The 115,343-nt window shown below is 33.8% G+C and carries 80 protein-coding genes (2 of these 80 running past the window's edge); 23 read left to right on the top strand and 57 right to left on the bottom strand.

Translation table 11 applies throughout. From position 1 onward, the window contains the following. The 4 genes from AC6CH4_RS04350 to hflX form a co-directional block, all read left to right on the top strand. A protein-coding gene (locus tag AC6CH4_RS04350; RefSeq protein ID WP_498100478.1) for a TonB-dependent receptor crosses the window boundary here: on the top strand, positions 1 to 2,762 show its 3' portion. It extends 76 nt beyond the left edge of the window; the window shows 2,762 of its 2,838 coding nt (coding positions 77–2,838); its start codon lies off the left edge, out of view; the stop codon is at positions 2,760 to 2,762. An 18-nt stretch (positions 2,763 to 2,780) separates the two neighbouring features. After that, positions 2,781 to 4,130 carry a DUF5689 domain-containing protein gene (locus AC6CH4_RS04345; protein WP_498100476.1) on the top strand — a complete coding sequence of 450 codons (1,350 nt, stop codon included), beginning with the start codon at positions 2,781 to 2,783 and terminating at the stop codon, positions 4,128 to 4,130. A 136-nt stretch (positions 4,131 to 4,266) separates the two neighbouring features. Next, positions 4,267 to 5,133 carry a hypothetical protein gene (locus AC6CH4_RS04340; protein WP_498100474.1) on the top strand — a complete coding sequence of 289 codons (867 nt, stop codon included), beginning with the start codon at positions 4,267 to 4,269 and terminating at the stop codon, positions 5,131 to 5,133. Positions 5,134 to 5,288: 155 nt separating this feature from the next. Then, entirely contained in the window at positions 5,289 to 6,518 is a 1,230-nt protein-coding gene (gene hflX / locus AC6CH4_RS04335; protein WP_498100472.1) for a GTPase HflX, read from the top strand. Positions 6,519 to 6,680: 162 nt separating this feature from the next. Here the strand turns inward: hflX and AC6CH4_RS04330 are convergent, their stop codons facing one another. The 7 genes from AC6CH4_RS04330 to AC6CH4_RS04300 all read right to left on the bottom strand — a co-directional run bounded on the left by AC6CH4_RS04330 (position 6,681) and on the right by AC6CH4_RS04300 (position 11,436). Continuing rightward, positions 6,681 to 7,631, bottom strand: a complete 951-nt coding sequence (locus tag AC6CH4_RS04330) for a DUF3078 domain-containing protein (RefSeq protein ID WP_498100470.1) — start codon at positions 7,629 to 7,631, stop codon at positions 6,681 to 6,683. Between the two features lie 79 nt (positions 7,632 to 7,710). Next, positions 7,711 to 8,220 (bottom strand): DUF2480 family protein, encoded by a 510-nt coding sequence (locus tag AC6CH4_RS04325; protein WP_498100468.1) that lies wholly within the window; start codon positions 8,218 to 8,220, stop codon positions 7,711 to 7,713. Between the two features lie 70 nt (positions 8,221 to 8,290). Next, positions 8,291 to 8,614: an SUF system Fe-S cluster assembly protein gene (locus tag AC6CH4_RS04320; RefSeq protein ID WP_053472865.1), complete on the bottom strand. Its 324-nt coding sequence runs from the start codon at positions 8,612 to 8,614 to the stop codon at positions 8,291 to 8,293. A gap of 144 nt (positions 8,615 to 8,758) precedes the next feature. Further along, the gene (locus AC6CH4_RS04315; RefSeq protein ID WP_498100466.1) at positions 8,759 to 9,169 is read right to left on the bottom strand and encodes a GxxExxY protein; all 411 of its coding nucleotides are present in this window, start codon (positions 9,167 to 9,169) and stop codon (positions 8,759 to 8,761) included. 191 nt (positions 9,170 to 9,360) lie between these two features. Beyond that, positions 9,361 to 9,783 (bottom strand): SufE family protein, encoded by a 423-nt coding sequence (locus AC6CH4_RS04310; protein ID WP_192186392.1) that lies wholly within the window; start codon positions 9,781 to 9,783, stop codon positions 9,361 to 9,363. 2 nt (positions 9,784 to 9,785) lie between these two features. Further along, complete coding sequence (locus AC6CH4_RS04305) at positions 9,786 to 10,211, bottom strand: hypothetical protein (RefSeq protein ID WP_498100464.1); 426 nt, start codon at positions 10,209 to 10,211, stop codon at positions 9,786 to 9,788. Between the two features lie 10 nt (positions 10,212 to 10,221). Then, positions 10,222 to 11,436, bottom strand: a complete 1,215-nt coding sequence (locus AC6CH4_RS04300; protein WP_498100462.1) for an aminotransferase class V-fold PLP-dependent enzyme — start codon at positions 11,434 to 11,436, stop codon at positions 10,222 to 10,224. Between the two features lie 221 nt (positions 11,437 to 11,657). Between AC6CH4_RS04300 and AC6CH4_RS04295 the strand changes: the two genes are divergently transcribed. Then, positions 11,658 to 13,007 (top strand): serine hydrolase domain-containing protein, encoded by a 1,350-nt coding sequence (locus tag AC6CH4_RS04295; RefSeq protein ID WP_498100460.1) that lies wholly within the window; start codon positions 11,658 to 11,660, stop codon positions 13,005 to 13,007. Positions 13,008 to 13,113: 106 nt separating this feature from the next. Here AC6CH4_RS04295 and sufD read toward each other — a convergent pair whose 3' ends face one another. The 5 genes from sufD to AC6CH4_RS04270 form a co-directional block, all read right to left on the bottom strand. Continuing rightward, positions 13,114 to 14,430, bottom strand: a complete 1,317-nt coding sequence (sufD, locus tag AC6CH4_RS04290) for a Fe-S cluster assembly protein SufD (protein ID WP_194656280.1) — start codon at positions 14,428 to 14,430, stop codon at positions 13,114 to 13,116. 66 nt (positions 14,431 to 14,496) lie between these two features. Continuing rightward, entirely contained in the window at positions 14,497 to 15,243 is a 747-nt protein-coding gene (sufC, locus tag AC6CH4_RS04285; protein WP_056189584.1) for a Fe-S cluster assembly ATPase SufC, read from the bottom strand. A gap of 13 nt (positions 15,244 to 15,256) precedes the next feature. Beyond that, the gene (locus tag AC6CH4_RS04280) at positions 15,257 to 15,745 is read right to left on the bottom strand and encodes a flavodoxin family protein (RefSeq protein ID WP_498100458.1); all 489 of its coding nucleotides are present in this window, start codon (positions 15,743 to 15,745) and stop codon (positions 15,257 to 15,259) included. A gap of 7 nt (positions 15,746 to 15,752) precedes the next feature. Beyond that, positions 15,753 to 17,201, bottom strand: a complete 1,449-nt coding sequence (gene sufB, locus AC6CH4_RS04275) for a Fe-S cluster assembly protein SufB (protein WP_498100456.1) — start codon at positions 17,199 to 17,201, stop codon at positions 15,753 to 15,755. An 82-nt stretch (positions 17,202 to 17,283) separates the two neighbouring features. Next, positions 17,284 to 17,613: a HesB/IscA family protein gene (locus tag AC6CH4_RS04270; protein ID WP_192186384.1), complete on the bottom strand. Its 330-nt coding sequence runs from the start codon at positions 17,611 to 17,613 to the stop codon at positions 17,284 to 17,286. Positions 17,614 to 17,975: 362 nt separating this feature from the next. Here AC6CH4_RS04270 and AC6CH4_RS04265 point away from each other — a divergent pair, with 362 nt between their 5' ends. The 4 genes from AC6CH4_RS04265 to AC6CH4_RS04250 all read left to right on the top strand — a co-directional run bounded on the left by AC6CH4_RS04265 (position 17,976) and on the right by AC6CH4_RS04250 (position 22,918). Then, a complete protein-coding gene (locus AC6CH4_RS04265) occupies positions 17,976 to 18,905 on the top strand; it encodes a DUF8428 domain-containing protein (protein ID WP_498100454.1) in 930 nt (309 codons plus the stop codon). An 82-nt stretch (positions 18,906 to 18,987) separates the two neighbouring features. Then, positions 18,988 to 19,845 (top strand): MBL fold metallo-hydrolase, encoded by an 858-nt coding sequence (locus AC6CH4_RS04260; protein WP_498100452.1) that lies wholly within the window; start codon positions 18,988 to 18,990, stop codon positions 19,843 to 19,845. 286 nt (positions 19,846 to 20,131) lie between these two features. After that, positions 20,132 to 21,265 (top strand): hypothetical protein, encoded by a 1,134-nt coding sequence (locus AC6CH4_RS04255; RefSeq protein WP_498100450.1) that lies wholly within the window; start codon positions 20,132 to 20,134, stop codon positions 21,263 to 21,265. Between the two features lie 6 nt (positions 21,266 to 21,271). Next, a complete protein-coding gene (locus AC6CH4_RS04250; protein WP_498100448.1) occupies positions 21,272 to 22,918 on the top strand; it encodes a hypothetical protein in 1,647 nt (548 codons plus the stop codon). Between the two features lie 249 nt (positions 22,919 to 23,167). On the opposite strand, the gene AC6CH4_RS04245 is transcribed toward AC6CH4_RS04250, so the two are convergent. From AC6CH4_RS04245 to AC6CH4_RS04230, 4 genes are all read right to left on the bottom strand, one after another. After that, on the bottom strand, positions 23,168 to 29,188 hold the full coding sequence (locus AC6CH4_RS04245) for a T9SS type A sorting domain-containing protein (protein WP_498100446.1): 6,021 nt from the start codon (positions 29,186 to 29,188) through the stop codon (positions 23,168 to 23,170). 171 nt (positions 29,189 to 29,359) lie between these two features. Continuing rightward, entirely contained in the window at positions 29,360 to 35,116 is a 5,757-nt protein-coding gene (locus AC6CH4_RS04240; protein WP_498100444.1) for a T9SS type A sorting domain-containing protein, read from the bottom strand. 82 nt (positions 35,117 to 35,198) lie between these two features. Continuing rightward, positions 35,199 to 35,894, bottom strand: a complete 696-nt coding sequence (locus AC6CH4_RS04235) for a glycoside hydrolase family 78 protein (protein ID WP_498100442.1) — start codon at positions 35,892 to 35,894, stop codon at positions 35,199 to 35,201. Positions 35,895 to 35,896: 2 nt separating this feature from the next. Then, positions 35,897 to 41,275, bottom strand: a complete 5,379-nt coding sequence (locus AC6CH4_RS04230) for a T9SS type A sorting domain-containing protein (protein WP_498100440.1) — start codon at positions 41,273 to 41,275, stop codon at positions 35,897 to 35,899. A 302-nt stretch (positions 41,276 to 41,577) separates the two neighbouring features. Here AC6CH4_RS04230 and AC6CH4_RS04225 point away from each other — a divergent pair, with 302 nt between their 5' ends. Together AC6CH4_RS04225 and AC6CH4_RS04220 are read left to right on the top strand one after the other, a co-directional pair. Continuing rightward, positions 41,578 to 43,212 carry a S8 family peptidase gene (locus AC6CH4_RS04225; protein ID WP_498100438.1) on the top strand — a complete coding sequence of 545 codons (1,635 nt, stop codon included), beginning with the start codon at positions 41,578 to 41,580 and terminating at the stop codon, positions 43,210 to 43,212. 55 nt (positions 43,213 to 43,267) lie between these two features. Next, complete coding sequence (locus AC6CH4_RS04220; protein WP_498100611.1) at positions 43,268 to 45,145, top strand: M1 family metallopeptidase; 1,878 nt, start codon at positions 43,268 to 43,270, stop codon at positions 45,143 to 45,145. 71 nt (positions 45,146 to 45,216) lie between these two features. Here AC6CH4_RS04220 and AC6CH4_RS04215 read toward each other — a convergent pair whose 3' ends face one another. Both AC6CH4_RS04215 and AC6CH4_RS04210 read right to left on the bottom strand, forming a co-directional pair. Beyond that, positions 45,217 to 46,425, bottom strand: coding sequence for a DUF418 domain-containing protein (locus tag AC6CH4_RS04215; RefSeq protein ID WP_498100436.1), 1,209 nt, complete (start codon positions 46,423 to 46,425; stop codon positions 45,217 to 45,219). A gap of 152 nt (positions 46,426 to 46,577) precedes the next feature. Next, on the bottom strand, positions 46,578 to 47,516 hold the full coding sequence (locus tag AC6CH4_RS04210) for an L-threonine 3-dehydrogenase (protein ID WP_498100434.1): 939 nt from the start codon (positions 47,514 to 47,516) through the stop codon (positions 46,578 to 46,580). Positions 47,517 to 47,861: 345 nt separating this feature from the next. Between AC6CH4_RS04210 and AC6CH4_RS04205 the strand changes: the two genes are divergently transcribed. Both AC6CH4_RS04205 and mfd read left to right on the top strand, forming a co-directional pair. Further along, the gene (locus AC6CH4_RS04205) at positions 47,862 to 48,461 is read left to right on the top strand and encodes a hypothetical protein (RefSeq protein ID WP_498100432.1); all 600 of its coding nucleotides are present in this window, start codon (positions 47,862 to 47,864) and stop codon (positions 48,459 to 48,461) included. Beyond that, complete coding sequence (gene mfd / locus AC6CH4_RS04200) at positions 48,458 to 51,823, top strand: transcription-repair coupling factor (protein WP_498100430.1); 3,366 nt, start codon at positions 48,458 to 48,460, stop codon at positions 51,821 to 51,823. Before AC6CH4_RS04205 ends, mfd begins: the two co-directional genes overlap by 4 nt. Positions 51,824 to 52,114: 291 nt before the next feature. Here mfd and AC6CH4_RS04195 read toward each other — a convergent pair whose 3' ends face one another. The 11 genes from AC6CH4_RS04195 to AC6CH4_RS04145 form a co-directional block, all read right to left on the bottom strand. Continuing rightward, positions 52,115 to 55,483 (bottom strand): Ig-like domain-containing protein, encoded by a 3,369-nt coding sequence (locus AC6CH4_RS04195; RefSeq protein WP_498100428.1) that lies wholly within the window; start codon positions 55,481 to 55,483, stop codon positions 52,115 to 52,117. 252 nt (positions 55,484 to 55,735) lie between these two features. After that, on the bottom strand, positions 55,736 to 57,916 hold the full coding sequence (locus tag AC6CH4_RS04190; RefSeq protein ID WP_498100426.1) for a glycoside hydrolase family 97 protein: 2,181 nt from the start codon (positions 57,914 to 57,916) through the stop codon (positions 55,736 to 55,738). 45 nt (positions 57,917 to 57,961) lie between these two features. Next, positions 57,962 to 59,347, bottom strand: a complete 1,386-nt coding sequence (locus tag AC6CH4_RS04185) for an alpha-amylase family glycosyl hydrolase (protein WP_498100424.1) — start codon at positions 59,345 to 59,347, stop codon at positions 57,962 to 57,964. A 106-nt stretch (positions 59,348 to 59,453) separates the two neighbouring features. Beyond that, positions 59,454 to 60,533: a SusE domain-containing protein gene (locus tag AC6CH4_RS04180; protein WP_498100422.1), complete on the bottom strand. Its 1,080-nt coding sequence runs from the start codon at positions 60,531 to 60,533 to the stop codon at positions 59,454 to 59,456. Positions 60,534 to 60,548: 15 nt separating this feature from the next. Further along, on the bottom strand, positions 60,549 to 62,057 hold the full coding sequence (locus AC6CH4_RS04175; protein ID WP_498100420.1) for a RagB/SusD family nutrient uptake outer membrane protein: 1,509 nt from the start codon (positions 62,055 to 62,057) through the stop codon (positions 60,549 to 60,551). An 8-nt stretch (positions 62,058 to 62,065) separates the two neighbouring features. Beyond that, positions 62,066 to 65,278, bottom strand: coding sequence for a TonB-dependent receptor (locus AC6CH4_RS04170; RefSeq protein WP_498100418.1), 3,213 nt, complete (start codon positions 65,276 to 65,278; stop codon positions 62,066 to 62,068). A 188-nt stretch (positions 65,279 to 65,466) separates the two neighbouring features. Beyond that, on the bottom strand, positions 65,467 to 66,645 hold the full coding sequence (locus AC6CH4_RS04165; protein WP_498100416.1) for a FecR family protein: 1,179 nt from the start codon (positions 66,643 to 66,645) through the stop codon (positions 65,467 to 65,469). A 491-nt stretch (positions 66,646 to 67,136) separates the two neighbouring features. Next, a complete protein-coding gene (locus AC6CH4_RS04160; RefSeq protein WP_498100414.1) occupies positions 67,137 to 67,700 on the bottom strand; it encodes an RNA polymerase sigma factor in 564 nt (187 codons plus the stop codon). A gap of 366 nt (positions 67,701 to 68,066) precedes the next feature. Beyond that, complete coding sequence (locus tag AC6CH4_RS04155; protein WP_008466087.1) at positions 68,067 to 68,723, bottom strand: hypothetical protein; 657 nt, start codon at positions 68,721 to 68,723, stop codon at positions 68,067 to 68,069. Between the two features lie 120 nt (positions 68,724 to 68,843). Further along, entirely contained in the window at positions 68,844 to 69,215 is a 372-nt protein-coding gene (locus tag AC6CH4_RS04150; RefSeq protein ID WP_498100412.1) for a YraN family protein, read from the bottom strand. Positions 69,216 to 69,381: 166 nt separating this feature from the next. Continuing rightward, the gene (locus AC6CH4_RS04145) at positions 69,382 to 70,281 is read right to left on the bottom strand and encodes a S66 peptidase family protein (RefSeq protein WP_498100410.1); all 900 of its coding nucleotides are present in this window, start codon (positions 70,279 to 70,281) and stop codon (positions 69,382 to 69,384) included. Between the two features lie 218 nt (positions 70,282 to 70,499). On the opposite strand from AC6CH4_RS04145, the gene AC6CH4_RS04140 reads away from it, so the two are divergent. Both AC6CH4_RS04140 and AC6CH4_RS04135 read left to right on the top strand, forming a co-directional pair. After that, positions 70,500 to 71,606, top strand: coding sequence for an endonuclease/exonuclease/phosphatase family protein (locus tag AC6CH4_RS04140; RefSeq protein WP_498100408.1), 1,107 nt, complete (start codon positions 70,500 to 70,502; stop codon positions 71,604 to 71,606). 108 nt (positions 71,607 to 71,714) lie between these two features. Further along, positions 71,715 to 72,254, top strand: a complete 540-nt coding sequence (locus AC6CH4_RS04135) for a 3-hydroxyanthranilate 3,4-dioxygenase (RefSeq protein WP_498100406.1) — start codon at positions 71,715 to 71,717, stop codon at positions 72,252 to 72,254. A gap of 190 nt (positions 72,255 to 72,444) precedes the next feature. On the opposite strand, the gene AC6CH4_RS04130 is transcribed toward AC6CH4_RS04135, so the two are convergent. After that, a complete protein-coding gene (locus tag AC6CH4_RS04130) occupies positions 72,445 to 73,404 on the bottom strand; it encodes an MBL fold metallo-hydrolase (protein ID WP_498100404.1) in 960 nt (319 codons plus the stop codon). Between the two features lie 182 nt (positions 73,405 to 73,586). On the opposite strand from AC6CH4_RS04130, the gene amaB reads away from it, so the two are divergent. Next, positions 73,587 to 75,140, top strand: a complete 1,554-nt coding sequence (gene amaB, locus AC6CH4_RS04125) for an L-piperidine-6-carboxylate dehydrogenase (protein WP_498100402.1) — start codon at positions 73,587 to 73,589, stop codon at positions 75,138 to 75,140. Between the two features lie 77 nt (positions 75,141 to 75,217). Here amaB and AC6CH4_RS04120 read toward each other — a convergent pair whose 3' ends face one another. From AC6CH4_RS04120 to aspS, 18 genes are all read right to left on the bottom strand, one after another. After that, positions 75,218 to 78,055 (bottom strand): pectate lyase family protein, encoded by a 2,838-nt coding sequence (locus AC6CH4_RS04120; protein WP_498100400.1) that lies wholly within the window; start codon positions 78,053 to 78,055, stop codon positions 75,218 to 75,220. A gap of 538 nt (positions 78,056 to 78,593) precedes the next feature. Beyond that, positions 78,594 to 79,367, bottom strand: coding sequence for a Bax inhibitor-1/YccA family protein (locus AC6CH4_RS04115; protein ID WP_192186364.1), 774 nt, complete (start codon positions 79,365 to 79,367; stop codon positions 78,594 to 78,596). A gap of 162 nt (positions 79,368 to 79,529) precedes the next feature. Beyond that, a complete protein-coding gene (locus AC6CH4_RS04110; RefSeq protein ID WP_498100398.1) occupies positions 79,530 to 80,921 on the bottom strand; it encodes an NADH-quinone oxidoreductase subunit N in 1,392 nt (463 codons plus the stop codon). A gap of 63 nt (positions 80,922 to 80,984) precedes the next feature. Beyond that, positions 80,985 to 82,424, bottom strand: coding sequence for a complex I subunit 4 family protein (locus AC6CH4_RS04105; RefSeq protein ID WP_498100396.1), 1,440 nt, complete (start codon positions 82,422 to 82,424; stop codon positions 80,985 to 80,987). Between the two features lie 10 nt (positions 82,425 to 82,434). Continuing rightward, positions 82,435 to 84,318 carry an NADH-quinone oxidoreductase subunit L gene (gene nuoL, locus AC6CH4_RS04100; RefSeq protein WP_498100394.1) on the bottom strand — a complete coding sequence of 628 codons (1,884 nt, stop codon included), beginning with the start codon at positions 84,316 to 84,318 and terminating at the stop codon, positions 82,435 to 82,437. Positions 84,319 to 84,324: 6 nt separating this feature from the next. Beyond that, a complete protein-coding gene (gene nuoK, locus AC6CH4_RS04095) occupies positions 84,325 to 84,645 on the bottom strand; it encodes an NADH-quinone oxidoreductase subunit NuoK (protein WP_026982591.1) in 321 nt (106 codons plus the stop codon). Then, positions 84,645 to 85,184, bottom strand: coding sequence for an NADH-quinone oxidoreductase subunit J family protein (locus AC6CH4_RS04090; protein ID WP_492968349.1), 540 nt, complete (start codon positions 85,182 to 85,184; stop codon positions 84,645 to 84,647). The genes nuoK and AC6CH4_RS04090 overlap by 1 nt, the downstream gene beginning before the upstream one ends. After that, the gene (locus AC6CH4_RS04085; RefSeq protein WP_192186359.1) at positions 85,185 to 85,730 is read right to left on the bottom strand and encodes a NuoI/complex I 23 kDa subunit family protein; all 546 of its coding nucleotides are present in this window, start codon (positions 85,728 to 85,730) and stop codon (positions 85,185 to 85,187) included. Between the two features lie 119 nt (positions 85,731 to 85,849). Further along, positions 85,850 to 86,908 (bottom strand): NADH-quinone oxidoreductase subunit NuoH, encoded by a 1,059-nt coding sequence (nuoH, locus tag AC6CH4_RS04080; protein ID WP_498100392.1) that lies wholly within the window; start codon positions 86,906 to 86,908, stop codon positions 85,850 to 85,852. Beyond that, a complete protein-coding gene (locus AC6CH4_RS04075) occupies positions 86,908 to 87,939 on the bottom strand; it encodes an NADH-quinone oxidoreductase subunit G (RefSeq protein WP_498100390.1) in 1,032 nt (343 codons plus the stop codon). Before AC6CH4_RS04075 ends, nuoH begins: the two co-directional genes overlap by 1 nt. 94 nt (positions 87,940 to 88,033) lie before the next feature. Further along, positions 88,034 to 89,404, bottom strand: a complete 1,371-nt coding sequence (gene nuoF, locus AC6CH4_RS04070; RefSeq protein WP_056189666.1) for an NADH-quinone oxidoreductase subunit NuoF — start codon at positions 89,402 to 89,404, stop codon at positions 88,034 to 88,036. 1 nt (position 89,405) lies between these two features. Then, a complete protein-coding gene (locus tag AC6CH4_RS04065; RefSeq protein WP_498100388.1) occupies positions 89,406 to 89,936 on the bottom strand; it encodes a complex I 24 kDa subunit family protein in 531 nt (176 codons plus the stop codon). Positions 89,937 to 90,075: 139 nt separating this feature from the next. Continuing rightward, positions 90,076 to 91,314 (bottom strand): NADH-quinone oxidoreductase subunit D, encoded by a 1,239-nt coding sequence (locus AC6CH4_RS04060; RefSeq protein ID WP_056189670.1) that lies wholly within the window; start codon positions 91,312 to 91,314, stop codon positions 90,076 to 90,078. A 25-nt stretch (positions 91,315 to 91,339) separates the two neighbouring features. Next, complete coding sequence (locus AC6CH4_RS04055; protein ID WP_498100386.1) at positions 91,340 to 91,861, bottom strand: NADH-quinone oxidoreductase subunit C; 522 nt, start codon at positions 91,859 to 91,861, stop codon at positions 91,340 to 91,342. 2 nt (positions 91,862 to 91,863) lie between these two features. Then, positions 91,864 to 92,412 carry an NADH-quinone oxidoreductase subunit B gene (locus AC6CH4_RS04050; RefSeq protein WP_498100384.1) on the bottom strand — a complete coding sequence of 183 codons (549 nt, stop codon included), beginning with the start codon at positions 92,410 to 92,412 and terminating at the stop codon, positions 91,864 to 91,866. A 124-nt stretch (positions 92,413 to 92,536) separates the two neighbouring features. After that, complete coding sequence (locus AC6CH4_RS04045; RefSeq protein ID WP_029271569.1) at positions 92,537 to 92,902, bottom strand: NADH-quinone oxidoreductase subunit A; 366 nt, start codon at positions 92,900 to 92,902, stop codon at positions 92,537 to 92,539. Positions 92,903 to 93,145: 243 nt separating this feature from the next. Beyond that, entirely contained in the window at positions 93,146 to 93,340 is a 195-nt protein-coding gene (locus AC6CH4_RS04040; RefSeq protein ID WP_007137066.1) for a cold-shock protein, read from the bottom strand. Between the two features lie 366 nt (positions 93,341 to 93,706). Then, a complete protein-coding gene (gene aspS / locus AC6CH4_RS04035; RefSeq protein WP_498100382.1) occupies positions 93,707 to 95,458 on the bottom strand; it encodes an aspartate--tRNA ligase in 1,752 nt (583 codons plus the stop codon). Positions 95,459 to 95,615: 157 nt separating this feature from the next. On the opposite strand from aspS, the gene AC6CH4_RS04030 reads away from it, so the two are divergent. Further along, entirely contained in the window at positions 95,616 to 96,605 is a 990-nt protein-coding gene (locus tag AC6CH4_RS04030; protein ID WP_498100380.1) for a TlpA family protein disulfide reductase, read from the top strand. A 209-nt stretch (positions 96,606 to 96,814) separates the two neighbouring features. Beyond that, on the top strand, positions 96,815 to 97,162 hold the full coding sequence (locus AC6CH4_RS04025) for a toxin-antitoxin system YwqK family antitoxin (RefSeq protein WP_498100378.1): 348 nt from the start codon (positions 96,815 to 96,817) through the stop codon (positions 97,160 to 97,162). A 58-nt stretch (positions 97,163 to 97,220) separates the two neighbouring features. On the opposite strand, the gene AC6CH4_RS04020 is transcribed toward AC6CH4_RS04025, so the two are convergent. The 7 genes from AC6CH4_RS04020 to AC6CH4_RS03990 all read right to left on the bottom strand — a co-directional run bounded on the left by AC6CH4_RS04020 (position 97,221) and on the right by AC6CH4_RS03990 (position 107,465). After that, positions 97,221 to 98,327, bottom strand: a complete 1,107-nt coding sequence (locus tag AC6CH4_RS04020) for a PepSY-associated TM helix domain-containing protein (protein ID WP_498100376.1) — start codon at positions 98,325 to 98,327, stop codon at positions 97,221 to 97,223. 57 nt (positions 98,328 to 98,384) lie between these two features. Further along, positions 98,385 to 99,944: a PepSY-associated TM helix domain-containing protein gene (locus AC6CH4_RS04015; protein ID WP_498100374.1), complete on the bottom strand. Its 1,560-nt coding sequence runs from the start codon at positions 99,942 to 99,944 to the stop codon at positions 98,385 to 98,387. A 3-nt stretch (positions 99,945 to 99,947) separates the two neighbouring features. Next, positions 99,948 to 100,250 carry a hypothetical protein gene (locus tag AC6CH4_RS04010; protein WP_192186348.1) on the bottom strand — a complete coding sequence of 101 codons (303 nt, stop codon included), beginning with the start codon at positions 100,248 to 100,250 and terminating at the stop codon, positions 99,948 to 99,950. Positions 100,251 to 100,265: 15 nt separating this feature from the next. Then, positions 100,266 to 100,598 (bottom strand): hypothetical protein, encoded by a 333-nt coding sequence (locus tag AC6CH4_RS04005; protein ID WP_498100372.1) that lies wholly within the window; start codon positions 100,596 to 100,598, stop codon positions 100,266 to 100,268. Positions 100,599 to 100,660: 62 nt separating this feature from the next. Further along, on the bottom strand, positions 100,661 to 103,144 hold the full coding sequence (locus AC6CH4_RS04000; RefSeq protein WP_498100370.1) for a TonB-dependent siderophore receptor: 2,484 nt from the start codon (positions 103,142 to 103,144) through the stop codon (positions 100,661 to 100,663). Positions 103,145 to 103,361: 217 nt separating this feature from the next. Beyond that, positions 103,362 to 104,612 carry a 2-oxoglutarate dehydrogenase complex dihydrolipoyllysine-residue succinyltransferase gene (gene odhB, locus AC6CH4_RS03995; protein ID WP_498100368.1) on the bottom strand — a complete coding sequence of 417 codons (1,251 nt, stop codon included), beginning with the start codon at positions 104,610 to 104,612 and terminating at the stop codon, positions 103,362 to 103,364. Between the two features lie 78 nt (positions 104,613 to 104,690). Beyond that, positions 104,691 to 107,465 carry a 2-oxoglutarate dehydrogenase E1 component gene (locus AC6CH4_RS03990; protein WP_498100366.1) on the bottom strand — a complete coding sequence of 925 codons (2,775 nt, stop codon included), beginning with the start codon at positions 107,463 to 107,465 and terminating at the stop codon, positions 104,691 to 104,693. Positions 107,466 to 107,581: 116 nt separating this feature from the next. Between AC6CH4_RS03990 and AC6CH4_RS03985 the strand changes: the two genes are divergently transcribed. Both AC6CH4_RS03985 and AC6CH4_RS03980 read left to right on the top strand, forming a co-directional pair. Beyond that, on the top strand, positions 107,582 to 108,133 hold the full coding sequence (locus tag AC6CH4_RS03985; protein ID WP_498100364.1) for a hypothetical protein: 552 nt from the start codon (positions 107,582 to 107,584) through the stop codon (positions 108,131 to 108,133). A 52-nt stretch (positions 108,134 to 108,185) separates the two neighbouring features. Then, on the top strand, positions 108,186 to 108,761 hold the full coding sequence (locus AC6CH4_RS03980; protein ID WP_498100362.1) for a hypothetical protein: 576 nt from the start codon (positions 108,186 to 108,188) through the stop codon (positions 108,759 to 108,761). 4 nt (positions 108,762 to 108,765) lie between these two features. Here AC6CH4_RS03980 and AC6CH4_RS03975 read toward each other — a convergent pair whose 3' ends face one another. Together AC6CH4_RS03975 and AC6CH4_RS03970 are read right to left on the bottom strand one after the other, a co-directional pair. Continuing rightward, entirely contained in the window at positions 108,766 to 109,119 is a 354-nt protein-coding gene (locus AC6CH4_RS03975) for a hypothetical protein (protein ID WP_498100360.1), read from the bottom strand. A 41-nt stretch (positions 109,120 to 109,160) separates the two neighbouring features. After that, entirely contained in the window at positions 109,161 to 110,186 is a 1,026-nt protein-coding gene (locus tag AC6CH4_RS03970) for a LacI family DNA-binding transcriptional regulator (RefSeq protein WP_056189717.1), read from the bottom strand. Positions 110,187 to 110,349: 163 nt separating this feature from the next. On the opposite strand from AC6CH4_RS03970, the gene AC6CH4_RS03965 reads away from it, so the two are divergent. The 3 genes from AC6CH4_RS03965 to AC6CH4_RS03955 all read left to right on the top strand — a co-directional run. Next, on the top strand, positions 110,350 to 112,989 hold the full coding sequence (locus AC6CH4_RS03965; protein WP_498100358.1) for a TonB-dependent receptor: 2,640 nt from the start codon (positions 110,350 to 110,352) through the stop codon (positions 112,987 to 112,989). Between the two features lie 91 nt (positions 112,990 to 113,080). Continuing rightward, positions 113,081 to 114,301 carry an MFS transporter gene (locus AC6CH4_RS03960; RefSeq protein WP_498100356.1) on the top strand — a complete coding sequence of 407 codons (1,221 nt, stop codon included), beginning with the start codon at positions 113,081 to 113,083 and terminating at the stop codon, positions 114,299 to 114,301. After that, positions 114,291 to 115,343: the 5' portion of a trehalase family glycosidase gene (locus tag AC6CH4_RS03955; protein WP_498100354.1), read on the top strand. Its footprint extends 813 nt past the window's final position; the window shows 1,053 of its 1,866 coding nt (coding positions 1–1,053); its start codon is at positions 114,291 to 114,293; the stop codon falls past the right edge of the window. The genes AC6CH4_RS03960 and AC6CH4_RS03955 overlap by 11 nt, the downstream gene beginning before the upstream one ends.

The following is a 115,343-nucleotide window of genomic DNA, read 5'->3' as shown; positions in this document are numbered from 1 at the left end:
TTGGATTTGTGATCGATGCCAAGACACAAAATCCTATAGAGAATGTTGTTGTCTCTATCCAAAATTCTTCCCTGACACAACTTACATTACCGGACGGAAGATTCGAACTGCATTCTCAAATAAAAGGAGAACAGTTGCTTTTAATTCACAGCCAGGGCTACAAAGATTTGCTTTTAAAACTGGAATCCAATCTTGGATTTAAAGTTAATCTCGGAATTTTACAATTAGAAGATAATTTCTCAGATGAAACCCCAGCTGCTTTAATAACCTTATTAGAAAGCGATTTTTCAGATGATAATAGTTCATCTGAGATGACTTCCGGTCTTTTACAAGCTTCAAAAGATGCTTTTATGCAGGCCTCGGCGTTCAATTGGGGACAGGCCCGATTTAGAGTTCGGGGTCTCGATAGTGAAAACGGAACGATGATGCTCAACGGTATGGTCATGAATAAACTTTATGACGGAAGACCACAATGGAACAATTGGGGTGGTTTGAATAATGTACTTCGAAATCAGGAATTCTCTGTTGGAACTGCACCTTCCGCTTATACTTTTGGAGGCATTTTAGGAACACAGCAAATTTTTACCCAGGCGTCAATGTATAGAAAAGGAGGACAGCTAACATTTTCAGGAAGCAATACGTCATACAATTGGCGTGCAATTGGAACATACGCTTCCGGAATGAATGTTTCGGGTTGGGCATATGCTGTTTCAGCAGGAAAACGTTGGTCGGATGAAGGTTTTTTTGAAGGAACAAATTTCAAAGCGGAATCTTTTTTTATCAGTGTAGAAAGGAAATTAAATTCTAAGCAATCCTTGAACTTTACAGGCTTTTATACACCCAATTCCCGAGGAAAAAATTCAGCAAATACAGATGAAGTAACGCAATTAACAAACGAAAAATACAATTCGTATTGGGGTTTTCAGAACGGAGAAAAACGAAATGCAAGAGTAAAAAGGGTGGAAGAACCACTTTTAATGTTGAATCATTATTTTAAAATTGATGAAAAGACAAACCTCAATTCGAGCGTTATGTATCAGTTTGGGAAAGTAGGAAATAGTAATATCGATTATCAAAAAGCGGACAGTCCAGACCCAACATACTACCGAAAATTGCCGAGTTATTTCAGTTCGTTTTATGCAAAAGATCAGGGAGAATTTTCAGGTGCTTTTACTCCGGATTATGAAAATGCAGAAAAGAGCAAAATCCTGTTTTGGGAGAATTCTCAAATAGATTGGGATGTGATGTATAGTGCAAATCAAAAACCAATTGCAAATTCAGACAAAACAGTTATTGATTATGAACCAGCGCAGAGTCGTTATGTTTTATATGAAGATCGAACAGACGATAAAACTTTTGCAGTAAGTTCAAATTTGAATGCACAGTTAACAACTAACATTTCTTTTGATGGTGGTGTAAATTTTCGAAACCTGAAATCGCATAATTTTCAATATCTTTTAGATTTACTCGGCGGTGAATATTTTGAAGATATTGATCCGTTTTATAAAGGAAATGAATCACAATCAGATTTACAAAATCCAAATCGGCAAGTAAAAGTGGGGGATACTTATGGCTACAATTATAATTTTTTAGCTAACACAATTGATGCTTTTACACAATTTAAATTCTCTTATAAAAAGACTGATTTTTTTTTGGCTCAATTGTATTCTGTATCTAATTATCAACGGGAAGGATTGTATCAAAACGGAATTTATCCCACAACTTCTCTCGGTAAAAGCCAAAAAGTAAATTTTGAAAATTTTGGCTTCAAAGGTGGGTTTACCTATAAAATTTCCGGAAAACAATCTTTGTTTTTTAATGGATCACATTTGTCAAGAGCACCTTCGCTCCGGAATACATTTTCAAATTCACGACTCAATAATTCTATTGTTGACGGAATAGAAAGTGAAAATATTTCAAGTGCCGAAGCCAATTATGTTTATCATTCCCCCAAATTAAAAATACGTTTGACTGCTTATTATACGTTGATTAAAAACAGCACAAAAACTTCCTTTTTTTATGCCGAAGGTATTTTTGACAACGGCGCAGGTTACGATGCAACAGATGCTTTTGTAAGTCAGACTCTGACACATTTAGACAAGAAAAATAGTGGGGCAGAATTGAGTTTTGAGTATCAAATTTCATCTACCTTAAAAGCGACTTTATCAGCTGCGTATGGTAGTTATACCTATAATAGTAATCCGGATGTTTTGATAATTAACGATGCAAATGCTGTAAAAGCAGATAAACAAACGACTTTTGATTTTGGCAAGGCTTACATTAAAAATTACAAACAAGCGGGAATGCCACAACAAGCTTTTTCGTTGGGACTCGAATATAGAGATCCGAAATTTTGGTGGATTGGTGCTAATATTAATTATCTCACAGAAAGTTATATTGATATTTCTCCAATTACCAGAACAGCACAATTTTATATCAATCCGGCAAATGGTTTTCCTTTTCCGGAAGCTACAAAACAACGAGGTGATGAATTATTAAAGCAGGAAAAGTTTAATCCAATCACATTACTAAATATTTCAGGAGGTAAATCCTGGCGTGTTCATGGAAAATATATTGGACTTTTTTCAAGTGTAAATAATGCTATGAACTCCATATATAAAACGGGTGGTTTTGAACAGGCAAGAAACGCCAACTTTAGAGCTTTAAACCAGGATGTTTCGAGCGGGACACCATCATTTGGCCCAAAATATTATTACGGATACGGTCGGACTTATTTTGTAAATCTTACGATCGGTTTATAAATCTGAAACAGAATTTTTATGAAAAAGCTATTTTTAAATTCAATTTTTACACTTTCATTATTACTTATTTATGGCTGTAATAATGATGTTGAAACGCCTAAATTGGACTGTACTCAACCCGATTTTACAGTCAATAAAACAGTCGAAAAAGTGCATGATCTTGCAGGCACGGTTGCAAAGCAATATGTCTATGATGATATTATAGAAGCCTATGTAGTATCAAGTGATGAAGACGGGAATTTTTTTAAGACCATTTCGTTTCAGACTTTGGCAAAAGAAAGAATTCCCGCAATTGGTTTTAGTGTTCCCGTAGATGCTTCAAATACTTATATCGATTATCGAGTAGGAAATAAAGTGTTTGTAAAACTTAAAAATCAGTTTACAGATTTATTTTATGGAGGATTGCGAATAGGTAGTCTGAATGTGAGTAATGCCGGAGACCCTACTATTGGCCGAATTTCGCAGAATGATTATAAAAATGTATTGAATGCTTCTTGTACAATTGTTGATGAAAACCTATTAGTTAAGAAAATTTCTATTGAAGAAGCATTAGATGATACTAAATTAAATACTTTGATAGAACTTACTGATGTAGAATTTACAGAAGGGGCTCTCGGTCGTCATTACTTTGAAGAAACGAATAATGTCGGAGGTTCGACCAATTGGAATTTACGGGATAAAACAGGCAATCAGATTATTTTCAGGACCAGTAGTTTTGCCAGTTTTTCAGATCAACTGGTTCCCGAAGGAAGCGGAACGGTTCGTGGTATTTTGACAAAATTTGGTTCTGATTATCAAATGGTGATTCGGTCAAAAGAAGATGTTGTAATGAATGGAAAAAGAAATGTTCCATTTTTTGCCGAAGATTTTCAAACGGTAAAAAACAATGTAAATTTTACATTGCCGGGATGGAGCAACATTGTAGAAAAAGCCTCAAAATTATGGAAAAGCATGGTTTATGGCGGGAATGGTTATGCAGAGTTTAATACGACAGGTACAACAGCTGCTGAGAATATTGCCTGGCTGATTTCTCCTAAAATTAATATGACGGGTTATAAAAATGCTGTCTTGTCTTTTAGAAGTGCGCAACATGATTTGAAAATGGATTCCCCTTTAAATGCATTGGAAGTTTATGTTTCTACTAATTTCGATGGCTCGAATGTCACGAAGGCAAATTGGAAAAAATTAGAGGCAAAATTTCCTTCTTTGTCAACGCTGCCCCGCGCTTTTATAAGTTCCGGAGCAATTGATTTATCTGCTTATTCAGGAAATATTCATATTGCATTTAAATATATTGGTTCAGGGAAAGACAAAACCTTAAATGGTGCTTTCATGGTTGATGACATTAAAATTTTTGGCGAAAAGTAGGTTGTGTTTTTTTAAAATGAATTTAAAGTGTTGATTTTTTGGATGATAATTTAGTAGTATATTTTTTTTGAGATTTAAACTATTAAAATTTGATGGAATTTTGTATTTTGGTCATCCCAAATTGATACTTAAAATTATGAAAACCTACTTTATCGCCATCCTGATGATGGTACTTCCATGCTTAGTGCATAGCCAGGACAATACTGCGCCTGTTCGTTTAAAGCAAATTAATATTGTAAAAACAAACTATCAGAACTCGACCGATGGTGAAATTATAAATAAAACTGTTGTGTTTAAAGATGGTAAAATACAGACCATTACCACTTCAGATGTTGTTCAGCATTTCTTTTACAACAAAGCCGGATTACTCGATATGACTGTAAAAGACAAAGTAGGAAGCGATTGGAAAGAAGTTGTAAATTATACTTATGATGCGGATAATAACATCACAAAATTTGTCAAAAAATATCAGGAAGGCCCTGATTATATAACAAAAGTAGTCACCTTCTTTTATGAAGGCGCCAGAATAAAAGTCACGACTAAAAAAAGTACCAATCATCAAAACTTAGTTGATGATATTGAGTATATTGTTGAAAACGGTATTATTGTAAGACGTACTTCTCGTGATAAAAACAAACAGATTGTTGGTAAAATCGAATATGTTTATACCAATGATAATGTGGTAAGACACAAAGGTTTGGTAGGAGATAAAATCTCTAAAACCTATACGTTTGATGATAAAAAATCGGTAGATCAACTTATTGTTCAGACTTTGTTTGGCGATAATTATAAAGTAATTGTACCAATGATTTCTTATCACGAAGATGAGTTTAGCTTTGAAGCAATATCCTATAATAATGAAGTAAATTTTAGTCCGTCATCTAGTGCTTTGGTTGCCGTAAGCAGAAAATATAAATACAACAAATTAAATTTTCCAATTTTCTGTACTCAGATCGAGGAGAACGGAATCGTAAAAACGGAGAAAACATTTATCTACGAATAAAAACTGTATTTTCAGTTAGATTAAACCATTTAGAGTAATTTCTAAATGGTTTTGTTTTTTAAAAATAGCAACAAACTCTTAAATAGAACTTAAAAACAATATTCTATAAGGGTTAGTGTGCTACAAATCATTAAATTTGCACCTTATTCAAAGCTATGTTAGAAAAAGAAGTTATAAATTTTGAAAGAACTGCCATTGTTGGTATTGTGACTCAAAATCAAAGTGAGGAAAAACTTAACGAATATCTTGACGAATTAGAGTTTTTAACCTACACCGCTGGAGGTGAAGTTATCAAGCGTTTTTCGCAAAAAATGGAACGCCCGAATCCAAAGACTTTTATGGGAACGGGAAAAATTGAAGAAATTAATCTTTATGTAAAAGAAAACGACATATCGACTTTAATTTTTGATGATGAATTGTCACCTTCGCAACAAAAAAATATCTCTAAAATTATAGATTGTAAAATCTTAGACAGAACCAATTTGATTCTGGATATTTTTGCACAAAGAGCGGAAAGTTCTTATGCAAGAACTCAGGTTGAGTTGGCGCAATGTATCTATTTATTGCCAAGACTTTCTGGTTTATGGACGCACCTTGAGCGTCAAAAAGGGGGTATTGGTATGCGTGGACCTGGGGAAACGGAGATCGAAACGGACAGACGTATTGTTCGCGACAGAATCTCGTTGCTTAAAGAAAAAATCAAAACGATCGATAAACAAATGGGTGTTCAGCGTAGCAATCGCGGTGCGATGGTACGTGTGGCTTTGGTTGGTTATACCAATGTTGGAAAATCGACTTTGATGAATGCTGTTGGTAAAAGTGATGTTTTTGTTGAGAATAAATTATTCGCAACCCTGGATACAACGGTTCGAAAAGTGGTGATAAAGAACTTACCATTTTTACTTTCGGATACTGTAGGTTTTATTAGAAAATTGCCAACACAATTGGTAGATTCTTTTAAAAGCACACTTGATGAGGTTCGTGAAGCCGATTTACTATTGCATATTGTAGACATTTCGCATCCTGATTTTGAAGATCATATTGCATCTGTAAATCAGACTTTGCAGGATATTAAGGCACATGAAAAACCTGTAATTATGGTTTTCAATAAAATTGATGCCTACAAACATTTGACGATCGATGAAGATGATTTAATGACGGAGAAAACACCAAGACATTATACGCTTGACGAATGGAAAGCAACCTGGATGCATCGTTTGGGAGAAGAAAATGCATTATTTATTTCGGCAACCAATAAAGAAAATTTTGAGGAATTTAGAGAAAGGGTTTACGAAGCAGTTCGCCAGATTCATATTACGAGATTTCCTTATAATAAATTCTTGTATCCGGATTATAAAGATGCAATCGAAAAAGAAGAAGAATAAGAATTTTTTTTACCGTAAAGTGCGCAAAGATTTTTTATATTAAGGTAAAATAAAATGCAAAGTTCGCAAAGCTAAATCAACATCCAGCTTTGCGAACTTTGCATTTTATAAATAAGCTTTAAAAAAAATCTTTGCGCTCTTTGCGGTAAAATAGTACAAGGATTAAAATCCAAAATTAAGCCCTAAACCAAATACTTCTCTGGTTTGAAGACCCTGATAGGCATTGTCGTCATAAATTGCCTGAAAGGATAAATTGGCCGACAAAAATTTGTTCACTTTCATGATAATATTAAGCGAGTAATCGATATCAACATTTTGAGGATCTTCTAAATAATTAGAATATAAATTCAAAGTATTTTCGGCTGTTACATTGGTCATAATCGCGAGTTTGTAATATAGTGAAGCGTAGAAACCCAGTTCATAACGCATACTTTTACCTTCATCAACGCCAAAATACTCTCCGTCTACATAAGGCAGACTAGTTAGCTGATTTATACCTGTAGTGTAAGCGCTATCGACAAAAGTAAATTTTGAAGTAAGTGGTGCAAAGTTGATTTTCAGATTAGCATCTTTTGTCCAGTAAATTCCGGGACCAGTGGTTAGATAGCCCGGAGACATAAACTTAGTCCTTTCGGTTCTGATTTCTTTTCCGTTAGGATCCTGACCATAAATATAACCTGTTGAAAACTGAGTTCTAAAATTCAGAAAGTAAGAGTAATACCATTGACCAAAAGCTTTTTTCCCGACAATGGAATTGAATTCTAATCGGTCATCTGTTTTTTTTGTGAAGTCATCATTTTTGGTCTGTAAAAGTCCATAAGAAGCAAGAACTTTATTGTCCCAGGTTATGTCGTCTTTTTTGTAATTGAAATCGTAGTTGATTCCGAGAGTCCCTGAAAAGCTGTCTTCACCTCCGGCAATCCAATTATTAAAACTCGATTGATTTAATAAAAGTGAAACAGTTCCTTTTGTCTTCCAACCTTCTCCTTCAATAGTATCGTTAATTTTTTTTACTGCTTTTTCAGTATTCTGAATTAATTCTTTTTCGGTGTTTTGGGCTTGTACAAAAGGGAAGTTTACTAAAATGAAAAGTAATAACGTTAGCTTTCTCATAGTCTTTAGTTTAGAAGTGTATTAACAAATATACTAAAAACCGTTAAAAGGTTCGGTATTAATTGATCGTAAAAGAAAGTTATTTCTTAGTTTCTTTGTACAGCGGAACTGCTGAACAAGCTTCTCCGTACATAATGCTTCTGGCAAAAGGTTGCAGATATGTAGTGGCTAAAATATACGCACGCATTGGAACTGGTTTTTTCGAACAGCCCTTTACGATGACAGGTTTGTTTTTGTACTCTGAATAATCAATGTTTTTTAAGATTTCTTCGTATAAACTGCCGTCTAAATCTTCGATAGTTCCATTCACTACTTTTTTTGCATAAGGTGTCAGATGAACACTCACTAAAATTAATGCCCAAGCCGGAACAATGGCATCAGTACTACAATTTACAGCTACATATTGATCCTGATATTGTGACCAATCATGATTTTTTAAATGCTCTCTAAAGTCTTTTTCTTTCAATAAAAATCCTTCTAAAAGCCATTGCGAAATGTCAATTTGCACACGCATTCCCCTTGGATAATAATCTTCCAAATCGAATACTTCGAGTGCGCTGTTTGCAACTTTATTGATGATTTCTTCCATTTTATTTAGTTTTCAGTCGCAGTCTCAGTCACAGTGAAAGCTGTAAACTGAGACTGTAAACTGTATACTTTTAAAGCATTCCTAATTCTAATTTTGCTTCTTCGCTCATTAAATCTTTGCTCCAAGGCGGATCGAAAGTAATTTCAACATCCACATCTTTGATATGTTCGATTGTTTTTACTTTTTCTTCTACTTCTCTTGGTAAACTTTCCGCTACAGGGCAGTTTGGCGACGTTAATGTCATTAAGATTTTTACTTCGTAATCTGTGTTAACCATTACATCGTAAATCAATCCTAATTCGTAAATATCTACAGGAATCTCCGGGTCGTAAATTCCTTTTAAAACTTTTACAATAGATTCTCCTAATTCGTTTGTGTCAATTTCTTGTTCCATTTTTTTGTTTTTTTTCCACCATATAAGTAATATAAGTTCATTTAAAAAGGGGCGTTATTCTGCAACTCTATAAAAATGGTTTTAGATCATTTAAGCGACGGGCTTATAATCTCTTATATTACTTATATGGTTTAATTTTAATTTTTATTCTTCAAGCCATCGATATAATTCGTTGACATATGTTTTTTGGCCTTCGTGATAAATATTTGTGACGTTGAAATTTATCATTAATCCTATCGGGCATTTTAAAAGTTTCATATATGACATTAATTTGGCAATATGAATTGGTATAACTTGATCGACAGATTTTAGTTCAACGACTAAACAATTTTCAATAAATAAATCACATCTCAAATCTGATTTTAATTCGAGACCTTTATATTCAACTGGAATTATCAATTCAGATTGAAAATTAATTCCTTTTAAAGATAATTCTTTAATCATGCATTGATGATAAATGTTCTCCAAAAGTCCGGCTCCAATGCTTTTATGAACTTCAATTGCTGCTCCATTAACTTGATAAATTAAATCTTTCAAATATTTCTTCGTTATCATTACTATTTTTCAGCAATAATAAGAAATATAAAAGAAAGATAAAACTTACTTTTTATTTTTTCCACCATGTAAGTAATGTAAGTTCATTTAGAAGATTGGATTTTAACCTTTTCTTATATTTTAACTTATAAGCCCAGCGAACACAAAGCTTATAATCCCTTAGATGGACTTATATGGTTTAAAATAAAACTTTAATTGTTTTTTGCATTAAAAGCCAAAGCGTACATTTTGATGTTTTTAATCATCGACACTAAGCCGTTTGCACGTGTTGCTGATAAATGTTCTTTTAAACCAATTTCATCAATAAATTGAGTGTCCGCATTTATAATATCTTCTGCTTTTTGATTCGAGAAAGCACGGATTAAAATCGCGATTATTCCTTTGGTTAAAATAGCATCGCTATCTGCAGTGAAGACAATTTTGTCATCGTTTTGTTCACCATGCAACCAAACTTTCGACTGGCATCCTTTGATTAAATTCTCGTCAGTTTTGTATTCTTCATTAATTAACGGAAGACTTTTTCCTAATTCGATGATGTACTCATAACGTTGCATCCAATCATCGAACATTGAGAATTCATCTATTATTTCGTTTTGTATCTCTTTTATTGTCATAATTATTTTTTAGCAAAATCCGTCAGCAAATTTACCAATTTTTCGATTTCCTTTGGAGGAAAACCATTGTCGAAACCTTTCGTTTCGTATGTTTTTGGATTCTGTATTATTTTTAAATTTCCGATTGCCGCGCCATCATAAAAACGTTTTTCTGTTGGTGCTTTTAAAGCAGAGAGACTATCTAAATTTATTTTCTCAAATTCCGATACAATTTTATTCCATTTTGCATTATCTATTTCAGTTACAATTGCTTCGGTATCTCTTCCATTTGTTACCGCGACTTTTTGATCTTTAACGACAATTCTTTTGTATAGTCCGCGAGACATGGCAGTGTATTCGATTTCAGTTCCTGTCATATCTGTTTTTTTTTGACTTGAACAGCCCGTTCCAATAAAAAGAACCAGGAGTAATAAAGATATTGTTCTCATAAAATGTGTTTTAGCTTAACATGGTTTTTGCTTTTTTAACCGCTTCAACCATAGCGTCAATTTCTTCTTTGGTATTGTAGAAAGAAAACGAAGCACGAATGGTTCCCGGAATACAAAAGAAATTCATGATGGGTTGTGCGCAATGGTGACCTGTACGAACGGCGATTCCTAATTTATCGATAATAGAACCGACATCGTAAGGATGAATTCCATCAATATTAAACGAAACCACAGAAGCTTTATTTTTTCCGGTTCCGTAAATTTTCAGGCCTTCAATTTCTAATAGACTTTTTGTAGCGTGTGCTAATAATTCGTTTTCGTACTGTTGAATATTTTCGAAACCAATATTGTTTAAGTAATCGATAGCAGTTCCCAAAACAATTCCGCCAGCAATATTTGGCGTTCCGGCTTCAAATTTATGAGGAAGATCAGCATAAGTCGTTTTCTCGAAAGTCACTTCTTTGATCATTTCGCCACCGCCCTGATAAGGAGGAAGTTTGTTTAACCATTCTTCTTTTCCGTATAAAATTCCGGTTCCGGTTGGACCGCACATTTTATGTCCTGAAAAAGCATAAAAATCACAATCTAATTCCTGAACATTTGGTTTTAAATGTGGAACTGCCTGTGCACCATCAATCAAAACAGCAGCACCAACCGCATGTGCTTTATCAATAATATATTTTATCGGATTGATGATTCCCAATGCATTCGAAATATGATTTACGGTAACGACTTTAGTTTTTTCTGATAACAGAGCATCAAAAGCTTCCATGATCAATTCACCATTTTCGTTCATCGGAATCACTTTTAAAGTTGCTCCGGTTTTTTCGCATAACATTTGCCAGGGCACAATATTACTATGGTGCTCTAAAGACGAAACAATTACTTCATCGCCTTGTTTTAAAATAGATGCAAAACCATTCGTAATTAAATTGATTCCGTGTGTTGTTCCAGAAGTAAATAGTACTTCGTGAGCAAATTTTGCATTAATATGTTGTTGTACTTTACCACGAGAAACTTCGTAAGCATCAGTAGCTAATTGACTTAAAGTGTGAACACCTCTATGGATATTGGCGTTTATTTCCTGATAATATTTCACTTCAGCATCGATCACAATTTGTGGTTTTTGTGAAGTCGCTCCGTTATCGAAATATACCAATGGTTTTCCGTTTACTTTTTGTGAAAGTATCGGAAATTCAGCTCTTATTTTTTGGATATCTAGCATGTCTTATTTAGAAAAATTCTATTTACAAAAGTACTAAAACTAAATTTGTTTCTACGGCAATTCGATAATTTCCTTTTATAGTACCATCAATTGCAGGCTTAAATGTTGAATCTGTAAAATTAGATTTGATTTTATAAATTATATGAAATGGAAATCTAAATTAAGTACTAATATCGTGAGGATAAATTATTTATATTGCAGTAAAAATAGCCGTTAGCATTATGAAAAAATTTCTCAAAGTTCTTGCTCTTGTTTTGGTTCTTGCCTTTTTGTATTTCGGATTTACAACTTATCCGAAGCTTGATCTGATTTCTGGTTTCTCAGCCAAAAGTGTCGCTTCTGGTCATTTTATGGATAATCGGCCGTTAGACCTGATCCAGAAAACGGACAATGATATTGATATGATTGATCTGGCTAAAAATTCTATTGATGAAGCAGGTAAGTTTGCAACAGCTTCTGTTTATGGTTTAAAAGAAAGAAAAGCGATTTATCGAGAAGGTTTAGGTGCAACTTTAATCAATGAAGATTTTGATGTTTCGAAACCGTATTTACTTCCAAAAAGAACAAAATTGGTCAACCATCTTCCTTTTCCTTATGGGAATAATGAACCAAAAGATACTACGTTTTCAAATGTTGATTATACAAAATTGAAAAGTGCTGTTGATAATTCATTTGATAAAAATGGAGGAAAGAAAAAGAGAACCCGTGCCGTTGTGGTTTTGTATAAAGATAAATTGATAGCCGAAAAATACGATACCGGTTTTAATAAAGACAGTAAAATTTTAGGCTGGTCGATGACAAAAAGTATCACAAGTTCTGCCTTTGGTGTTTTGGCCAAACAAGGAAAAATTGATATTTACAAACCGGCTCCAATTGCAGAATGGCAAAAAGACGATCGTAAAATTATCACGATTAATGATTTGCTTCATATGAATTCCGGTTTAGAATGGGAAGAGAATTACAGTACGATTTGCGATGCGACCAAAATGCTTTTTCAGGCAGAAGATATGGGGAAAGTGCAAATGGATAAACCGGCACAATTTAAACCCAACACGCATTGGAATTACTCCTCTGGAACAACTAACTTATTATCCAGAATTTTAAGAAGCCAATTCAAAACACAACAAGAATATCTTGATTTTTGGTACAGCGCCATAATTGACAAAATCGGAATGAATTCGATGATTGTCGAACAAGATATGTCAGGAACTTTTGTGGGTTCTTCTTACGGATGGGCGACGCCACGAGACTGGTCAAAATTTGGATTGTTATACCTTCATAAAGGAAACTGGAACGGAGAACAAATCTTAGATGAAAGCTGGGTAAAATATACGGCTACACCAACCAATACTTCTGAAGGAAAATATGGAGCACAATTTTGGTTAAATGCCGGAGGGAAATTCCCTGATGTTCCTCGTGATATGTTTTATTGCAGTGGTTACCAAGGTCAAATGGTGGCGATTATTCCGTCTTTAGATATGGTAATTGTGAGAATGGGAGTGAAGGAAGAAGAACTTGGATTTGATTTTAATGGGTTTTTGAAAGGGATAATTTCTTCTGTAAAAAAATAAAATTTTAACCGCAAAGACGCCAGGTAAAAAGCGCAAAGTTCGCAAAGTTTAAATCTAAACTTTGCGAACTTTGCGTAAATCTTTGCGAACCTTGCGGTTAAGCTTTCTACAAATCAAATCCTAAATTCACACCCAATTTCATGGCAATGATTTTAGTAATTCTTTGTTTTAATTCCGGTATTTTGATGCTTTCGATAACGGCATTTGAGAATGCGTACATCAATAAAGCTTTAGCTTCTTTTTTAGGAATACCACGAGATTGCATGTAGAACATGGCAGTTTCATCTAATTGTCCAACAGTACAACCGTGAGAACATTTTACGTCATCAGCAAAAATTTCTAATTGTGGTTTTGCGTTGATAGTTGCTTTGTCGCTCAATAAAATATTGTTGCTTTTTTGGAAAGCATTTGTTTTTTGAGCTTCTTTTTCTACCAAAACTTTTCCGTTGAAAACTCCAGTCGAACGATCAGAGAAAATTCCTTTATAATCCTGGAAACTTTCGCAATTTGGCGTTGCGTGGTTTACCAAAGTATAATGATCAACGTGTTGCTTTTCGCCAATGATCGTGATTCCGTTTAGGGTACTTGTCAATCTTTCTCCAAAATGATAGAAGTTCAAATTGTTACGAGTCAGATTTCCTCCAAACGAGAAGGTATGTACGTAAACATGACTTTCTTGTTGTTGCGAAACGTAAGTGTTGTCAATTAAGTTCGCTTCAAGATTGTCATTTTGAATTTTGTAGTGATCCACAATCGCACGTTTTTGAGCAAAAATCTCAGTAACCGAATTGGTTAAAACCGGATTCTCATTCAAACTTTGGTGACGTTCGATAATTTGAACATGTGAATTTTCTCCAACAATGATCAAATTTCTTGGCTGAACCAACAAAGCAGATTCATTTCCTGTTGAGAAATACATGATCTCAATAGGTTTGTCAGCCACTTTCTTTTGCGGAATATTGATAAAAGCCCCTTCACTTGCAAAAGCAGTATTCAACGAAGTCAAGCTTTCGTCTTTACTTGCAATTTGGTTGAAGTATTTGTCGATAACCATTTTATATTTTGGTTTAGTCAATGCCGATGACATCAGGCAAACATCAATTCCGTCATGCGTAGTAGAAGACAAATGCGAACTGAAAACACCATCAATAAACACTAATTTATAAGTGTCGATTTCGTGTAAAAAATATTTTTTTACCTGATTAAATTCGATTGCATTTTCCTGCTTAGGAAAAACCGTAAAGTCATTTTTTAAGATGGCGTTTAACGATGTATATTTCCAGGCTTCTTCTTTTTTGGTTGGGAAACCTTTATTTTCGAAGTTTTTTAAGGCATTTGTGCGAATGTCATGTAAATCTGAATGTACATCGACACGCTCTTCAAAAGCCATAAAAGACGATACTAATTTTTCTTTTAAATCCATTTTCGTAGTTGTAAGTTATGAGTTATGAGTTATGAGTTTTTGCAAACTGCAAACTGTAACTGTAAACTAGTTTTCTGCTTTAATCCAGTCGTATCCTTTTTCTTCCAATTCGTAAGCCAATTCTTTTCCGCCTGATTTTACGATTCTTCCGTTGTAAAGAACGTGAACGAAATCCGGAACGATATAATCTAACAAACGTTGGTAGTGCGTGATAACGATAATTGCGTTTTTCTCGCTTTTTAATTTGTTAACTCCGTTAGCCACAATTCTTAAAGCATCGATATCAAGACCAGAATCGGTTTCGTCAAGGATAGCCAATTTTGGTTCTAACATAGCCATTTGAAAAATCTCGTTTCTTTTTTTCTCTCCTCCGGAAAAACCTTCGTTTAAAGAACGAGATAAAAATTTACGATCGATTTCTAATAATTCAGATTTCTCGCGAATTACTTTTAGCATTTCGTTTGCCGGCATTTCCTCTTGTCCGTTTGCTTTACGAGTTTCGTTGATGGCAGTTTTCATGAAGTTCGTTACGCTTACTCCAGGAATTTCTACAGGATATTGAAACGAAAGGAAAACTCCTTTGTGTGCTCTTTCTTCAGGAGCAAGATCAGCAAGATCTTCTCCGTCAAGGAAAACTTGTCCGTCAGTAACTTCGTAGTTTTCGTTTCCGGCAATAACAGCCGAAAGTGTACTTTTTCCAGAACCGTTTGGTCCCATGATAGCGTGTACTTCGCCAGCTTTAACTTCTATATTAATTCCTTTAAGGATTTCTTTATCACCAATTCCGGCGTGAAGGTTTTTTATTGATAACATTGTTTTTTTATTTTTATATAAATGTCAATTCTATTTTTGTTGTTTGGTTCAGGATGTTGGCATTAAAATGCGCGTGTCCTAAATATTCCATGCCTAAATAATCGGCTGTTTTTTTGAACGGAATGTAAAAACTCTCTTCAATTTCGTTGTCGTGTGAATTTGATATCACACCAATTTTCTTCCCTCTAAGCTTTCGTCCGGTTTCTTTTTCAATTCGGATTAAATCCGAAAAGCGATCAAAGAAAACCTTCATTATTCCACTCATATTATACCAATATATTGGCGTTGCAAAAATTAAAGTGTCGTAATCTTCAAGTATTCTTCTAATTAAAGGAAGAAAATCGTCTTCTCTGTTTTTGCTTTCGTAATCATAATGAGAAATATTATAATCACTTAAGTCAATCACATCAATTCCCGATTCTTTTGCAATTTCATCGACAATTTTTGTTGTGTTTCCGTTTTTTCTGGCTGAACCTAAAATGATGACTTTTTTGCTTTCCATCTTTCATTTATCCAACAGATCCTTCTAAAGAAATCTCTAATAATTTTTGAGCTTCAACAGCAAATTCCATTGGTAGTTTGTTCAAGACATCTTTACTGAAACCGTTTACAATTAAGGCAATCGCTTTTTCAGTCGGGATACCTCTTTGGTTGCAATAAAATACCTGATCTTCTCCAATTTTACTTGTAGTTGCTTCGTGCTCTATTTTAGCCGATGGATTTTTACTTTCAATATAAGGGAAAGTATGCGCTCCACAATTGTTACCCATTAATAATGAATCACATTGCGAAAAGTTTCTTGCGTTCTCAGCTCTTGGGCTAATTTGCACTAATCCACGGTAACTGTTTTGTGATTTACCAGCCGAAATACCTTTAGAAATAATAGTCGATTTAGTGTTTTTACCTAAATGGATCATTTTAGTTCCTGTATCTGCCTGTTGGTAATTATTGGTAACGGCAATCGAATAAAATTCTCCTACCGAATTGTCTCCTTTTAATATACAAGAAGGATATTTCCAGGTTACAGCAGAACCTGTTTCTACTTGTGTCCATGAAATTTTAGCGTTCGTTTCGCATAAACCTCTTTTAGTTACGAAATTATAAACTCCACCTTTTCCTTCTTTGTTTCCAGGGAACCAGTTTTGAACGGTAGAATATTTAATTTCGGCATCATCCAAAGCGATTAATTCAACCACAGCAGCGTGCAATTGGTTTTCGTCACGACTTGGAGCCGTACAGCCTTCAAGGTATGAAACGTAACTTCCTGCATCAGCAATAACAAGCGTTCTTTCGAATTGCCCTGTTCCTGCCTGATTGATTCTGAAATAAGTTGAAAGTTCCATTGGACAACGAACGCCTTTTGGAATATAACAGAAACTTCCGTCAGAGAAAACTGCTGAGTTTAATGCTGCGTAGAAATTGTCTTTCTGAGGGACAACAGTTCCTAAATATTTTTTTACCAATTCAGGGTGCTCTTTAATAGCTTCAGAAATCGGACAGAAGATAATTCCTTTTTCTCCCAAAGTTTTTTTGAAAGTAGTAGCTACAGAAACAGAATCGACAACAATATCCATAGCGACATTGTTCATCATTTTTTGTTCATCGACAGAGATTCCTAACTTTTTGTACATTTCTAAAAGTTCCGGATCTACATCGTCTAATGTTTTAGTAGGATCTACTTGTTTTGGAGCTGAATAATAAGAAATAGCCTGGAAATCTGGTTTTTGATAATGAACATTTGCCCATTCCGGCTCAATCATTTCTTTCCATGCACGGAAAGCTTCGATACGCCAATCAGTCATCCATTCCGGTTCTTCTTTTTTAAGAGAAATAGCTCGCACGATATCTTCGTTTAAGCCAATAGGAAACGTCTCCGATTCGATGTCGGTATAGAACCCGTATTCGTATTCTTTAGTTTCGAGTTCGATTTTTAAATCGTCTTCTGTGTATTTGCTCATTTTTGATGTAAAGATTTAAAGATGTAATTTTTCAAAAATTTCAAAGAAATTACTCTTTATTAGTCTTGTTATTCTTTGTTAATTATAGTGAGAATGACTCTCCGCAACCACAAGTTCTGCTTGCATTTGGATTATTGAATACAAATCCTTTTCCGTTTAGCCCTCCAGAAAATTCTAAGATTGTTCCGGCTAAATATAGAAATGATTTTTTCTCCACTGCAATTGTTATGTCGTTGTCTACGAATATTTTATCGTCTTCGCCTTTGGTTTTATCAAATTTTAAATCATATGATAAACCAGAGCATCCGCCACTTTTCACACCTACGCGTACATAGTCGTGTGCGGCATCAAAACCATCATCTTTCATCAAGTCGATGATTTTCTTTTTGGCTGTATCAGAAACTTTTATCATTGTATATGGTATTTGTTTTTTCTTTCATTTTAAATTCACTTTTAAAAACAGTAATCAAAATATTACATTTTTAATGTGCTGTGTTTCAATGTTCAAATGAAATTGTCTGCAAAGATACGACTTAAAAACCTTTTTCCATAACGGTTCACATTATTATAACAAATGTTAAAATAGATAGAAGTTATTTTGTTTTATAAAATTCTATTTTAGGATAGATAAATCTTATTTTTTTGATCAGTTGAAAATAAAAGCTTATTTAATTTTAAAGCTGCTAATAATGTTTGTTTTAAGTTAAAATACCGTATTTATACGTATTTCAACTAGTAAAATTGTGGTATTTTTGCAGAAAGTTAGGAGTAATTATGAAAAAACATTATAAAAATGGGTGGATAAAATCACTTTTTGCACTATTATTTGTTTTTGGATTAGGTGCTACATTTTATATTTTTAGTAAAGAGTCAAGTCTTGATTTTGATTTGTCTAAAAATATAACAGATAAAAAACAAAATACAGTACAATTAAGTGAACGCGAACTCGCTCAAAAAGATATACTAGATTCTTTAAACATTCTAAAATTGGCTTATGATGTTGCAATTTTAGAGAAGACATCATTATCGCAACAATTAGAAATTGAGAAAAGAAATGTTGAAAATCTGATGGAAATCATTAGAGCATCAAAGAATCCTTCGGTGGAACAAATAGTGTTATATCGCAATCAACTTTCTGACCTGAGACTCTCATTAAGTTCGAACGTGTTGGAGGTTAAAAAGCTAAAGTCTCAAAATAAAAATTTATTAACTGAAATTGAGAATCAAAATGTGGTTATGTATCAGCAAAAGGCTGAAAATGACACTTTAGTTTCTAAACAAAAAAAGTTGGAATCAACTTTAAAAGATGCCTCAAAACTAACCATGAATAATTTTAAGGTGGTGGCACTTCTTGAGAAAAAATCCGGAAAAGAACTGGAAACAGATAAAGCTAAAAATGCTCAAAAGCTCAAAGTAAGTTTTACCATAAATGGAAATTCGATTGCAAAAACCGGAAAAAGGATTTTTTATGTTCAGGTTTTGGATCAAAAAAACAAGGTTTTAGGTGAAGATAAATTAATCGAATTCGGAAATGATAAAGCTTTAGTTTACAGTTTTATAGTAGCAGTTGATTTTCAGGGAAAACCGGCAAATGTTTATGGAATTCTGAATTCTGATGAAAGTCATTTTCCAAAAGGAACTTATTTTGTCAACTTCTTCGACAAACAGGAAATTTTTGGAAACACTTCGATTACGCTGGAATAAATTCTTATAAAGATTTTAGGGAAAAATTTCTAGTATAAGGAAATTGGATTTCCTAGATTTGTTCAATAAGAAATATACTCTCATGAAACTTTACCCAATAGAATCCGGAAATTTTAAATTAGACGGAGGCGCTATGTTTGGTGTTGTTCCTAAAACAATTTGGAATAAAACCAATCCGGCCGATGCGAACAATTTAATTGATATTGCAGCACGTTGTTTGCTTATTGAAGATCAAAATCGCCTGATTTTGATTGATACAGGAATGGGAAACAAACAATCAGAGAAATTTTTTGGTTATTACTCGCTTTGGGGATCACACTCGATTGATAAATCGCTTGCAAAATATGGTTTTCACCGCGACGATATTACGGATGTTTTTATGACGCATTTGCACTTTGATCATTGTGGGGGAAGTGTGCAATGGAACGCTGATAAAACGGGATACGAGCCTGCTTTTAAAAATGCTAAATATTGGACTAATGAAAATCATTGGAAATGGGCAACCCAGCCAAATCCAAGAGAAAAAGCTTCTTTTTTATCAGAGAATATTTTACCGATGCAGGAAAGTGGACAATTGAATTTTATAAAACGCCCTGACGTTGATTTTGGTTTTTCTGAAGAAATGAATTTCGGAATTTTTTATGTTGATGGCCATACCGAAAAACAGATGATTCCGCATATTCAATATAAAGACAAAACAATTGTTTTTTGTGCTGATTTATTGGCTACAGCAGGGCATATTCCGCTTCCTTATGTAATGGGATATGATACGCGACCTTTATTGACCATGCCTGAAAAAGCAAAACTATTAAATGCAGCAGCAGATCAGAATTATTATTTGTTTCTGGAGCACGATGCTCACAATCAAATTATAACCGTTGAGCATACTGAAAAAGGTGTACGATTAAAGGAGATTTTCACTTGCGACGATATTTTCTAATATCTATTTAATGTCAAAATTATAGATTTTTCTTTTTCATTTTTAATGAACAAAAGCAGGTGCTTTTTATTTAAGTAAAATCTGTATTTCATTAACACATTAATAAGATTATTTAGGTTAATTATTGTTAAAATTTTTAATAGAAAAATTTTTGCAACTGTCTGATTCATTAGGCTTTATAGTTGTGTAAAATTAATGCAAACTTCATTCTTTTACAGGGTTTTAAAGTTGTTTTTTTGAAATATTATAAATAGGTTTGTAGCTCAAAATTATTAATAATTAACCTATGAAAAAAATCATTATTTTTATTTTATTCATGTCTGTCTTTAGCTCAAAAGCGCAGAAAGTAGATTTGGATCGTTTTTATTTTAACGTCAGTTATCAAATTCTTCCAAAAGAGCCAGTACCTTTTGAAAAAAGAACTTTTTCTTCGAGAGTAAGACTAGGCGGAGCTTTACAAAGTTATATAGATCCAATGAGTCTAAATGACAAGATTAATATATTTGGCTGGAAAAAAGTGGAGGAAAACGGTACAGTTGATATTGAACTTAATTTAGAAGATTTTGTCGAAAGTGGTGCTTCTCCTCAAACCAGAGTTGATGAAAAGAAAGACAAAGACGGACGAGTGACGAGCAGAACAGAATACTACTCTGTTACATCAACATATGCCGCCAGAGGTTATGCTAAAATAAAAGGCCCACATACACCAGCTGAAACAGATGCAAAAGTTCAGGCAGAAAAAACTATACAAGCTGCTGCACCAACTAACAGATTTTTGAAAAATGCTGTTGTTAAAAAAGATACTACAGCTGTTACTGATGGTTATAACATTAGTTTTAACGGAACATTAGAGTATAAATCAAAAGAATATACAGATCCTTCTGCACCAATGAAGGAATTTCGTCTAAACAGAGGGGCTATCCGTGACCAAAAACTTAGAGAATTTGCAGACAATTCATTAAATAGTTTTAATTATAATATCAATTATACTTACGGGTTCAAGCCTAAAAATGATAATGAGATCCTTTGGATTTTGGATGCTAAAAGCGATGAAGGAAATGCACAAATTGAAGCAATTCAGGCAGTTAAAGCTTTGTTTGCTACTATGAAAGCTGATGAACCAATAGATGATCTAAAATCAAACATGCAGCCTTTAATTGAATATTTTGATTCTTTGAAAACGAAGTATCCGGAAGACAACAAGCCTTCTCGTAAATTGAGATATTCTGCTTACTATAATTTGGCTGTGATTTACATAATGTTAGATCAGCCAGAAAAAGCGATTGCTGAATCAGAAAAATTAATTGCTAACGATTACGATAAAAGCGACGGAAAAGGTTTGATCGAAAAAGCTAATAAATTAATCGCAAGTTTTAAAGCGTCGAAATTAAATACCACACATAACCCAGCCCTTAAATAGAAATACATGAAAAACATTACAAAAATTATTTTATTACTGGTTCTTACTGGTATAAATCAAACTGTTTGTGGTCAGATGACTTCAATGGCTTTTGGTAAGACGACTGCCATTACAAACAGACTAAATTTACGTGGACCTGTTCCGCCAGTAGATACTAAGTACGGAAAGTATAAATCATACGAAATGGTTTTAGATCTGTCACCAGGTTTAGAAAGCAGTTTCAATCTTAGAAAACTACCTTTTTCTGCAGAAAAATTCAATGAAAGTTTCGCAATCTCAGGTCTAAAAAAATCTAACGACGGAGATTTTAAAATTAAATACAATTTAACTCGTTATGAGTTAATACACGACGAGGATTATTTAGAAACTTATTACCAAAAAGCACCTGCTTATTATATTGGTTTAGAGTCTAATCTAGAAATCTCTGATAAATCAGGAAAAGTAATTTACAAAAGATATACTACTCCTAAAGTATGTATGTTTGTTACAAATCCATCAGATACTTATGACAATTTAGCTTTTAAAATATTAAGTGATAATTTTAATGCGATGATTGCTGAGTTTGAAGGATTTTACTTGTACGGTCCGGCGATTAACAAATTAAAATATGTTGATCTTGAAAAGAAGAAAAAATCAAAATCTACTTTTAATGTAGACGAGTTCAATCAATCTGTTCAGGTTTTACCAACTTTAGTTGATGTAGACAGAGAAAATTGGGCAGATTTATTTGGAGAAGCACAAAAATATTGGTTAGAATATGTGAATTTTCAAGATAAAGAAGATGAAGATTTAGCTAAAAAAATAAGATTTAGTGCCAACTATAATCTGGTTGCTACTTATATTCTTTTAGGAAATGTTGATGAGGCTAATAAATATATGCCTGGAGTAAAAGAAAATGAAAAAAGCTTTTTAGGTATGAGAGATGATTATCCTTACTTAACACGTGTAATCGAAGATATTGATAAATATAAAAAGATTACTGAAAAAGCATTTACAATTGAAGCTATTCAGGCAGAACCAGTTTTGGCTGCTTACAAAAAATCGCCTAATGCGTTTAAATATGCTGAGTTTGATGGTGAAGTTTTAGATGTAGATGCAAAAGTTTTCAAAGGTAAGGTTAGAATCATCAGTGATTTCCCGGAATTGGTAGATTTGAGAACAGAACAAACGGTATCTGGTTTTAGAGCTATGATGGATGGTATTGGTTCAGAAAAAAGTAGTGTCAGAATCTATATTGAAGGACAGAAAAAACCTGAAAAAACAAACTTGAAAAAGGTTGTTAACATTAAAGACAATGAAGGCAGAATGTACATTGTAGGTAAAGCTGGAAGAGGAGTTCCTCTAGTATCATTAGGTGATAAAGTAGAAACCAATACAAAAAGATATTCATTGTTCGAAGAAGTTAAAAAAGGAGGTAAAGTTTCATTGTATCATGAATTCTTTCCACAGGATGATTATTCTTTGAAAAAACCAGCTCAGGATGAATTCTTTAGTCCACCAGTTTTCCTTGGAAGAAGAAAAGCATTAAGAGAATATTTTTCTGATTGTCCACAAATGATCGAAAGCATTGATAAAGGTGCTTATGACTTTGAAAACAAAGAAACTTATATCAAAATGTTTGATGATTATACTAAATTATGTGGTAACTCATAATTCTATTCAGAAATATTTTAAGAAAGGGCTGTCTTTAGACGGCCCTTTTTTATGCGTTTAAAGGAGGAAAAATCTAATCAAATTTCCACCCAAACCTGGTTTGAAAAATGTAGCCGTATTTTGAGGTGTCGTCAGGTTTGTCATTCTAAACCAACGAAATTTTGATGAAGAAATTAAAGTAATAAAACAGCAAAAATCCCATTTTCAACGGAATGAAAATGGGATTTTTGTATTGTGGAGAATTAATATTTATTCGATTATAATTTTCTTCGCTGATGCAGCATCCTGATTAATTAAGTATAAATAATAAACTCCTTTTGGTAATTCGGACAAATCTATGCTATTGTTTGTATTGCCAGAATCCAAATTAAATGATTTAACCAATTGCCCGATGGTATTGTAAACGGTTACTTTGTCTAAAGCGATATTGTTGATGCTTACTTCACCTTTTGTTGGGTTTGGATATACAACAACTTTATCGAAAACAGATTCTTCTACACCTAACGAACAAGTTGCAGAATAAACAGTAGTTTCTTCTTTAATTTTAGACCAATTCGCATTTGAATATGCCGGATCATCAACTTTGATACAACCAAGTGTTTTATTGCCTAGAAAACTCGTGTATATTGCAGTTTCAGATTTTTTGCCAGATTGTGATGGTAAAATGAAGTTTTTATTATTTCCATTCTGGACATTAAGTGATGTTAACGGATTGAATTCTAAGAAAACAAGTTCTAAATTAGGATTTTGAGATAAATCTAAAGTTGTGAGTTGGTTCCAGGATAACTGTAGCCTCTTCAATAATGGATTTTTGGTAAGATTTAATGTTGTTAATTTGGCATTATTAAAGTATAGGTTTACCAGTTTTGGATTCGATGTAACATCTAATGTTGAAATGTCAGTATAGATACAATTTAAATCCAAAAGATTTGGCAAATTAGATACATTTAGTGTAGTCAATTTGTTATTACCACAATAAATCATTTCTAATTCAGGATTTGAAGAAAAATCTATATTGGTCAATAAATTTTGATCTGCTACAACATAATGCAGTTTTTTGTTTTGAGATAAATCAATTGTTGAAATCTGATTCATACTGAATGTTAGATTAAATAATTCAGTATTTGCGGTGATATCTAAACTTGATAGTTTGTTTTCATGAATAGCAAATTTTGCCAACAATTTATTGTGGCTGATATCAATAGATTGAATATTATTAGTGTTAAGGTCTAAGTAAGTCAATCCGGTAAATGCTTCGAGACCTTTAATATCACTAATATTAGAATTAGAAAGATCTAAATAAGTAATTTTATCTAATCCTAAGTTGTTTATTTTACCATTTAGACCATCAGTGTCAATTCCCAAATCAATTAATTTTTGTTCAAAATTAGTATCGGTAAGTGTTGTGTAAGATGTACAATCTACGTTGTAATTTGTGGTATTATCTTTAAAATTTGTCCAGTTTTGGTTTGAATAAGCTTGATCATCAACCTGAATACAACTTAAATCTAAATTTTTAGTAAAGTTAGAATTCTTAAAGTTTTTATTGTTTCCGTTTTTCAGGTTTAGAGATAATAATTTATTACTGCTGCAATCAAGCACAGTCAAGTTTTTATTTTGTGAAATATCCAGAGCTGATAATTGATTTCCGCTACAATTAAGAGTTTGTAAACTTGTAAAACCTTTAATTCCTGTTAAGTCTTTAATATTGCTAGCTAAGAGATTTAAAGAAGTTACACTTGAAATACTACTATTTAAAATAGATCCGTTTTTACCATCATTGTCAATTTGTAAGGCTATCAACTTATTTTCAAAAGCTGGGTCTGGTATTGCGGTAATCTGAGCGCAGTCTACAGTTGAGTAAGATGCAGTAGAATCTTTGAAGCCAAACCATTTTTCATTAGAATAAATCGCATTGTCAACAACAATACACGTTAGTAAAGGATTTTTTGAAAAGTTAATTGTATAAGGTTCCAATTGTATAGAACCATTATTTCCATTTTTCAAATTTACATTGGTCAGCAATGGATTTTCGGAGCAAAGAATTGTAGACAAAGCAGTATTTTTAGAAACATCTAAGTTTGTTATTTGGTTTCTTTCACACCATAATAGTCGTAATAATTTATTATTTGAAACATCTACAGTAGTTAATTGGTTAGTTGAACAAACAAAATACAACAAACTAAGGTTTTTTGAAACATCGATGTTTTTTAAGCTATTATTGGCTAAGTTTAAGTTTTCAAGACCCACATTTTTAGAAAGATCAATCTCTGTTAAATTATTATAATTGGCAAGAAGATATTTTAATGCCAAATTTTCAGAAAGATCTAAAGCAATCAATTTGTTTGACATTACGTTTAAAGAGTCCAAGGCTTTAAAATTTTGTATTCCGGTTAAATCGCTAATATTCGCACCATACAGATTTAATTCTGTAACCGAACTAATATTTGAACTCAAAACTTTTCCGTCAGCAGTTCCGGAATCAATTCCTAAAGCGATTAATTTATTTTCAAAATTAATATCTGGAATTAACGTGTAAGCTGCCTGACAAGGAGTTTCGCTGTAAACTGCGATACTATCTTTACTTGTTTTCCAGTTGTAACTAGAAAACGATGCATTATCAACAAGGATACAAGTTAGATTTGGGTTTAACGTAAAATTAGTATCATATAAGTCGATGTTATTTCCACTTTTTAAATTCAGACTTTCAAGCTGATTAGAATTACAATACAAAGTACCAAGCTTTGTGTTTTTAGTGAAATCAAGATTTTTTAATTGATTATTATCGCAACGTATAGATTCCAGAGCTGTATTGTTAGAAACATCCAGATTTGTTAATTGATTATTTCCGCAGATCATTTCGTTTAATAAAATATTTTTTGAAACGTCCAGAGTTGTCAATTTGTTTTTTCCACAGTAAAGAGAAGTTAATAATAGGTTTTTAGAGACATCCAGATTTGTTAATTTATTGTCTTCACAGTTTAAAAATTCCAGACTTTTAAAGTCTTGTATACCAGTTAAATCTGAGATAGAACTTGAAATAACAAATAATTGAGTAATTGATGCGATATTTTTAGTTAATACTTTTCCATTTTTCCCATCAATATCAATCTCCAATTCGATAAGTTTATCTTCAAAATTAGAATCAGGGATTAATGTAAAAGCAGTGTCACAAACAGTATCAGAATAAGTTGCTTCTTTATCTTTTTTCCATGTGATATAATTACCAGAAGCCACGGTTGCATTATCAACCAAAATACAGAACAGGTTAGGATTGTATCCAAATGAAGCTCTTATTATTTTATTATTGTTTCCGTTTTTTATATTCACATATTCAAGATTATTAGTACTGCATTCAAAAATGGTCAATGCAGTATTTTTAGAAGCATCCAGGCTTTTTAATTTATTATCAGTGCAGGACAATTGTTTCAACTCAAGATTACCGGAAACATATAAGGTTTCTATTTTGTTCAAATTACAAAGAAACCATGTTAACGTGGTATTTTTCGAAATATCGAGATTCGTTAATTGATTTGTAGAGCAATTTAAATTAACTAAAGCTGTATTTTGACTAACATCTAAAGCTGCTAATTGATTTTGAGAACAATCTAAATACGTCAGCGTCTTATTTTTTGACACATTTAAACTTGTTAGTTTATTTCTGTCGCAAGATAAAGTCGTTAAAGAAGTATTTGATGAAAAATCAAGATTTGTAAAAAGATTAGAATAGCAAGTTAATTTTGTTAAAGCTGTATTCTTAGAAAGATCCAGATTTGTCAGTTTGTTCGATGGTATACTCAATTCTGTTAAATTGGTGTTTTTTGACAAATCTAAAGTTGTTAGGTTATTACTCGAACAATTTAAAATAGTCAAATCTTTAAAACTTTGAATTCCTGTTAAATCAGATATTAAGCTGTTTGACACATTTAAAGAAGTTACACCTAAAACGCTTGATATAGAGATCTGGCCATTTTTACCATCTTTATCAATGCCTAAACCTATTAATTTATCTTCAAAATAGGAGTCCGGAATTAAAACAGAACACGTAACTTCATTATAGCTTGCGATATCCTCTTTTGAATTTGCCCAATTTATATCAGAATAAGAAGTATTGTCGACTAAAATACAAGTCAGTTTTGGGTTGTTTTTGAAATCTGGTTCAATTAAAAGATTGTTTTTTCCATTCTTCAAATTCAGGTATTCAAGTTTATTTCTATTACAGTTTAAATTGATAAGAGTGGTATTTTTTGAAAAGTCCAATACTGCAAATTGATTGCCCCCACAGTCTAAAGTTGTTAAAACAGTATTTTTAGACAGATCTAAAGATTTTAATTGATTTCCGTTAAAATTAAAACTAAGCAGTTTTGTGTTTTTAGATACATTAATATTCAAAAGCTGATTGCTTGCACAATTGAAATTAATAAGATTGATATTCTGAGAAACATCTATAGAAGATAAATTATTATTGCTGCAGATTAAATCTGTTAATAAGGTATTTTTATAAAGATTTAAAAAAGTTAGTGCATTTTTATCACAGTCTAAATAAGTCAGATCATAATTTTGAGAAAGATCTAAGTTCGTTATTCTGTTTTCAAAACATATTAACTCTTTCAAAGAGGTGAAATTTTCAATTCCCTTTACATCTGTGATTGAACTTGCAGATACATCCAGAGTAGTTATTGTACTAATATTTGCCGTTAGCACTTTTCCGTCGATACTGCCGGAATCAATCCCAAGAGCAATTAATTTAGTTTCAAATTTAACATCGGGAATTAAAGTATAAAGATCGCAAGTAGAGTGATTAAAATTTGCTGAAGCATCTTTTTTAGTCGCCCAGTTTGTGTCAGAATACGTTTTGTTATCTACCAGAATACAGCTTAAAGATGGATTTGTTCTTAAATCAATAGTTTTTAAAATACTATTGTTGTTATTTTTTAAATTCAGACTCGTCAAATTATTATTAGAACAATTTAAACTTTTTAAAGAAGAATTCAGGCTGAAATCTAATTGCGTTATTGGATTAGAAGTACTCGAAAAATTAACTAATGCTAAATTTTTTGACGTATCAAGTCCTGTCAATTGGTTCGAATCGACTTTTAGATCAGTCAGCGCAATATTATTTGTAATATTCAGATTTGTTAACTTATTTGATGATACATCGATATTAAACAATTTTAGATTTCTGGAAAAATCTAAGTTTGTTAGTTGATTAGATGGGCAATACAAAAATTGTAAATCAGCAAAATCTTCAATTCCGGTTAAGTCAGCGATAGAACTCGATGCTATATTAAGCGACCCAACTCTTGAAATATTAAATGTCAGTACTTTTCCGTTTTTTCCGTCCTTATCAATGCCGTCAGCAATTAATTTATTTTCAAAATTTGAGTCAGGAATCGCGGTATAACCATAACAATTAGTACTGAAAACTGATGTGGCTTCTTTTAAACTTAACCAATAACGATTAGAATATAGTGGATCATCTACCTGAACACATGAAAGACCATAATTTCGTCTAATATCAAAAATAGTAAAATTGGTATTATTACCGTTTTTTAAGTTTAAAGAGGTTAGAGAGCCTACATCATTACATTTGAACGAAGTTAATTTTGGACAATTAGAAATATCGATACTCTTGATTCCTGAACCTGAACAATCAAGATTAATTAATTCCTTATTTTTAGAAAGATCTAATGCTGTTAACGTTGGATTCGAACAGATTAGACTTTTCAATGCTATATTACTAGTTACATCTAAATTTGTTATTGGATTATATGAACTGTAAACATCAGTTAATAATACATTTTTAGAAATATCTATACTTATAATTTTATTAGCACCAAAATAAAAGGTTTTTAAGGCAGTATTGCTGTTGACATCTAAACTAACTAATTCATTTTTTTGAAGATCTAACCAATTTAAGTTAGTATTCTTTGAGAGATCAATTGTAGTTAACTTATTAGAGGAAGCTGACAAAGAAGTCAAAGCTGTTAATTTCGTAATATCCAATGTTGTAATGTAGTTATCATCACAGCTAAGAGTTACTAAACTAACAAAGTCTTGAATACCTGTTAAGTCAGTAATTGAACTATCGTGTACATCTAAAACGGTTAATGTGGAAATTTTAGCGGTAAGAACTCGTCCATCAGCAACACCAGAATCAATTCCAGAAGCGATTAATTTTTTTTCAAAATTAATATCCGGTATTGAACTATATTGTGCATAAATAGAAAAATTTGCCAATAACAGCAGTAAGAGTAGCTTTGTTTTCATAGAATAAGTTTACAATTCGGTCGGTCAAGTGTACATATTTTAAATGACTTTTCCTTACGGGTTTACGTAAAGGAGTGATTTTTATAAGTTTTCATAAAAACTGCAGCAAAAATAAAAAACCCATTTTCAATGGAATGAAAATGGGTTTTTTGTATTATGGAGAATTAATATTTATTCGATTATAATTTTCTTCGCTGATGCAGCATCCTGATTAATTAAGTATAAATAATAAACTCCTTTTGGTAATTCGGACAAATCTATGCTATTGTTTGTATTGCCAGAATCCAAATTAAATGATTTAACCAATTGCCCGATGGTATTGTAAACGGTTACTTTGTCTAAAGTGATATTGTTGATGTATACTTCACCTTTTGTTGGGTTTGGATATACAACAACTTTATCGAAAACAGATTCTTCAAGCCCTAATTGTTTACAAGTCGAGACATAGGTTGCTGAAGCATCTTTAATATTTGCCCAATTTGTATTAGAATATTCGACGTTATCTACTTGGATACAAGAAAGCTTTGGGTTGTTTAAAAAACTTGTGTAAACAACGGTTTGAGATTTATTGGTAGGATTTGCTAATATGAAGTTTGCATTATTTCCGTTTTTCAGATTTAATGTTGTTAATGGATTATACTCAACATATAACGCTTTTAATTTTGTATTTTGTGAGACATCCAGAGAGCTCAGCTCATTTCCAAAAGCATTTAGAAGTACTAATTCTTTGTTTTCCGAAACATTTAGATTTGTTAATCCCATATGAGCACATTCTAACTCCTCAAGCTTTTTATTTGTAGTTAAATCTAATGATGCTATTTTGTTAAGACCAATTTCTAAAAATGCTAAATTAGGTTTGTTCGTTAGGTCAATTTTTGTTAGGGAATTACCACGGCAATGAAGCTCAGTAAGATTATTATTGGTAAGATCTATTTCGGTTATTTTATTAAAGTTAAAACCCAATCTTAAAAGATTTATGTTTTGAGATAAATCAATTGAACTTATTTGATTCTGTGCAAATTCAAGAGTATGAAGTTTTGTGTTTTTTGATACATTTAGACTTGTTAAATTATTTTCTTTAACATCTATATATTCAAGCACCAGATTTTTGCTTAAATCAATGGTTGTTATTTTATTAGAATTACAAGTGAAATATTTTAATGATGTAAATTTTTCAATTCCAGTCAAATCTGTAATGTTGCTGTTAGAAAGATCCAAATATGTTATCTTTTCGATGTCTGCAGTCGTAACTTTTCCGTTTAAACCATCAGTGTCAATTCCTAAATCAATTAATTTTTGTTCAAAATTTGAATCTGGAATTTGAGTATAAGATATACAATTAGTGTTGTAACTTGCATTTTTGTCTTTTTTAGCAGCCCAATTTGTATCAAAATAATTACTATCATCAACTTGAATACAGCTTAGATTTGGATTGTCTATAAGATTTAGATATGCAAATTTAACATTGTTTGCATTCTTCAAATTTAGACTCGTTAATTGATTAGAATTAGAATATAAACCGACTAAGGCAGCATTTACGCTAACATCCAAAGTGGTTAGCTGATTTTTTGAACAATTTAAAAATTCTAGAGCTTTATTTTTGCTTACATCCAAATTTGTTAATTGATTAGATTGACAATATAGCTCTGTTAGAGTAGTGATTTTAGAAACATCCAAATAGGTTAATTTATTTTCGCGACAATCCAGCAGATTTAAAGCTGTATTCTTACTTACATCTAAACTGGTTAATTGACTAGTATTACAGCCCAAAAATGTTAACGCAGTATTTGAGCTTACATCCAAAGCAGTATATTTGTTTGAACCCGAATCTAATTTTGTTAACGCTGTATTTACTTTAATATCTAACGCTGTTAATTGATTTGAATAGCAGCTCAAATTAAGTAAAGCAATATTATTACTTACGTCTAAAGAGGTTATTTTATTGTTGTTACAGTCTAGAGTAGTCAGAGTGGTATTCTTACTTACATTTAGTGTTGTTAATGAATTTTGACCACAATACAAATCAGTTAATGATACGAAGTCTTGTATTCCTGTTAAATCTGAAATATTACTTTTGGTAAGGTCTAAGAACTTTACAGTGCTAATATTATAAGTAAGAACTTTTCCATTTAATCCATCAGTGTCAATTCCTAAATTAATTAGTTTTTGTTCAAAATTTGAATCAGGTATTAAAGTGTATGGAGTACAATCTAAATTGTAACTCGCTTTAGCGTCTTTTGATGTAATCCAATTTGCATTAGCATACACAACACTATCTACTTGTATGCAGCTTAAATTTGGGTTATTTGTTGCATTCAGGAAATGTAGAATAGTATTATTTCCATTTTTTAAATTTAGGCTTGTTAACTGGTTGTTTTCACAACTTAAACCAACTAAGGCAATATTCTTAGAAATATTCAAATTTGTTAATCGATTATTATAGCAAGATAGATTTATTAAAGCACTATTATTTGAAACATCTAAACTGATTATTTGATTAGAGAAACAAAATAAATCTACCAAAGAAGTGTTTTTAGAAATATCTAAATTCTTTAACAAATTATCGTTACACTTCAGGAATTTTAGAGCTGAAAAATCTTGAATTCCGGTTAAATCACTTATGCTGCTTAAAGAAACGTCTAAAGAAGTGATAGACGCTAAATTTGGTGTAAGAGCTTTTCCATCAGGGACTCCAACATCAATTCCTAGAGAAATTAGTTTTTTTTCAAAATTTATATCGGGAATAGTGGTGTATAAATCTATGCAATCGACATTAAAACTTGCTATTGTATCTTTTTTAGTTATCCAATTGGTATTAGCATAAACAATGTCATCTACTTGAATACATTTTAGATTTGGGTTATTAGTGGAATCAAAACTTGCAGGCGAAATAGAATTTTTTCCATTTTTTAAATTTAGGCTTGTCAATTGATTATTATTACAAAGTACAACAGCTACAGCAGTGTTTTTTGAAATATCTAAAGCAGTTAATTGATTAGATGCACAAGTTAAAATACTTAAAACAATATTATTAGAAACATTTAAATTAGTTAATTGATTAGAATCACAATAGAAATAATTTAAACTCGTATTCTTTGAAATATCTATATTGGTTAATTGATTAGAATCACAATACAAAGCTACTAAAGCAGTATTCTTTGAAACATCTAAATTTGATAATAAATTAGAACTGCAAAATAAATTGCTTAAAACTGTGTTTTTAGAAACATCTATATTTGTTATTTGATTGGAAGAAAAAGATAAATAGATTAAAGCTGTATTTATTTTTACATCCAAAGTAGTTAATTGATTTTTATCACATTTTAAATAAGTTAAGGCAGCATTTTTAGAAACATCTAATTTCGTTAATATATTAGATTCACACATTAATTGTTTTAAAGCTGTATTCTTAGAAACATCTATATTCTTCAATTGATTGTTTCCACAAAATAATTTTGTTAAAGCCGAAAAATCCTGAATTCCTGTTAAGTCAGTTATCTCGCTGAAAGAAACGTCAATCTCTGTAACGGTATTAATACTTGATGTTAGTACAGATCCATTTAATCCATCTGTGTCAATTCTTAAATCAATCAGTTTTTGTTCAAATTTTGGATCTGGAATTAAAGTATATAGTGAACAATTTACATTGTAATTTGCAGCAGCATCTTTTATATTCGCCCAATTGGTATTGGAATAAGCAGCATCGTCAACTTGAATACAGGTTAAGGAAGGATTATTAGTGAAATCGTTTGCTAATAAATTAGTGTTTTTGCCGTTTTTGAGATTCAAAGCCGTTAATTTATTACTATTGCAATAAACATAAGTCAAAGCTGCATTTTTGGAAACATCAAGTGTGGATAATTGATTTAATTTACAATTTAAATAATATAACGACACGTTTTTAGAAACATCCAAAACGGTCAATTTGTTATTATTGCACTCTAAAAAAGTTAAAGCCAGGTTGTTAGAAACATCGAGTTTGGCTATTTGATTTAAGTTACAACTTAAATGATCTAAAATCAAGTTTTTAGAAACATCTAAAGCGGTCAATTTGTTACTACTGCAGTATAAAGAATTCAAATTCGGATTATTTGAAACATCAAGTGTGGATATTTGATTTAATTCGCACTTTAGATAAGATAAAGTCAGGTTTTTCGAAACATCCAAAGCAGTCAACTTGTTATTATAGCAATCTAAAAACCCCAAAGCGGTATTTTTGGAAACATTAAGAGTAGATATTTGATTCCAGCTACAATATAAATAGTATAAAGCCGGGTTTTTAGAAACATCTAACGCAGTCAACTTGTTAACAAAGCAGTATAAGTAAGTTAAAGCTGTATTATTAGAAACATCTAAGGTTGTTATTTGATTGTTATCACATCTTAATTCTTTTAAAATCGAATTTTTAGAAATATCCAAAGCTGTCAATTTATTATTATTGCAGTATAAAGTAGTTAAAGCCACACTTTTAGAAACATTTATTGTGGTTAGCTGATTATTATTACAACGTAAATTATTCAAAGCCACATTTTTAGAAACGTCAAGTTTGGTTATTAGATTATTGTCACAATATAAATCAGTTAAAGCAACAAAATCCTCAATACCAGTTAAGTCAGAAATTGAACTATTTGAAACACTCAAACTCTTTAAAGTTGCAATACGCTCTCTATCCACCTTTCCATTAATACCATCTTTATCAATACCCAAAGCAATTAATTTGGCTTCAAACTTTGGATCAGGAATCAAAGTATAAATTGTACAATCGGTATTAAAGGAAGTATAACTATCCTTGAAGTTGCTCCAGGCTGTGGTAGCAAAAGCCACATCATCGACCTGAATACAGCGCAATACAGGATTAAATTTAAAATCAACTGTCGTCAGCAGAGTGTTTTTACCATTACGCAAATCGATGCTTTCTAAGTTGGCATTCTTGCTTATATCTATTGTTTTTAAAGTGAAGTTTTTAGAAAAATCAAGCTTAGTGTAATTATTTCCAGAACAATTCAAGGTTTCCAACTGAGCAAAATCTTCAATACCGCTTAGATTAGTGATTCCAGCATTGGAAACATCCAAACTCTTTAAAGATACAATATGCTCTGTAGCCACTTTTCCATTCATGCCGTCTTTATCAATGTCTAAAGCAATTAATTTGGCTTCAAACATTGCATCAGGTATCAAAGTATAAGAAATACAGACTGTATTAAAAGTAGCTGTAGCGTCTTTACTTTTAGACCAATTCGCATTGGCGTAAGCAGTGTTATCTACTTGAATACATGTTAAAGCTGGATTGTATATAAAATTGACATAACCATCATTCAATGAATTGTTGTTACCATTTTTGAAGTTCAAATTTTTTAATTTGTTACTCTCGCAGTAGAAAATAACCAAAGCAGTATTATTGGAAACATCCAGGGCGGTTAATTGATTATCGCTGCAAATTAAATATCTTAAAGCTAGGTTTTTAGAAACATCTAAAGCAGTTAATTTGTTAGGATTGCAGTATAAAACAGTCAAGGACAAGTTCTTGGAAACATCTAAGGCAGTTAATTGATTCGAACCACACCTTAATTCCTCTAAATTCAAGTTTTTAGAAACATCTAAAACGCTCAATAGGTTATTATAACAGTCTAAAGAAGTCAGAGCCAAATTCTTGGAAATATCAAGTTTGGATATTTGATTATGAGCGCATCTAAAATCTTTTAAAGCTACAAAATCCTGAATACCAGTTAAGTCTGAAATTGTACTATAAGCAACATCCAATGAAGTCAATTTGTTCACATTTGCGGTGAGCACTTTACCATCGGCAGTACCAGAATCAATACCCAGACTAATTAATTTTTTTTCAAAATTCACATCAGGAATAGATGTATACTGTGCATAAATAGAAAAATTTGCTAATAAAAGCAATAAAAGTAGTTTTGTTTTCATAGGCTAAAATATGACGCAATATTATTTAAAAATCCCATTTTCAAATTAATGGAAATGGGATTTTACTTTAAAATATATAAATTTAGTTCGTTTTAAACTTCCAAACCTGACCAATAGTTTCTCCTCCTTTGTTATCTTTTACAACTACTCGCCAGAAATATTGTTTTGTAGGTTCAACTGCAATGTTAGTTGAAAGTGTAGAAATATTGTCACTTATTTTTACCGTTGGCGGATTGGCCGTTCCAAAATAAACATCATAAGAAAGAACATCGCCAGTGTCAACATCAGAAGCAGTCCATTCTAAAGTTGCGCTCGTTCCGGTTAAAACACTATTTATAAATGGTTGTTTTAAAGCGGGAGCGAATGGTAAATGATTTACTACTGCAACACCAGCTGTATAAAATTTATAAGTTGCCGTGTAGGCGCTTGCTAAACCTTTAGCATCAGTTGCTTTTACTCTCCAATAATAAGCCGTGTTTTTGTCTAAAGTAGCAGTATTAGTCAGGCTGGATGTTCCGTCTAACGTTGAAACGATTTGAGTAAAACCATTGTCTTTTGCAACCTGAATCTGGTAGACCACTGCATCTTTTTCAGTATCGCTGGATTGGTTCCATTGAAAAACAACGGTATTGTCTAAACATAATTTATTATCGGTCGGACTTGCTAATGCAGGTACAGTTGGTGCAGTATTTACCGGAGCAACAGGATCATCTCCGCCACCGCTACCGCAGGCTGTAAATAGTAAACCGATGATTGATAGGTATATAAAATTCTTCATCTTTATTTTTTTATGATTTTAATATATTCTGGAGTTTCTAAATAGATTTTAGCTGCATAAATTCCTGAAGGTTGATTTTCAAGATTTAATTTTGCCGTTCCATTTTCGATAACATACGCTTTGCGAGAAACTAATTGACCACCAAAATTGTAAAGTTCAATTGTAATTTCATTTTTGTCGGTTGGAATTTCAATCTCAAAATTTCCACTAGTTGGATTCGGGTAGGCAGAAAGAACTGTTCCCAGAATCTCTGTCGTTTTAACCTTTTTAGCATAAACTCCTTCACAAGCTTTTGCAGTAGCTACTTCGATTAATCCACCTTCGCTAAGTTCTATAGAAAAGTTAGAATCAGTTGTTTGAAATTGTTCTGTACCATCTACAAAAACTGTAAATGGTGCAGTTCCTTCAGTAATTTCGATATCTACCTTTTTAGATGCAATACTAGATTTTCCAGCAATTGTAGCACCTTTTACAATGGTTACAGTAAAGTTTTGTTCGAAAATTATATTAGGAATAGTAATCTTAATTTGGTAAACTCCAGGAACTAAAGCAGTAACTTTTAAACTATTGTTTGTAAAAGTATAAGGCTTGTCATTAACAGTAGCAACATAATCAAATGCTGTTTTGGCCACAATGCTTATTTCTCCATTGTTTTCACCAAGACAAGACTCGCCTTTAGTTTCAACAGTAAAATTGTTTGCAGGTAAAACTAATTCACCAGTACATTCTGTATTGTAAGTTGCAATAGGGTCTTTTTTATTTAACCAATTTGTATTAGCATAGGTTACATTATCGACAAGAATGCAATATAACTTCGCATTAGATCTAAATGAAATGTAATTATTATTAATTAGATTATTTTTTCCATTTCTAAAATCTACGCTCGTCAATTCATTAGAATCCAACATTAAAGTTTGTAATAGCGGATTTTTTGAAACATCTATTGTTGTAATCTTATTTCCAGAAATCTCCAGGTTTAACAATTGACTGTTATTTGAAACATTAACAGAAGTTAGTTGACATTGTTTTGCATATAATCCATTTAAGTTCGTATGCAGTGAAATGTCAATGCTTTTTATTTCGTTATTAGAAATACTCAAAGTTGTTAAAGCAAGATTGTTTGAAATATCTATACTTTTAATTTGATTATTTGAAATTTGCAAACTTTTCAAATTTACATTCGCTGCAACATTTACGCTTGTTATTTTATTTGTAAATACAGCTAATGTTTCTAAAGCAATATTATTAGAAACGTCAATTGTTGTTAATGAGTTACTATAAGCATTAAGCGATTTTAGAGAAGTATTAGCAGAAACATTTAACTCCGTCAGATTATTAGAATTACAATCTAAAGTTTCCAAAGCTGTATTTTTTGATAAATCTAAAGTACTGATTTTATTGTCTGCTATATCAAGATACTTTAATTTCAGGTTTTTAGAAACATCTAATTTCGTTAAAGCGCCATGATAACAAGACAATCTTTCTAATGCTTTAAAGTCTTCAATTCCACTTAAATCTGTCACTTTATTGGTTAGATCAAGGGCAGATAATTGTGTCAGGTTTTCTATACTTGATGTTAGAACTTTTCCGTTCGGGCCATCCTTATCGATCCCTTGAGATATTAGAATTCTTTCAAAGTTTGGATCAGGAATTAATGTGTACTGAAAATTTTCAGGACATGCTTCTGTAGAATAAGTTGCTTTGGCATCTTTTGCAATCCAATTTTCGGTAGAAAATGTAGCATTATCAACTTGGATACAAGCCAAATTTGGATTTTCTGTAAAGTTTCCAAAAATCATATTTTTCATGTTGGCATTGTTACCATTCTTTACATTCAGCGTGTACATGTTATTGGCGGCACAATCAAACTCTTTCAGTTTCGTGTTTTTAGAAACATCTAAGTATTTTATTTTATTAAAGCTCACACTTAAAGAAGTAAGTACTGCGTTATTGGAAAGATCCAAAGCAGTAAGTTCATTTTTAGTACAATTTAAATTAGTAAGCCCAATACTATTTTTAGTATTTAAATCTTTTATAGCATTTGAGCTGCAATCTACAGTAACTAGCTGACTGTCGTTGCCGTAATAGATCTTAGTTAGATTTAAACTTGTTAAAGCATTATTACTACAATTTAAAGAAGTCAAAGACAGCATTTCTGAAGCATTAAAAGCAGTCAATTTATTTTTGCTGATATTTAATGTTGTCAAAGAGATGTTTTTTGAAAAATTTACAGCAGTTAATGCATTATTGCTGCAATCCAGAGAGCCTAAGGAATTAAAGTCTTCAATTCCCGTTAAGTCAGTAATACCACTGCCTGAAACATTAAGACTTGTTAAAACTGCGATACTTAGTGTTGAAACTTTCCCATTTTTACCATCTTTATCGATTTGAAGCGCGATCAATTTATCTTCAAATTTAGGGTCAGGAATCAATGTGTAAGGAACCACTACAGGACAAGCTTCTTGCGAAAAAGCAGCCGTTAGGTCTTTTTTAGTTGCCCAATTTTGGTTAGAAAATGCCAGATCGTCTACTTGAATACAAGTCAAATTAGGATTCTCGGTAAAATTAACGTAAGTTAATAAAGTATTTTTTCCATTTTTTACGTTCAGATTTGCCAATTTATTAGCGCCCAAATTCGCACTGGTTAATTTTGAATTTTTTGAAATGTCTAAAGTTCTGATATTATTAACATAACATGTAAACTGAGTCAGTTCAGTATTTGCTTTAATATCCAAAGTTACCAATTGATTTCTTGAAACATCTAAATCCTTTATTTTGATGTTTTTACTCAAATCTAAAGTTGCTAGTTTATTAGCTCGAAGATCTACATAAACTAAATTAGCCTGATTGCTAAGATTTACAGCAGTAATGTTGTTGGAATTCAGGGTTAGACTGGTTAATGTATTATTTGTCGGAAGCTTTACATTTTCAATTTTATTTCCAGATGCATTTAAATAAGTTAAGGCCTGGTTGTTTGAAACATCTAAGGAAGTTAAATTGTTTCTGGAAACATCTAATTGTATAAGAGATTTAAAATCTTCAATCCCAGTTAAATCTGTAATGCCTTTTAGTGAAAGCTCGTTCATATATAAAATATTAGAAATACTTTCAGTTTTTACTTTTCCATTTTTTCCATCTCTGTCAAATTTTAGAGAAATAAGGGCATCTTCAAATTTTGAATCAGGAATAAGGGTATAAACTTCACAATCTAAACTTAAACTTGCAGCAGGATCTTTAGTAATATTCCAACTTTTTACAGACTCTAAGTCTGCAACTTTAATGCAGGTAAGTGCGGTGTTATTTGAAGCATTTAAGGTTTTTAAAGCAGTATTTTTTGACAAATCAACTTTAGTGATTAAGTTGTTTGAAATGTTTAAAGTTTCTATAGCTGTAAATCCTTCAATGCCTGTTAGGTTTACGATTGAACTGTTAGATAAATCAAGTGTTGTGATTGTATTGATACTAGAATTAAGAACAGCTCCGTTTTTACCATCTTTATCAATTTGAAGCGCAATTAATTTATCTTCAAATACAGGATCAGAAATTATTGTCGAAAGTTCGCAAGCTAACGAATTGAAATTAGCCTCAGCATCTTTTAAGGTCGACCAGTTGCTATTGGAATACGCAACATTGTCAACCTGAATACATTTTAGATTTACGTTGTTTTTAAAGTAAGATTGATGTGTTGAACCAGCTCTGCCATCAAAATATGTGAAATAGATTCCGGTACTGGCTAACTTCGGATTATTTCCGTTTTGTAAATTAAGGTTGCTTAAGTTATTATTGCCGCAGTCTACATAAGTTAAAGCAGTGTTTTTACTAAGATCCAAAGAAGTTAGTTGATTAGAATAGAGGCCCAAAGATTGTAATAATTTATTATTGCTGACATCTAAAGCCTTTAATTCATTTCCTCCAACCAATACAACTTCTAATGCTGTATTTGCAGATAAATCTAAAGAAGATAATTTACCAATTTGTAAATCAAGCATTTTTAAAGCTGTATTTTTACTTAAATCAAGTCCTGAAAAAGTAGCTTGCGAAACTGATAATTCAATAAGCTTAGTATTGGCAGAAAGATCTAAGTTTGCTAAAATAGTACTAAGACTACCACTGTGTCCGCAAATTAAGTACTCTAAAGCCTTATTTGAAGAAACATCAAAACTTGTTAACGGATTACTTTCGCAATTTAGAAAGGTTAAATTAGTATTTGCTTTTAAATCTAAAATTGTAAGTTCATTGCTGCTTACATCTAGTTTGGTTAAAGCTACGTTTTTTCTTAAATCTAAAATCTTTAAATCATTAACCCTGCAATCTAAATTTTTTAGCGCTAAGTTTTGTGTAACATCCAAAGCTGTAATTGCATTTGCACCCAATCGTAATGTTTCTAAATCAGTATGATTTTTTACATCTAGAGATTTCAGTTGATTATTAGAACAATCTAAAGTTTTTAATTTTAGATTGTTTGAAAGGTCTAATACTGATAATTTGTTAGAATTACAGGTCAAAGAAATAAGAGATTTATTTGCAGCTATATCTAAAGCAGTCAGACTGTTACTATGAAGCATAACATCTGTTAGTAAGGTATTTTGAGATAAATCAACCGTACTTAGGCTGTTATATTGCGCTGATAAATTTGTTAAAGCGGTATTTTTTGAAAGATTTAATTTTTGTATGGTGTTATTAAAAGCACAGTTCAGACTAGTTAAAGCTGTAAAATCTTCAATTCCGGTTAAGTCAGTGATAGAACTAGAAGAAATATTTAAAGAGGTTAACTTGTTAACATTATTCGTTGGTACTTTCCCATCAGGTGTCCCAAAATCAATTTTTAATGCAATTAATTTTTTCTCAAAATTAACATCGGGAATAAGAGTGTATTGTTCTGTTCCCTGCACATAAACTTCTACATCATCAATTAAAACATAAAAAGTAGCGCTGTCGAAGCTAAAAGTAGAAAATGACAAATCGTAAGATAGATCTGCATCTGGTGTAAAAGTAGTTTCTTTTGAAGTCCACAAATTATTTGTAGCAAAAGTACTGCTTGATAAAGTCGTTGAACTTCCTGCTTTTGAAATATTCAAAGCAATTGGATGATCTCCGCCATAATTTGATTGTATATATTTATACTTATATTTTACGGTATAAGTAACACCAGCCTTCATAGGAACCTGTGTAGTAATTTTAGGAGACACAGTTGTGTATGATAATTTTGCACTCCACTGTCCAGACGCAAAATCAGCATTTGAAATAACAGAATTCGCAACGGTCCAACTTTGTGGTATATTACCGGTCCAGGTTTCAAATCCAGAATTCTGAACTAAGTTAATCTGCGCATAAATCGAAAAATTTGCCAGTAACAGCAACAAGAGTAGTTTTGTTTTCATAGAATAAGTTTATGATTCAGTCGCGCAAGTGTACAGGTTTTAAACTAACTTTCCTTACGGGATTACGTAAAGAAGCTGTTTTTTCTCAATAATTTAATCTATGATGCCTCAGAAAGACGGTAGTCATAATTAATAATTGCTTTCGTAGGAAATAATTTAATCTTTACTGTAAAGGGCTTTTCTATTATTTTACATTTTCTTAAATCATAACTAAAAAATCATAACACAGTGTTAACTGTTAGTTTTTTGTAACAAAAAATCATAATTTAGGCCCATCTTTAACTTTTATTATAATTATATATATGAGTCATATAAAACCAAATAGTTTATCTGCTTTTGCATTACTTGTTTTAGCAGGTTGTAGTGTAACCTTACAAGCGCAGGTATCAACTCCTAAAGCAGCAATTACTGCTCCTTTTGCTATTGTAAAAAAAGCTCCGGTTACCGAAAATGAATTGAAAAGATGGAGTCATCTTGATCTGGCAAAAGATACCATTGCCGGAATGAGTGTTGATAAGGCTTACGCCGAATTACTACAAGGTAAAACTGGTGTAAAAGTAATTGTTGGTATTGTTGATTCGGGTGTCGATATCGAACATGAAGACCTTAAAGGAATGATTTGGACGAATCCTAAAGAAATTGCAGGTAACGGAATCGATGATGATAAAAACGGTTTTATTGATGACGTTCACGGTTGGAATTTCCTTGGAGATGCCGTGCATGAAAATCTTGAAATGACGCGTGTTGTTAAAAAAGGAGACAACGGTTCTCCGGAATATAAAAATGCTTTGGCACAGTATAAAGAGAAATATGAAAAAGCCTTAAAAGATAAGCAACAAGTAGATTTTTTATTAGATGTTCATAGTACTATTAAAAAGGAATTAAATAAAACGACTTATAAACTTGAAGATTTAAGCACGATCACTTCTACTGATCAAAAAGTAGCAAGAAGCAAAATGGTCATGACACAAATTTTTACCAATGCAGGACCAACTTTTGATCCTGAAGCAGAATTGGAAGATTATAGAAAACAGGTTTATGATCAGTTAGATTACAATTTAAACAAAGAATTTGACGGAAGAAAAATCGTAGGCGATAACCCTGAAGACATTAAAAATAATCATTATGGAAACAATGTTGTTTTTGGTCCTGATAAAGAAGAAGCACTTCACGGAACTCACGTTGCCGGAATTATTGCACAAGTTCGTGGTAATAATTTAGGAGGAGACGGAATCGCTAATAATGTTGAAATTTTAACCGTAAGAGCTGTGCCGGATGGAGATGAATATGATAAAGATATTGCATTAGCAATTCGTTATGCGGTTGATAATGGCGCAAAAGTAATTAACGGAAGTTTTGGGAAAAGTTTTTCTCCACATAAACAATGGGTTTATGATGCTTTACTATATGCAAAGAAAAAAGATGTTTTAATTGTCCATGCTGCAGGTAATGATGGATATAATATCGATGAAACAAAAAATATCAATTATCCAAATGATTCTCAAGACAACGTTAAAGAGTTTACAGATAATGTAATTACAATTGGTGCGATTAATAAAGCGTACGGAGAAAATGTAGTTGCTCCATTTTCTAATTTTGGAAAAATCAACGTAGATGTTTTTGCTCCGGGTGAAGAAATTTATGCAACGGTTCCAAATAATAAATATAAATACTTGCAGGGAACATCAATGGCATCACCAAATGCTGCCGGAGTTGCTGCTTTAATTCGCTCTTATTATCCAAAATTGAAAGCAAACCAGGTAAAACAAATTCTGATGGATTCCGGAGTTGCACTTCCTCCAAAAGTAGTTTTGGGAGAAAATCCAAATCCAGATACGGCACCAGTGGCAGTATCATCAGCTGAATCATCAAAAACAGCTAAAATGGTGAATGCCTATAATGCGTTGTTAATGGCTGAAAAAATGTCGAAGAAATAAAAAATACTAATCACGATGGAAGAGTGGCAGCTCTTCCATTTTTATTAAAACAATGATGCGAAAAATTATACTATTATCCTTTTTGAGTTTTGGTTTAAACTCAGCATTTGCACAAAACGCCCCATATTGGCAACAACATGTTGATTACAAAATGGAGGTTGCTATGGATGTCAAAAACTATCAGTACAAGGGAAAGCAAGAATTGGTATACACGAATAATTCTCCTGATACTTTAAGAAAAGTATTTTACCATTTATACCCAAATGCTTTTCAGCCAGGAAGCGAAATGGATGCACGTTTGCATTCGATAAAAGATCCTGATGCAAGGATGGTTAATAAAATTAAAGATGCTGACGGCAAAGAAGTAAAACAAAGCCGCATTGAAACTTTAAAACCAAACGAAACCGGATTTTTAAAAATTACAAATTTCAAACAAGATGGTGTAACGGCTCAAACGAGAACTTCAAGTACGATTTTAGAAGTGACTTTGGCGAAGCCAATTTTACCAAATTCTAAAACAACTTTCACCTTAGATTTTGAAGGACAGGTTCCGGTGCAAATTCGTCGTTCAGGACGTAATAATAAAGAAGGTGTCGAATTATCGATGTCACAATGGTATCCAAAATTAGCCGAATTTGATTTTGAAGGTTGGCATGCAGATCCATATATCGCAAGAGAATTTCACGGAGTTTGGGGAGATTTTGATGTGAAAATTACTATTGACGCAGCATATACAATTGGTGGTTCAGGATATTTACAGGATAAAAATTCAATTGGTCATGGTTATGAAGATGCTGGTGTAACTGTTGTTTATCCGAAAAAAACAAAAACCTTAACCTGGCATTTTATCGCGCCAAATGTTCACGATTTTACGTGGGCTGCTGATAAAGAATACACACACGATATTGTAAAAGGACCAAATGATGTTGATTTGCATTTCTTCTACAAAAACGATCCAAAAACAACCGGAAATTGGAAACAATTAGAGCCTTTAATGGTAAAAGTGATGGATTATTACAACCATAAAGTAGGAGCTTATCCATACAAACAATATTCATTTATTCAAGGTGGAGATGGAGGAATGGAGTACGCAATGTGTACTTTGATGTTAGGAAGCGGTACACTTGAAGGAATTTTAGGAACGGCTACACACGAATTAGGACACTCCTGGTTTCAGCATATTTTGGCTTCAAATGAGTCAAAACATCCATGGATGGATGAAGGTTTTACAACTTATATTGAAGATTCTGCTCTAAATGAAATTGCAGCGAAAAAGGAAGAAAATCCATTTAAAGGAAATTATGCAGCTTATTATCAATTAGTACAATCTGGAAAAGAACAACCACAAACAACGCATGGTGATCGTTACGATGAAAACAGACCTTACAGCATTTCATCTTACGTAAAAGGAAGTATCTTTTTATCACAATTAGCGTATGTAATTGGGCAGGAAAATTTAGATGCTACTTTAAAAAGATATTACAATGATTTTAAATTCAAGCATCCAACTCCAAATGATATCAAAAGAACAGCGGAGAGAGTTTCAGGAGCTGAATTGGATTGGTATTTAATTGATTGGGCTGAAACAGCAAATACTATTGATTACGGAATAAAAGAAGTTGTTGATAATGGTGGAAAAACAACTGTCTCTCTAGAAAGAATTGGAAGAATGCCGATGCCAATTGATTTGACTGTTGAATACACCGATGGAACTTCTGAGAGTTTCTACATTCCGTTAAGAATGATGAATTTCATTAAACCAAATCCAAATCCAAACGTAAAAAGAACTGTTTTGGAGGATTGGGCGTGGGCTCAGTCAAACTACAGTTTTACAATCAACAAAAACAAAACAGCAATCAAAAAAATCGCCATCGATCCAAGCGGATTAATGGCTGATATTAAAGCTGCGAACAATGTTTTTGAAGTGAAGTAAGTAAAATACCATTATACAAAAAGCCCTTAAAATTATTTTTTTTAAGGGCTTTTTCTTTTTTCAAAATTTATTTAAAATTGAGATTTTACTGTTTTTACTTCAGTAGTAATCTCAGATTGTGTTTTCTTAAAAGGAAATAATTTCCAGTAACTGGCAGATCTCCATAACCATTCAATTGGACCATAATTGTATTTTGAAAGCCACCATTTGCTAATGAATAATTGAATAATAAAGACAAAAATTGCTAGGAAAAAGTAAAACCAATAAGGCAAAGTGTTGTAAATTTTAAAACCAATTCCTGAAAACAGAAAAGCAGCAATAATGTTTTGCATCATATAATTCGTCAATGTCATTTTACCGCTAACCCTAAAATAGCTAAAAATTGTTTTCAGTTTTCCGGTTGTATATAGTAAACATATTCCCGATGAGATGAATACCATCGTGTTAATTATTATCCAAAAAACAGGATGAAAATAAGGGAAAGTTACTTTCTGCTTAATGGCAATCTCAAAAAGAACACCGGAAATTATTGCCATAATCAGTGTTATTATAATAGTTTTTTTTAATAGATTTTTAAACTCAGGTAAACGATTAAAAAAGTTGATTTTTTGAGCGTAGAAACCTAAAAGCATAAGAGCAAACATCACGACATGTACTGTAACAGCATAAGCAAGATTAATCATTTCCTGGTAATACGTTCCCAGCAAATTAAATTTAAATACATCGAGCCAGTTATCAGAGTAAAATAATTTCAGGTATTTAGCCGTAGATTGTACATCAGGTAATGTTTGTTTTATCGAATGGATATAAGCAGTAAGAAACGGAACGGTTAAAAGAAGTATTCCGCACGTTATTAGAATTGTTTTGGATGAACTCTTGTAAAAGAATAAAAGCAATAAGCCTAAAAAAGCATAGTCTTTTAAGATATCGCCCAGCCAAAAAGCAGAATTTATAAAAGCAAAAATAAATAGAAGAAACATTCTCCAGCAAAAAAAGTAAACAGGATTTTTGCCTTTTTCTGCTACATTATTAATAAGTACAGCAAATCCATATCCAAATAAAATACTTAATAAGGTCCAGGATTTGGCTGAAAAAAAGTACAGATTAAAATAGCTTATAACCTCAGAAAAAATACCTTTTTTTACAATAAAACGTTCTAATCCAATATATCGAAAATCAACATAATTTCCTATTGCGACTCCCAATAAAGCCCAGCCTCTTAAAATATCAACTATTGCTGTCCTCTTATCTTCCTGAATGGGTTGAAATGTATTTGTCATAGATTTAAATTGGTTTTTGGTTCAAAAGCAATTCAAATGTAAGAAAATAATAATAAAATCATAGTGGCTGTATGGGAAATGAAATGGCAAAAAAAACTCGTTTAAAATTCATTTCTGAAAATTAGACGAGTCTTATTTTTTCCTTTTGGAGTTTATCCTAAATGCTCCAGCATATCTTTAGTCATGGTTTCAAGATCAAAAGTATGTTTCCAGCCCCAATCTTTTCTCGCTTCAGCATCATCAATACTTGCCGGCCAGCTGTCCGCAATTTTTTGACGGAAATCAGGATTGTAAGTAATCTCAAATTCCGGAATATGTTTTTTAATTTCTTCAGCAATTTCAGTTGGCGTAAAACTCATTGCCGCTAAATTGTATGAAGAATGTATTTTGATTTGTTCTGCCGGCGCTTTCATAATGTTGATTGTTGCATCAATGGCATCATCCATATACATCATTGGCATTTTGGTTTCTGATGATAAAAAGCATTCGTATTTTTTATCGGCTATAGCCTTATAAAAAATATCAACAGCGTAATCAGTAGTTCCACCGCCTGGAGGAGTAGACCAGCTGATTAAACCAGGATAACGGATGCTTCGAACATCAACCCCGTAAATGTTATGATAGTATTCGCACCATCTTTCTCCGGCTTGTTTACTAATTCCATAAACTGTCGAAGGTTCCATAACGGTATATTGAGGGGTATTTTCTTTTGGAGTTGTTGGTCCAAAAACCGCAATACTTGATGGCCAGAAAATCTTCTTTATTTTTTTTGCTTTCGCTAAATTTAAAACGTGAAATAAGGAGTTCATATTCAAATCCCAGGCAAATGCAGGATTTTTTTCGGCTGTAGCAGACAAAAGTGCAGCCATTAAATAAATATCAGTAATTTGATGTACTTCTACAAGATGCTCAATTTGGTTAAAATCTAAAGCATTGACCACTTCAAAAGGTCCGGAATTTACAACGTCAGTATTTAATTTTCGGATGTCAGAAGCAATTACATTTTCTGTTCCGTACAACTTACGCAATTTCTGGGTTAATTCTGTCCCAATTTGACCGCAAGCGCCAATGATCAAGATTTTTGGATTCATTTTTGTAGTTTTTTTAGAGATACAAATATAACGTTTTCGCAATTACGTACGTTTTTTTGAATCATAAATTATAAATTCAATAATGAAAAAGTTTGTTTGTTGGATAATTCTCTTTTTCAGGAGTGTGTCTTTGTGCCTGCAATGATGTGTCCTTGTGCCTTTGAAAAGGCTTTGTTAAAAATCATTTTATTGATGATAAGCCCTAAAGAAATGACCTTAATTTATTATCCCGATAACTATCCGGAGTAGCGAAAAAAATAACCTTGATTTATAGATTCTTTGGCAAAAAACAGAATTCGTAATTGTAAATTTACTTTGTAACTTTGTAGCTTAATGTTTTATCAAATGAAATATAAAATATCTCTTTTTTTGCTTTTAATTTTTGTGTTGAATTCATGTCAGAATGATAATGAAAGACGTCTTGCTGAAAACGCAAAAGAAGCAAAAAAGAATGAAAAAATCTTCAACAATATTAATAAAGCATGGGTTTTTATTGATGAGCCGATTAATGAAGTTTCAGAAAAAAATGCGACTTCATGGAATGAATGGCGTGACTTTCTAAAAGAACTAGGCGAGAAACCAAGAAAGACAATTGGTGCGTTTCAAAAAAAATCGACTGCAATTTCAAAAAAAGCTATTGCATTAAACAATAATATTCCTGCCGAATTTAATCAGCCTCAAATAAAAAGCCGAATTTCAATTTTGATTACCAAAGTCAAAATGATGGATTTATTTATTCATTTGAGCACAATTCCAGACGAAAAAGTGACTTTTTTAATTGGAGAAATCAACAAGGAATTGGTTTCATTAGAAAGACAAATGGATAAAATTGTCGAAAAAAATAAGATTCCAAAAGAAGAAGGAGAAGCTGATTTTTTAAGAATGTTAGATACAACACGAGCGATTCCTAACCAGGTTAAAGATCCAAATTTATCAATAAATTGAGTAAAAACGCCTTATATACAACGTATGACAATCTGCCAAAAACACAGCAGATTGCCACACAATTACTGGAGCAAAATCAGGTAAAAATGCATCTTAGCGGTTTGTTAGGATCAGCAGTTTCATTTATTATTCGTGCTGTTTTCAAAAAAACCGAATTGCCTTTTTTGATTGTTTTAGACAATAAAGAAGAAGCCGCTTATTATTTGAACGATCTCGAGCAAATGATTGGCGAGCAGGATGTATTGTTTTATCCAGCTTCATTTCGTCGTCCGTATCAAATTGATGAAACGGATAATGCCAATGTTTTGCTTCGAGCTGAGGTTTTAAACCGAATAAATTCTAGAAAAAAACCAGCCATAATTGTTACGTACCCGGAAGCACTTTTTGAGAAAGTTGTAACGCGTCAGCAATTAGATAAAAACACTTTAAAAGTGGCGCTGAACGATAAAATTTCGATCGATTTTATCAACGAAGTTTTGTTTGAGTACGAATTCAAAAGAGTTGATTTTATTACAGAACCTGGAGAATTTTCAGTTCGTGGGGGAATCGTCGATGTCTTTTCTTTCTCAAACGATCATCCGTATAGAATTGAATTCTTCGGGAATGAAGTAGACAGCATCAGAAGTTTTGACGTCGAGACTCAATTATCTGTAGAAACCCATAAAAAAATCACGATTATCCCGAATGTCGAAAACAAGATTTTCCAGGAAAATCGCGAAAGTTTCTTAGATTATATTGCAGAGAAAACGGTTCTTTTCATCCAAAATACTGACGGACTTTTCAGTCAGTTAGACAAACAATTCGCAAGAGCCGAAGAAGCTTTTGAGAAACTTTCAGGAGAAATAAAACACGCTACTCCGGAACAATTATTCTTAAATCAGAGTTCGTTTATTAAACGTGCCCTGGATTTTTCTATAGTAGAATTGGCTTCAAAACCAATTTTCAAAATCACTAAAAAATTCGAATTTCATTTTCAGCCACAGCCATCTTTCAACAAACAATTTGATTTGTTGCTGAATAATCTAAGCGACAATCATTTTAACGGCTATAAAAATTATCTGTTTTGCTCGAATGAAACGCAGGCAAAACGTTTTCACGATATTTTCGAATCGCTCGATGAAGCGAATTCAGAGAATATCCGCAAGCAATATCACACTATTGTATTGCCTTTGTACCAAGGTTTTATTGACGAAGAAAATCAGATTACGGCTTATACCGATCACCAGATTTTTGAGCGTTATCATAAATTCAACATTAAAAACGGTTATTCTAAAAAGCAGAATATTACGCTGAAGGAATTGACCGCACTTTCTGTGGGAGATTATGTAACACACATCGATCACGGAATCGGGAAGTTTGGCGGCTTGCAGAAAATTCAGGTTGAAGGCAAAACGCAGGAAGCCATAAAATTGGTTTATGCCGATAATGATATTGTATATGTGAGTATTCACTCGCTTCATAAAATCTCAAAATACAACGGAAAAGACGGAACGCCACCTAAAATTTATAAATTAGGATCGAACGCGTGGAAAATTTTAAAACAAAAAACCAAAGCGCGCGTCAAGCATATTGCCTTCAACTTAATTCAGTTGTATGCAAAACGCCGTTTAGAAAAAGGTTTTCAATTTGCGCCGGATAGTTATCTGCAAAACGAATTAGAAAGTTCGTTTATTTATGAAGATACACCGGATCAAACCAAATCAACACAGGAAGTAAAAGCCGACATGGAAAGCGATCGCCCGATGGATCGTTTAGTATGTGGCGATGTTGGTTTCGGAAAAACAGAGGTTGCGATTCGTGCTGCTTTTAAAGCTGTCGACAATAGTAAACAAGTTGCGATTTTAGTTCCAACTACGATTTTGGCGTACCAGCATTACAGAACTTTCACGGAAAGATTAAAAGATATGCCGGTTTCTGTTGGTTACTTAAACCGATTCAGAACCGCCAAACAAAAAGCACAAACCTTAAAAGATTTAGCCGAAGGAAAATTAGATATTGTCATTGGAACACATCAATTGGTCAACAAAAATGTTGTTTTTAAAGACTTAGGTTTATTGATTGTCGATGAAGAACAAAAGTTCGGTGTAAACGTAAAAGATAAATTAAAAACGATTGCTGCAAACGTCGATACACTGACATTAACCGCAACGCCAATTCCGAGAACACTTCAGTTTTCTTTGATGGCAGCGCGTGATTTATCGGTAATTACAACACCTCCGCCAAATCGTTATCCGATAGAAACGAATGTTGTTGGATTTAATGAAGAGATAATCCGCGACGCAATTTCGTATGAAATTCAACGAAACGGACAGGTTTTCTTCATCAATAACCGAATCGAAAATATAAAAGAAGTGGCTGGCATGATTCAGCGTTTGGTACCAAATGCCAGAGTCGGAATTGGCCACGGACAAATGGAAGGTGCCAAACTAGAAGAATTGATGTTAGGTTTCATGAACGGAGATTTTGATGTTTTGGTCGCAACCACGATCATCGAAAGTGGTTTGGATGTACCAAATGCCAACACGATTTTCATCAACAATGCCAATAATTTCGGATTATCAGATCTGCATCAAATGCGTGGTCGTGTAGGGCGAAGCAACAAAAAAGCATTCTGTTATTTCATCTGTCCGCCGTATTCATCCATGACCGAAGATGCGAGAAAACGTATTCAGGCTTTGGAACAATTCAGCGAACTCGGAAGCGGTTTCAACATCGCTATGAAAGATTTGGAGATTCGTGGTGCCGGAGATTTATTAGGAGGCGAACAAAGTGGTTTCATTAACGAAATTGGTTTTGATACCTACCAAAAAATCATGAACGAAGCCATCGAAGAGTTGAAGGAAAACGAGTTTAAAGATTTATATCCGGAAGAGAATAATATCGACACCAAAGAATACGTAAAAGACATTCAGATCGATGCTGATTTTGAGTTGTTATTCCCGGACGAATACATTAATAATGTCTCAGAACGTTTGGTTTTATACAACGAATTGGGCGCGATAAAAGACGAAGCCGGATTAAAAGAATATGAAAGAAAACTGATCGACCGTTTCGGACCGTTGCCAAAACAAGCAACAGCATTGCTAAACAGCATCCGCATAAAATGGATCGCCACGAAAGTTGGAATCGAAAAATTAGTCTTGAAACAAGGCAAAATGATTGGTTATTTTGTCTCAGACCAACAGTCAGATTACTATCAATCGTCTAAGTTCAGAAACGTTTTGACCTTTGTGCAAAAGCATAGTTCGCTCTGCAAAATGAAAGAAAAACAAACAGTAAATGGTTTACGTTTGTTACTGACTTTTGATAATGTAAAGTCTATCAAACGTGCATTGGAATTGATGGAGTTGTTTGAAGAATAATTTTTTTATTTTTTAGAAGCAGAAAGATTCTTTTTCAAAAGACGATCAGTCCCGCTATCCCTTTCAATCTTTTGCCCCGAACACCGGGACAAAAGGATTTTCAGTCCTATCGGGGCTAAGTTAGAAGTTTAGTAATTCTATTGACCTTTTCTCAAACTTTGCTTTGAAAAAACATAAAAAAAGCCGGATGAAATTTTCATCCGGCTTTTACTTTTTAAAAAATATTAATTCTTGCTAATTCGTGAAATTGCTTCGCCTATTTGTTATCGCTCGAGTCGTGGCGAAAAAAAATTATTTAACAATCAGCTTCTTAGTCACATTAAATTCATTAGAATTAATATTTACGATATAAATTCCAGAAGTTAAATGATGATTAATTTGTCCTGAAGTCGAAAGTCTTTCTGTTAAAACAGTTCTTCCGTTCATGTCTGAAACGGTGATCGAAGCCACATCTCCAGCTTGTAATTCAGGCATTAATACATGAAATTCACTATCAGTTGCCGGATTCGGATAAATCCCAATTACAGCTTCAGTTGCTGAAGCATCTTCAATATTTAAAGCAGATTTTCCTGTTCCAACTGTTGTTGGTTCCAATTGCCATTGTGCGCTGTACCAGCCATCTTGCGAATTTCCGTATTGAGCAGAACCTGTTTGATTTTCAACATGAATAATGTTTCCTGACTGCCATCTGTTTCTCAATCTTGTCCAAGTTCCATCAATATAATCGCTAGACCATTGTGCGCTCCAGAAAGTGGTATCTGTAATATTACATTGAACTGTTCCGGTTTGACCTTCAATATTAATTAATTCACCAGTTGCAACATTTTTAAGAACAAAATAAGTAGCATCAATAGCAATTTTCTGCCATTTGTAATTGTTTCCAGAAACTGTAGTTCCGTAACCAACATTCGCACTAGCATCAGATAAATAAGCACCGGTCCATCTGTTTTTAATAGTGTAATAATTTCCTGTTGCAGTTGAAACTGTTACAGCGCAAGTTGCTGTTTTGGTTCCGCTCACTGTTGTTACTGTAATAGTTGCAGTTCCGTTTGCAACTGCTGTAATTAATCCAGAAGCATTTACTGTTGCCACAGCTGTGTTACCAGAACTATAAGTAACCGATTTGTTTGTTGCATTAGCAGGAAGAATTGTTGGCGTCAATTGTTGCGTTCCACCAACCGCCAACGAAGCCGTAGTTGGACTCAAAGTTACGCTTGTTACCGCAACATTTGTTGCGTTTACAGTTACCGCACAAGTCGCTGTTTTTGCTCCGTCCTGAGTTGTTACTGTGATTGTAGCAGTACCTGCAGCAACGGCAGTTATTAATCCAGTTGTATTTACAGTTGCGATAGCAGTATTACTTGAACTATAAGTAACCGTTTTGTTCGTTGCTGTTGCAGGCGCAACTGTTGGTGTTAATTGTTGTGTTGCACCAACTAATAATGTTGCTGTTGTTGGCGATAAAATAACGCCTGTAACAGCCACAACAGTTCCAGGGTTCGAATCGTACCATGTATTGTTCATGTACCAACCTGTTTTATTTCGGCTTAAATCGGCAGATTGACTAGTTCCATCATTAAAAATTAAATTCGTTGACGTTACATTGGTAAACGTATAACTGTACCAGCCATTTCCGGTATCGGTCATATTAACTCCTGGCCAGGTTGCATTTGCTAAAACTCCCGCTGGCAAAGCACTCCAGTAATAAATCTTAATTCCGGTTCCCCAATTAGATGGTTTATAGAAATAAACAGTAAAATTAGTATTCGGATTTACTGTAATTGTTGCTATCGCAGTTTTGTTTCCGTCTTGAGTCGTTGCGGTAATTGTCGCCGTTCCTGCAGCAACTGCTGTTACAAGTCCACTAGAGTTTACTGTTGCAATTGCCGTATTGCTTGAAATATACGTTACGGTTTTATTTGTAGCATTTGCGGGTGCAACTGTTGCAGTAAGCTGTTGTGTATTTCCTGTATATAAACTTGCTGTAGTTGGTGTAACACTTACTGAAGCAACCGGAATCGCTGCAACCGTTATAGCTGAAGTTGCCGTTTTATTGCCATCAACAGTTGTAGCTGTGATTGTAGTTGTTCCTGCTGCTACAGCAGTTACTAATCCGTAAACGTTAACTGTTGCAACTGAAGTATTGCTGGATGTCCAGTTTATATTTTGATTTGTTGCATTTGCAGGAGCGATCGTTGCACTTAATTGTTGCGTAGAACCTAAACCAACAGTTACCGTTGATGGGCTAACAGAAACACCTGTTACCGCAACAACCGGAGCATTGGTATTGGTTAAAACCAAATATTCATAAGCCGCAAATGATCTTGTTGCGCCCGCAGTTAAAGTCACGGAAGCATTGTTGTTGTATGGATTTACATAAGTTCCTGCTAAAGCCGCCGGAATAACATAAGATTTAGAAGCGTTTCGTAAATTCGACATTACGATTACTTTTTCAGAACCTAATGTTTTTGTAAAAATGCTGATATCATCATTCGCATACATCGTTAAATCTCCACGTCTGATAGCAGCGCTCGAAGTTCTGAAATTTAAAATTTTAGCAAAATCTGCAGCCGCTGTTGGATTTTGAGACCAGTTGAATTTAAAACCTTGCCATGGCCAGTCGGTTTTGGGTTCGTAGTCAATTTCCTGTCCGCTCATCAAAAAAGGAACTCCTTTCATATAAGCTGAAACCAAAAAGTTCGCTACAATTCCGTTATGATTATTGAAGATTACAAAAGGTCTTTGTACACCATTATCATTGGTATAGGTGTCATGATTTCCGGTATAACGAACCGCTTGGTTAGAACCCGTAGCATTGGCATATTCATAATCATTGATCGTTTGAAAACGAGTCGAAACCGGACCACCGGCAGCAACATCTTTTAAGGCATTCCAAAACCATCTGTCACCAAAGTTCATATCAAAACCAGCCGTAAAGTTGGCTTGTCTGTCTCCTTCGGCTAACATTAATAATTTATGAGAAGAAATTCCACGGATGTTTCCGATAACTTCTGACCAAAAATCTAACGGAGGATTATTAGCATAATCGCAACGGTATCCGTCAACGTTTGCTGCTAAAATCCAATAACGCATGGCATCTTTGATAGCACCTCGTGTAGCTGAACTATTAAGATCAAGAGCTGCAATATCTGAAAAATTCCCTAATTGCTGAATGGTTGTTCCACTTCTCATATAATACTCAGGATGCGTGGTTGTCCAGGCATTATCCCAAGAGGTACCGTTGATGGCGATGTCCAGAATAACGGCCATTCCACGGCTATGGGCACCATCAACTAAAGTTCTTAAGTCAGAAAGCGAGCCATATTCTGATCCAACCGCTTTAAAATCTTTAATACAATAAGGAGAAGGCGAACTTCGAGAATCAGTACCGTGTGGGTAAATGGGCATTAAATAAATAACATTGGTACCGAGTGCTTTAATATTATCTAAACGGGCGGTTACTCCGGCTAAATTTCCGTTGGCACTAAACGGACGAATATGTACCTGATACATGTTGACATCCCGGGTATCGGGAACACCAGCGAATGGCGTACCGTACTGAGGCGGATCTTGTGCATAAACGGAACTTGCAAATAATAATAGAAAACAGATTACTGCTTTCGTGAAATGAAATAATCTAGTGGTAATTTTGATTTTCATAATTTCGGTTTTTTGCATGCTTGTCGGCATCTTCAACTAAAATTCATTCTCACTCGCATTGGTTTTAAATTCGACAAACATTTTGTGGTTAATAGTTTTCAAGTCGTAAAATTTTAATTTTTGTCCACAAAAGGACATGGTTATTTCGCCACGAATTACACGAATTAGCACTAATTTTTAATCTATTTAAGATTTAAAAAATAATTTAATTCGTGAAAATTCGTGTAATTCGTGGCAAAAAAACTTAGTAATCTATAACTTTTTCAATCCCTTTAATTCTGTAGCATTTCCTTCTTTGATGCTGATGGCAACACCTCCGCCTGGAGCTAAATATTGTTTTAAAATTGTTTTTGAGGTTACAACAACTTTAGTCACAGTATATTTTTGTGGATTTTTATTCCAGTTGGCTTCTTTTGCATCAGCATAAATAGTGGCAATGAATTTTTTGCCAGCAGGCAGATAATCAAATGTGATATTTGCTGTTCTTGCATTTTCGTCTGTGATTCCTCCCACAAACCAGGCATCTTTTCCTTTAGCTTTACGAGCAATCGTGATGTAATCTCCTGGTTCAGCTTCTAAAATATAGCTGTTATCCCAATCAACAGCAACGTCTTTAATGAACTGAAAAGCATCTGGAAAACGCTCGTAATTCCCCGGAATATCAGCTGCCATTTGCAACGGACTGTACATCGTAACATAATACGCTAATTGTTTTACCAAAGTTGTGTTGACACGCTGCGAACTTCCTGTTCCGTAGTACGAAAGATCAGTTTGGAAAATCCCTGGCGTATAATCCATTGGGCCTCCCATTAATCTTGTAAAAGGCAAAATCGTAGTATGATCCGGAGCTAATCCCCCCATAGATTCAAACTCCGTTCCGCGAGCAGATTCCTGAGCAATCCAGTTTGGAAAAGTACGGTTTAAACCTGTTGGACGAACCGCTTCGTGACTATCGATCATGATTTTATAATCGGCAGCACGTTTGGCTACATTGATATAATGATTCACCATCCATTGCCCGTCATGATGTTCACCACGTGGAATAATTTTACCTACATATCCTGTTTTTACAGCATCGTATCCGTTGTCATTCATAAATTGAAAAGCACGGTCTAAACGGCGCTCATAATTGGTTGCAGATCCAGAAGTTTCGTGGTGCATGATAATTTTAACTCCTTTTGAAGCCGCATATTCATGAACTGCTTTTACATCAAAATCCGGGTATGCGGTAACGTAATCAAAAACCTCTTCTTTCCAGTTGTTGATCCAGTCTTCCCAGCCAATATTCCACCCTTCGATCAGGATCGCATCGAAACCATTCTTTGAAGCAAAATCAATATATTCTTTTGCACGTTCTGTCGTGGCTCCGTGTTTTCCATTCGGCGTAAGCTTCGTAAAATCATCCGTCAATTTCACATTGTTTTCTTTGCCAAAAGCCCAGGTACTTCTTCCTGCAACAAAATATTCCCACCAAATTCCGATGAATTTTACCGGTTTGATCCACGAAACATCTTTATAACTTGTTGGTTCGTTGAGGTTCAGGATTAACTTTGAAGCCAAAATCTCTGTTGCTTTATCGCTTACGACAATTGTTCTCCAGGGCGATTCTGCATCTGTTTGCATATACCCTTTTGCACCCACAGCGTCTGGCGCTAAATGACTGCGCATTTTGTTGTTTACAGCATCCACTTCAAGATACATCGCCGGATAATTGATTAACGCTGCTTCGTGAATATTAATGTACAAACCATCATCAGATTTCATCATCGATGGCGTTTGAACAGCAAGTTCTTTTATTGGCCATTGCGAATTGATTTCGATAGTCGCTTTCTTCATCAACGAAGGAATCTCAGAAATTTTCGATGTTGTATACGCATATTCATTGGTATCATAATCTCCCGGAATCCAGAAAATTTTATGATTTCCCGCTAAATTAAATTCAGAACGCTCTTCTTTAATTACAAAATAACTCAGGTCATTTTGCTTCGGAAATTCATATCTAAAACCTAACCCGTCGTTGAACAAACGGAAACGAATGCGAATGTATCTGTTATTGTTTTTTGCTTGCGCTAAAGTGACAACCAGTTCATTGTAATGATTTCGGATTGTTTTTTCTTCTCCTAAAACCGGATTCCAATTTTCATCAACAGAGGATTGTGCTGTATTTGTTACGGTAAAACCATCCAAAAACGAAGGCAAATTTTGAAGTTCTAAACCCAAAGAACTTGGTTTTATAACTGCTTTTTGTTTATATGATAATTGGTAAGATGGAATTCCACCTTCTTTCAATTCAAATTTTAAGGAAAGATTTTTGTCCGGCGAATTAATTTCTTGTGCCTGAATCCATAAGGAGTTCGCACACACAAAAAGTAAAAGCGCTAGTTTTTTGCTCAAACGAATTTGAAGCGGCATTTTTTGGGATTGAAAATTCATGTTATTTAGTTTTTTGCAAATCTAATTTATAAAGTTGCATTGGTATTAGTTTTTCAACACTAAATATTGAAAAGGTTGTAACGTTAATTCTGCACCAACAGTAACCGAAGTCCCTGTGAAAGCATCTTTCCATGTTCCTTTTAATGAGGGAGCGACCAAATATTTAACTGTTGAGCTGGTTAAATTAGAAAGGACAAAAACTTTTTCAGTATCGTTTACCATTGTAAAAGCACTTATAGCAACATTGCTATATCCTGTATAAGTTCCTTTTTTTATGGCATTGCTTGAATTTCTAAAGGCGACTATCTTTTTATATTCTGCTAAAACTGACGCATCAGCGGTAGACCAGTCGATTGGTGTTTTTGCAAAATAATTGATCCTTTTATTGTATCCAACTTCTTGTCCGTTGTAAATCATTGGGACAGATTTCATATACGCAGCGACAACAAATGCAGCTATAGAACCTTGTTTGCCTCCAAAAAGTTCATAAGGTGTTCCTTCTGCAAGGTTCACGTCATGATTGCTGGTGTATCTTACAATTCTGTTTTCAGGGTTGTAATTGTTTGCATATTCAGCAGCGTTTGCTTCCTGAATAGTAGTTGCAGGTTTATTTTCTTTGAATAGTTTTTCTAAAGATGTAAAAAAGTTAAATCCAAATGTATAATCGAAACCAGTAGCGAATTGATTCACTTTTGTACCTTCAGCAAGCATTAAGATGTTTTGATTTTTTTTGATGCCTCTCAATTTTGTGATCGCATCAGACCAAAAAGTCTGAGGAACAAAATCAGCATAATCACATCTGAAACCATCAATGTTTGCATTGTAAACCCAGTAAGACATAGCATCAATCATGGCGTCTTTCATTTCAGTATTATTGAAATCTAACTGCGCAACATCATTGTAATTTGTTCCAGGAGGAATGATGATTTCTCCTTTTTCATTTTTTTGATACCAATTTGGATGTTGTGTAATCCAGGCATTATCCCAAGCCGTATGATTGGCAACCCAGTCTAAAATAACCGCCATGTTTTTTTTGTGTGCTTCATCAACCAAAACCTGAAGGTCGGCCAAAGTACCAAAATCTGGATTTATTGCTTTATAATCTTGTACAGCATAAGGTGAACCAAGTTCTCCGGAAGCTTTTACTTTTCCTACCGGATAAACAGGCATTAAGTAGACAACATTTGCACCCAATTCCTGAATTTGTGTTAGTCTGTCCTGAACACCTTTTAACGTCCCTGCCTGACTAAAAGCACGAATGTTTACCTGATAAATTATGGCATCTTCTTTCTTTGGCATTTTGTCAAATGAAGCTCCATATTGTGTATAAGGCGAAGGGGCAATAGAGGTGGAATTGTCATCAGAAGAGCTACACGAAATAAATGCTAACGCAAGTATTAAAGCATAGACGATGTTTATATTTGATTTCATATTTTTTTGAATTTGATAAAATAACTACAGAGTTTAAGATAGCCTGCCTTTCGCTCAAAAAAGGCAGGTATCACTCAAACTAATCTAGCTTATTTTAAATGATAGATTATTTTTTAACTATAGTACAAGTTGCAGTTTTTGGGTAACCATTAGTTACAGGATCTACTTCATTAATCTTGAAATTTACTTCATAAAGTCCCGCTTCAGGAATGTCATAAGCTCCTCCATTGTCGAAATTAATTGTATTTGTTGAAGGATCTGCTGGTCCATAATTAATAGTCCAACTATTGTTTAATCTGAATTTTAAAGCTCCAGGCACTAAGTTGGCAGTCACTTTCCATGTTTTGGTTTGATGATCGTAACTCATAGGAGTACTATTATCCCAGCCTCCTGCCTGAGAAGTTCCAACAATTCCCCAAGCATATGGCGTAGAGCTCCATTTTAAAGTATTTAAATTTACTTTTATTTGATATGAACCTTCTCCAGGAAGTGTCAAATCAGTATCGCTCATGTTTTTTAAATCAGCATTTGTGTCGCCTGCCCCGTAGAATTGAGCCCAGTTTCTTGCTTTGTTTAATTTAAATCCGGGACCTGCACCAGTTGGTACAGTCATATAACCCTGATACACTCCTAATTGGATTTCTGTTAAAGCAGCTGCTGTTTCTATACCCCATCCCTGATAACTTCCCGGCATATAGATTTCGCCTATAACAACGGTTTTCAGGTAAGGCGTCACTGTTATAGAAATAGGATTTGAATACACTCTATGATCCATGGAAGATTCTACACGAATTACTAATTCTCCGGCAACGTTAGGTTTTAGCCCTAAGTCTGTGGCAATTTTATTTAATTCTGCTCCGGTAAAAGATTTGCTTAAAACATCTTCTCCCACTTCAACTCGTTTCGCTTTTGCCCAGGCCTCGCTTCCTTTGATATCGGTAGGTAAATCAATTTGTATAGCATAGGTTACAGGCGCCGCAATAGGATACGTTACTTTTGACCAGGAAACAAGTAAAGCTGATTGATCTGAAGTATCTTCTTTAAGTACTATTGTACTTGATGAAGCTTCAATCGCAGAAGGAAAGCTAACTTTTGCTAAGGTTGTTAGTTGACCTTCGCTTTCGCAGGAAGTAGCTAAAAAAAGCAAACTGCCTAGTACGAATAATTTATTTATATATTTTTTCATAATAGTTTTTGTTTTTTAGTAACCCGGGTTTTGTTTAAGTCCGCGATTAGCATCTAAAGCAGATGTTGGAATTGGGAACAATTTTCTGTAGGCAGGAGAAGCTGGTCTGAATTCGTTTGCCAGTAAAAATTTGTCAAAACGAATCATATCTTGTCTTCTGTGCCCTTCCCAGTTTAATTCAAATCCTCTTTCGTTATAAATATCATCAAGAGTTGGGTTTGCAGCCAGACCATCTAAACCTGCACGTTGTCTGATTTGATCAATAAAAGGTTTTGCAGCAGCTGGATTTCCTAAACGGACATTGCATTCTGCCATCATTAAGATTACATCAGCATATCTATAAATAGGGAAGTCATTCGATGCTCCTCCGCCAGTTTTTGTTCCGGCAGGAAAAAATTTAACATTACGAACTCCCGCCTGAGGTGGCGCTCCCGGATTGTCTAAAGAACCAACCTCAAGAGTATAATTAAATCCGCCTGGTTGTTCTCCAAATAAAAATTGTTTTCTACGAACATCATTTACAGCATATTTCAGGAAGAAATCAGTAGGGACTATAGTTCCATTCCAGCCACTGAATCCAAATAAAGTATTACCGTGAGGCCCATAAACGCTGCGAATACCATAAATATTACGGGAAACAACATCAAGAGTTGCGAAAATCGGTAAAATAGTTTCATCATCAGGAAGTACATCTCCAAATAATTCGTAATATTTATTTCCTAACGGACTAGCAGCGTTTTCTGCACCAGAATGTAAAGAAAAACCACCTTCGCTAACTTTGTTACAAGCGGCTAAACATTCGTTCCATTTTGCTTCTCCTGTGTATACCTGAGCATTCAGATATACTTTTGCTAATAGCGTATATCCAGCCCATTTATTAAATCTTCCGTAATAATTTCCTCCTTTTGTAACAGAAAGTAATTCTACGTTTTCAGTTAATTCTTTTACTATAAATGCAAAAACTTCCTTACGGCTTGATTGCGGAATTTTATCAACTGTAATGTTGTTGTCCGTGAAAAAAGGAACATCACCAAAATCATCAATTAATAGATAATAAAAGAAAGCACGTAATACTTTTGCTTCAGCAATTTTTGAAGCTTCAGCATTTGATTTTTCTAATAATTCAACCGCTAAATTGGCATTGAAAACAGATTTGTACAACCAGTTCCAGGTATTATTAATAATGAATTCGCTTGGCAGCCATTCATGTTTGTGCAGACGGGCAAAATCCTGTTGCCAGTTACCGTCATTTCTATGCGGAATTACCTGCTCGTCTGAGGACATACAGTTCATGTCATACCAGCCGTTATCAGCTCCGGCATAACCAACACCTGGTACACTTTTACGTTCAAAGTCACCTGGGATTTCTGCATACACACTGGCAAGGGCAATGTTGGCTCCCTCCGGAGTTCCGTAAAAGCTGTCCGGTTGATATTTGTCGTATATGTTTTCGTTGATATCTGTACAGCTAAAAAGTGTTAGGAAACACACGCTTCCTGCTACTACTATATTTTTAATTTTCATTTCTTTTACTATTTAAATTTTACAGTCAAACCAAATGTAACACTTCTGGTACGTGGATAAATTCCTTTATCACCACCAAAATTATCATTAGGATCACCACTTCCGCTTATGTTTAATTCCGGATCAACACCTGTATAATCTGTAATTAGCAGTAAATTGTTTCCCGTAAGAGAAAGTCGAATAGAATCTACATATTTATCAGTAAAACGGAAACTATATCCGGCAGTAAGATTTTCTAAACGTACAAATGAACCATCTTCTAACCATAAATCAGATCCGTATGGAGAAGAAAAGATCCCTTTGTCAACAGCACTTTGTAAAACGTTTGAACTACCCGTATTCTCTAACATGCTTAACCTTTGATTAAGATTGTTGTAGATTTTATTTCCTCCGGAACCTCTTACTGACATAGAAGCATCAAAGTTTTTGTATCTGTAAGATGGATTAAATGCAAAAGTGTAAGTTGGCAATGCTGAACCTGCATAATAACGATCTGCACTTCTTACACCCTGATCAATAATACCGTTTCCGTCAATATCTGCTACTGTTTCTACACTATTTGCGTTTTTACCATTATTTTTTAAAATATAAAATGAACCAACTGGTTTTCCTTGTACCAATAAAGAATTTGGTGCTCCCCAATTAACATAGTCTGTATTTAAAGGAATACCATTAATACTACCACTTAAATTAAGTACTTCATTTTTCATGAACGATACGTTTCCTGCAAGTGTTAGTGTGCTGTTGTCCGTTTTAATAACATCATAAGCAAGAGCAACCTCCAGACCTTTGTTTGAAATACTTCCTACGTTGGCTTTAATTTTATTATAAGGATAAGGGGGCTGAGGTACAGTATAATCAAATAGAAGATTATCTGTTCTTGAATCGTAAACATCAAGACTACCTCTTAATCTATTTTCTAATAGAGCAAAGTCAAGCCCGATATTAGTTTGTTTTTTGGTTTCCCATTTCAAATCAGCATTTGCATTTTGAGAAATGGTAAAATTGGTGATAATAGAACCTCCAAAATAAATATTTCCTGCACTATCCACTAATGGTAATGATGTTTGTGGATTAAGACCTTGCTGGTTACCCGTTTCACCATATCCGACACGTAATTTTAATTCATTAAACAAATTTTGATTGGTCATGAATGACTCTTTGTTGATTTGCCATGCCACAGATGCGGATGGGAAATTCCCCCATTTGTTGTTGGCACCAAATACAGATGAACCATCTCGTCTGATACTTGCTGTTAATAAATAACGGTCTAATAAAGAGTAGTTTAATCTTCCTAAATAAGAAACTAAAGATCTGTCGTTTTTATAAGATCTGATGTCTGAAGCTCTCACTTTAGACATATCACCAAACTGAAGTGCATTATAAGTGGCTTCATCACTAATAAAACCTCTCGCCTGAGTATAATTACCCTGATAAGTTTGGCTTTGCCATTCGTATAAAGCCAATGCATTAAAACTATGGATGCCAAAGGTTTTTTTATAGGTAAGACTTAAATTGGTTAATTTTTCGTTTTGTCTCTTATTATCTATATTAGCAAAACCGTGTTGCTCAATTGCATTAGAATCTGTTGATTCTTCCGGCATGTAATATCCTATCGTTAAATTTGTTTTTCTCCAGCTACCAAACCAGTTTGCTGAAAAACCTTTTCCTAAATCTAAATCTGCTTTTAAACTTCCGAATAAATTATCGTCTTGTCTTTCATTTGTAACTTCTTGCGCAGCGGCATAAGGATTTAAATAATGAAATACGGTTGCATCTGTAAAATAAGTTCCATCAGTATTAAAAACAGGATCAGTTGGTCTGGCCAATAATGAATTTGTGATTAAGTTAGATTGATATGCAACTGTTCCAATAGTTCCAATACTATTCGTAGTATTATTTACTCCGGTATTTAAATTGAAAGTCAATTTTAATTTGTCATTAAGAGCCAATTGAGTTGCCTGAATACGTCCAATGTATTTTTGATTACTGGAATTAATTACAACTCCATCCTGCATAATAGCGGTTATAGAAGCTCTGTAATTAAATTTATCAGTTCCTCCACCAAATGATAATGTATGTGTTTGTGTAACTCCCGTTTCAGTCAAAAGACCGTACCAATCTGTACTTGAACCGTGATTTGCTGAAGCCGGTACACCAACACTTTGAGCAGTTTCCCACCATTGGTTTGCATCAAGCATGTCTAGTTTTTTTGGAATAAAATCGATAGAAGTATAACCTACATATTCCATCGTAGTTTTTCCGGCTTTATTTTTTTTAGTAGTTACAATGATAACCCCAGGCGCTCCTCTTGAACCGTAAACAGCTGTAGCAGAAGCATCTTTTAAAACATCTATAGTTTCAATTTCGCTTGGTGGAACCTGATTTAATAAATCCATATTTCCCTGAATTCCATCAACTACTACAAGCGGATCATTTCCTCCAATTAAAGAAGAAATACCTCTAATACGAACGCTTGGTCCTGCACCTGGCTCGCTACCTATTTGCGTAATATTTACACCAGCAGCTTTTCCTGAAATCAACGACAACGGATTAACGATCGCACCCTGATTCATATCTTTTGCCGCTATTGAAGAAACTGCTCCTGTAACATCTTTTCGGGCTGTAGAACCGTAACCAACTACAACAATTTCCTGTAAGTCTGTAGCATCCGGAAGAAGCTGGATGTTTATAATAGTTTGGTTAGCAGTTACTCTTTTTTCTTTGTACCCCACAAAACTCACGATAATTATAGCTGAACTGCTTTCAACAGTAATTTTGTATTTACCATCAAAATCGGTAACCATACCATTTCTGGTTCCCTCTTCAAGAACAGAAGCTCCCGGCAAAGGCAAACCATTTTCGTCAGTAATAATACCGGAAACCGTTTGTTTTTGATAGATAGCAGCTTCAGTTTTAAGCTCTGGTTTTTTTAGGATAATTTGAGTGTCCCTAACCTTAAATTCAGTTGGAGTTCCTTTAAAAAGCTTATCTAATACGGTATATATAGGCTGATCTTTTACAGAAATGGAAACAACACGATCTAAATCGATATCATTTAGTTTATAGATAAACCTGAAATCTGTTTTTTGTTCTATGGTCTCAATAACCTTTTCGATTGTTGAATTGTTTAATTCCAGGGTTACTTTCGTCCTTTGGGCATAAGTATTCCCTCTAATATTAAACATGGCGACCAAAATAAGTAGTGTGGTTAGTTTCAATTTTAGGTCATTTTGGAACACTCGGTATAAAAACCCAGTATTCTTTGATTTTTTTTTCATAATTTTGTTAATTGATTGTAGTTAATTCGTTATATTCAATCACTTAGTTAATCGGAAATTGTTCGCAGCTCTTTCCGATTTTTTTATTCTAGTATTTTCTCTTCATGCTTTTTCATTGGTTTTAGTGGTTATTTAATTAGTATTTGATTGTTTTTTATGGTGTAATTAATGCCGTGAATGTCATTAAAATAGCTCATTACTTTCTCTATTGACTCATCGCTGAAACTAGCATTGAATTTCTCGTTCGCCAATTTTTCGTTTTTATTTACAATGGTTACATTATAGCGTCTTTCCAGTTTTGTAATGATATTTTTAAAAGTCATATTTCTGAAAGTAAGCCCGCCATTGATCCATGAAGTATAAATATCGGTGATAACAGGTTTTGTAAAAATCATATTATTTTCTTTAGTGAAACTTCCCTTGTGGCCTGGTTTCAGAACAGTATTTTTATTAGCATCAAACTCTTCATGTATGTTGTACATTCCAACTGAACCTTCTACTAAAACAACATCTGTTGCAGTATCTTCAGGATAATTTGAAACATTAAAATGCGTTCCTAAAACACGCACATTTAAATTGTCGGCATTCACAATGAAAGGATGTTTTTTGTCTTTGGCAACATCAAAAAAAGCTTCTCCTTCTAAAAATACTTGTCTGTTTTCGCCGGCAATAAATTTTACAGGATATTTTAAAGTGGTGCCCGAGTTCAAATGAACAAGCGTTCCATCAGACAATTGTAATTGAAATCTTTTGCCATACGGAATTTTGATGGTGTTATAAGCGACTTTCTCTAAATCAGAATTATTGTCGTAAACGATTTTATCTCCGTCTTGATTTCCAACTACATTGCCGTTCGCATCTCTAACTTCAACTTTATTATTTTCTGAGATAATCTGAATATTTCCATTTTCTAACTGCAATACAATATCAGTGCTTTTAAAATCGAATTTCGGTTCAGCTTTGGTATTGAAAGCTCCTTTTTGGTAAGCAAGACCAATTCCTAATAAAACAACTACTGAGGCAGCAATCGAAATGTATTTTCTGAAATTTGATTTTTTAGGCGCAATAGAAATTGTCGTTTCTTGTTCTTTAGCAGCACTCAAAATATTTAAGAAAATATCATCGGCAGTTTGGTGATTCATTTTTGGCATTTCACCCAAAAGATTTTGAATGTCTTCTACAGTCGGAAAGTCGTCTGTAAGTTGATTTTTTTTGTAATAAGCAATTACTTCATTTGTTTCCTCGGGGGTACATTGGTTTAAAACAAACTTTTGTAAAAGGTTTTTTATTTCTGAATTTGAATTCATTACGAATTGTTTTTAGGTCCGGTTCTGATATAATACAGTTGAAAAGGAATTGAGTACTACTCAAATGTTATAAATTTTTTAATTTTAACATTTAAAAAGCTGAAAAAAATTATAACAAATTGATTTTAAGATAATTAAAAAAAAATATTTTTTTTAATTAAATTGTTGTTTGCCCGTAGATTGAAGAAATTTAAACAGGCTTACGGCGATTTTTAATTGTTTTTTTATCATATTTTTTCAAATATAGCCCGCGGTTTCAACCGCGGTGACGCAATATATAAATAATGCATAATCACGATCCAAATCACATCCGTCTCCCGCGGTTGAAACCGCGGGCTATGTTTAGAATAATTGTCGATATTTTTTAGATCCTTTGTAATTATAGGATCGGATTATTAAAATTTGCGAAAATCTGTCTAATTTGCGTGCGATTATCTGCAAAAAAAAATCATCCGAAGAGGATGATTTTAATGGTTAAATGGTTTTTTGGTTTAGATAATTTCATCATGAACGTGAAAAAAGACTCGCATCGATTCTAATGCTTTACTCATTTGGTTCCTGACTGTATTTATAGAGATGCCGAGTTCCTGACTAATTTCTTCGTAACTCATGCCTTTCTTTCGGGACATTTTAAATATTTGTTTTCGTTTTGGAGGGAGCTGTTTCATGGCCTGTTTTCGAAGCTTTTTACAATCATCTTCCCTAATGGAATAATCTCCAGATTCATGCGATTTTTGACTTTCGTAAAAAACAGCTTCTTTAAGTGCCAGATCGTTTGCAGCTTTATTTAGGGTATTAAAAGCCTGATTTCTTGTAATAGTAAAAATATAGGCTTTAAACGATTGATCCAGATTTAAGTTTTCACGATGCAACCAGACTTTCATAAAAACATCCTGAACATTTTCTTCTGCTGCTTCCTTCGATTTTAAAAGACTAATGCTGTAACCATAGATGTCCTGATAGTATAAATCAAAAAGTTGGCGAAATGCTTTTTCTTTGCCTTTTTTGAGTTCACTTAGCAATAATCTTTCGCTATGGATATTTGTTTCTAGCAATTTAATTAGCCTCTATTTAATTCTAATTATAGTGTACTGTCAAACTGAAGATTGGGGCTTGACTTCAGCAAATATATAAAAATATTATTCGCAACAAATTATATATAAAAAAACTTAATTCTTATTTTTATAACGTTTTTTGAATAAATGAGGCAAAAACAGTCCAAAAGTGGCTTTTTGTCAAGTAAGTGTATTTTTGACGCTTTACTAAATTGTTATTTAATTTAGAATTTGTCTTTTGAGAATATTCTTATTTACGAAAAAGAAAATTGAAGTAGAGAATTCAATAAGAACAAAAAAATCCTTTTGTCTGGTTCAAAAGACAAAAGGATTGTATGATAAAATCCAGCGGATTATTTGAATTAATTAGTTCTTCAAATCTTTAATCACTTTAAAAGCAACATCAACCTGATCTTCTCCCACTAAAATGGTAAATTCATTTGAAGTCGAAATTACCTCGTTTATGATAATTCCTTCCCATGCTAAACGTTGGAAAATGAAATAATAAATACCAGGAACTACAATATTTTCTTTTGGTAATTTTACTGTAATTGAAGCTAAATTATCCAATTTTTGAATCAATTTTTCACGCATAAAGTGTTTTTCAACTAAATGATTGACGCTGCTGCTGACCACTATGTTGGTTTCATTTACTCCACGAGATGAGGTATAAAAGATATCAGATAAGGCATTAATATCAGAAATTAAATCGGCTTGTTTGTTCAGGACAGTTTCTGAAGCTGCAAAGGTGTAATCCGTCAACTCAGATCGAACCGTAATTTCACCAATATTCTTGATGACTTTATTGATTTTGTGGTTCAATTTAAAATCTAATTCTTCGGTAAGTCGTTTAAGAGACATTACAACAGCGCCTTGTTTTACTTCTTTACCAAATTCACTTTCTAATTCGGTCATAATGTTCCGGGACAGAGAAGTTAAATTAATAATTCCGAGAGATAACGCATTTAATAAAAACGGCTTTGTTTTGATGTAATTTTCGACGATTGAAGAAACGGTTTTCATAATTTTTTTTCTTTTTTTTGTAACTTAATTGTGTTGGTTTAGTTTAATAGTGATGTTAAAAATCTTTGCAAATATAAATAAAAAAACAATTTGTTACAATTATAACAATAAAAAATTATGTTAAAAATGATAAAAAGCGTCAGTAAGATGTTCAATTGCAAATGTTTCGCCGTTTTTATGGATCGCAATGATGTCAAAACGAACCTCGATCGTGTCTTCAAAATCCATTTCCCTATCGTTTATGTAGGCATTTACTGCTTTTATGAGTAATTGAATTTTTTTTGGTTTCACAAAATCCTGTGGATCTCCAAAATCTAAACTCGATCTTGTCTTAACTTCGACTATGGCCAAATAGTTATCTTTTTGTGCAATAATATCAATTTCGGCTTTCTGAAAAGTCCAGTTTCGATCTAATATTTCATACCCATCTTCCTGAAGATATTTTACAGCCAGTTCTTCACCTTTTTTTCCTAGTTCATTGTGTTCAGCCATTTTTTTTGAGTTATGAATTATAAGTTAAGAGTTATGAGTTTGTCATATATGCAAAAACACAAAGTCGCAAAGAATTAAATTAAAACTTTGCGACTTCGCATCCTTGCGAGATTTTTATGTGTGGTATTTAAAGCTTTTCCTTAAGTAAGGATAGATCGGGCAGAATTTACTTTTTAAAAGTAAGTGTACTTCCAGATGCATTCACATCAATAGTAACAGTACTACCCATAATTAAAGCTCTGTTGTCCTGAATGTGCCCGGCTGGGAAATTAAAAATGACAGGAATATTGTATTTTTTAGTCACATCATCCACAATTTCAAGTGCATTTTTTCCCCACGGAACTTCGTTATCTTTCATTTTAGTCATGGCTCCAATAACAATTCCTTTCAGGTTTTCTATGCATCCGTTGCGACGAAGATTCATCATCATACGATCAATATGATATAAGTATTCATCTAAATCTTCTATAAACAGAATTTTATCCTTACAATCTATCGCCGATTGTGATCCTAATAAACTGTATAAAATAGATAAATTTCCTCCAACTAATTCACCGGTTGCTGTTCCGAAACGATTCATTTTATCCGGACCAACAGAATATGATAAAGGTTCACCAAACAAACTCGATTTCATAGAACTAATAGCCGCAGGAGTCGCCCGCGGAATCGTTACAGGCATTATTCCATGAATCGATTTATAACCCATTGTATTTAAATGATTGTGCAAAACAGTCACATCACTAAAGCCAATAATCCATTTTGGATGTTGTTTGAATTTGGTAAAGTCAAGAAGATCAATCATTCTTACTGTTCCATAGCCACCACGAACGCACCAAATCGCCTTAATATTCGGATTGTCCAACTGCTTCTGAAAATCAACGGCACGCTGTTCATCTGTTCCGGCTAATTGGTTCACATCAAGCCCAATTGTGCTTCCAATAACAGCTTCCAAACCCCAACTATGTAATAAATCTATAGTAGGTTTAAGATTATCATCGATATTTTTTCGGGCAGTTGCTAAAATTGCTATAGTATCTCCTTTTTGTAAATAAGGTGGTGTGATCATGTTTTGTTGAGATTGACAGGTGAATGATTGTAAGACAAAAATAAGAAATAGGAGTGTACCACGAAATAAGTGTTCCCTATTATATTGTCGATTGTCTGTGTTCATGATTTGTTTTTATAAGTAGTAAAAAACAAATATAGAAATTTTAGTAAACAATTTTATTTGAAATTTCCTACAAAGTGATAAATTCTCTTAATTTGTAACTTAAAATAAAATATATGCCATTATTCAGATCTTACTTTAGCTTAATTATTCTGTTTTCTCTTTCGTTTCAGGCGCAATCCAAAAAATATATTATTCACACTGTAGCTTTTTACAATTTCGAAAACTTCTTTGACACCAATAATGACCTTAATATAAACGATGACGAATGGACACCAACAGGAGCACAACATTGGACAGAAGAAAAATACCATCAGAAATTAAAAAATATCGCAAGAGTAATTTCAGAAATTGGTACTCCTGAAAATCCAAATGCACCAACAATTATTGGAGGTTCTGAAATTGAAAATCGTGGCGTTTTAGAAGATTTAATTAAAGAACCCAAATTACTTTCTTTTGATTACGGAATCATTCATTTTGATTCGCCTGATAAACGCGGAATTGATGTGGCTTTACTGTATCAAAAGAAATATTTCAAACCAACCTCATTTTCTAATATCCCGCTATTAATTTATAAAAGTAAGGTAGCAATAAAAGAAGAGAAAAAAGAAGAACCTGACGATGAACTCGAAGATAAAATGGAAACTACAAAAGACAATAATCGTGTTTTTACCAGAGACCAGCTTTTAATAACCGGATTTTTAGAAGGCGAAGAAATAAGTATTATCGTCAATCATTGGCCGTCGCGATCGGGTGGAGAAAAAGCTTCGAGCCAATTTCGTGAAGCTGCAGGAAGATTAAATCGAAAAATTATTGATTCATTGCAAATGATTAACCCGAATGCAAAAGTTTTTACAATGGGCGATTTAAACGATGGGCCATATAATAAAAGTGTAAAAATAGCTTTAGAGGCAAAGGCGAAAAAAACAAAAGTTCCTGAATTTGGTATTTTTAATCCGTTTGAAGAGATGGCAAATAAGGGAATGGGAACAATTGCTTTTAGAGATTCCTGGGATATTTTCGATCAAATTATGATGACACAATCTTTAATACAGCCCGATTTCACCTCTTTTAAATTTTGGAAATCTGGTATTTTCAGTAGGCCGTATCTAGTTCAGACTTCAGGCCAATATAAAGGATATCCGTTGCGTCATAGTCAAACCGAAGTTGGTTTTAGTGATCATTTCCCCGTTTATATTTATTTGATAAAAGAGAAAAAATAGTCACAGTTTACGGTCACAGTCACAGTCTCAGTTTTGGACTGAAAACTGCGACCGCGACTGGAAACTTTTCCTTAACTTAGCTAAATATAAATTCAGTACTTCAAGAAAATGTCAATAGCAAAACCCTTCAATCTTACCAAATGGATCGACGAAAACCGTCATTTATTAAAACCACCAGTTGGAAATAAAAATCTATATATAGACTCCGGCGATTATATTGTAATGATTGTGGCGGGTCCAAATGCCCGAAAAGACTATCATTATAACGAAACCGAAGAGCTTTTTTACCAACTTGAAGGAAGCATAAAAGTCGTAATTCAGGAAGATGGTGAGCGCAAAGAAATGGAATTAAATGCCGGCGATATGTATCTTCATCCTGCTAAAATTCCGCATTCTCCAGTTCGTTCTGCGGGTTCAATCGGATTGGTAATCGAGCGCAAACGTGCCGGACAAGGATATACTGATGGACTGCTTTGGCATTGTGATAATTGCAATCATAAATTATACGAAGTGTATTTTGAATTGCACAATATCGAGAGAGATTTCTTGCCTCATTTTGAACATTTCTACAATTCACAAGATTTAAGAACTTGTGATAATTGCGGAACTGTAATGGAATCTGATCCGAGGTTTGTGGCGAAGAAATAATTAGGAGAGTTTAATAATACTAATTTTAAGGAGCTATTTCCTGCTGTCCTTCCAAATCTTTTGTGTCCGCCGCGGCGGACACAAAAGGATTTTCCCTCCCATCAGGGCTAGGGGAATTATTTTCATAAGAAGTATTGAGTTCAACGTTTAAAAAATCCGTTTAATCTGTGAAATCTGTGGCTAAAAAAAACTACAATTCAAATCGTTTCCCCTGCTCAGGATAAATAATTTGCAATCCTAAATCATTCTGATTTTTGATCTGTTCTTTAAGCTTTACAATATTTTTAGTTGGCGGCTTCAAATGTGTGACTATAATTTTAAAACCTTTCAAAGTGTCTTTTCCTGCTAAGTCTTCTAAAACATGAAGTTCTTTCATCAAATAATTTGGTGTCAGATGGCCAAACAAAAATTGGTCTGGCTGTTCATTTGGGAAGGATACTTCAATAAAAATTCCTTTTAATTGTTTGTTTTTTACAAGCGGAGCAATTGCTGTCCATAAATCTTTCAGGTTATTACTTTTTTCAACAGCGTCAGGTCCTGTATCTCCTAAATATAAAGCGTAAGAATCTCCATTTTTAATTAAAAAAGCAGTGCTTTCAAAAGGATTAACATGGCTTAACGGAAAAGCTTTAACCGTCATTGTAGTATTCGTAATTGGAGTTTCTTTACCAATATTTAAAGTTTGAAAATGATATTTTTTTAATGGAGTTCCAGGACCTTTGTCTCCAAAATTAGCCCAGGTTTGATCATTAAAATAATGGTTTTCCATCATTTCCATGCATTTATTAGTAGCGTAGACAGTTTTAGATGAATCGGCTGGAGAGTTAATAATCAATCCAGAAACATGATCCAAATGTGCATGCGAAATGAAATAACCTTTTATATATTTCCTCAAAACTTCGCTTGTCGAAACTTTGAAAACTTTATTTTCAATTGCTTTTTCAATTCCTGCATTTATAGTTCCGGCGTCTAAACTGATATAATCGTTCGTATTGATTGGAGCCAATAAATAAGCTGATAGATTTTTTTCATCAATACCACCTTTAACTCCCAAAGGAACAACCTGAAAAGAGGATTTTTGTTCTTTTTGAGAAAAAGCATTTGCTGTAATTAAAAGTAAACAGATTAAAAATCGATTGAAAATGGACATGTTTATATAATTTTGTTCCTGCAAATTTCATGAATTAAAGCGAATAAATTAGTTCATATTTCAGAAATAGACATTTATTAATCCTAAATTTACTTTGATTTTAACGACACAATTTCATTGAAATTCATCTCGAAATAATATCTTTACGAAAAAATATAACAATTTTAACTAAAAAAGTTACAATGACAACAATAGCATCGCAATTTGGAATGAATGAAGCTCTGGATAAATTGGGCATCAAATTGATAAATGACGGAACATCAACAGGATTACAAAATTTTTCCTCAGGAGAAATTTTAGATAGTTTTTCACCAGTTGACGGAAAATTAATTGCTTCAGTAAAAATGTCAACTCAGGAAGATTATGAAAAAGTAATGCGTTCGGCGACGGAAGCATTCAAGACATTTCGTATGATTCCTGCACCACAACGTGGTGAAATTGTACGTCAGTTTGGAGAAAAATTACGTCAGAATAAAGAAGCTTTAGGTAAGTTAGTTTCTTACGAAATGGGGAAATCATTGCAGGAAGGTTACGGAGAAGTTCAGGAAATGATCGATATCTGTGATTTTGCAGTGGGTTTATCTCGCCAGTTGCACGGATTAACCATGCATTCTGAAAGGCCTGGACACCGTATGTATGAGCAATATCATTCATTAGGAGTTGTCGGGATTATTTCGGCATTCAATTTCCCGGTTGCAGTTTGGGCCTGGAATACGGCTTTAGCCTGGATTTCAGGAGATGTTTGTGTCTGGAAACCTTCTGAAAAAACACCTTTATGCGGAATTGCTTGTCAAAATATTATTGCACAGGTAATTAAAGAAAATAATCTTCCGGAAGGAATTTCATGTTTAATTAATGGAGATTACAAAATAGGGGAGTTAATGACAAAAGATACCCGTATACCCTTAATTTCTGCAACAGGTTCAACCCGAATGGGGAAAATTGTTGCACAGGCTGTAGCGGGACGTTTAGGGAAATCATTATTAGAATTAGGAGGAAATAATGCCATTATTGTAACTCCGGATGCTGATATTAAAATGACCGTAATTGGAGCTGTTTTTGGAGCTGTTGGAACTGCGGGACAACGTTGTACTTCAACTCGTCGTTTAATTATTCACGAAAGTATTTATGATAAAGTTAAAGATGCTTTAGTAGCAGCTTACAAACAATTACGCATCGGAAATCCGCTTGACGAAAACAATCATGTCGGACCACTTATCGATACTCATGCAGTCGAAATGTATGCGATCGCTCTAAACAAAGTTGTTGCGGAAGGTGGGAAAATTTTAGTAGAAGGCGGAGTACTTTCAGGAGATGGTTACGAGAGTGGCTGTTATGTAAAACCTGCAATTGCCGAGGCTGAAAATTCATTCGCAATCGTACAGCATGAAACATTTGCTCCTGTATTATATTTAATTAAATATTCCGGTGAAGTTGATAATGCGATCGAAATTCAAAACGGAGTGGGACAAGGATTATCTTCTGCAATTATGACAAATAATTTGCGTGAAGCCGAAAGATTTTTATCTGTGGTTGGATCAGATTGCGGAATTGCAAACGTAAATATTGGAACTTCGGGTGCTGAAATTGGAGGTGCTTTTGGTGGAGAAAAAGAAACCGGAGGTGGTCGCGAATCAGGTTCTGATGCCTGGAAAATTTATATGCGTCGTCAAACAAATACAATCAATTATACTACAAGTTTGCCTCTGGCACAAGGAATAAAATTTGATTTGTAATAAATCTTCAAAACTTATAGAATATAAAAGGCTTCCAAATTTGGAAGCCTTTTACTTTTTAGAATTGTCTTAAATTTTTACTTTTTAAGAATAGTTTGGTTGAATGAACCATCATTCGTATAAACTTTTACTAAGTAAGTTCCCTGAATAAGATTGCTTAAATCTATACTTTCAGCATCTTTTCCTGTGCTGCTTACTAATGTACCAGACATATTGTAAATTAAAACTTTTTCTACTGTCTGAGTTGATTTAGTTAGATATAAAACATCAGCGACCGGATTTGGATATAAAATCATTTTTGCAGTTTCAGGTTCTGCAACAACTTCTGTCGTCTGTGCCATACGTGCAGTTCCTCCAGTATAATGTGTACCGATGTAGAACAAGTTTGCAACAGATCCTTTAGTAATAGTATTTGAACCTGCAGGAATTGAAGCTGTAACTATTCCAGCCGATGCGGTATAAGAAACGTTGTTTACTTTAATTGTTCCTGTAAAGTTAGAATCAAAAACCAAAGTTAATGTTGATGCACTTGCAGTAGTATAAGTAATAGAAGTGCTAGACTCAATTTTTAAGCGTGCTGTTAGAGTCAGTCCTGCATAAGTTACAGATCCCGGAGTTGAATTCATATTTCCGGTAATAGTATAAAATGAACTGGTTTTTCCTGAAGTGGTGAAATTATGATTTTGATCTCCACTTGGTGTTCCTGTTGTAACTGTGATTGTTCCGGATCCTGTTGCTGGAGTACCAGTTCCTGTAGTTGCAATTGAGTAAGACAAAGTTGCTGTTGGTGTTCCGGTAATCGTGATTGTTTTAGCCGTAGTATTTTTCACAAAACTAATTCCCGAAGCCGGTAATCCAGTAACAGTTGCATCTGTTGCAGTTCCTCCCCAAGTGAAAACAATTGAGCTTATTGCAGTACCACTGGCAACAGTTTGATTGTTATTACTCGTTGAAGTTAACGTTTGAGTTCCTGCCGGATTAACTGTAATTGTTCCTGATCCTGTTGCAGGAGTGCCAGATCCCGTTGTAGCAATAGAGTAAGACAATGTTGCTGTTGGAGTTCCTGTAATAGTAATTGTTTTAGTCGTACTATTTTTTACAAAACTAATTCCTGAGGCTGGCAACCCTGTTACAGTTGCATCTGTAGCACTACCCCCCCAGGTAAATACAATGGATGCAATAGCTGTTCCGCTTGTTACGGTTTGATTATTATTACTTGTAGAAGTTAAGGTTTGAGAACTTGCAGGAGGATTTCCTTCTCCCTGCACCGCTACTAAAGTTCCGCTATAATTAGTTAATGCCGATTTAAGTGCTGTAATTACAAGTGAAGAAGTATCATCTACACTATTATCAAAAGTCCATTTTAAATCTCCTCCCGAAACACGACCTGCGTATTGTGTCGTTTTTGTTTTAGCAGTGGCAGGCTGATCTACAACTAAGTTTTTAACGTATAATGCAGCATCAGTATCAAAGTTGTTGTAAACATTTGCTCCAGATTTAGACTTAACGGCGCTGCTTACAGTTTCACCTCTTGTTGATGCAACATAAGCATCAAAGTCAGTTGTTGAGCTAATTTTTCCAGAGATGTTATATAAAGGATTAGGATCATTGTAAGCAACAAAACGCATATTATTTGTTCCGTTTGAAGCGTCAAAAGTATTATTGAAAGCTTTGATTGATCCTCCGGCTTCACCTGAGAAAGTCCCCATAGTTCCGGCATTATTTACCTGATTCGCTTCGTCCCAAATGTCTGTTCCTTGTAATGACGTTAACATTGGATGTTTACTGTTACGGAAATAATTTCCTTCAACAAATAAAGAAGAACCCAATGTCGAACCTGAACCATATTTAGAAACACCATCAAAATAGTTGTTATAAATATGCGCAGAATAATAGCGAACACGGGGATGACGAGAATCAGAGTGGTCAAACCAGTTGTGGTGATAAGTGATATATAAGCCGCTGGTCGTTCCTTCGCTTAATCCTAAAAGGCTCGCTTTTCCGTTATCCCAAAAGTGGTTGTATGACAAAGTAATGTATGTTGACGTTTTGTTGTCTAAGGCACCATCGCCTTTTATTTGATCGGCGTCACTTCCGGCGTTTCCATAAAATAAATCGCAATTGTGTACCCAAATGTGATCGTTATCTTGCTGCATTCCAACATTGTCTCCTGCTGTACTGTTGCAGTTCATAAATCCAAGATTGCTAACTTCAATGTTAGAAGCCGATTTAAGACGAACACCCCAGCCATTAGCTACAGCATCAGTTCCTATACCTTCAATTGTTAAATAACTTGAAGCATTGTTTGAATTTTCGATTACAACATCTCCGCCTTCCATAACGGTCATATCTGTAATATTCCCGATTAGACGTATGATAAATGGACGAGTGTCTTGTCCTTTTTTAATAGCATACAAAATATTTTGTAAACCAATACACGGATTTGAACTCGCACCAGTGATATTCATGGAAATGGTATTTTTGGTGTTTTGAGTAATGTAAAGAATCACCGCATTGTCTTTTGGAGTTCCGTCAGCTTTGTATCCTCCCGGAACGCGACCGCCAGCAAATGCAAATCCATTACGATCCTGAGCTGAAACAGTTAAATTACCTGTTGTTGTTCCAGTTCCTTCTACACCAGAAATTACAGGTTTTACTTTTACCGTGTATGTTCCCGCTTGTAATCCAGGGATATCAGCCCGGAAATAACTTCCATAACTACGGATAAGCTGATCATCAATTTTTTTGTCTGTTACACCTTGCCCTGTGTAGTAGACATTGTATGTTTGGGCACCGCTTACGGGCTGCCATTTTACAAAAGCTGATTCAAGCCAGCCAGAAGCTTCATTAATTTGTTGTGCCCAAATTTGGACTGTTATAAAAAAGAGCGCTAGAAAAAGTAGATTTTTTTTCATAATTGTTTGGTTTAAGTGGTTAATAGTTAATAAAGTGGTTTTTTGTTTATCAATTTTCAATATTTAATTGTAATCGATTACACAAAAATATAAAGTTTTTCTTAATTCGTATTTATTTTAGAATAAAAAAACACATTATGTAAAAATATTGATATTATATTAGTAATTATGTAATAAGTTGCATTAATTGTAATTTATTACATACAAAATTTAAATCTTGTGAAGTGTTAATTTTGCTGGCTTTCTTAGAAGTTTTATGTAAGAAATTTTACTGGGAGTCTAGCAATTTTTTATAAAAATGAAAGAAGTATGTCTGAATAATATTTTGAAGGAAAAAAATTACTTTTTTATTTTAGAGATGAGAAATTTTAAGGAAGAAAATGATTTTGGATGATAATTTTCTCTTCTTTTTTGACTAGAATTTTAAGGGAGATAAAAATTAAGCTGAATTTTTAATTCTTTTTTTGGAGAGTTTGAAACCATAAAAAAAGCCTTTTTGAAAACTTCAAAAAGGCTTTTAAAATATGTTGAAGTAAATTTAGTCTTTACTTGATAATTTAGAAAGTAATCTTAAAAATTCAACGTATAACCAAACAAGGGTGATCATTAATCCCATAGCGCCAAACCATTCCATGAATTTTGGCATTCTTTGTTGGACTCCTTTTTCGATTTGATCAAAATCTAAGAAAAGATTTAAAGCTGCAATGATAATTACAAAAACACTAATTCCGATACTCATCATACCGTTTCCATAATGTACCGGTGTGAAATTGAAAATTAGAGAAGCAAGCCATGAAATCAAATAGTATGTTGCAATTGCTAGTGTAGAAGCAATAACTACAGACTTGAATTGCTCTGTAACTTTTACAATTTTAAATTTATATAAACCCAGGCAAACTAAGAAGGTTACTAGAGTTGCACTAACAGCATTGACAACAATACCTGGATATTTAATTTCAAAAATAGCAGAGATTCCACCAATAAATAAACCTTCAAACAAGGCATAACCTGGAGCTAAATAAGGAGAAAGATGCTGTTTGAAAGAAGCTATAACAACCAGAATTAAACCAATAATAGCACCTCCAAAAGCAGGCACAATAGGATTCATTCCGTTAAATGCCATCCACCATGTTACCATAGCAGCAGCCGTTAAAATTAAAAATAAAATAGCTGTCTTATTGATAGTACCTGACAAAGTCATTTCCTGATTGTAATCAATAATCTTTGCTTCGTGCACTTCTTCAGCTTTTGAAACAGCATTTGATGAAAAACGCTTGTCGCTTAAAAATGGATTTTTTGAATTGAAGTTCATATTTCTAATACATTTAATTGTACTCAAATATATGGAGTTTTTTTGAAGTGCAATTATTTCTGTAAAATTTTTAACATGAAATTTTCTTCTGAAAGAATTGGTGCTAAAACAAAAAATCCATCAAAAAAATTCTTGATGGATTGATGTATGTTATAGTTGAATTTAGTTCAATAAATCTAAAACTAAAGATGGAAACAAACCTAAAACAATATTTAATATCATTGAAACTATTGCAACAGCATAAATAAGAAATGGTTTTCCGGTACGTTCCTGATTTGGTTCTTTAGAATACATAGCTAAAATTAGTTTGAAATAATAGCCAACACTAATGATTGAATTAATAACAGCGACAATCACTAAAGCGATGTAACCAGCTTCGATTGTCTGGTTGAACAGGAATAACTTGGCAAAAAATCCGGAGAAAATCGGGATACCTGCCATCGATAATAAGGAACCAGTTAAAATTGCAGCCAATAAAGGATTAGTTTTTCCTAAACCATGAAAGTTGGTGATATCTTCGTTGTCCTGATTTTTGCAAACGTATAAAATAACACTAAATGCAGCGATTCCTGCTAATGCATAAGCTGCTGTATAATATAACAATACTCCTGCTGAAGTTGCTATCGTTAACAGAGTCATCAACATAAAACCTGCATGTGAGATTCCTGAGAATGCCAACATACGTTTTACATTTACCTGACGTAATGCCATTATGTTTCCAACAGTCATAGAAGCAATAGAAATGATAACTACAATAGTTTCAAAAGTTCCTAATAAATCCTGATTTTCTAGTGATGGAATTAAATTTAAAGCCGAAATTAATTTATAAAGTGTTGCAATAGCTACCACTTTTGCCAAAGTACTCATTAGAGCAGTTGTCAAAGCAGGCGATCCTTCGTAAACATCCGGAGCCCAAAAGTGAAATGGAACAGCAGCTACTTTAAACAACATACCAATAGTCATTAATATCATTCCGATTGGGAACCAGATTGGTAATTCAGCTGATAAAGAACTTTCGCTAATTTCAACAACATCAAAACTTCCCATCGCACCGTAAATTAAACAAATACCAAATAAGATAATTCCTGATGCGAAAGATCCCATCAAGAAGTATTTCATCCCAGCTTCATTACTTTTCAGATTCAATCGTTCACTTGCAGCAAGTACATATAAAGCAATTGATAAAATTTCTATTCCTAAGAAAAACATCGCTAAGTTTCCAAAAGAAACCATCGCAACTCCTCCGGCTAATAAAAATATTTTTATAGCAACAAAATCTGAAATTTTGGTTGGATGATTTTCATAGAAATTATGACTTAATGCTACTAAGAAAATGGTCAGGATAATAAACAATGAAGAGAACGCAATCGAGAATTTACTCACTGTGATCATATTGTTGTAGTAACTTTCTGTTGATCCAAATTCAGAAAAATTAAGTGCCAAAACGCCCAATAAACCAAGAATGGTAATTGGAACAATGGCTTTTCTTAAATTAAGAATTTCAAATAATAGGCAGAAAATACCCAATCCTGTTATAGCTATTAATGTATTCATTTTTGCTTTTTTGATTTAGGAAATCCAAACTACAGATGCCCTAATTTATTTTTATTTAAAATATTAATTTTTATTGATAACGCTCAAAATCGTTTCTAAACTTGGTGTAATCAAATCTGTAATTGGTTTTGGATAAAATCCGAAGAAAATTAAAACAGCAATAATCACTACTAATGAAATTCCTTCATTAACAGATACATCTGCAAAAGTTTTCGAATTTGTTTCCCCTAACATTACACTTTGAAACATCTTAAGCATATAATAAGCTCCTAAAATAATAGTTGTTCCGCCTATAACAGCGAACCAAATATTGATTTGAGAAAGACTATACAAAACAGTAAATTCTCCAACGAAGTTAAAAGTACTTGGCAAAGCTACAGAAGCTAAAACCAAAATTAAAAACATAGAAGTGAATTTTGGCGATTGGATACGAATACCACCCATTTCTGAAATGTTTCTCGTTTCGAATCTTCTGTAAATAATTTCAGCAGCATAGAATAATCCAACTACAACAAAACCGTGAGCAATCATTTGTAGAACTGCTCCACGTAAACCATCAACAGTTAAAGTGTAAGTTCCTGCAGCAATTAATCCAACGTGAGCAAGAGAAGAATAAGCCAATAATTTCTTTAAATCTTTTTGTCTCAAAGCAACTATTGATCCGTAGATTACACCAGCAATTCCTAAAGCGATGAAAATATCCATGTATTCTTTTGCAGCAAGAGGTGCAATTGGCAATTGCCAACGAATAACACTATATAATCCCATTTTTAGCATGATACCAGATAAAAGCATAGTTCCAACTGTTGGCGCTTTTTGGTAAACATTCGCCTGCCAGGTATGGAAAGGAATAATTGGAATTTTGATTGCGTAAGCTAAGAAGAAAGCTAAGAATATCCATAACTGATCATCAGCAGATAAATCTAGTTTGTATAAATCCTCGATTAAGAAACTTCCGGCTTTTTGGTACAAGTAAATGAAAGCAACCAACATGAACAAGGAACCGGCAAGTGTGTAAATAAAGAATTTAACCACTGCTTTTCTGCGTTCTTCAGCATCTCCATTACCCCAGATAAGTGCAATAAAGTAAATCGGGATTAAGGCTAATTCCCAGAAAATATAATATAAAAGACCATCTGCCGCCAGGAAAGTTCCTGTCATTGCAAAAGCCATAAATAAAATTAAAGCATAAAAGGCTTTTGCATTTTTATATTCATTCCCAAAAGATGAGAATATAATAATAGGCGTCAAAGCTACCGTTAACAGAAGCATAGCAATTGCCAATCCATCAGCATTCAGCGCAAATGAAATTTTAGGTTGTGTAATCCAGGCATTAATTACACTGATGTTATCTCCAGCGCAAAAATGATTTAACAATACAACCGAACAGCCCAAAGCTGCCAAACTAAAGAACAAAGCTACTTTTGATGCCAGTTTATCACCAACAAAATAAGTGACAAATGCACCAATTAAAAGAATAATTAATATAAGAGAAACGTTCATAGTTATAAAATTATTGAGCTAAAAATATATAGGAAATAATGGCACAAAGACCTAAAACAAAGGCAAATAGATATAATCCGATACTTCCGTTTTGTAATTTTTTACCTTGAAAAGCCAGTTCATTAGTTACTTTACCTAATCCGAAAACAACTGCAGATAAACCAGTTTCAACATAGTCTCTAAAGAATCTTGATAATCCGTTTATAGAGCGTACAAATATTGCATCGTAAAGTTCATCTACATAATATTTGTTGTATAAAACTTTGGCTACACCAGTAATATTTTCATCAGCTTCAGGAACATTATCTTGTTTAAAATATTTGATATAAGCAATAAAAATACCTATAAATCCACCTAAAACAGCAATTCCCATTAAGGTATATTCTGTCGTACCCAAATGATGTTCTTCTCCGGCCACTTTAGTGAAAAGAGGGGCCATATATTCATTTAACCAACTGTTTCCAGGAAGACTGATAAGACCTCCAAAAGTTGCCAGAATTGCCAAAATCATTAAAGGGAAAGTAATTAATCCGTCACTTTCATGTAAATGGTGTTTTTGTTCTTCAGTCCCTCTGAAATCTTTAAAGAAAGTAAGGAACATCAATCTGAACATATAAAAAGCAGTCATGATTGAAGCAATAGATCCAATAATATATAATGGAATACTATGGTGGAAAGCCGTTAATAAGATTTCGTCCTTAGAGAAGAAACCAGAGAAAAATGGTACACCAGAAATTGCCAATGAAGAAACTAACATGGTCCAGAATGTGATTGGCATTGCTTTACGCAAACCTCCCATTTTACGCATATCCTGTTCTCCATGCAATCCGTGAATTACAGATCCTGATCCTAAGAATAAACAAGCTTTGAAGAATGCGTGTGTGATTACGTGGAAAACAGCTACCTCATAAGCACCAAATCCTAAGGCTAAAAACATTAAACCTAATTGAGAAACAGTAGAGTAGGCTAATACTTTTTTAATATCCGTCTGTACCAAACCAATTGTTGCCGCTACTAATGACGTTACAGCTCCAACAATAGCTATTACAGTCTGAACGTCTGGCGCCAGATCAAAAACAAAGTTTAATCTTGTTACCATGAAAATACCTGCAGTAACCATTGTTGCTGCGTGAATCAATGCAGAAACTGGAGTTGGTCCGGCCATCGCATCAGGTAACCAGGTGTATAATGGAATTTGTGCTGATTTACCACAAGCTCCAATAAACAAACATAAAGCTGCTAACGAAAGTAAAGGTAAGTTTAAGTTAGTTGCTCCTGCAATTGCCGTTTTTAAAGTTGCATAATCTAAAGTTGAGAACATTGAACCAATAATGAACATTCCGATTAATAAACCTAAATCTCCAATTCTGTTCATGATGAAAGCTTTCTTTGCAGCATCATTGTAGTCCTGATTTTTATGCCAGAATCCAATTAATAAGTACGAGCAAAGTCCAACACCTTCCCAACCAATAAATAAAACTAATAGGTTACTTCCAATTACCAATGTAATCATGAAGAATACAAATAGATTTAAATACGCAAAAAACTTATGCATATTTTCATCATCGTGCATATAGCTGATTGAATATAAATGAATCAATGATCCAATTCCGGTAACAAAAAGCAACCAAAGAACTGATAATTGATCTAATAAAAATCCTAAATTAACATGAAGATTACTGATCTGGATCCAGTCAAATAAAGTTACCTGAATGGCTTTTCCAGTTGATGTAATTTGATTAAAAAAGAAAATTGTTATAAGAAAGGAAATCACTACAGAAGCAGTTCCGATAATTCCAGAAACTGTTTTTCCTAAGCTTTTCCCGAAAAAAACATTGATTAAAAATCCTAAAAAAGGAGATAAAACTAAGACTAAAGCTAAATTGGTATCCATTTCCATTTATCCTTTTAAATTTTTTAAATTATCGATACTAATTGAGCCTAAATTTCTAAAAATAGAAACCAGAATGGCCAATCCTACCGCAACTTCTGCTGCAGCAACTGCCATCGAAAAGAACACAAAAACTTGTCCTTGTGCATCTTGATGATACGTTGAAAAAGCAACAAATAAAAGGTTAACTGCATTCAACATGATTTCGATAGACATGAAAACGATAATAGCATTTCGTCTGTACAATACACCAAAAACACCAATACAAAAAAGTACAACACTTAAAAAGATGTAGTTTTCAATACCTATTTGATTTAATATATTACCCATTATTTATTTAATTTTTCTTTTTTAGACAATAATACTGTTCCAATCATGGCTACTAAAAGCAAAATCGAAGCAAATTCAAACGGAACCATATATTCGTTCAATAATATTTTACCCAAAACTTTAATAGATTGGAAATCTTCTCCAGTTGAATCGTATGCTCCAACAATTGGTTTCGAATTAATGAAGATTGCAATTAATACAATAACAATCAAACAAAAAGAAACAATGGCACCCAAACGTGTAATTCTGGGTCTGTGAACCTGATGGCGTTCGTTTAGATTCATTAACATAATCGTAAACAGGAACAAAATCATAATCGCTCCCGAATAGACTATTATATGTACGATAGCCAAAAATTGAGAGTTTAATAATAAATAATGACCAGCAATCGAAAAGAAACAAATCACTAAATAGATAGCACTATGAATTGGATTTCTGCTAAATATGGTCAAAAATGCGGTAATTACCGTAATAAACGCTAAGAAACAAAATATAATTTGTACAGTTGTTGCGTGTGCAAAATCAGGAATATGTATCATTTAGTTAGCATTATTAAGTTGAGCATTTTTGATCGCCACGTCAAGCGGCATCACTAATCTGTCTTTTCCAAAAATGAAATCTTCTCTTTCGTAACTAGAAGGAACCAAAACTTTTGAAGTCGTCAAATAAATTGCATCTTTCGGGCAAGCTTCTTCACAAAGACCGCAGAAAATACATCTTAACATGTTGATTTCATAAATCGAAGCATATTTTTCTTCTCTGTATAAATGTTTTTCATCTGGTTTGCGCTCAGCAGCTTTCATAGTGATTGCTTCAGCCGGGCACGATAAAGCACACAATCCACAAGCCGTACAGTTCTCGCGGCCTTGTTCATCACGCTTCAACTGGTGTTGACCACGATAAACCGGACTCATTTCACGTACTTGTTCTGGGTAATGAATGGTTACTTTCTTTCTGAAAAGGTGCTTAAGTGTAATAAGCAACCCTTTCACAATCGCCACAAGATACAATCGTTCCCAAAAAGTCATCTCTTTGTTCGAGACCATCTTTTTTCTACCCGATAATGATATAGTTTCTATTGACATTTTTAATATTTTTATTTATGATTTACGATTTGAAATTAAATCAAATTCAAAAACCTATTTTATTTTTATTTGAAGCAAATTTTGCTTTATGCTATCTTTATCCAGACTTTTTGAACTCCTTAGAATCCTAAGAAAGCTACAAGATCATGTCTTAAAATAACAACACCCGTAATGATAATATTAAGAATTGAAAGCGGAATTAAAATCTTCCATCCTAAGTTCATTAACTGGTCATATCTAAATCTTGGAATTGTCCAACGTACCCACATATAAAAAAATATGAAGAAACATATTTTAGCAAATAAGACTACAATTCCTAAAACGTTAGCTATATTAACTCCTGCATTTTCTACCATCCATTGCATTCCAGGATAATTGTATCCTCCAAAAAACAATACAGATATAATTGTAGCGGAGATAAACATATTAGCGTATTCAGCAAATAAGTAGAATCCCATTTTCATGGATGAATATTCTGTGTGATAGCCACCAATCAACTCAGATTCACATTCTGCTAAATCAAAAGGAGTCCTGTTTGTTTCTGCGAAAGCGCAAATAAGGAAAATCAGAAAAGATAAAGGCTGATAGAAAACATTCCAGTTCATTCCGGCCTGTTGCTCAGAGATTTCTTTTAAGCTCAAAGTTCCGGTCATCATCAATAAAGCGATCATTGATAATCCCATAGCAACTTCATAAGAAACCATTTGTGAAGCTGCACGAACAGCTCCCATCAATGAGAATTTATTGTTTGATGCCCATCCACCAATCATGATTCCGTAAACTCCAACAGAAATTACTCCGAAAACATATAATAAAGCAATATTTACATCAGTTGCCTGCAATAAAACGTCACGTCCAAAAACATGAAGTCTGTCGCCCCATGGAATTACAGCGCTCGTCATCAAGGCTGTACTCATGGCAATTGCTGGTCCAACAACGAATAAAAATTTATTAGGCGTGTTTGGCTCAAATTCTTCTTTTGAGAATAATTTCATACCATCTGCAAGTGGTTGTAATAAACCTCCCCAGCCGGCGCGGTTTGGTCCGACACGATCCTGAAGAAAAGCCGCAACTTTACGTTCAGCCCAGGTAGAATACATCGCCATGATCATTGTTATAGCAAAAACCACAAAAATTACAACACTTTTCTCTATAATAAACGTACCATCTACCATCATTAAGAAATTTTGTTGTTACTGTTTAATGGAATTTCAGCCATACTAATTTTTTTACGGTCTATATCTCTACCCATAAGGATAGTTTTTTCTGTAGCAATTTCTACTTTCTCTAATTTTTGAGTGTAGTTATTTTGGTTGATAACAGAATCTTTTTCAAATTCTCTTGGCCCTTCAATAACCCAGTCATTTACATTTTTGTGATCAAAACGACAAGAGTTGCAAATGAATTCTTCCACTTCGTGGTACTCATCTTTACGACCCGTTACACGTTGAATTTCTCCACCAAACATCCAAACTGTAGTTTTTCCACAACATCCAGGAGTTGTGCATTCTCTGTGTGCGTTGTAAGGTTTGTTGAACCAAACTCTTGATTTGAAACGGAAAGTTTTATCTGTTAATGCTCCAACCGGACATACGTCAATCATATTTCCAGAGAATTCATTATCGATAGCTTTTGAGATTCCGGTTGAAATATTAGCGTGATCTCCACGATCTAATACTCCGTGAACTCTGTTGTCTGTCAATTGATCTGCAACTTGTACACATCTTTGACATAAGATACAACGGTTCATATGTAGTTGAATATTCGGACCAATATCTTCTGGTTCAAATGTCCTTTTTTCTTCGATAAAACGTGATTTTGGATTTCCGTGCTCGAAACTTAAATTTTGAAGATCACATTCTCCGGCCTGATCACAAACTGGGCAATCAAGCGGGTGATTGATCAATAAAAATTCTGTTACAGATTTACGGGCTTCCATTACTCTGTCAGAAGATTTACTGTTTACTTCCATTCCGTCCATACATCCTGTTACACAAGATGCCATTAATTTTGGCATTGGTCTTGGGTCAGCTTCACTACCTTTAGCAACTTCAACTAAACAACAACGACATTTTCCGCCGCTGCCTTTTAATTTTGAGTAATAGCACATGGCTGGTGGTACCAAATCTCCACCAATCATACGTGCAGCTTGCAGGATCGTTGTTCCTGGCTCTACGTCTATACTTTGACCGTCTATGGTTACTTTCATCTCTTATTGATTTGAATGTTGAAAGTCGGAATATTTAAAAGATTTGCTGTCCTTTTTATATTATTAACTTTATAACTTTCTGCTTTATATTTCTTTATACGATTACTTTACCGCCTACTAAATGTTTCACTTGCGAGAAAGGTTCAGCAACAAAATGATCTCTGTGTTTAATTTTTTCAGGGAAACGAACGTGGTATTCAAATTCATCTCTAAAGTGACGGATCGCTGCTGCTACTGGCCAGGAAGCTGCGTCGCCTAGCGGGCAAATTGTGTTACCCTCGATTTTACTTTGAATGCTCCATAGTAGTTCGATATCTTCTTCACGGCCCTGACCGTTTTCGATTCTCCACAAGATTTTTTCTAACCATCCAGTTCCTTCACGGCAAGGTGTACATTGCCCACAAGATTCGTGGTGGTAAAAACGTGCAAAATTCCAAGTGTTTCTAACCACACAAGCAGTGTCGTTATAAACGATAAATCCTCCAGAACCTAACATAGATCCGGTAGCAAAACCACCATCACTTAAAGATTCGTAAGTCATTAATCTGTCTTCGCCGTTTGCTGTTTTGAAAATTAATTCAGCTGGTAAAATTGGCACTGAAGATCCTCCTGGAACAAACGCTTTCAAAGGTCTGCTTGAAGACATTCCTCCTAAATATTCATCAGAATTCATGAATTCGTCAACGCTTAATCCTAATTCAATTTCATAAACACCAGGATTTTTAATATGTCCTGAAGCAGAAATTAATTTAGTTCCTGTTGAACGACCCACACCAATTTTTGCATAGTCATCTCCAGAATTGTTGATGATCCAAGGTACTGCTGCGATAGTTTCAACATTGTTTACCACTGTTGGGTTTGCCCAAAGTCCGGAAACCGCAGGGAAAGGTGGTTTAATACGAGGATTTCCTCTTTTACCTTCCAAAGATTCAATAAGTGCAGTTTCTTCGCCACAAATATAAGCTCCGGCTCCACAGTGAACATGTAATTCTAAATCGTAACCTGTTCCTAATATATTTTTTCCTAACCAACCGGCAGCTTTTGCTTCGGCGATTGCTCTTTCTAAGATTTTGAAAACCCACATATATTCTCCACGAATGTAGATATATGAAAGATTAGCGCCTAAGGCAAAACTAGAAGTAATCATTCCTTCGATCAATAAGTGAGGAATAAATTCCATCAAATAACGATCTTTGAAAGTACCTGGTTCAGACTCATCGGCGTTGCAAACTAAGTGTCTTGGTTTTCCTGATTTTTTATCGATAAAACTCCATTTCATTCCGGCTGGGAAACCCGCACCACCACGACCACGAAGCCCTGATTTTTTTACTTCTTCAACAACTTCGTCTGGCGTAAGTGTTTTCAAAGCTTTTTCTACAGAAGCATAACCACCATTTTGGCGATACACTTCGTAGGTTTTAATACCCGGAACATTGATTTTATCTAATAATATTTTCTGTGACATCTTATTTATCGTGTAATATTATTTTATCATCTCTACAATCAGCGATTAACTGATCGATTTTTTCTTCTGTCAATTTTTCTTTGTAGAAATCGCCTAACTGCAGCATCGGAGCGTATCCGCAAGCACCTAAACATTCTACTCCGGCAATAGTAAACATTCCGTCCGGAGTTGTTTCTCCCATTTTAATGCCTAATTTTTCAGAAGTATAATCCATTAAATTCTCAGCACCATTTAAACAACAACAAGAAGTCTGGCAGAATTCGAACATGTATTTTCCAATTGGTTTTTGGTTGTACATGGTATAAAAAGTAACCACTTCGTAAACCTCAATTGGTTTGATGTGCAAAATTTCAGCAACCTTATCCTGCAACTCGATGCTTAACCAGTTATCATGCGCGTCCTGCACTTCGTGCAAAACAGGCAATAAAGCTGATTTTCTTTTGTCTTCAGGATAATGACTGATCAATTCATTGATGCGAGTCATCAATGCTTCAGTCATGTTTATTTCTTGTTTGTAATGTTTTCTTTCCATTCTTATTTTGGATTTTAGATTTTAGATTTTAGATTTTTCAATCTGTATCTAGAATCGGCATTCTTTTAAATTTTAGACTTCTGATTTCTGATTTTAGATTTTCCCAATCTGAAATCTAAAATCCAAAATCTGCAATCATTTAGGCGTCTAATTCTCCTGCAATAACATTTAAACTTGAAAGGATAACAATTGCATCTGATAATAAAGCGCCTTTAATCATTTCTGGATATGCCTGGTAATAAATAAAGCAAGGTCTTCTGAAATGTAATCTATATGGAGTTCTGCTTCCGTCAGTAACTAAATAAAACCCTAATTCTCCATTTCCTCCTTCAACCGGGTGATAAATTTCTGCAACTGGTACAGGAACTTCTCCCATTACAATCTTAAAGTGATAAATTAAAGATTCCATTGAAGTATAAACATCTTCTTTTGGAGGCAGGTAATAATCAGGAACTTCTGCATGATATTCATTTCCGGCAGGCATCTTGTCTAAAGCCTGACGAATAATACTTAAGCTTTCGCGAACTTCGGCATTACGAACACAAAAACGATCATAAGTATCTCCAGATTTTCCAACAGGAACAATAAAATCGAAATCTTCGTAAGACGAATAAGGTTGTGCAACACGAACATCATAATCAACACCTGCAGCACGTAAATTTGGACCTGTAAATCCGTAAGCCATTGCTTGCTCTGCTGAGATCGCACCTACGTTTACCGTTCTGTCAAGGAAAATTCTGTTTCTTTCGAATAAGTTTTCAAATTCTTGCCAGGCGACAGGAAAATCTTTTAAAAACACATCTAATTTGCGGAAAGCTTCTGGTGACCAATCTCTTTCGAAACCACCAATTCTTCCCATATTTGTTGTTAAACGAGCACCACAAATTTCTTCATAGATCTCGTAAACTTTTTCTCTAAATTGAAAAACGTAAAGAAAACCAGTATACGCACCAGTATCTACACCTAAAATCGAGTTACAGATTAAGTGATCTGTAATACGAGCTAATTCCATTACAATAACTCTTAAATATTGAGCACGTTTTGGAACTTCAATTCCTAACAATTTTTCTAAAGTCATCCACCATCCCATATTGTTAATAGGAGAGGAGCAATAGTTCATACGATCTGTAAGAGGCGTAATTTGATAGAAAGGACGATTTTCGGCAATTTTCTCGAAAGCTCTGTGAATGTAACCAATAGTTGGTTCAGCCTCAAGAATTCTCTCTCCATCCATCAATAAGATATTCTGAAAAATACCGTGTGTTGCTGGGTGTGTTGGACCTAAATTCAGTACTGAAAGCTCGCTTCCGTCTTCGTTTAGTTTCTCCTTTATTATTTTAGCATATCGATGCTCTGGTGGTAATAATAGTTCTGACATTTTATAATGTTGAATTATTTATTTTTTAGCAATTTGTTGTTGTTCTTCCAAAGAATCTGTCATCTTTATCCGTTCTTCCGCTGTCTTCCAGTGGGAATTCTTTTCGCATTGGGAAAGAGATCATTTCATCCATATTCAAAATACGTTTCAATTGTGGATGTCCAATAAAGTTAATCCCGAAAAAATCGTACGTTTCTCTTTCCATCCAGTTTGAACTTAGGAAAATATTCGAAATGGTTTTTATCTCTGGTTTTTCGCCGTTAAGATATACTTTGATTCTAATACGTTTGTTTTCGTACCAGTTGTGCATATGGTATACTATTGCGAACTGACGATCTGTTTCGTTGTCCGGATAATGAATACCGCATAAATCGGTTAAAAAGTGAAAGCGTAAATCAGAATCGTTTTTCAAAAAAAGAATTAAGGCAGTGATTTTGTCAGCTGTTGTTTCTATTGAAAAAATATCTCTTTCTAGTTGAAAGTTAAAAACACTCGTGTCAAATGTTTCTGTAAGTTTATCCTGAATCAGGGTATTTTCTAAAGCCATTTTTATGAAATGTTATAAGAAGCTAATAATTCTTGGTATTCTGGAGAGCTTCTGCGTCTAACAGATTCGCTTTTTACCAATTCCTGAAGTTTCATTACTCCATCAACAATTTGTTCTGGTCTTGGCGGGCATCCCGGAACGTAAACGTCAACCGGAATTACTTTGTCAATTCCTTGCAAAACAGAATAAGTATCGAAGATTCCACCTGATGAAGCACAGGCTCCAACTGCAATAACCCAACGAGGTTCAGCCATTTGTTCGTAAACCTGTCTTAAAATAGGCCCCATTTTTTTAGAAATAGTTCCCATTACCATTAACATATCTGCCTGACGCGGAGAGAAACTCACACGTTCAGAACCAAATCTTGCTAAATCGTAATGTGAAGCCATTGTAGCCATAAATTCGATGCCACAGCATGAAGTTGCAAAAGGTAATGGCCATAATGAATTGGCTCTTGCTAAACCTACAACATCATTTAGTTTTGTAGCGAAGAAACCTTCTCCTACAACTCCTTCTGGCGGCGCAACCATATTTACATTTGAATCGCTCATTTTATTTTAGATTTTAGATTTCAGATTTTAGATTTGGGTAAATCGTATAAATCAAAATCAATTTATTATCATTAAATCTTTGAATTTGAGAAATCTAAAATCTGAAATCTCAAATCGTAAATTATTATTCCCAGTCTAGTGCTTTCTTTTTGATGATATAGAAGAAACCAACTAAAAGAAGCGCCATGAAAACAATCATTTTCAACATTCCTTCAATTCCTAATTCCTTAAAGTTTACAGCCCAAGGATAAAGGAAAATTACTTCCACATCAAACAATACGAACAAAATAGCTACCAGGAAATATTTTACTGAAAAAGGAATACGGGCATTACCGACAGATTCGATACCGCACTCGAAGTTTTTGTCTTTAACTTCAGAGGTTCTTTTTGGTCCTAATTTTCCAGAAATTATGATTGTTCCTACCACAAAACCAACAGCTAAAATGAACTGCATTAAAATAGGAATGTAACTGTATTGATCAGATTGCATAAACTTAGGTTTTTTACTTAAAAAATAAGCCACAAAGATAGCTCTCAACTCTGTAAATCACAAGCTAAAAAATGATTTAAGTAAGCTCAGAAACGACGTTTGCATCTAATTTTTATTGATTATAAATAACATCCCCAAATTTTAATATTTTTTTAAGATTTGAGCAAAAAAAAACGTTTCGAAATAAATCGAAACGTTTTTAAAACCATTCAGAGGCAAAAAAAATAAATTGCTATATTTTTCTTAGATTACTGCTACTTTAGCAGCAACTTTCCCTTTTCTTCCTTCTTCTTCTTCATAGCTTACACGGTCACCTTCGCGTAATTCTTCCGCGTTAATTCCTGAAGCGTGAACGAAGATATCTTTTCCTGTTTCTTCGTCTGTAATGAATCCATAACCTTTAGATTCATTGAAAAATTTTACTGTACCTGTACGCATTGTAATTGTAATAATAATTTATAATGAAGCAAATGTAAGATATAAATTCATACAAAAGACAATAAGGTGTTAATTTTTTATAAAAATTATTGATTCACAGTGTTTTCGCTATTTATATTGCATCAAATCATGTACAGATGTGCTTTAATTGAGAATCATTAATTGTAAGAATAGAACTAAGAAAACCAAGTCTTACATTAAGGTCATTTTGACAATTATCGCAATTTGTTGAATAATTTAGAATTAATTATTCTGAAGGCTTTGTTTATTGTGTTTTTTAAGAATTTCACTAAATCACAAAAAAGAAATAAAAAAAACTGCAACCAAAAAATAATTGCAGTTTTGTATTTAAAAATTTCTAAAAATTTATACGATATCAACTTTAATATGTAATTCTTTTAATTGAGCATCATCAATTGTTGCAGGTGCATCAATCATAACATCACGACCAGAATTGTTTTTAGGGAAAGCAATGAAATCTCTAATTGTTTCCTGACCTCCTAAAATAGCAACAAGTCTATCCAAGCCAAATGCTAAACCTCCGTGTGGTGGCGCTCCAAATTGGAAAGCGTCCATTAAGAAACCGAACTGTGCTTTTGCTTCTTCTTCAGTAAATCCTAAATATTTGAACATTAATTGTTGCGTTGCTTTATCGTGAATACGAATCGATCCTCCTCCAATTTCATTTCCGTTTAATACCATATCGTAAGCATTTGCACGAACTTTTCCAGGTTCCGTTTCCAATAATTGCATGTCTTCTGGTTTTGGAGATGTAAATGGGTGGTGCATTGCATGGTACCGTCCGCTTTCTTCATCTAATTCTAATAATGGGAAATCTACAACCCATAATGGAGCAAATTCTTCTGGTTTACGTAATCCTAAACGAGTTGCTAATTCCATACGAAGTGCTGAAAGTTGCGCTCGTGTTTTGTTTGCAGGACCAGAAAGTACAAAAATCATATCGCCAGGTTTTGCACCTGTAATTTTTGCCCATTGTCCTAAATCATCCTGATCGTAAAATTTATCTACAGATGATTTGAAAGTTCCATCGTCATTGCATTTTGCATACACCATTCCTGCTGCTCCAACCTGAGGGCGTTTTACCCAGTCAATTAAACCGTCAATTTCTTTACGAGTATAATTTCCTGCTCCGGGAACAGCAATTCCCACTACTAATTCAGCAGTATTGAATACTGGGAAATCTTTATGTTGTGCAAATTCGTTCAATTCTCCAAACTCCATTCCGAAACGGATGTCGGGTTTGTCATTTCCGTATGTTTTCATAGCATATTCGTAGGTAATTCTTGGGAATTTGTCTACTTCAATACCTTTAATTTCTTTTAATAAATGTCTTGTTAGTCCTTCAAAAACATTCAAAATATCTTCTTGCTCCACAAATGCCATTTCGCAATCGATTTGTGTAAACTCAGGCTGACGGTCTGCACGTAAATCTTCATCACGGAAACATTTCACGATTTGGAAATATTTATCCATTCCACCAACCATCAATAATTGTTTGAAAGTTTGCGGAGATTGTGGTAGAGCATAAAATTGTCCTTCGTTCATACGGCTTGGTACAACGAAATCTCTTGCTCCTTCCGGAGTTGATTTGATTAAATAAGGAGTTTCAACTTCGCAGAAATCTAAATCAGATAAATATTTACGAACTTCCATCGCTACTTTATGACGGAATAATAAACTGTTTTTTACAGGATTTCTTCTGATGTCTAAATAACGGTATTTCATTCTGATGTCTTCTCCACCATCTGTTTCATCCTCTATTGTAAATGGAGGAGTTAAAGCCGCATTTAAAATGTTTAATTCAGAAACTAAAATTTCGATATCACCAGTCGGTATATTTTTGTTTTTGGCTTCACGCTCAATAACAGTTCCTTTTACCTGAATTACAAATTCACGACCAAGCGTTTTTGCTAATTCAAAAACAGTTTTATCAGTACGACTTTCGTCGAAAATAAGTTGTGTAATTCCGTAACGGTCACGTAAATCAACCCAATTCATAAATCCTTTATCGCGTGATTTTTGTACCCAACCCGCTAGTGTAACTTCCGTATTAATATTTGAGGCGTTTAACTCGCCACAATTATGACTTCTATACATGATCAAAATTTTAGACTGCAAAAGTAAACACAAAATTCAAATTATACCATTTAATGTTCTACTTGATACTCATTAATTTGAAATATTTTGTTAATTGATAAAATTTGAAGTTGTTATTTCTTTAGATTTGAATAACTAAAAACAAATCTTAATATATATGAAGAAACTTTTTGTTACTGGTCTATTGCTTTTTAGCGCTTTGAATGTTATTGGTCAAGCCAAAAATCAAATTAAATTTACGGCGAAAATTGCCAATAGAAATAGTGACACTTTAGTCATTAGGGGAGATGGATTTCAACAAGTCATTCCTATTGACAAAAAGGAAACTTTTGTGGCTTCATTTGATGCGCCAAAAGGTTTTTATGTGTTTTCAGATGGTATCGAATCTTCTCGTTTGTATTTAAAGCCAAATTCTGATGTAAATTTAACGATGAATGCCAAGGAATTTGACGAAACTATTGTTTATAATGGTAAAGGTGTAGACGAAAGTAATTTTCTGGCGCAGCAAGCTTTAAGGAATGAAAAACTAGAGGAAGCTTTTTCTAAAGAGCCAACTGAATTTGCAGTACTCTTAGAGGCTAAGAACAAGACAGATATTGAAAGTTTGGAGAAAGGAAATTTTGATCCGGAATTTAAAACTGCCATGAAAAATAATTTTGTGCGTTTTAATCAATATGCACTTGAGAATTATGAAAATGTAACAAAAGCAAATAAACTTAAGGGAAAGCCTTCTCCTGATTTTGAATATGAAAATCATAAAGGGGGAAAAACAAAATTATCTGATTTAAAAGGAAAATATGTTTACATTGATCTTTGGGCAACATGGTGCGCGCCTTGTAGAGCCGAGATTCCATATTTGCAAAAAATAGAAGAGAAATATCACGCAAAAAAAATTGAGTTTGTCAGCATTTCAATTGATAAATTGAAAGATAACGAAAAATGGAAAAAATTTGTGACAGATAAAAACTTAGGAGGAGTGCAGTTATTTGCAGATAAAGATTGGGAATCTGAGTTTGTAACGAGTTATGGTGTAACCGGAATTCCAAGGTTTATTCTGATTGATCCAAAAGGAAATATCGTAAGCTCTGATGCAGCAAGACCTTCTTCTCCAGAACTTCAGACACAATTAGATGCATTATTGAACTAATTTTTGTATGAAATTATAACGATATCGTAATTTTGTATTTTTTGCAAAATCCCAGTAGAACCAATGCTTCGGCGTTGGTTTTTTTGGTTTCAGGTAATCCCCAATGTTAAGCTTTTATTCAATGTTACCAAATTGTTAAGTAAAAGTTTGTTTAATGTAAAGTATTAACTATATTTGATAACAATTTGATAACATTAATACCTAAAGATATGAAAAAATGTGTGATTTTAGTTGCAATGATGTTCTCTGGAATTTTAGTTGCACAAGAGGTAAAACCAGAATTAGAAGCTGTTGGAAATAAAGTAAAAGCTACTTATTACTTTGAAAATGGTAAAGTACAACAAGAAGGTTTCTTTAAGGATGGTAAACTGGATGGCGTTTGGGTATCGTATGATGAAAAAGGAAATAAAGTTGCCGTAGGAGAATACACAGACGGATTGAAAACTGGAAAATGGATTTTCTTTAATGAAAATAGCCTTTGCGAAGTTGCTTATGAAAACAGCAAAATTAGCTCAATTAAAAACTTACAGAAAAATGCTTTAGCAAATACAAACTAAGGTAATTTCTAAAAATATTTTTAAAGAACCGCTTTTAGTAGCGGTTTTTTTTATGCCTTTAATTTTTTTGACTTTTTTTTCTTCTTCCGTACCAAATCACAAAACCTGTTATTGGTAACGCCGCTGCTATTAAACTTCCTATAAAAGCAATGATTTTTCCGGGTAAATCCAGAATTTGGCCTGTATGGATTCCGTAATTCATTTCGACAACCTGTAGACCTAAACTCTTTTTATCGTAAGGATCACTCTGAATTAATTTTCCGTCGAGCGGATGAAAATAATAATTGCTTTGATGATCATATCTTAAGGTATGCGGATAAGCTCCAGTGCTAATAATGTCACCTTTTTTCTGCGGAAGCAAAACAAAAAACATTTCGGCTTTTGGCTGTAATTTTGCAGTTTCAATAAAGGCGCGATCGACTGCGATTATACTATTTGTTTTGAATTTTGTGGTATCGATTAAGGGCGCTTTGGTTTCTGTTGCTTTATCTCCACCAAAATTGAAAGTTTTATAAATACCATCTCCAACCCATTCGTATGTAAAAGTTAATCCAGTTATAGCAAGGATAAGTACAATAATAGAAATATAGAACCCAGATGTATTGTGCCAGTCATAGTTTACGCGACGCCATTTGGCAGACCATTTAACCGTGAGGCTTCTTTTGATATCGTATTTTCGTTTTGGCCACCATTGAATAATTCCCGAAATCAATAACAAAATAAAGATTATGGTTGCTCCGCCAATAATGTGTTTTCCAATATAATCGGGTAGGAGTAAATACAAATGAATGTATTCAACAATAATGAAAAAATCAGTTTCAGGATTTTCAGTTTTTAAATATTTTCCTGTGTACGGATTAAAATACAGGTATAAATTTTCAGTATCAGAATACGTATAAACAATTGCTGACCGATTTCTTCCGTAATAAGAAACCATGCTTGCTGTGTTTTTGGGAAGAATTTCTTTTGCCCTTTGCTGTAAAACCGAGGGCATCAAAAAGGATTTGTTTTGAGGTTCAACAAATCGCCATTCTTTTCTGGTAATGTCTTTTATTTCGTCATGAAAACAAAACATACAGCCCGTAATACTTATTATAAAAACAATAAGCCCGGAAATTAATCCGAACCATTTATGTAAAAAACGTACTTGTTTTTTGAATCCCATTTTTTGAATAAAAGCGTAAAAGTATGCGCTAAATCAATTACGGACAAATTATTTCAATTATTTTTCGGCAACAACCTCTTTTTTAGGTTTTAAATGATAAGCTACATAAAGTGATATTGAAGCCAGAACAATCCAGAAAACATCAATAACGAAAACCTGAATTTTATTTTCTATAAATGAAGTCCAGAACCAATTTCCTGAGACAATTCCGTTTGTAATCGGGATTAAGAGCCCTAAAATACTACCGGAAATCAGACAAAATTTATTGGTGAAAGCATCATCCTTTTTAAGAATAAAAAAGATGGTAAGGATCAGCCATCCGACGAAATAAACCGTATAAAGATTTTCCTGAGTTAACGGATAAAATATTTTGGTAACGATAAATGCTAGTGCTGTGATCGGATACATACTTAAACAAATGGCCAAATAGATGCGAACCACGGCTGCATTGAAACGTCTTTTCTTTTCAGGCATATTGTTTTTTTGTCTTGCCACTAGCCAAATCATCACTCCCGAAATGATCACAAAACAAGTAATAATTCCTAAAATAAAGCTTACTATTTTCAGAGCATAACCGCCGTAATCACCATAATGTATTCTGTACAAAACATTTTTTACAACATCTAAATAATTGTTCTGCGTAATTGGATTTTTCTTTGCAATTTCTTTTTCATCAGCAATGCGGTAAACTACTTTTCCGATTCCGGTAAATTTTTTATGGTTTGGCATTTCACCTTCAACTAGAACATGCATGTTTGCATCGCCATAATTTTGGATGAAAACACGTGTTACCTCAAAATCTGACCAATTGCTTTTTGCTTTTGCAACCAGTTTGTCGATATCAAAAGGATTCGCTAACTTTTTATTTTCGAATTTATAATCAGGATCCGTGTATTCTAACTCTTTATATAATTTGTCCTGATCCCCTTTATACAATGCCATTACAGCAGGGGCTACAATCAGAAGTTTAATCATGAAAAAAGCTCCGGTAACAGCGTATACAAATTGAAAAGGCAAACCAATCATTCCTAAAGCAGTATGAGCGTCTGTCCACAACGTTTTTAATTTTTCCTTTGGACGGAAAACATAAAAGTTTGAAACAATTTTTTTCCAATGTAATAAGACACCGGTAACAATAGCGAACAAGAAAAATAAAGCTACAAATCCGGAAAGATAATAACCTACAGGATATGGAACTTGTGCCAGGAAATGTAATCGGTACAAAAACTCTCCTAACGAATAAGATTCTTCATAAGTAAAGGTTTTGAAGTTTTTAGTATCAAGATAAAAAAACTGCCCTTCTTTTTGTTTGGCTGGGGCCAAAGTATCTTTGGTACCTTCCATGTAAATGGCAACCCTTCTTTCAGTACTTGGTTTAGAAATGGTAATGTTTCTTCCGTGTAAAACATATTTTTTGTTCAGCGTATCTAATGCCGTGTTGTAATCTAATTGAATTTCTTTTGTAATAGCAGTAGATTCACTTCTTTCCCAATTGATGATTTCATCTCTAAAAAAAGAAAAAGATCCTGCAAAGAAAATTACAAAAAGGACAACACTAATAACGATTCCGCTAACAGTATGTGTATGAAAGTAGATATTATAATTACGATTGCTCATAGGTTATTGTGCCATTGGATTATAGGTTTGACCCAGATAAATAAAAAGAGAAAAAACGAGTGTCAGAAGAATATAGATACCCCAGATTTTCCATCCGCTTTTTGCAAGAAAAGCGACAACCATTAAAGCAACCCAAAGAATGAAACCACTAAATGCCATTGTCATCAGGATATTTGCCCGGTTAAACCATGAAGCTAAAGCTAAATGAAAAGTAACAGAAACAAAATAGCCGCCTAGAATGGCAGCGGTAATTTTGGCAAATCGTTGCCATTTTGATTGGGTTAAATATTTTGGATTTGCTGGCATAGAATGCTTAAATATTTAGTAATAATAAAATTCTAATATTGCTACGATTATGAATAATAATAAAAGAGCGATGCTATTTACTTTTTTTAGTGGTTTTAAAATGATAATTAAACTACCAATAGCCATCAGCTGAATAAAAAACATCAAAGTACCACAACATAATGATTGCGTAAAAAGCCATACAGAGTATGCTAGTAAAAGAAGTGATAATCCTGTGATTTTAGTTTGCTTTGGATTGTTTTTCATCCATTTTTCAAAACCTAAATCATAAGATAATGTTGCTCTTTTTGATGTATAATACAAAGTATAAAAAGCTAAAAAAACGATAAGGCTGGCTATTGTTATCATAATTTTAAAAATTTAAAAAACACCTTTCTAGATTAACTGAAAGGTGTCTTTTGTTTGTTTTATTAGAATTTGTATGAAAAATTCGCAGATACGCTTCTCATGTTTTTTGGGTGGATTGTAGACCAGCCATCATAAGTATCAACGTTTGCAATATTGTCAAGTTTAAGAGTCAAAACATATTTTTCAGTTCCGTAGAAAACAGATGAATTTAATACAGTGTAAGATGGTAATGTAAATTGACCTGTTACTGTTCTGTTCATGATTTTATTCTTATCAGCATAATTTCCTCCAAAACCTAAACCAAAACCTTGTAGATCACCTTCTTGGAATTTATAGCTTGCCCAAAGGTTTGCTGTGTTTTGTGGCCCTGCACTTTCAGGTCTGTGACCTACGAAATCCGGATCACCAGCAGTTAAAAGTGCATCAGTATAGCTGTATCCGGCAACAATGTTTAATCCATTAATTGGGTTTGCTACGATTTCAGCTTCGAAACCTTTGTTTCTTTGTCCACCGTTTTGGTAAGATGTTTGAGTTGTTGCAGTATAAACAGTATAAACCTGATCTGTTACTTTAATATCATAATAGCTGAATGTCGCATAAAGTTTGTCCTGAAAAACATTCAATTTTGTTCCAACTTCAAACTGATTTGCATGCTCTGGAGAGAATGTTCTTGGCTGAGAAGTTCCATCAGGTAAAACATCATTTACCGGAGCTGTGTTAGCAAAACCATCCATGTAGTTAGCAAAAATCGAAACTTTGTCTATAATTGGTTGGTAAACTACACCAAATTTAGGAGAGAATGAAGTTTGGTTGTAATCGTCGGCATTTGTACTAACGTCGCCTTCTGTCATGAAACGGTCAACACGTACACTTGCCATTGCAGAAAGTGCAGGAGTAAAGTTGATTACGTTCGATACATAAGCACTGTAAACTTCTTGCTTTGTTTTGTTATTGTTCATTGGAGCTGAAGCTAAAAGAGCATCAGAACCAGCTTTTGTCAGTTTTCCATTATCACCATTAGTGATGTATTTTGTTGGGTCAGTAATTTGATAAATATTTTCGTTTACTGTTTTTAGATCAAGGTTTCCAATATAGATAGTACCATTTGTTACATACCCTGATCCATTGTCAATAGCGCCTCTGTTGAAGTAATCTAAACCGGCAACTATTCGGTTTCTCATGTTTCCGATTACAAAGTCACCAATAAAATTCTGTTGAATATCAGTTGTTAAGGTTGTAGAGTTTTGGTAGTTCATGTAACGTGTTAAAACAATACCTTCTGAAATTGCATCTGGTGCAAATTGAGTTCCTTCATAAATATAAGAATAGTATCCTTCAGATTTTGATGAACCTCTTGAAACTACAGTTTGGGAACTCCATTGATCAGAGAACTTATAGTTCATTTGCCCCTGAAGATTGTATGAAGGAGTTTCAATTGCCAATTCATTACTTGTATAAGAACGTTTGTTGTCATACCCCAATTCATCAATATTATGAACTCTTAATTCAGCACCTCTGTCTAAGAATAACATTGTTGGATTTGTAGCTTTGTAATTCATGAATTCAGTATTGATGAAAAACGAAAGTTTGTCATTAACCTGGTAAGATAAAGAAGGTGCAAAAAAGAAAGATTTTTTGAATCCTGCATCCTGAAAACTGTTTTCTGTATGATAAGCTGAATTAACACGAACATTAATTTTATGCTCTTCATCTAATGGAGTGTTAACATCAACAGTAACTCGGTTTAAGCCGTAGCTTCCAGCTGTGTAATCTATTATTCCGCCAAAATGATCGTATGGTTTTTTAGTAGTTAAGTTGATTAAACCTCCGTAAGAGATTAAACTACTTCCAAACAAAGTCCCTGATGGTCCTTTGATTACTTCAATTTTATCAATGTTTGCTGGATCTATACTTCCGTTTGTTAATCCTGGCAATCCGTTAATCATGGTTGGCTGTACAGCAAATCCTCTTAAAGAGAAATAACCAGCACCGTCACCTCCACGTCCTGTAGAAGCCCAAAGAGGAGATAGTCCCGGAGCATTTTTAAGTGCATCGTCAATATTAGTAACAACTTGTTCTTTTAAAAGTTCGCTTGTGATTGTAGTATAAACTTGTGGGTTTTCAAGATTTTTAAGAGGTAATCTTGATACTTGTTGTGTTTCTTTGCGAGCTAATGGATTTTTTTTGGCACCGCCGTTTACTACAATTTCGTCTAATTGTTCAGAGTTTGAAATGATAGTAAAATTTTCAATTATTTCATCTCCGCTATTAAGTGTAATGCTTTTTTCTTTTGAAGAATAACCAACTGCAGAAACTCTAAGAACATAGTTTCCTGGTTTTACGTTTTTGATTTCGTAATTGCCATTGTCATCGGTATTGGTTCCTATTTTTGTTCCTTTTAAAACTATTGAAACGTTATCTGCTGCCTGATTGTTTGCTAAGCTGATTTGACCCTTAATAGTTGCTTTTTCCTGTGCCCAAGTTGAAGTGCTTGCCAATAGAAAAAAACAAAAGCTCAAAAAAGAAATTGTAAATTTATATTTCATTTTTATTTAGAATTGATTTTAATAGCGCAAATTTAGGTTTTGATTGCAAACTATACAAGCTATTCTTATTTATTCTAAATAAAATATTTTTTAAAGGGTTAAAATTACATTTCCTTAAAAAATTAACATCTTAAGCAAGTCTTAAGCTAATATTAAGCAAAAAAAAGCCCGTTCAAGTGAATGAACGAGCTTTTTTATATGTAAAAATTACTTACAATTACAATTCTAAAGCACGTTTAGCATCGCCATTCATCAATAATTCTACTGGATTTTCTAAAGCTTCTTTTACAGCAACCAGAAAACCAACTGACTCACGTCCGTCGATAATTCTGTGGTCATAAGAAAGAGCAACGTACATCATTGGGTGAATTTCAACTTTACCGTTTACAGCGATTGGACGCTCAATAATGTTGTGCATTCCTAAAATTCCTGATTGAGGAGGGTTGATGATTGGAGTACTTAACATACTTCCAAAAACGCCACCATTAGTAATTGTGAAAGTTCCACCAGTCATATCGTCAACGGTAATTTGACCATCACGAGCTCTCAAAGCTAATCTTTTGATTTCAGCTTCAATTCCACGGAAAGTTAAAAGTTCAGCATTACGAACTACAGGAACCATTAAACCTTTTGGTCCTGAAACTGCGATTGAGATATCAGCAAAATCATAAGCGATTTTGTAGTCACCATCCATCATTGAATTAACATCAGGATATAATTGTAAAGCTCTTGTTACAGCTTTTGTAAAGAATGACATAAACCCTAAACCAAGACCACCATGTTTCGCTTTGAATGCATCTTTGTACTCATTACGAATTTGGTTGATTGGAGTCATGTTAACTTCGTTAAAAGTAGTTAACATTGCTGTTTCGTTCTTCGCAGCAACTAATCTTTCTGCTACTTTACGACGCAACATTGATAATTTTGTACGCTCAGATCCACGGCTTCCTCCAGTTGGAGTTCCCATAGATGGTACTGCATTTACAGCGTCATCTTTTGTAATTCTTCCGCCTTTACCAGTTCCTGAAACTGTTGCTGGCGCTATATTTTTTTCGTCTAATATTTTTCTTGCTGCCGGAGATGGAGTTCCTGCTGCATAACTTGTTGCTGCTGGCGCTGCTGCCGGAGCAGGTGCTGCTTTTGGCGCTTCTGCTTTAACTTCAGCTTTAGGAGCCTCTGCTTTAGGTGCTTCTGCTGCTGGTGCTGCCGGAGCGTCTCCTGCTGGTTTTACACCATCAGTATCAATTAAACAAACTACAGCTCCTACAGCAACTGCATCACCTTCTTCAGCTTTTAGCGTAATAATTCCGCTCATTTCTGCCGGTAATTCAAGAGTTGCTTTGTCTGAATCAACTTCAGCAATAGCTTGATCTTTTTCTACATAATCTCCGTCTTTTACTAACCAAGTTGCAATTTCAACTTCTTTTATTGATTCCCCTGGTGATGGGACTTTCATTTCTAAAATCATCTTTGTTTTTGTTTAAGGTTTTTATGGTTTAAAGTTTCAGGTTATTAAACCTGAAACTTTAAACTTGAAACATTCTTTTTATCTGAATAAATTTTTATCGAAAACCATTCTAATCGCATCTGCATGACGACGTTTGGCTCTTGTGTAACTTCCTGATGCCGGAGCAGCGTAAGCTTTTAATGAAGCTAATCTCCATTTTACAAGGTCAAAGTTCATTAACATAAAGCTGTAAGCCCCCATGTTTTTAGGTTCTTCCTGTGCCCAAACATAATCATCAGCATTTGGATATTGTGCAATGATTGCTTTTAACTGTTCAACAGGTAAAGGGAATAATTGTTCGATACGAACAACTGCAACATCATTTCTTCCGTTGTTTTCTCTTTCAGCAACAATGTCATAGTAGAATTTACCAGTAACAAACACTAAAGTTTTTACTGCTTTTTTATCTACCGTATTATCGTCGATTGTTTCCTGGAAACTTCCTTTTGCTAATTCTTCTACCGTAGAAACGCATCTTGGGTCACGCAATAAACTTTTTGGAGAGAACACTATCAAAGGTTTACGGAAATTAGTTTTCATTTGTCTTCTCAACAAGTGGAAGAAGTTGGCTGGCGTTGTACAATCTGCAACGTACATATTTTGTCTTGCACATAATTGTAAGTAGCGCTCCATTCTTGCAGAAGAGTGTTCTGCGCCTTGTCCTTCATATCCGTGAGGCAATAATAAAACGATACCATTTTGGTTGTTCCATTTGTCTTCGCCGCATGAAATATATTGGTCAATCATAATTTGAGCTCCGTTAGAGAAATCTCCAAATTGTGCTTCCCAAATAGTCAATGCTTTTGGATTAGCCAATGCGTATCCGTAATCAAAACCAAGAACGCCGTACTCAGATAAAAGAGAGTTAAATACGCCAAATTTTCCTTTTTTGTTTTCGATAGCATCCAATAGAATTACTTCTTCTTCAGAATCTTCAACTTTAACTACAGCATGACGGTGAGAGAATGTACCACGCTCTACGTCCTGACCTGAAATACGAACATCAAATCCTTCTGTCAAAAGTGAACCGTAAGCTAATGCTTCTGCAGTTCCCCAATCGATAGTATTATTGTCGTACCCAGTTTTTCTATCGGTAACAATTTTTGTTATTTTATTGATAAACTTCTTGTCAGATGGTAAAGTTGAGATTGTATTGATAATAGAATCCAATCCTGTTTTATCGAAAGAAGTATCCACTTTTTGAAGCATTTGTGTATCAGTTACCTGAACAAATCCATCCCATTCGTTTTTCATGAATGGAGTTATAATAGTCAAATCTTTTTTACGGGAAGCTTCTAAATTCTGCTCCAGATCAGTTTTGTATTCTTTTTCTAAGGCATTTACATAAGAAGCATCGATTACGCCGTCAGACAATAATTTTTCAGCATAAATATCTCTTGGATTTTTATGTTTTGCAATGATTTTATATAAAACGGGTTGTGTAAAACGAGGTTCATCACCTTCGTTATGACCATATTTTCTGTATCCTAATAAATCGATAAATACGTCACGTCCAAATTGCATTCTGTAGTCTAATGCAAAAGATACTGCGTGTACAACAGCTTCAGCATCATCAGCATTTACGTGTAATACCGGAGACAATGTTACTTTGGCAACGTCTGTACAATAAGTAGAAGAACGGGCGTCTAAATAATTGGTTGTAAAACCAACCTGGTTGTTGATTACAATATGGATTGTTCCTCCGGTTTTGTAACCATCAAGCTGAGCCATCTGAATGATTTCATACAAGATACCCTGTCCTGCGATTGCAGCATCTCCGTGAACGGCGATAGGTAATACTTTAGAGAAATCGTCAGCATAATATTTATCTTGTTTTGCTCTTGTGATTCCTTCAATTACAGCTCCAACCGTTTCTAAGTGCGAAGGGTTTGGTGCCAAATTGATGTTGATACTTTTTCCAGATCTTGTTTTTTTGTCAGCTGTAAGACCTAAGTGATATTTTACGTCACCATCAAAATATTCCTGATCGTAATCTTTACCGTCAAACTCACCAAAGATATCCTGAGTAGATTTTCCGAAGATGTTTGCCAAAACGTTCAAACGACCACGGTGCGCCATTCCCATTACGAATTGTTCAACACCTTTTTCTGCAGCTTGTTCGATCAAAGCATCCAAAGCAGGGATGATAGATTCTCCACCTTCTAGTGAAAAACGTTTTTGACCAACATATTTAGTATGTAAGAAGTTCTCGAAAGAAACTGCTTCGTTTAATTTAGTTAAGATTGTTTTCTTTTCTTCTGAAGAAAAATTAGGCTGGTTAACATTAACCGCTAATTTGTCCTGAATCCATTTAACAACACCAGGATTTCTGATGTACATATATTCAATTCCGATATGCTGGCAGTAGATAGATTTAAGACGGGTTACAATATCCTGTAAAGTAGATGGTCCAACTCCAATTGTTTGAGCTGCATCAAAAACTGTCGAAAGATCAGCAGTAGTTAATCCGAAATTTTCAATGTCTAAAGTTGGAGATGAAGTTCTGCGGTCACGAACCGGATTTGTTTTTGTGAACAAATGCCCGCGCGTACGGTAACCATCGATTAATTTTAGTACGTTGAATTCTTTTTGTAGTTTTTCTGAAACTTTGCTGTAATCTGTGTTGTCGCTAGTCACATATTCAACAATCTGCTGAACCGGATTTTCGTCATTATAAGTGGTCATTCCAAAGTCGAAACCTTGAAAAAAACTTCTCCAGCTAGGCTCAACGCTGTCTGGGTTTACTAAATATTGATCGTATAATTGTGCGAAAAACTCTGTATGCGCTGCATTTAAAAATGAAAACCTATCCATAATATTAGTGAATATACTTTTTGTTAAATAGAATGGCAAAAGTACAACAATCACATTTATTTAAATCTTTTTTTTACGTACTTTTACGTAAAAATTTGTTAAAAATAGATGTAACTATGAAGAAAAATCAAATTTCAATCGTTTTCAAATCTTTTTTTGTGATTATGACAGTCTTTTTTTCTAGTTATGTCAGCGCACAACAAAATTATACTATTAACAACAGCCCTAATTTTTGGGATAAAGTTCAGTTCGGAGGTGGATTAGGTCTTGGATTTGGATCTGGATATACCGATATTTCTGTAATGCCAAGTGCAATTTACAATGTTAATGAGATTGTATCTCTGGGTGTTGGATTGCAATTTGGTTATTTATATCAAAAGAATTATTATGAATCGTTTGTTTACGGAGCAAGTTTTCTAACCTATGTAAATCCGATTCCGCAAATTCAGTTATCTGCCGAATTAGAACAGGTAAGAGTCAATGCAGATTATGAGGAAACCTATTATATCCCTGCTTATTCTGATGATTTTTGGAACACAGCCTTATATCTCGGCGCTGGTTACAGAACTGGAAATGTAACTATCGGTGCTCGCTATGATGTTTTGTATAATCCTAATAAGAGTCTTTACGGTTCTGGTTTTATGCCTTTTGTGAGAGCATACTTTTAAAAGGGGCTAAGGTTCTGAGATGCTAAGTTTCTAAGTTTTTAAATACAGAAATTTGAAAAAATATATTTTCTTACTTGCAATTATTGTAATTTCTAGTTGTAATAATTCTAAAAATGAAGAACTCAAAAATACAGTTGCAAAAAAGGAATTGAGCCCTTTTTTTGATTGTGATGAAATTGATCATTATTATTTAGATTTTTCTGCGCGTGATTTTACGAATCATATCCACATTGAAAAACCTAACGATGATGAAAAAGAATTTTCCAGTTTATTTACAGGACATTTTCCAGACAGTATTCCGAAGGAAAATTTTGAAAAAATTCTTTTAAGACATAAATACAAAAAATCCGATTTATCAATTAAGCAAGAAAAGAAAATTGAAAATATATTTAGCGAAAAAGATTCGTTAAAAAATGATGCTTGTGCCTGTATTGCTGAATATAAAGATATTTTTATTTTTAAAAAGAATACAAAAACAGTTGGAATAGCAAAGATTTGCTTTAAAAATGCTCGTTTCCAAATTATAGGAAGTAAAATTGATACTGAAGGTTTTGGACTTTTAGATGAGTTAGATAAATTAAAAAAAATCGTAAGACCTGAAAGTTATAGTATTTTGGTAACTGATTAACTTTCTATTTGTAATAGTTGCGAAACCAAACCTTTTGCCATTCTCGTTTCAAAACTAAAAACGAAACCTGTTCAGCCAATATCACCAAATCAGATCCATCAAGTTTTTTTATTTCAATTTCAGAAACATCAATAATATAAAGGAGATTCAAATATTCAGCAAATTTATACTGAATCATTCGGTAGATTTTTTCGTGCAGCTGAATTTTTAGTTCTTCGGGAGAAATACTAAGCGGAAAATCAATTCCTTCATTGGCCAGATTAAAATCTTTATTGATTTGCTCAATCAGACTTAAATATAAATTTTCTTTTTCGGCATCAGCCAATAAAAAATCGGTATTTTCAGGAATTGGAAACATTGATGCTTTTTAAGAATTGACGCAAAGTTAAAACTAAAAAATCATTTAACTGTCGATTCTCTTTCAATGATTCTTGTAGGGAGTTCAATAATTTGATGTGTTACTGGACGATGCTCTTTTATGTCAACTATTTCATCAATTAAAAGGGAAACCGCCTGATGTCCCATTTCAAATCCCGGCTGATCAATTGTAGTTAATTTTGGCGAAATAACCGTACTCATAAACCAATTACTAAAACCGAAAACGGCAACCTGTTCCGGTGTTTTTATTCCTGCTTCATTAAAATACTTAATAATTCCGATGGCGACCAAATCAGTAATCGCAAAAATAGCGTCGATGTCGGGATGTTCAGTCATTATTTTCTGGGCATTTTCGTAACCATCTTCAAAATCGGTATTATTATCACAAACGTAAACCAGTTTTGAATCGTACTCAATTCCGTGTGCTTCCAAGGCTCTTTTATAACCTAAAAAACGATCAATAGAATTTTGCGGAACATAAGAACCCCTAAAATGTGCAATTTTTTTATATCCTTTATTAATAAGATAGGTAACAGCATCATAAGCCGCTTTGGCATCATTTATTACCACTTTGGAACAGTCTACTCTTTTGGCAATTTTATCAAATAAAACAACAGGAGTATTTTTTCGGATCGCTTCATTAATATGAGTAAAATCATCCGTTTCGTTAGAAAGCGACATCAAGACGCCATCAACACGTTTTTGAATTAATAAGGCAAGCTGTTTTTTCTCGAGTTCATATTTTTCATTCGATTGTAGTATAATGACCAAATAACCTCTTTTTTCAGCTTCTTCTAAAATACCATTCAAAACGCTGGAAAAGAAATGATGAACCGTTGCCGGAATAATGACACCAATGGTTTTGGTTTCGTTGGTTCTTAAATTTACCGCAACAGAATTGGGCATATAGTTCATTGTCTCGGCCATTTCGATAACTCTGGCGCGGGTAGCTTTACTAATATCTGTATACCCTTTTAGTGCCTTTGAAACCGTTGTAACCGAAATTCCTAATGCCGAGGCTATATCTATTAATTTTGTGTCATTCATGAAATAAAAGTACTAAAAATAAACTGCATTGATAAAATTTTAAGTTCCGAAAACGTTTTAGGTGTTTTCGAAAACGTTTTCGATTTTTAATTCCTATATTCCTTATAATTAGTTATTAAGTTTGACAGTGATAACCATAATTACTAACTAACCAAACAAAAAAATGAAAAAGCTACACCATTATTTAGGCACATTACTTTTGATGTTTTGTCTATTTTTTTTACCAAATAATCTGTTTGCCCAAAATCAAAATACTGTTTCCGGAAAAGTGTTCGACGATAGTGGCGCAACGATTCCAGGAGCCAATGTATCTATTAAGGAAACAGGAAAAGGCACTATTACGGATGAAAACGGAGGATATTCATTCTCCAATATAGCAGCCGGAACTTATACTATTATCGCGACAAATGTGGGCTATAAAACTTTCGAGAAAAAAGTTTCGGTAAAAGAAGGAGAATCCGTAGTGGCAGATTTACTGCTTGAAGGCGAATCTCAAAGTTTAAAAGAAGTAGTGGTTACCGGATCATCAAGTCCGAGATCAAAGCTTGAATCCAGTGTTGCTATCACTACAATGGGAGCAAAAGCAATCGAAGACAGAGCACCATCAAGTACGGCAGCTTTATTGCAAACGATTCCGGGATTTGTAGTTGAAGCCTCTGGAGGGGAAATTGGAAACAACCTTTTTGCAAGAGGAATTCCGTCAGCGGGCGCTTACGAATATGTGCAGATTCAGGAAGATGGTTTACCGGTTTTTGAAGATGGTGCTTTGCAATTTGCCAACGCCGATACTTTTTACAGATTGGACGAAACTGTAAGCAAGATGGAAGCTGTTCGTGGGGGTTCTGCTTCGATTTTCGCTAATAATGCTCCGGGTGGAATTATCAATTTCATTTCAAAAACAGGACAAAATGAATTTATGGGAAGAGCTAAATTCACGACTTCAGATTATGGAATGTTTAGAACGGATCTTAACCTTTCAGGCGCCTTAATTCAGGATAAATTATTCTTTAATGTTGGAGGTTTTTACAGAGCTGATAATGGAGTAAGAAATACTGGTTTTACAGCCAATAAAGGCGGACAAATCAAAGGAAACATTACTTATAAATTTGATGACAATGATTATTTAAGAGTAAATTTCAAACATCTTGATGACAGAAATACATTCTATTTGCCAATTCCGCTAAAAAGTAATAACGGAAAAGTTGAAGGCATAGATGGATTTAATCCAAATTATGGAACGTTAACTTCAGTAAATTTCAGTCATTTAAACGTACCTCAATTTGGTGGCGGAACTTTTAGTGCCGATTTAGAAGATGGCTCTCACCCTGTAATTAACTCTATTGGAGCTGAATTCAAGAAAAAAATATCAGAGAAAGTAACTTTCAAAAATGCGTTCAAACAAACTAATATTGATTTGAATTATAATGCCATTTTCCCGAATGGAGGACCATGGACACAAGATGCATATGCAACAGGAGTTCAAAACACAACCGCCAGTAATCTAACGTATTCTTATGTAGACAACGGGCAGACTCTTGATCCAAATGCTTTAATTATGAGAGCTGATCTTTGGCACATCGAGAAAAAGATGAACAATTTCGCTAATAATTTCTCTTTTTCTTTTGATTTAGATCCTGTACAATTGACTGCCGGTTACTATTATTCGAACTGGAAATCGAACCAATACTGGAACTGGAATTCTTATTTAGTGGGTGTTTCTGATAATCCAAGATTGTTAAATGTAAAAGACAATACAACCGGAGTTGATCATACCTGGAATGGGGTAGAGAGAATTACCTGGTTAGAAAGAGATGCTCAGACAAAAGGACTTTTGAACGATATTTATGCTGACGCAGAAATTAAAGCGACGGATAATCTAACCTTCAATGCGGGTTTAAGATACAATAAAGACAAGTATTCAGGTTACAGAGATAATGCCAGATTTTTTGCTGAAGATTTAGGAATATTAGATAACAATACCGCCGATGATGCGGTGACAACTGTAAAAGGAAATCCATATACCTATTGGAGATATGATGTGAGTGAATGGTCTTATACTGCTGCAGGAAATTATAAATTCAATGACAACATGGCTTCGTATGTTCGTTACAGCCACGGTTTTAGATCGCCAATTGAAGAGTCGTTTTATGATAATGCAGCCGATTTAAGCAAACTGGAAAATACAGAAGTTAATCAGTTCGAATTGGGTTATAAATATTCAAATTCTTTCTTCTCTGTCAATGCGAATTTGTTTCACATGAATTTGAAAAATGTAGCTTTCACTGATATTTTATCTGACGGGTCTTCAGAAAATAAATTTGCCGATGTAAATAATATTGGTCTTGAAGTAGAAACCAACGCAAGATATGAATTTGTGAAACTGAACTTTACATTCACCGTTCAAAAACCGGAATACGATAATTTTACTGGTACCAATGCAGATGGCTCTACTTTTGATTTTAATGGAAACACGGCGCGAAGAATCCCTAAGTTTTTCTGTAACCTAAGACCAGAAGTCGATATTACAAAAGATTTTACAGCTTATGTTCAGTTTTCTTACTATGATAAAAAATTCACAAATCAGGATAACAGACAAGTTTTACCAGCTTATAAAGAAGTAGGAGCAGGTTTAAATTACACCTATAATAATCTTCGTTTTGCAGTCGATGCTTCGAACTTATTTAATGAAATTGGTTTAACCGAAGGAGATCCAAGACAAACAACATCTGCAGCAAGCGATGTCTTTATGGCAAGACCAATTTTAGGACGTGCTTTTAGATTTTCTGTAGCGATTAATTTCTAAATTTATATAAAATCAAATGGTATGCGGTATTGTAGAGGCGCACAACAGTGCGTCTCCACACCGTAACCACAATGCATAGACAAATAAAAAAATGAAAAACCTAGGAATTAAAATCTCACTTTACCTTAATTATTTTGTCTTTGCTATTTTATTAAATAGTGTCGGCATTGTGATTTTAAAATCGCAGAAAAATTATGGCGTAGACGAAGTTCAGGCCAGTATTTTAGAAGCTTTTAAAGACATGCCAATTGCCATTGTTTCTTTTTTTATTGCTTCTTTTTTACCAAGAATAGGCTATAGAAAATCAATGCTTATAGGTTTGGGTTTAGTTACGGTGGCTTGTATTTCTATGTATTTTGGAAATTCTTTTGATAATGCTAAAATTCTTTTTGCAACCGTTGGGGTTTCATTTGCTTTGATCAAAGTTTCGGTTTATTCGTTAATAGGAACTGTGACCGAAACCCAAAAGGAGCATAACGCCTTAATGAGTAGTATTGAGGGATTTTTTATGGTTGGGATTGCCTTGGCATACTTTTTATTTCCTGCTTTTAATAATGAAAATGATCCTAATTCATGGCTGAATGTTTATTGGTTTTTGGCAGGATTATCACTGCTTTCGTTCTTGTTTTTATTCTTTGTAAAATTTGAAGAAACCGAAGTTTCAGCAGGAGCAAATCTCAAAGACGATTTCATGCAAATGTTCAAATTAATGGCAAAATTGCTTACCGTTATTTTCGTCATTAGTGTCTTTTTATTTGTAATGATCGAACAGGGAATCTTGTCCTGGCTGCCAACATTCAATACAAAAGTGCTTCATTTACCGGAGAATATCAGTATTATGATGGCTAGTATTTTGGCCATTTCTTTGGCGATAGGAAGATTGATTGCCGGGATTGTAACTAAAAAAGTAAACTGGATTTGGGTTTTAAGTTTCTGTATCCTTTCTGCTATGCTAATTGTCATTTTTGTACTTCCAAAAACGGTCGGGTTAGAAGTAAAAAGTATCAATACACTTTCAGATATACCCTTAATTGGTTTCGCATTTCCCTTAATCGGATTGTTTATTGCGCCGATTTATCCATTATTAAATTCGATTGTATTAAGCGCTTTGCCTAGAAATCTGCAAAGTTCCATGACCGGATTAATTGTAATTTTTTCTGCTCTTGGCGGAACATTAGGTTCCAGAATAACGGGTTGGCTGTTTAAAAATGAAGGACCGGAAAATGCCTTTTATTTTACTTTAATTCCAATGACCTTTTTACTGATATCCTTTTTTATTCTTAAAAAAATAACTGCAAAAGATGAAATTTAAATTACATATAACCCAAACCATCGAAAAATTATTGACTCAGGAAGATACTGATGGTGATAAAAAAATAACGATTGATGATAATGGCCCAAAAAGCTTTTTGCTGTATGATCTGGATGGAAATCCGGCAGTAATTGAAGGAACATATCAACTTTCGAATTTATTGCAGGAATTGGCGCTAGCGAAAAAAAATAATTCAGAATTTGCTGAAATCAATCTAAATGAAATAACAGAAGATCCTGTAAAAAGGATTTCCAGAAAAATAAAAGACTTGTATTGGAATGGTCTTACCAGAACAATTGATGCTATTGGGGTAAAGAAAATTCTGGAAGATGATAAAATTGAAAATGAAATAGCTTATTTGTATGTGCCTTTCGGCGATGAAATTGTTTTTGATTATTTCAGGAAATTAGAGGCTGCAATTCCAAAATTAAAAGTGGTGCAAATGCCAAAGAACATTACACCGGAATATGTATTGTCTCTCAATAAAAAACCCGGAATTTTAGCTTTGGCACTTCAAATAAAAAACAACGAAGTTTCAGGAGTTCCATTTGTGGTACCAGGCGGAAGATTCAATGAAATGTATGGCTGGGACAGTTATTTTATTGCCAAAGGGCTTTTAATTGATGACAAAATTGATCTTGCTCTGGGTATTGCCGAAAACTTCAAATATCAAATTGATCATTACGGAAAAATACTAAATGCCAATCGAAGTTACTATTTAACCCGGACACAGCCACCACTTTATACGTCATTAATAATCGATGTTTTAGAAAAGTCTAATCCTGATATTTTTTGGATTGAAAGGCATTTAAAAACCGCCATAAAGGAATATCAAACCGTTTGGATGGAAGAAGGAAAACGACTTACCGCAAATGGATTGAATCGTTATAAAGCAGAAGGAATCGGGCTCCCGTTTGAAGTTGAAGAAGGGCATTTTGATGATATTTTAGAACAATTTGCTCCCAAATATAATTTGTCTACCCGTGAATTCGAAAAGAAATATCTCGAAAGAGAAGTTGTGGATGCTGAACTCGATAAGTAC

This window comes from Flavobacterium sp. GQ95, from assembly GCF_059758655.1.
Note: the sequence above shows the minus strand (reverse complement) of the source record. Positions and strands in the feature narration are given on the sequence as shown.

Bases quoted from the DNA above. Each gene is read 5' to 3' on its own strand.
- AC6CH4_RS04345 (WP_498100476.1), top strand. From the start codon at position 2,781: ATGAAAAAGCTATTTTTAAATTCAATTTTTACACTTTCATTATTACTT.
- AC6CH4_RS04340 (WP_498100474.1), top strand. From the start codon at position 4,267: ATGAAAACCTACTTTATCGCCATCCTGATGATGGTACTTCCATGCTTA.
- hflX (WP_498100472.1), top strand. From the start codon at position 5,289: ATGTTAGAAAAAGAAGTTATAAATTTTGAAAGAACTGCCATTGTTGGT.
- AC6CH4_RS04330 (WP_498100470.1), bottom strand. From the start codon at position 7,631: ATGAGAAAGCTAACGTTATTACTTTTCATTTTAGTAAACTTCCCTTTT.
- AC6CH4_RS04325 (WP_498100468.1), bottom strand. From the start codon at position 8,220: ATGGAAGAAATCATCAATAAAGTTGCAAACAGCGCACTCGAAGTATTC.
- AC6CH4_RS04320 (WP_053472865.1), bottom strand. From the start codon at position 8,614: ATGGAACAAGAAATTGACACAAACGAATTAGGAGAATCTATTGTAAAA.
- AC6CH4_RS04315 (WP_498100466.1), bottom strand. From the start codon at position 9,169: ATGATAACGAAGAAATATTTGAAAGATTTAATTTATCAAGTTAATGGA.
- AC6CH4_RS04310 (WP_192186392.1), bottom strand. From the start codon at position 9,783: ATGACAATAAAAGAGATACAAAACGAAATAATAGATGAATTCTCAATG.
- AC6CH4_RS04305 (WP_498100464.1), bottom strand. From the start codon at position 10,211: ATGAGAACAATATCTTTATTACTCCTGGTTCTTTTTATTGGAACGGGC.
- AC6CH4_RS04300 (WP_498100462.1), bottom strand. From the start codon at position 11,436: ATGCTAGATATCCAAAAAATAAGAGCTGAATTTCCGATACTTTCACAA.
- AC6CH4_RS04295 (WP_498100460.1), top strand. From the start codon at position 11,658: ATGAAAAAATTTCTCAAAGTTCTTGCTCTTGTTTTGGTTCTTGCCTTT.
- sufD (WP_194656280.1), bottom strand. From the start codon at position 14,430: ATGGATTTAAAAGAAAAATTAGTATCGTCTTTTATGGCTTTTGAAGAG.
- sufC (WP_056189584.1), bottom strand. From the start codon at position 15,243: ATGTTATCAATAAAAAACCTTCACGCCGGAATTGGTGATAAAGAAATC.
- AC6CH4_RS04280 (WP_498100458.1), bottom strand. From the start codon at position 15,745: ATGGAAAGCAAAAAAGTCATCATTTTAGGTTCAGCCAGAAAAAACGGA.
- sufB (WP_498100456.1), bottom strand. From the start codon at position 17,201: ATGAGCAAATACACAGAAGACGATTTAAAAATCGAACTCGAAACTAAA.
- AC6CH4_RS04270 (WP_192186384.1), bottom strand. From the start codon at position 17,613: ATGATAAAAGTTTCTGATACAGCCAAAAAGAAAATCATCGACTTGATG.
- AC6CH4_RS04265 (WP_498100454.1), top strand. From the start codon at position 17,976: ATGAAAAAACATTATAAAAATGGGTGGATAAAATCACTTTTTGCACTA.
- AC6CH4_RS04260 (WP_498100452.1), top strand. From the start codon at position 18,988: ATGAAACTTTACCCAATAGAATCCGGAAATTTTAAATTAGACGGAGGC.
- AC6CH4_RS04255 (WP_498100450.1), top strand. From the start codon at position 20,132: ATGAAAAAAATCATTATTTTTATTTTATTCATGTCTGTCTTTAGCTCA.
- AC6CH4_RS04250 (WP_498100448.1), top strand. From the start codon at position 21,272: ATGAAAAACATTACAAAAATTATTTTATTACTGGTTCTTACTGGTATA.
- AC6CH4_RS04245 (WP_498100446.1), bottom strand. From the start codon at position 29,188: ATGAAAACAAAGCTACTCTTACTGCTGTTATTGGCAAATTTTTCTATT.
- AC6CH4_RS04240 (WP_498100444.1), bottom strand. From the start codon at position 35,116: ATGAAAACAAAACTACTTTTATTGCTTTTATTAGCAAATTTTTCTATT.
- AC6CH4_RS04235 (WP_498100442.1), bottom strand. From the start codon at position 35,894: ATGAAGAATTTTATATACCTATCAATCATCGGTTTACTATTTACAGCC.
- AC6CH4_RS04230 (WP_498100440.1), bottom strand. From the start codon at position 41,275: ATGAAAACAAAACTACTCTTGTTGCTGTTACTGGCAAATTTTTCGATT.
- AC6CH4_RS04225 (WP_498100438.1), top strand. From the start codon at position 41,578: ATGAGTCATATAAAACCAAATAGTTTATCTGCTTTTGCATTACTTGTT.
- AC6CH4_RS04220 (WP_498100611.1), top strand. From the start codon at position 43,268: ATGCGAAAAATTATACTATTATCCTTTTTGAGTTTTGGTTTAAACTCA.
- AC6CH4_RS04215 (WP_498100436.1), bottom strand. From the start codon at position 46,425: ATGACAAATACATTTCAACCCATTCAGGAAGATAAGAGGACAGCAATA.
- AC6CH4_RS04210 (WP_498100434.1), bottom strand. From the start codon at position 47,516: ATGAATCCAAAAATCTTGATCATTGGCGCTTGCGGTCAAATTGGGACA.
- AC6CH4_RS04205 (WP_498100432.1), top strand. From the start codon at position 47,862: ATGAAATATAAAATATCTCTTTTTTTGCTTTTAATTTTTGTGTTGAAT.
- AC6CH4_RS04195 (WP_498100428.1), bottom strand. From the start codon at position 55,483: ATGAAAATCAAAATTACCACTAGATTATTTCATTTCACGAAAGCAGTA.
- AC6CH4_RS04190 (WP_498100426.1), bottom strand. From the start codon at position 57,916: ATGAATTTTCAATCCCAAAAAATGCCGCTTCAAATTCGTTTGAGCAAA.
- AC6CH4_RS04185 (WP_498100424.1), bottom strand. From the start codon at position 59,347: ATGAAATCAAATATAAACATCGTCTATGCTTTAATACTTGCGTTAGCA.
- AC6CH4_RS04180 (WP_498100422.1), bottom strand. From the start codon at position 60,533: ATGAAAAAATATATAAATAAATTATTCGTACTAGGCAGTTTGCTTTTT.
- AC6CH4_RS04175 (WP_498100420.1), bottom strand. From the start codon at position 62,057: ATGAAAATTAAAAATATAGTAGTAGCAGGAAGCGTGTGTTTCCTAACA.
- AC6CH4_RS04165 (WP_498100416.1), bottom strand. From the start codon at position 66,645: ATGAATTCAAATTCAGAAATAAAAAACCTTTTACAAAAGTTTGTTTTA.
- AC6CH4_RS04155 (WP_008466087.1), bottom strand. From the start codon at position 68,723: ATGAAAACCGTTTCTTCAATCGTCGAAAATTACATCAAAACAAAGCCG.
- AC6CH4_RS04150 (WP_498100412.1), bottom strand. From the start codon at position 69,215: ATGGCTGAACACAATGAACTAGGAAAAAAAGGTGAAGAACTGGCTGTA.
- AC6CH4_RS04145 (WP_498100410.1), bottom strand. From the start codon at position 70,281: ATGATCACACCACCTTATTTACAAAAAGGAGATACTATAGCAATTTTA.
- AC6CH4_RS04140 (WP_498100408.1), top strand. From the start codon at position 70,500: ATGCCATTATTCAGATCTTACTTTAGCTTAATTATTCTGTTTTCTCTT.
- AC6CH4_RS04135 (WP_498100406.1), top strand. From the start codon at position 71,715: ATGTCAATAGCAAAACCCTTCAATCTTACCAAATGGATCGACGAAAAC.
- AC6CH4_RS04130 (WP_498100404.1), bottom strand. From the start codon at position 73,404: ATGTCCATTTTCAATCGATTTTTAATCTGTTTACTTTTAATTACAGCA.
- amaB (WP_498100402.1), top strand. From the start codon at position 73,587: ATGACAACAATAGCATCGCAATTTGGAATGAATGAAGCTCTGGATAAA.
- AC6CH4_RS04120 (WP_498100400.1), bottom strand. From the start codon at position 78,055: ATGAAAAAAAATCTACTTTTTCTAGCGCTCTTTTTTATAACAGTCCAA.
- AC6CH4_RS04115 (WP_192186364.1), bottom strand. From the start codon at position 79,367: ATGAACTTCAATTCAAAAAATCCATTTTTAAGCGACAAGCGTTTTTCA.
- AC6CH4_RS04110 (WP_498100398.1), bottom strand. From the start codon at position 80,921: ATGAATACATTAATAGCTATAACAGGATTGGGTATTTTCTGCCTATTA.
- AC6CH4_RS04105 (WP_498100396.1), bottom strand. From the start codon at position 82,424: ATGAACGTTTCTCTTATATTAATTATTCTTTTAATTGGTGCATTTGTC.
- nuoL (WP_498100394.1), bottom strand. From the start codon at position 84,318: ATGGATACCAATTTAGCTTTAGTCTTAGTTTTATCTCCTTTTTTAGGA.
- nuoK (WP_026982591.1), bottom strand. From the start codon at position 84,645: ATGGGTAATATATTAAATCAAATAGGTATTGAAAACTACATCTTTTTA.
- AC6CH4_RS04090 (WP_492968349.1), bottom strand. From the start codon at position 85,184: ATGATACATATTCCTGATTTTGCACACGCAACAACTGTACAAATTATA.
- AC6CH4_RS04085 (WP_192186359.1), bottom strand. From the start codon at position 85,730: ATGTCAATAGAAACTATATCATTATCGGGTAGAAAAAAGATGGTCTCG.
- nuoH (WP_498100392.1), bottom strand. From the start codon at position 86,908: ATGATGGTAGATGGTACGTTTATTATAGAGAAAAGTGTTGTAATTTTT.
- AC6CH4_RS04075 (WP_498100390.1), bottom strand. From the start codon at position 87,939: ATGAAAGTAACCATAGACGGTCAAAGTATAGACGTAGAGCCAGGAACA.
- nuoF (WP_056189666.1), bottom strand. From the start codon at position 89,404: ATGTCACAGAAAATATTATTAGATAAAATCAATGTTCCGGGTATTAAA.
- AC6CH4_RS04065 (WP_498100388.1), bottom strand. From the start codon at position 89,936: ATGGAAAGAAAACATTACAAACAAGAAATAAACATGACTGAAGCATTG.
- AC6CH4_RS04060 (WP_056189670.1), bottom strand. From the start codon at position 91,314: ATGTCAGAACTATTATTACCACCAGAGCATCGATATGCTAAAATAATA.
- AC6CH4_RS04055 (WP_498100386.1), bottom strand. From the start codon at position 91,861: ATGGCTTTAGAAAATACCCTGATTCAGGATAAACTTACAGAAACATTT.
- AC6CH4_RS04050 (WP_498100384.1), bottom strand. From the start codon at position 92,412: ATGAGCGATTCAAATGTAAATATGGTTGCGCCGCCAGAAGGAGTTGTA.
- AC6CH4_RS04045 (WP_029271569.1), bottom strand. From the start codon at position 92,902: ATGCAATCTGATCAATACAGTTACATTCCTATTTTAATGCAGTTCATT.
- AC6CH4_RS04040 (WP_007137066.1), bottom strand. From the start codon at position 93,340: ATGCGTACAGGTACAGTAAAATTTTTCAATGAATCTAAAGGTTATGGA.
- aspS (WP_498100382.1), bottom strand. From the start codon at position 95,458: ATGTATAGAAGTCATAATTGTGGCGAGTTAAACGCCTCAAATATTAAT.
- AC6CH4_RS04030 (WP_498100380.1), top strand. From the start codon at position 95,616: ATGAAGAAACTTTTTGTTACTGGTCTATTGCTTTTTAGCGCTTTGAAT.
- AC6CH4_RS04025 (WP_498100378.1), top strand. From the start codon at position 96,815: ATGAAAAAATGTGTGATTTTAGTTGCAATGATGTTCTCTGGAATTTTA.
- AC6CH4_RS04020 (WP_498100376.1), bottom strand. From the start codon at position 98,327: ATGGGATTCAAAAAACAAGTACGTTTTTTACATAAATGGTTCGGATTA.
- AC6CH4_RS04015 (WP_498100374.1), bottom strand. From the start codon at position 99,944: ATGAGCAATCGTAATTATAATATCTACTTTCATACACATACTGTTAGC.
- AC6CH4_RS04010 (WP_192186348.1), bottom strand. From the start codon at position 100,250: ATGCCAGCAAATCCAAAATATTTAACCCAATCAAAATGGCAACGATTT.
- AC6CH4_RS04005 (WP_498100372.1), bottom strand. From the start codon at position 100,598: ATGATAACAATAGCCAGCCTTATCGTTTTTTTAGCTTTTTATACTTTG.
- AC6CH4_RS04000 (WP_498100370.1), bottom strand. From the start codon at position 103,144: ATGAAATATAAATTTACAATTTCTTTTTTGAGCTTTTGTTTTTTTCTA.
- odhB (WP_498100368.1), bottom strand. From the start codon at position 104,612: ATGATTTTAGAAATGAAAGTCCCATCACCAGGGGAATCAATAAAAGAA.
- AC6CH4_RS03990 (WP_498100366.1), bottom strand. From the start codon at position 107,465: ATGGATAGGTTTTCATTTTTAAATGCAGCGCATACAGAGTTTTTCGCA.
- AC6CH4_RS03985 (WP_498100364.1), top strand. From the start codon at position 107,582: ATGAAGAAAAATCAAATTTCAATCGTTTTCAAATCTTTTTTTGTGATT.
- AC6CH4_RS03975 (WP_498100360.1), bottom strand. From the start codon at position 109,119: ATGTTTCCAATTCCTGAAAATACCGATTTTTTATTGGCTGATGCCGAA.
- AC6CH4_RS03970 (WP_056189717.1), bottom strand. From the start codon at position 110,186: ATGAATGACACAAAATTAATAGATATAGCCTCGGCATTAGGAATTTCG.
- AC6CH4_RS03965 (WP_498100358.1), top strand. From the start codon at position 110,350: ATGAAAAAGCTACACCATTATTTAGGCACATTACTTTTGATGTTTTGT.
- AC6CH4_RS03960 (WP_498100356.1), top strand. From the start codon at position 113,081: ATGAAAAACCTAGGAATTAAAATCTCACTTTACCTTAATTATTTTGTC.